Below are 98935 nucleotides of genomic sequence, written 5' to 3'. Positions count from 1 at the left end.
CCAGGTTTGAGCCATTAGCTCAGTTGGTAGAGCATCTGACTTTTAATCAGAGGGTCGCAGGTTCGAGCCCTGCATGGCTCACCATTTTTTTCGCGGAAGTAGTTCAGTGGTAGAATACGACCTTGCCAAGGTCGGGGTCGCGGGTTCGAATCCCGTCTTCCGCTCCATATTTATTCCCTGTAACGGGGCCTTAGCTCAGCTGGGAGAGCGCCTGCCTTGCACGCAGGAGGTCAGCGGTTCGATCCCGCTAGGCTCCACCACTTGTTTTTTTCTTAAGTTACTTACGACTTAAGTTTTTTTGCCTAAATCCATGAAACCATTCACTTAAGAGTACAGAGAAAGGCAGCCTGCCACCATTCAGGCTGCCTTTTTGCATGTTTATTCACCGGCGTGTGAAGTTGAACCACACATTTGGTAGCGTTTACAATGTAGGTATCAATTGCTCAAGGGGGAATGGCTATGCAATGGTCATATATTGAAGTACCACTCCGTTACGGACAGGGGAAACACGGAGTCGATCAAGGTCCAACTAAATTGCGAACACTCGGAATCGAGGCGTTACTGCCAACGGGGACGCTACAACAAAGGATTCGCGTCTTGCCAGAGTCAGAAATTCAAGTGAACGAAGAACATTTAAAGCGCGTAGACGGCGTCTTGTATACGGTCAATGAGCTGGCAGACGTCGTTGCTGCCGATATTGAAGCAAATCGATTCCCGTTGATCGTTGGGGGCGATCACAGCATGGCAATCGGGACACTCGCTGGGCTCGCCAAAACCGGACCGTACGGAGTGATTTGGGTCGATGCCCATGCTGATTTGAATACGGGGGAAACATCACCGTCAGGCAATATTCACGGGATGCCGCTTGCCGCTGCGATGGGACTAGGTGACATTCGATTGACGGAAGTCGGCGGGCGTGAACCAAAGCTTGCCCCAGAACATCTGGTGTACATCGCTTTACGTGATATTGATGAGGGGGAGATGCGAGCGATTAAGCAGCTGGGGATCAAGGTCGTAACGGTCGAAGAAGTTCGAACGCGTGGCGTCGAGATAATCATGGCTGAAACGATTGAGTATTTACGTGACCGTGTCGATCGCTTCTATCTCAGCTTTGATATGGATAGTTTGGATGCTCAACTCGTCCCTGGAACAGGGACACCGGTTGACGGCGGGTTGACGGCAGAAGAAGGAAAAACAATTTTGGCGGAAGCGATGAAAGCCGACGAGTTGATTGCGATTGAAATCGTCGAATTGAATCCTGCACTTGACCAAGAAGATACAACTGCTCAACTCGCCTTCAGTTTATGCGAAACGATTTTGAAATCCAAAGAAAACCTGTTACTGGAAAGCAAAACAGTCTAATAGCCTTACAGTTTCCAAATCCGTTTGCTACAATGGGTTTGGAAACTTTTTTTTGTGTGATGTGAAACCTGATCAGACAACTGAACGTATATTGTATTGACCGCATAGGTTGCGGAGAGGGGAAGTGGATTGATGGAACGGCTGACCACCCGTTTAGTAGACGAATTAAGGTCGGGGAATCACGATTCGTTTGCTGAGCTGGTAGAACTGTACAAGGATGGTGTCTTTGCTGTCGCCTTTAAGATTTTATACGATCGTGGCGAAGCCGAGGATGCTGCCCAAGAGACGTTCATTCGTGCATATACCCGGATTGATACGTATGATCCGCAGTATAAGTTCAAGACATGGTTGTATCGAATCGCCACGAACGTCGCCATCGACCGTCTCCGAAAGCGAAAGCCGGAGTACTCGATGGATGCCGAAATCGCTGGCACGGATGGTCTCACCTATCAAGACCATTTGGCCGATGATGCCCCCCAACCCGACGCCCAAGTCGTTCACCGCGAGATTCGAGGCGAAATGCATGAGGCCATCAAGCAACTGCCGGACAAATATCGTATCCCGTTACTGCTCAAGTACGTGGACGATTTGTCGCTCAAAGAAATTAGCGTCATGATCGATATGCCGGTCGCAACGGTTAAAACAAGGATCTTCCGGGGAAGAGAAATGTTAAAAACAATCTTTCAAAACAGGGAGGGGTTCAATTGACTCCTGAAGAGAAACTGCAACAATACTTGGAAGATGGCATCCTGCCCGAAGAATCTGACGAATTACGTCAATTACTAGAGGACGAAGCCTTATATGAGGCGTACCTTCAGTACGAACGAATAGATGCCGAACTTAAAGCACTTCCACGTCCTAAGCTATCAGACGATTTTACGGCGCGCGTGATGGCGGCCATTCCTGAAGCGAAAACGTCTCCGCCGGCGACATCGGTCGTGCGTCTTGAAGACCGTCCACGGCCACGGAGAAAACCGCATTCGAAACAGATGACTTGGTTCCGGAAGCATCCGGGACTCGTTGCGGCCTTACTATTCTTTAGTTTAATGTCGAGTGCGACACTCGGTTTATGGAATGGGTCTACCGAAACCATGACGTACACGAAAGTACCTGGAATCGTTGTCACAGCGAACGAAGTCATCGTGCCGAAAGACGTCATCGTCGAGCGTGACATTACGGTCCAAGGCGGGGACCTGCGGATCGAGGGTACCGTCAACGGCAATGCGACAGCTGTGCACGGCCGAGCCTATTTGGCCAGTGCGGGTGAAGTGACCGGAGAGCTCGAACAAATCGACCGGATTTTTGAGTGGATTTGGTACTCTATCAAGCAAATACTTTAAGAGAGGCGCCTCAGGGCGTCTTTTTTCATTCGTTTCAATCTGGTTTCGTTTTGTCATCTAACGATGCGTCGTTTGGGAAATATGATATAATAAAACTTGCACGAATTGGCTAGGTAGTTGAGGAGGGGAGCATTTGCCGCTACTTGAAAAGGTTTCAATCTTATCATTTTTCAGTCTTTCAGAGAACGTACATTGGTACGATTATTTGAATGACGTTTTAGATATTGTCGTCGTCACGTACGTCATCTATAAATTGATGATGATCGTCCGTGGGACAAAAGCGGTCCAACTGATAAAAGGAATTTCAATCATCCTCGTCAGCTGGTTCCTCAGCGGATTCTTTGGTTTGAAGACGTTACAGTTCTTGCTGAACCAAGTGATCACGTATGGTTTGCTTGGGATCATCATCATCTTCCAACCAGAACTTCGACGCGGGCTCGAGCACTTAGGGCGAACGAGCAATTTGTTCGGTCGTACGAGCACAAGCGATGAGGACAAGCAACGACAAATGATCGAAGCGATTGTCAGTTCGGCACAGTACATGTCGAAACGTCGAATTGGGGCATTGATCGCGATTGAACGAGATACCGGGTTGAACGAATACGTTGAAACCGGTATCCGGATGGACTCGCACATCACGTCACAACTGATCATCAATTTATTTATTCCGAATACACCGCTTCACGATGGGGCGATGATTATCCAAGACGGGAAAATTGCAGCGGCGGCTTGTTATTTACCGCTCTCGGAAAGCCCGCACATCGATAAGGCGCTCGGGACGAGACACCGGGCCGCAATCGGGGTCAGTGAAGTGACCGATAGCGTGACGCTCACCGTTTCAGAAGAGACGGGTGCGGTATCTTTAGCAATTGCTGGACGTTTATACCGCGAGCTAGACGAGGAGGCACTTCGCAACAAGTTGATCCAAGAACTTGTTATTGAAGAAAAAGAGACGACACTCTCGTTCTTTAATAAAAAAGGGGGGGACAAGTAAGTGATTGATCAGTGGTTACAACATAAATGGTTTCTCCGCATCATCGCACTTGCTTTAGCCATCCTTCTTTATTTTATGGTCGCCGAGACGAGCTCGTCGACCAATTCAACAAATGCATTGCCGATTGTCGGGCAAAGCTCGATGTCGCTTGACGTTCCTGTCGAAGTATTCTTCGATGAAGTACAATACGTCGCGTACAACGTTCCGGAAGAGATGAACGTTGAGCTGCAAGGTCCATCGAGTAGTTTGACGATGACAAAATTGGTGAAAGATTATCAAGTGTTCGTCGATTTAACGAACCTCGGTACTGGGTTCCATCGTGTCCCGGTGGAAGCACGAGGTTTCGGAGGTGACGTCAACGTAAAGCTTGAGCGGGACACTGTTGAAATTTACATCGATCGCAAACAGACAGTTGAAGTGCCCGTTTCGGTCAACTTGTTAAATAAAGACCAGTTGCCGGAAGGGTATGTGGTCGGAGAAGCGGAAATCGAGCCGGCGACTGTAAAAGTTTCTGGTGGCGAAAGCCGGATTCAAAACGTAAAAGAAATCACCTTGAACGTCGATGTGGCGAATCAAACCCAGACGTTCACGCGCGAGGTGCCGCCGACGATTTTAGATGCGAACGGAAACCCGCTTAACGTGACGGTCGAACCGAACATCATCAACGTCACCGTTCCTGTCTATGAACAAAGTGCCGTGTTCCCGATTGAAGCTGTCACGACCGGAGAAGTTGCCGATAATTTCAGGCTCGTTGACACGTTGCTAGAGGAAACAGAAGTCCGTGTTTTCGCACCGCGCGAAGTGCTCGATGCACTAGACCGTGTTGAGACCGAGCCGATTGACCTTGATGGCGTCGATCAGACGGGGAAGGTGACAGCGAAGCTTGCCCTGCCGGAAGGCGCATCATCGCTCGCTGCCGAGCAAGTTGAAGTCCAGCTACTCGTCCGAGCGGATGATCAGACGCGAGATGATACCGGGGAATTGACGGAACGCGTCCGTTTAACCGTGCCTGTCACGGTCAGAGGCTATGATCGGACGAACTATACGCTTCAAGCACCGGAAGTCGTCAGCGTCACATTGTCAGGTAAACGATCACTTCTTGAGAGCGTGACGTCGAACAGCATCAGTGTGACACTAGATTTGACCGGTCTGCCGAGTGGTTTGCATGGGGTCGATGTAGACTATGAAGTACCGAAAGGCGCGACGGTCGTCTCGCCGAAAACAATCGACGTCGAGTTAACGAGCGTCGAAGACCAAACCGAAACGTCTTCGCTTCAATGAGACGTTCAATCATACAAAAGTGAGGAAACGAATATATGGGTAAATATTTTGGAACAGATGGGGTCCGCGGTGTCGCGAACTCAGAATTGACAGCAGAACTAGCTTATCGTTTAGGACGCATTGGTGGTTACGTGTTATCGAAGCATTTGCCAGCCGGTGAACAGCCGAAAGTATTGATCGGGCGTGACACACGCATTTCAGGTCATATGCTCGAAGGCGCACTGATCGCAGGTCTTTTGTCAATCGGAGCGGAAGTGATGCGTCTCGGCGTCATCTCGACACCAGGTGTGGCTTACTTGACGAAGTCGCTTGACGCGACAGCAGGTGTCATGATCTCAGCTTCACATAACCCGGTCGCCGACAACGGCATCAAATTCTTCGGTAGCGACGGTTTCAAGCTCGATGATGCGACCGAAGCAGAGATCGAAACGATTCTCGACGCAGCGGAAGATACACTCCCGCGTCCGACAGGGAAAGATCTCGGATTCGTCTCGGACTATTATGAAGGGGCACAAAAGTACCTTCAACTCTTGAAACAGACGGTTGATGAGGACCTCGATGGTCTCCATATCGCCCTCGACTGTGCACATGGCGCGACGAGCGGCCTTGCGGCTCGCTTGTTTGCTGACCTTGAAGCGAACGTCTCGACAATCGGGAACTCGCCGAACGGGTTGAACATTAACGAAGGCGTCGGCTCGACACATCCGGAGCACTTGGCACAATTCGTTCGCGAAAAGGGAGCGGACATGGGCCTTGCGTTTGACGGAGACGGAGACCGCTTGATCGCAATCGATGAAAACGGCGACATCGTCGACGGCGATAAAATCATGTACATTTGTGGAAAATACTTGAGCGAAAAAGGTCGCTTGAAAGACAATACGATTGTTGCGACAGTCATGAGTAACCTTGGCTTCCACAAAGCAGTCGAAGACGCAGGTATGACGGCTCTTCAAACAGCTGTCGGTGACCGTTACGTCGTCGAAGAGATGAAGAAGCATAACTACACGCTCGGTGGCGAGCAGTCGGGTCATCTCATCTTCCTCGATTACTCGACGACGGGCGACGGTATGCTCTCGGGTGTCCAACTCGCACAAATCGTGAAGACGACAGGACGCAAGCTGTCTGAACTAGCTGCGGAAATGCCGGTCTATCCGCAAACGCTCGTCAACATTCGCGTCACGAATAAACAGGATGCGATGACAGGGGAACGTGTGCTCACAACGATTCAAGAAGCGGAAGCTGAAATGAACGGAAACGGGCGCATCCTCGTCCGTGCATCAGGTACAGAACCACTCGTTCGAGTGATGGCTGAAGCGCCGACGAAGGAAGATTGCGACCGTTACGTCGAACAAATCGCTCAAGTCGTCCGTGAAGATTACGGTGTTGAAGGATAATTTTGTCGAAACAGGGAATAACACAAGGGAATCCAATTTTGGGTTCCCTTTTTGTTTCCGTTTTGTCACTGTGAAATCATCTGATTTTCTTGACGGATGGGGGTGTGATTTGTACTATTAAGAGCGTGACCTTAGAAACGGAGGGGCACAAAGTACGAGAAAGCGCCAGAACTCTTTATGAGTTGACGAGGTTGGAGGTTATCGAGATTTCGGCGGATGCCTCCTAGTCGCCTGTCACGACTAAAAGCAATCCCTCAAAACGTCCGGGTGACCGGACGGCCAAAGGGGAGCGCATTGACAGCTCTTTGAAAAAGCCCGTTTCCTTTTTCGAGAAATCGAATATAGAGGAGATTTTTGTATGTGTGGAATTGTAGGAATGATTGGGAATACCGGAGCGAAGGAAATCCTTCTCAAAGGTTTAGAGAAACTCGAGTACCGCGGTTATGACTCGGCAGGTCTTGCGTTGATGCACGATAACGTCAACGTTCATAAAGAAGTCGGTCGCATCGCTGCGCTACGCGAAGTCGTCCCAGCAGAAGTAGACGGATTGATTGGAATCGGCCACACACGTTGGGCGACACACGGGGTACCGAGCGTACCGAACGCCCACCCGCACCAAAGCACGACAGGCCGCTTCACGCTCGTCCACAACGGCGTCATCGAGAACGACGAGCAGATCAAGGCGACGCTCGACGCACCGTTCCTCTCAGAGACGGACACGGAAGTCATCGTCCAGTTGATGGAAAAGAACTTCGTCGAACTCGGCGACGTTGAAGCGGCGTTCCGTAAGACGCTCTCAGAGCTCCACGGCTCGTACGCGATCGCGATGATCGACTCAGAGGACCGCGAACGCCTCTATATCGGTAAGAACAAGTCGCCGCTCCTCGTCGGACTTGGTGATGGCACGTTCAACGTCGTCGCGTCGGACGCGATGGCGATGCTCCAAGTGACGGATCAGTACCTCGAGCTCCACGACGGCGAGATCGTCATCTTGACGCGTGAGTCGGCGACGATCAAGACGCTCGACGGTGAAATCCTCGAGCGCGCCCCGTACACGGCCGAGATCGATGCGTCAGACATCGAGAAGGGCACGTACGCGCACTACATGTTGAAGGAGATGGACGAGCAACCGGCCGTCATCCGCAACATTATCCAACACTACCAGAACGACAATGGCGACATCGAGCTCACAGAAGGCGTCCGTTCGCTCGTCTCGGAAGCGGACCGCATCTACATCGTCGCTTGTGGCACGAGTTACCACGCTGGTCTCGTCGGCAAGCAATTGATCGAGCGCGTCGCTGGTGTGCCGACTGAAGTGCACGTCGCTTCAGAATTCGGTTACAACATGCCGCTCCTCACGGAGAAACCATTGTTCCTCTTCATCTCACAATCAGGTGAGACGGCCGACAGCCGTGCCGTCCTCGTCGAAGTGAAGAAGCGCGGCTACAAGGCGCTCACACTCACGAACGTTGCCGGTTCAACGCTGTCGCGTGAAGCGAATGAGACGATGCTCCTCCATGCTGGCCCTGAGATCGCGGTCGCGTCGACGAAAGCGTACACGGCGCAAATCGCCGTGCTCGCGATCCTCGCTTACGACATCGCTCGTGCGAACGGGAAGAAGCTTCCGTTCGACCTCATGACGGAACTCGCTCGCATCGCGACGATCATGGATTCGGTCATGGCTCAAAAAGAGATTTTCGAACAGCTTGCTGACAAGTTCTTGAAAGAATCACGTAACGCGTTCTTCCTCGGTCGTGGGATGGACTCATACGTTGGTCTTGAAGGCGCGCTCAAGCTTAAAGAGATCTCGTATATCCAAGCGGAAGGCTACCCAGGCGGTGAGCTCAAGCACGGACCGATCGCGTTGATCGAAGACGGCACACCGGTCATCACGCTCGTCTCGCAACCGAACACGCACCTCAACATCCGTGGAAACATCAAGGAAGTTGTCGCTCGTGGCGCCGTTGCCTGCACGATCTCGATGGAAGGCATGGAACACGAGAGTGATTCATTCGTCTTGCCACGTGTCGAGCCGTTGCTCACACCACTCGTAACAGTACTCCCGCTTCAACTCATCTCATATTACGCTGCACTCGCGCGTGACTGTGATGTCGACAAGCCACGTAACTTGGCGAAGTCAGTAACGGTAGAATAAACAGTGAAGCCAGGATTTTTAAATCCTGGCTTTTTGTGAGGAAAAATACAAAAGAGGATACCTTGCTGTATAATATAACCAGTTGATTCAAAGAAACACAAACATAAACTTTAATTGAAGGAAATGAGGATTTAGCATGATGCAAGAGTTAAAACGTCGCGCGACCGAAGCAACGCGTGGCAAAATGCTTTCGTTGATGATGGGTTCATTTTTGATTGCCGCATTCATGGAGATGCAATTATGGACGGACCCGTACATACAGTTTTCCTGGTTGTCGTTCCTCCCGCTATTGCTCATCGCCTTGACGGCTCCGCTTTCGATTGGATACAAATGGATTGTCTTAGACGTGATCCGCGGACAACAAATTGTGTGGGCTCGTTTAATCGATCCGTTCCGAGAGAATTATTTACGTCACGTTCTAGTCACCGTATTATTGGGGATCTATCAACTTGGATGGTTGTTGTTGTTCATTATTCCTGGAATCGTGAAGTATTTTTCTTACGCGTTTACGTATTTCCTTTTACAAGACGATCCCGAGTTGTCGGCGAATGAAGCCATCACAAAATCCCGGGATATGATGAATGGTCATAAGAAAGAAGCATTATATTTAATTTTGCCATTTTTTATTGTAACTACGATTGGATGGATTGCGCTCATAGTCGTCGAAGTCTTTAATCCGCTGTATTGGATTTTGACGCTCGGGATGCCATGGCTTTATCCTTTCATCGATCGTCGCTTTGCTGTCTTCTACGAAGAAACGAAACGAGAGTATGACGAACAGTGGAACCGATCGGCGTGAAACGCATCGAGACCGGATGGCACTCTCACCGTCATGGTACAATCTTCCTGAAAGAGGGGGAATGCATATGAACATCGGAATCATCGGGGCCGGACTGAGCGGAATTGTTGCAGCACGTGAACTCGTCCGGCACGGACATACGGTTGAACTGATTGAGAAGAGCCGGAGCGTCGGTGGACGCTTGGCGACCCGACGGATCGGGGACGGGAAAGCCGATCACGGGGCCGTCTATTTCACCGTGCGCGGGGAAGCACTCAAACAGGCGGTCGCCGATTGGGTCGAGCGGGACTGGGTCCGCGTCTGGTACGCCGACCCGCATCCGCGTTACGTCGCCCGTGACGGCATGAACGCGCTCGCCAAACAGTTGGCCGACGGCTTGACCGTCCAATTGAACGAACGGGTCGAGGCGGTCAGTATGGAGAGTGGGACGGTCGTCGTCACGACAGACGTGGCGACGCGCCACTATGACCGTCTCCTCATCACGTCACCGCTCCCACAGACGTTCGAGCTCCTCGCTGACTTATCGAGTCAGGTGGCTGAGTCGTTGCGTGAGCTGACTTACGCCCCGACGTTCGTCGGGTTGTTCGAGTTCGCGGGCGACACCCAAATCGGTGCGGACGGGATTATCGACACGGACTTGGCACCTGGTCTGTTGAAAATCATCAACAACCGGCAAAAAGGCATCTCGACGTCAGAACTCGTCAGCGTCTACATGGATGAGGCGTGGAGTGAAGCTTGGTATGAGCGTCCTGCTAAAGACACGCTTCTAGAAATCGAGCGGTTGCTAACAACCGTGACCGGAGACGCACCGATTCAGTCGAGACAGTTGAAGCGGTGGCGCTACGCCCAGGCGACAGACGTCTGGCACGAGCCTTACTATAAATTGAACGACGCACCGATTTACTTGGCGGGCGACGTCTTTCTCGAGCCGGACGACGCTTCAGGGCGGACCCGGTTCGAAAGTGCGTACGTCTCGGGTCTCCGCGTTGCGGCAGCGATGCGGTCCTAAACCTTCTGCGGAAGGTTTTTTTGATCACGACGATACGATTTTGAGAAAGGAGGCGTTGATTACGTGAATCGGGTGAGTCTTAAACCGTTGCGCATACAGGACGAAACCGCACTGTACACGTTTGAATGTGAGAACCGTCCCTATTTCGAGCGTTACGTTCCGAGCCGTGGAGACACGTACTATGAACCTGAAGCATTTCGTCAGAAGTTGGAACGTTTGTTGGCCGAACAAGTGAACGGGGATGGATATTATTATTTGATTTGGCATGGTGAGTCCATCGTGGGGCGTCTCAACGTCCATCATGTCAATTTCGAGACCGGGGAAATCGGCTATCGAATTGGTGGGGACTATGTAGGTCGTGGATATGCCACCGCAGCCCTTCAGCAATTACTTACGCTTAACCTTCCTCGATTCACACGATTGACTGCCAAGACGATGACAGATAATAAGGCGTCCCAACACGTCTTGATGCGTTCTGGCTTTTCTCGTGAAGATGAAATACATCAGATGGAATGGGAAGGACGATTCTTATCTTTTTACACATACGTTTACGAAATGGACAGATGAAGCGCCTACTTCATCGGTCTTTTTATTTGACCTCGTCTAGTTTAGGGCATAAACTATCTTTAACTAGTTTAGGGGGTAAACCAAAATGAAAGAATTGATGCGGGAGGCCGTCCAACTATTTGAAGAAGTCATGTTCCAAGGAGCGGAACATGTCATTGAGGCGATGGAAGGCGACGTCTGGCGGGAGTATTCGCGTGAACAGCTCCAACTATTAAAACTGCTCGAACAGTTCGGCCCGATTCAAGCGGGTCAGTTGGCGATGAAACAAGGTGTGCATAAAAGCGCCGTTTCAAACCGTTTAAAAAAACTCGTTGAGAAACAGCTCGTCGTCAGTCGGCGCGGGCAAGACCAACGCGAACGGTTGATCGAACTGACAGCGGCGGGACAACACGTCGTCGAACAGGCAGATACGGCCGTCTACCATTATGTCGAGTCACTACTCGACGGGAAAATAGATGAGGCAGAGATCGAACAGTTCGTCCGGACGTTCCGGAAAATCAAAGAGCTGCTTCGAATTGGGGAGGAATAACACGTGCGCAAAATTATTCAATGGCGCTTCGGCATCTTGATCGGTCTCATCGTGTTGACGGCGGCCTTGTTCGTCGCGGCACCAAACTTGACCGAGCAGGCAGAACAGGCGGGAAGTTTCCAACTGTCTGAAGACATGGACTCGCAACGCGCGCAAGATATTTTAAACGCTGCGGGCAAGAGCGATAAGACGATTTCGCTCGTCTATGAGTTTGAAGCGCTCGGAGACGCTAAACGGGCCGATATTGCCCGGGTAATCGATGAGCTGGAACAAAATGATACGGTCGTCAAAGATGTGCTCGATCCGTTCGAGAACGCCGAGACGGAGGCACAACTCGTCTCGGAAGATGAACGTATCGTCCTCGTCCCGATCACGGTCGAAGGATCGATGGAGGACATCAACGCTTTCGCGGACGATGTCCGTGAGAACATCCTTCCGACAGACGAGACCGTCTACATCACAGGTGAAGAAATCATCAACAACGATGTGAACTTGAGTGCGCAGGAAGGGTTGAAGAAGACCGAGATCATCACGGTCGTGTTGATCTTCGGACTGCTCTTGCTCGTGTTCCGTTCAATCGTGACCCCGTTTATTCCGTTGATCGCGGTCGGGTTCACCTATCTCCTCAGCCAATCGTTCGTCGCGTTCTTCGTCGACTGGTTCGGTTTCCCGGTCTCGAACTACACACAAATTTTCCTCGTGGCGATTTTGTTCGGGATTGGGACCGACTACTGCATCCTGCTGCTTAGCCGGTATAAAGAAGAACTCAGTGCCGGGCACGCGATCGAGGACGCCATCGTCAACACGTATAAGACGGCTGGACGGACGGTGCTCATTAGTGGTCTCGCCGTATTCGTCGGCTTCGCCGCGATCGGATTTGCCGATTTCCCGATCTTCAAGTCGGCCGTCGCGGTCGCGGTCGGGATTGCCGTCTTGTTGCTTATCTTGTTCACGGTTGTGCCGTTCTTTATGGCGACGCTCAAGAATCGCTTGTTCTGGCCGTCGAAAAAAGCAGGCGAGCATCACGACAGCAAGCTGTGGGCCGGATTCAGCCGCATCTCGGTCAATCGTCCGTTCGTCTCAATCCTTGTCGTCGCACTGATCACCGTGCCGGTGTTGTTCACGTACGACGATGCCCGGTCGTTCAATACGGTCGATGAGATCGGTGACGATTACGACTCGGTGCGCGGTCTCAATTTGATCTCGGAAGGGTTCGGACAAGGTGAATCGCTCCCGGTTCAAATTATCTTGAAGCAAGAGTCGGAACTGACCGAGTCGGATATTCCGTACATCGAGAAGTTCGCGAGCGAATTAGAAAAAGTCGATGGTGTGAGCGGTGTCCGTTCGATCACACGTCCGACCGGTGACGTCATCGATGATTTTTATGTCGATACGCAACTCGAACAAGTGAGTTCAGGGCTTGCCGAGGCAGAGACCGGTCTCGGTGACGTGCAAGACGGACTCTCTCAAGTCGAAGCTGGCCTTCAAGCGGTCGTCGGTCAACTGCCGGCTGGCACGACGAACGCCGGGGCGCCGCTCGTAGAAGCGGCGACAGGACTCGGCCAACTGAACGCCCAACTCGGTTTGATCGGACAAGGCCTTGCGGCGACGCAAAACATCCCGGCGACCGTGGCGCAACTGCAACAAGTGTCTGGTGGTCTCAGTCAGATCGAGGCGGGTATCAATGAAGCAGCGTCTGTGTTGACGGCGCAAGGTGCGCAAGTCGGTGAGCTCGGATCGGGACTCGGCCAACTCGCGACTGGTGTCGGTGAAGCGAACGCTGGGCTCGCGCAAATCGAAACCGGTCTTGGCGACGCGGTGGCGTTCCTCTCGGCACTCAGTGAAGCGGACAGCCTGCGTGATACGGGCGTCTATTTACCGGAAGGAACGCTCACGTCAGATGAGTTCGCCCCGGCCGTCGAACGTTACGTGTTCGACGAGGGGACGGCGACACAACTCGAGGTCATCCTTGATATGGACCCGTACTCGCCGGAAGCAATCGATACGGTCGAAACGTTGAAACAGACGATGGAACGTGTCGTCACGGACACCCCATTTGATGACGCGACCATCGGTTACGCCGGGATTTCAAGCATTAACAGCGATTTAAACGAGACATCGACAAACGACTTCAATCGGACCGTCGCCATCATGCTCGTGACGCTGTTCGTCGTTTTGACGATACTATTCCGTTCGATGATCATGCCGCTCTATATGATCGGGTCACTGTTGCTCACGTACTACACGTCAGCGGCGATCACGGAGCTCATCTTCGTTGAAGGGCTCGGTTATGACGGCATCAGCTGGGCCGTACCGTTCTTCGGGTTCGTCATGTTGATCGCGCTCGGCATCGACTACTCGATCTTCCTACTCGATCGGTTCCGTGAAGAATCGATTAACGGGATGACGGTACGTGACGCGCTCGTCCACGCCATGACGAAGATGGGGACGGTCATCATGACGGCGGCCGTCATCCTCGCCGGGACGTTCGGGGCGATGATTCCGTCTGGTGTACTCAGCCTCGTCCAGATTGCGACAATCGTCATCACCGGTCTGTTGTTGTACGGGTTGATCGTGCTGCCGCTTCTCATCCCGGCGATCACCGTATCGTTCGGAGATGGTGTCTGGTGGCCGTTCAAACGAAAGAATAAATGACTAAACAAGACGTCATTCAATTAAACTGTCCCTCAATTGTTAAGTACAAATGACAATTTGAGGGACAGTTTTTATTTGTTTAGTCAATGTAATAAAAATAGCGAAAAACAAACTTCATATTGGAAAAAATGCACCGAAGTATAGTGTAGATCTCTATTCTACTGAAAGAAGGCAACAATCATGGTGAATCATTTTGAAAAAATAAGTTCGTTGTTAGTATCTCGTATGTTGATCGTTTTATTTTTCCTCTCTTATCCGATTATGGGTGTTTTGTACTGGATCGGGGAGCTCGCCGGACAAGACGCAGTCAGTTTTATTGTGGTGGGGAGTGTCATTCAGATTGGATCATGGCTCGGCCATCGCTTCTATGTAGAGCATGCTTGGTTGAAGTATGGGCTCGTCACATTGATGTACATTTCGGCTTCAGCGATTATTTTGACGCTACCAGGTGCGGCGATTCAAAATGTCGTCTTTCTTTACATCGTATTGACGTTGATCTACTTGAATCGGCATCTTGTACTGTACAGTAGCATGCTCGCGCTGATCGTCTCGGTCGTAGCTGTGTTAACCGGGCGCTTTTCATTTGCAACGCCGCTCGACCTCGTCATTTGGTTCACGGTGCTCACAATGGCTTTGTCTGGCGCGTACTTTGTGTCATTCTTTGGCGCAAAGTTGTTGCATGAGACATTCGCGCAGCAAGAGAAAGCAGAACAACATGCAGGGGAAATCGAGCTGACAATGGCGAAAACGACAGCGAGTGCGACTACGCTTCACGGAGCTGTCTTCACGATGAATGATTCAGTCGAGTCAGTCACAAATGCTTCAGAACAGGTGACGGAACAAATCAGTTCGATGACGAAACGGACATCTGAACAGGCAGGTCTTATTCAAACTGTCGCTTCACAAATCCATTCAACTGTACAGGCGTTTGAACGAATGCAGCAGCAGCTCCAGGAGACAACGTCTCAAGTAAGTGGCGTCTTGCAGGACGCTCACGTCTCGCATGAAAACATGGACTCGACAGAACGGTCGCTCGCTGAACTGAACTTAAGTATCGGTGAAGTCAATCATGCGTTTAAAGGGTTGGCGGAGCGCTTCCAAGAAGTACGGACCATCACGGGGACGATTCAGCAGATTTCATCTCAGACGAACCTCCTGTCGCTCAATGCTTCAATTGAAGCGGCGCGAGCGGGTGAGCACGGGAAAGGGTTTGCCGTCGTTGCGTCCGAGATTCGAAATTTGTCGGCTCAAACCGCCCAAGCCTCATCTCAAATCAATGATATTATCCAACTCGTCATGCAAGAGGTACAAGTGACGGAACGGGCAATCGATGGCAGTACAGAACGTTTGTCGACGCAGGAAGAACAAGTCCGTAAGAGCGGGACGTCGATTCTCTCCATGATTCAAACGACAGGGACGGTAGCGAGCACGGTAGATGAGACATCGACCCAGCTCCAAGTCGTCGCATCAGAACTGAACAAAGTCCATCAAGTGACGGGCCAAATGTCAGCACTGATGACAGCTCTCGAAGAGAACGGTCAAGACGTGCATGTGTTGACGACGTCGCAGCAACAGGCGTTGGCTTCGTTAAAGGATCAAATTGCAGAATTGAACGAGATTGCGAACGAACTCGTCTAAATGATGGACACGCCTTGAAAATAGGCGTGTCCATTTGCGTATACATCTCTTCTAAAACGGGAAAAGTTTTGCGTCAGTCCTAAAATGAGGAGGAACGATCAATGGAAATTACGATCACAGCTATTTTAAAGGCTCACCCGGGCAAAGAGAGTGAGTTGCGTCAAGCACTCGATCAGGTCATCCCGCCGTCGCGGCAGGAAGAAGGGTGCATCACCTACGTGTTACACGAGTCGATCGATGCGCCGGGTACGTTCGTGTTCTATGAAAAGTATCGGGACGAGACGGCGCTCGACCATCATATCAACTCAGCCCACTACCAAGCGTATCGGCAAGCTGCCGAGACGTTACTCGCTGTCCGTGACGTGTACCGTTTGCAAGAGGTCTGAAAGGAGACAGTCCGATGATCACGCAACCGATTATTCCGTGTATTTGGTTCGAGCAAGACGTCGAAGCGATTGCCGATTGGTACGCCTCGATATTTCCGGATTCATTCGTCGACTATACGACGAAACTTATCGACACTCCGCCTGGTGAGACGACGGTCGTCACGGTCTCACTCTTTGGTCAGTTCTTTCAACTGCTCGGTGCCGGTAACTTGAAGGAGCGGAATCCGTCCTTCTCCTATATGGTCTCGCTCCCGACGTCAGAAGAAGTCGATACGCTGTGGGACAAGTTATCAGACGGTGCTGACGTGCTCACGCCGCTCGACACGTACGACTTTAGTGAACGTTACGGCTGGTTGAAAGACAAGCACGGCGTCTCTTGGCAAATCATGCACAACGGTGGCATGGACATCCAGACGGTGACGCCGTGTCTGTTATTCGTCGGTGAGGCGTTCGGCCGGGCCGAGGCGGCGATGGACGATTGGGTCACAGTGTTCCCGGACTCGTACGTACTCGACGATCAGCTGATCCGTTACGATAAAGACGATGGCCCAGAATTAGAAGGGAAGTTGAACTACGCCCGTTTCGTCTTATCTGGACGTGAGTTCGTCGTCATGGACAGTGCCGAGCATCACCAGTTCGCTTTCAACGAGATGCAGTCGCTGATCGCGTTTTGTGAGACACAAGACCAAATCGATGCGTATTGGGATGAACTATCGTCCGTACCTGAAGCCGAACAATGCGGTTGGCTACAGGACCGCTACGGCGTCTCCTGGCAAATCGTGCCGTGGGAGATGGAAGAGATGCTGACGACCGGCACGCCGGAACAGTTGGCGCGGGTAACGGCAGCGTTCTTGCCGATGAAGAAGATCGATCTGGCCGAGTTGCGGAAAGTATATTGAAACGAATCATGCCGCCCTTAACGAATCGGGGCGGCATGGTTTTATTCGCGTTTCTTTTTAGAGAGTGCGTCTTTCTCGATGATCGTATCGGACAGACGTAGCTGTTCGGCCGCTTCGTCGATGAAAGGCTCACATTGACTGAGCGGTAGCTCGTCTCCTGTCTCGACCGCGTAACACGTCCCGTTTCCGATGGGCTCGGTCAAGTTGGGAACATAGTAGAGCGTGTCGTACCGGAACGACCCGTTACGGAACACGGTCAAGTTCGGTTCGTCGTCGAGCAGCGGGCTGCCGAGCATGTAGGCGGGCTCCATCCCGAGCAACTCTAGGATGGTCGGGGCGATGTCCGTTTGACCGCCGCTCGCTTCGATCGTTCGACCTTCGTTCAAGTTGGCTGGTTTGATGTAGAGCGGAACAGAACGGTCGAGCTGAAACAGTTCGACGGCCGAATCGGCGTTCTCTTGCTCGGCCATCTCGTCACCTGCTGAGGCCAGGCCGCTGTCATGATCGCTATAAAAGACGACTAACGAATTATTCCACGTCCCGTTCGCCTTCAATTGATCGACCATCAATCCGACGGCCGCGTCGACGTAATGGATGGTATGGTAATAGTTTTGAAGCAGCGGATCGTCATATCCGGTCAAGTCCAAACGCTTCTCTTCTTCCGGAATGTCGTACGGCGTATGGCTCGTCAAAGCGACCATGAACGCATAAAACGGTTCTGCTAACGTGTCCATCGCTTCGACGGAAGTGGTCAAGAAGTCTTTGTCGTTAAGTGCCATGCCGATCACGTCCTGAGCGGGGTAATCGTCTTTGCTGAAGAAATGATTGAAGCCGATATTGTCGTAGACGTTGTCGCGGTTCCAAAACGTTTTATCGAACGCATGCATCGCGGCCGTATCATAGCCGGCTTGGCGCAAACGTTCAGGTAAGGCGTCAAACGTATGGTCACCGTACTGGGTGTACACTGAACCGGATTTGACGGGATAGAGCGAGGTGTTGACCGTGAATTCTGCGTCCGACGTCCGGCCTTCGTGCGTCTGATGATAGAAGTTCGGGAAGTACAACATCTCGTCACGAAGCGCGTTCAAGTTCGGTGTCAGTTCCTGTCCGTTGATCGTCTGGCCGATCACCGACGTCTGGAACGACTCGAGCTGCAGCATGATGACGTTCGTATCAGCCGTTGTCTCGACGTCGGTTGGAGCCGAGGTACCGAGCCGCGTCTCTTCTTGTGCGGTTAAGCCGTCTCCGAAGCCGAGTTGGTCGCCGATGCCACGGAACAAGTCGAGGCCGTGATACCCCCAAAAGCCGTACTCGTAATATTCACGCATGTTCGAAATCGGTGCTTGCTCGTCACCATTCGGCTGACTGACGGTTAACGGAACGACGAAGGCGGCCAAGCCGACGACAAAACCGGCAGCGGCGATCCGGCGGTTTTTTCCTGTGCCTTGCGCAGGTCTTTTTCTCATATAGACGAGGACAGCGGTATAAAGCACCAAGTCCACGAACAATAGAAAGTCGGTCGGTTGAATCAACGTCAGGAAGCCGCCGCCGACGTCGCCCATCTGACCAACGTCTGACAAAAGCGCGACCGACAACAGATTGCCGAAATAGCGGTAATACCAGACGTCGGAGATGAGGAGTGTACTGTGTAGAAACAGCGAGGCGAATAAAATCCAGCGCCGTGTTTTCGTCTTCACGAGCAACGCCCAGCTCGTCATCATGAGAATCATCCCGATGTTGACGAGTAAAAAATGAACGTTGAACGCGCTCGCGGTCAAGACGCTGAACAAAAATAGTTTGGCAAGTGATAGTGACAGATAACTCCAATAATCAAGATATTTCATAAATAGCCTCCAAACGGTACGTACACGTCGTATTCTTTTTCATGTACCTGTTCGTAGGTGGCGGGAAACATGGGGGTGTGCGATGCGGACGAAAAAAAGCGAGGCGAGCGCCTCACTTGATCAAAAACGTGTCCCGAAGCTCGATGATCGTGCCTTCCGGGGCTTTTAGTTTGCTCAAATGTCCGTCGACGACGAAGTAGATGTTGCCGCCATGTTTCGGCAAGAACGTGACACCGAGCGCCTCGAGCCGACGGACTTCCGCTTCAAGGTCATCGACGTACAAGGCGAAGTGAACGGGTCCGGCCGCATGTTTCGAATACGGCGATAACGTCTCGTCGGTCTTCGCCGTCTGGAGTTCGATATAGAAGTCGCCGAGCTTGAGCCAACTGTTGAACGCCCGGGTATGGAAGTTGGGTGACTCTTGGACGAGCTCAAAACCGAGCGTTTCATAAAATTGCTTTGACGCCGCATAGTCGGGCGTTTGGATACAGAGATGGTGGATTTGTTTCATCGTGTCACTCCTTTGCTTTTATTTTAGCGAATAGGAGCCTGAAGCGGAACTTTTCTTGAACGAAGACGTATACGACACCGAGGAGGGATACATATGGAAATCCAATACGAATTGACGGAAGAAGACTACATTCACTTCAACTTGAGTCATATTAGACGTTCAAAGATAGGAAAGAGGATGCTATTCCTGCAGCGCATCATCGGGCCCGTCATCATTTTAAGTGGTGGCGCTTTGACGTTCGCGACACTGTTTCAAGATACGAGCTGGTGGCTGTTTGGGGTATATGGCGTCATCAGCCTCCTCTGGTTCCTGTATTATCCGAAGTATTTTGAACGGCATATCCGAAAACAAACGAAGCGGATGATTCAAGAACGAAGCAATGAAGGCATGATCGGCCCGCATACGATGGATCTGGATGAAGACGGTCTTCGTGACAAAAATGCGTTCGGGGAGACGAAAGTCTCATGGAGCGGCATCAAGGAAGTCGTCGAGGAAGCCGATTATGTGTATTTGTATAACTCGTCGGTCAGCGCCTACATCTTGCCGAAACGCGGGCAGGACATGGAGGAGGTACAACGATGGCTACCGATGCGTTGACGATTCAACCGATTGATGAGACGAACTTGGATGCGGTCGTCGCCTTGACCGTCGCACCTGGTCAGGCCCGCTTTATCGAAACGAACGCGGAATCGCTCCGCGAGATGGACGTCGACGTCAAGTACGCGTGGACGTGCTACGCGCTCTGTCGAGACAATCAACCGGTCGGCTTCATGATGGTCGGGGCCGAGAACAAGGTGGAGCGTTACGTCTGGCTCGACCGCTTTATGATTGATATGGATGAGCAAGGGAAAGGCATCGGGTCAACATTTTTGCAACTTGCGATTGAGTGGATGCAAGAGCGATTTGATGTCGATGACATCATCCTCAGTCTCCATCCGACGAACGAACCAGCGAAACGGTTTTATGCGAAGGGCGGATTTGAGGACAGTGGCTTGATTGATGAAGCGAACGGGGAAGAGATTTGGGTGTATCACGTGAAGCAGGGACAGCCTTCCTAAGTCGGCCGTCCCTGTTTTGGTGGTTGTTGTTCAATTATCGCTTCACCGTGAGTGGACGCAACTGTTTGACCCGCGCCAAGACGATCCAGCCGAGGATGGCTCCGGTCACGCTCGAGGCGAGGAAGGCCGGGAAGAAGAACAGCGCCCCAAACTCAGAACCCATTAAGATTTTCGCGTACGGGACGGCGATGAGCGAGGCAATGACGCCCGTCCCGATGACTTCACCGAGCGCAGCGAAAGCGACCCGGTTCGTCCGCACGTAAAATAGTCCGGCAAGCAAGGCGCCGATCATACCACCTGGGAAGGCGAGCAACGACCCGGTCCCGGTCATGACACGGACGAGTCCGGTCACGAACGCGACGAGGACGGCACCAATCGGACTGACGGTGACGGCGGCGATGACGTTCACCATATGTTGCACCGGATAGGCCCGGGCGACACCGGTCGGGATGGAGATGAACAGGGAGCCGATGATGGCGATGGCGATGAGCATCGCCATCCAAGTGAGTTGTTGAATACGCATGAAGTGTCTCCTTTCAAAATGAAAACGCCACTTCTCCAAGTGGAAAAGTGGCGTGGACAGACAGACGTATCCAAGCCACTTCCCTACGCTGGTATGAGCCAGATCAGGTTCGAAGGGTCCGGCAGTTGCCGTCTCAGCCCGAAGGCTCCCCTAGTGGTCGTTTATTGGTTTGAGTATAGCATACCGTTATTTTGTTGCCTCAATTTTTCGCGGTCGGAAGATGAAATAAATGATACCGCTATACAGGGCGTATAAAAACAGGGAAAACACGAGATTGATGAGCCACGGGAGTGTACCCATAAATACGGTGACCGAGGCGTTACGGAACCAGCCGAGTGAAAGACATAGTCCGACAAAGCTGAGCACGATCGTCGTCCAAAAGCTGATATCTGGACGCCTCGACACGCGGCGAACGACTAGACCGATTATGAAGCTGAAGACAGCCGTCGTACCTAAATACATATAGAGTAACGCATCAACCGGGTATGAATAATAGACAACGTCCATATTATTTCCTCCTAAACGAAGTGTGGTGAAAGGAAGTGAGGTCAGTGAGGAGTGCGATCCCATGGCGTGACGAGTCTTACCGTGAACAGTTCGAGCACTGGCTCGATGGCCATGTGCCAGGCGTGACGTGGCGGGTTGTGAAAGATACGGATTTGACATACTTGATGTATGGAGAGTACGGAGCAGACCGTTACTACGCCAAGGCGGTGACAGCAATTAGTGATGGCGAGGCCGAACTGTCGATGCATCTAGCCGAACGGCATCCGGGACTGGTCCCGGAGGTCATCGCCATTGACGCGGCACGCAACTGGCTACTTATGCGAGACATCGGCGGGGATGCACTTCGCGAATACCCTAAGCACAGTCGGTACGAAGCGGCTGTGCGTCAATATGCGAAACTACAGAGAAAAGAAGCGAATTACATGGATACTCTTTTGGCCTACGGCATCCCGGACCGGTGTCCGGCTCGTCTAAAAGAAGAGATACGGACGTATTTACCCGAGTTATGTACGGGGTTAGATCGAGATAAGGCAGAGGCGGTGCTGGCGCTCCAAGACGAACTCCTCACCATGTGCGACGAGCTCGCGACGGGTATGCCGATGAGTCTCGAGCACGGCGATTTACATTGCGGCAACATCTTTTGGCGCGAACAGACGGATGACTTATGTATTCTCGATTGGGGCGATGCGACCGTCACCCATCCGTTCTTCAGCGTCCGTGTGTTTTGGAACGCGCTCTACGACTTGTTGCCGGAAGACGATGAAGTCGCCTGGTATGAACAGATTCAGAAGATGCGTACCGTCTACTTGGCTGAGTGGGAAGATGTGGCGCCTCGGGACTTGCTATGGCGCCATTTGTTGATCGCTGAAGAGCTCGGTTGCGTATATCGGGCGCTGTCGTGGCATATATATGTGACCAACTATCGGTATGATCCGTCCGAGTCAGCCGATAAACCGGCCCAATGGCTCAACTTGTTCCTCGAGTATCGGGACTTGAAACGTCGCGGTACGTGATCACTCATTCTTCTCGAGCAGGTTTTCATAATCCGTCTCGTTCCAAAACAGCTGGGCGATTGACTCCGGTGCTTTCAAAATCTCACCGTCTTGGTCGTAGACGATGGCGTAGCCGTTTTCGATCTCAAAGACGATCAAGTCGGCCGTCACTTCCTTGACGCCGTTCCCGGCAATGATGACGTTCTCGATTGGGTCGCGTGCGACTTGAACTCCCCATTCGTCGAGCTCGACGATGAGCGCTGACGTGTAGGCATGGCGGTCGTAAATCGATTGAAACTCGTCTTGCGTCAATGTGACGTCGGTCGGGGGGGCACTCGTCCCGTATTTGCGCTTCTCAATCTCCTCAACGAATTGCGTGAACGACTCTTCTTGCCAAAAGAGCGGTGCGACCGACTCGGGACCGTTGGCGATCTCACCGTCTTCATTCTCATAGACGGTCGCGTACGTGCCGTCGTCGAGCTTGAACGGATAAATATCGGCGTATGTATGATGGATCCCGTCCCCGGCGATGACGACGCGTTCGAACGTCTCACGGAACGGTGTTAGCCCTTGGGTTTCGAGCGCTGCTAACAAGTCTTGGGCAGTCTCGTGTTGGTCAAAGACGTCTTTGAAATCTTCTCGTGTCCATTCGATCGTCGCTTCTTCATCTTGTTCGTTCATATCAGGAGAGACGATTGGTTGCTCGGCTTGATCGGTACAACCTGTCAGCAAGAACGCGCTTAAGCCAAGTAGTCCTAACCGTTTCATAAAACAACCCCCTAGTAAGTTACATTATTTCCCTATTTTACATTAGCGTAGCATGTATGAAATAGGATGAGAACCTGGATACTTTCTCATCTAGGGCAAATGCAATCGCTACCTCGTCTGGTTCAATCAACACAATCTGTACGATTGAACAGGGAAATGTCGACTTTTGGCGAACACATTTAGGAAACCGGTCTAAAGGAGAGAGAGAGATGCCAAAACGAAAATTTGCCAATCGTCGTGATTGGGAACGAATATTAAAAAATCGATACGCACAAATGGAGGTGCAGGACGATCGCTTCTCGGGCACCGTCGCCCTCTTCCAAATTGACGCCGTCCGAGCCCCGCAATATAAGATGCATCAAGGAGAGGAGTTCATCGTCGCCGACGCAGGTTATGCGTGGCTCCAGTACTTCTCAGAACATGAACCGTTCGGGGTGACTGTCATGTTCGACGACCGGGGCAACATCGTCCAATGGTACATCGATATCGTTGAAGGGATTGGGTATGAGGATGGGATTCCGTACATGGATGACCTCCTGCTCGACATTCTCATCTTCCCGAACGGTGACGTCGTCCGTAAAGACGAGGATGAGTTCGAAGCGGCAGCCAAGTCAGGTGAGCTCACGCCGGAGATGGTCGACCGTGGCTGGCGTGATTTCAAGGCGACGCTCGATCGGATCGAACGCCGCGACTTCGTCTATTTTGATTTAGCGAACGAGCATTACGAGCAGTTGAAGCAAAAGCTTTGAGTCTTCCCGTACTGCTTTTGGTACAGTGTAAGAACAGGGGGGAAGATAGATGAAACAAATTGATCTCGAGAAGTGGTCGCGTAAAAAGCATTATGAGTTTTTCAAGGCGTTTGACGCCCCGCATTTCAACGTGACGGCGAACGTCGACGTGACGAAGCTACATACGTTCGCGAAGACGCGCGGACAGTCATTTTTCAAGCTGTTCTTATACGGCGTGGTGAAGACGGCGAACGCCATCCCGGAACTTAGGTACCGGATGCGCGGTGACGTGGTCGTCGAGCATGATGTCGTCCATCCATCGTTCACCGTCATGATGGATAATGACGTCTTCAATTTCTGTACGGCGACGTATAAAGACGCGTTTCCCGACTTCATGGAGGAAGTGGCCGTGCGGATGAGCGGGGCGAAACGAGAAGTCGTCGTCGGAGATGACGAGCCGGACAGCCTGCTCTATATTACGAGCGTGCCTTGGCTCACGTTCACGAGCATCAGTCATCCGACGAATGACCAACAGCACGATAGCGTTCCGCGGATCGCCTGGGGCAAATTCACGAAAGTTGGCGACCGGATGATGATGCCGCTCTCGGTTCAAGCGCACCACGCGCTCGTCGACGGCGTCCATGTCGGGAAATATTATGAGAAACTGCAAGCGTGGCTAGATGATTTGAGCGACCTTCACGTCAAACAGCCTGAAGAGGTCGGACTCGACGAGGCGATCCGCCTGCGCGAGAACGGAGAGCTCGAGCGGGCGAAGCAGCTGTTGCTCATGCTGTTGCGTCAAGATGAGAAGAATCCACGACTCCACGCGCAATGTGCCTGGTGTTATGACTCGCTCGGCGAAGAGCGTCAAGCCGTCCCGCACTATGAGCGGGCCATCCGACTCGGTCTGAGCGGTCACGAGCTCAGTGAGACGTATATCGGGCTCGGCAGCACGTACCGTGCGCTCGGTCGTTACGAGGATGCCGAGGAGCTGTTTGCTAAGGCGATCGAACAGTTCCCTGACATCGCTGCCTTGAAAGTGTTCCAAGCGATGACGCGTTACAACCTCGGACAGCATCAGGAAGCGACCGGTGCGTTGCTCGAGCTGCTCGTGAGTCCGCAGCCGGATGACAGCATTCAACGATATCGTCGCGCCATCGCGTTCTATGCGCGCAACCTCGACGAGACGTATGACTGATCCGGAAGACAAGGCCTGTGGACGCGGCCTTGTCTTTTTTGGAGACGAATTGATTGACCGATCCAAATTACCGTGTTATATTTATCTCGAATTAAAGATAATTAAATTTAAAGTATTGTTTTCTCTCAACAAAGGAGGGGAACAGATGAAACAATCAGACGCCTTAAAAGCGATCACCGTCTTATTTCGAGCTTCACAGTCGATCCAGGACATGGTCAAACACGAAGTCGCCGCATATGGACTGAACGCGACCGAATTCTCGGTACTCGAACTGCTCTATCATAAAGGTGACCAACCGATTCAAATCATCGGCAAAAAAGTCTTGCTCTCAAGCGGCAGCATGACGTATATCGTCGACCGACTCGAGGCAAAAGGCTATTTGGTCCGGAAAGCTTGTCCGAGCGACCGCCGTGTGACATATGCCGCATTAACTGAAGCGGGAACCGACTTGATGGATCAAATTTTTCCGACACACACGAAACGGATGAACGAGTTGTTCGACGGACTCGATTTAGATGACACAATCACACAATTGAAGACGGTCGGCAAACGTGCCGAGGCGTCAAAATTTTTTAACTAATTATCTCGAAATCAAGATTTTGAAGGAGCGATTTAGATGAACCATGTAAAAGGGATTCACCACGTGACGGCGATCACGAGCAGCGCCGAAAAGAACTATGACTTCTTTACGAACGTCTTAGGGATGCGTCTCGTCAAGAAGACGGTCAACCAAGACGACATTCAGACGTATCACTTGTTCTTCGCGGACGATAAAGGTAGCGCCGGGACGGACATGACGTTTTTCGACTTCCCAGGCATCCCAAAAGGCGTGCACGGGACGAATGAGATTTCAAAGACGTCGTTCCGTGTCCCGACGGATCAGGCACTCGACTACTGGGTCCGCCGTTTTGATCGGTTAAAGGTCAAACATGAAGGCATCACCGAGCAGTTCGGCAAGAAGACGCTGTCGTTCGTCGACTTCGACGACCAAGCGTATCAGCTCATCTCGGACGAGTTCAATCAAGGTGTCGCTTCTGGTGAGCCGTGGCCAAACGGTCCGATTCCGCTCGAGTATGCCATTACTGGACTCGGGCCAATCTTTATCCGTATTTCTGACTTCACGTACTTCAAGCAAGTGATGGAGGAAGTCATGTTGTTCGAAGAAATCGGGAAAGAAGGTGACAATCATCTCTTTGAAGGAGGTGAGGGTGGAAACGGAGCGCAAGTCGTCGTCATTCATGACGAGACGTCTCAGCAAGCACGCCAAGGGTTTGGAACGGTGCATCACGTCGCGTTCCGCGTCGATGACCGCAGCGTCCTCGACGAATGGACAGCACGGCTTCAACAGTTCGGGTTACCGACGTCAGGTTACGTTGATCGTTTCTTCTTTGAATCGTCGTATGCACGCGTCGCACCGCAAATCTTGTTCGAATGGGCGACCGACGGACCAGGATTTATGGGTGACGAACCATATGAGACGGTAGGTGAGAAATTGTCGCTTCCACCGTTCTTAGAGTCGAAGCGTGAGCAGATCGAAGCGATGGTCCGGCCGATTGATACGGTCAGGAGCACAAAAATGTTCGAGAAAGAATATGAGGGTATGCCATCATGAGTTTTTTCAATCGTTTGTTCGGAAAACAAGAAGCATCAACCAACTTACAAGGAGGAACTACTATGTTGAAAATTGGAATCGTACTCGGATCGACTCGTGAAGGACGCGTTAGCCCGCAAGTCGGAGAATGGGTGAAAGAACTCGCCGACAAGCGCGGTGACGCCAACTATGAAATCATCGATATTGCCGACTACAGCTTACCGCTTCTCGGCGAGGCAGGCGGCGACGCGACAGGTGCTGCGGCATGGTCGGAGAAGATTGCGGAGATGGACGGTTTCGTCTTCATCGTACAAGAGTACAATCACTCGATGACAGGCGCGCTCAAAAACGCCCTCGACTACTTACGTAACGAATGGCATAACAAGGCGGCAGGGATCGTCTCGTACGGTTCGGTCGGCGGCGCTCGGGCAACTGAGCATGTGCGCGGTGTCTTGAGCGAACTCTTGATTGCCCACGTCCGGGTCCACCCGGCGCTCTCGCTCTTCACAGATTTCGAGAACGGCACGCACTTCGCACCGAAAGACGTACAAGTCCAATCGGTGAATGATATGCTCGACCAGCTCGTCCCATGGACAGAAGCGATGCAGACGGTTCGTACGAAAGCAGCGGAAGCGACGAACAACTAATTAAGCAACTGATTGTCCTTTCAGGGACGATCAGTTTTTTTGTGTTACTGTTCATTCGATATTGCATCGTGTATCGTCAGTAAAAGAAGGGAACAAAAGAAGCATACATATAGCCTGAAGGAGGAAACAACGATGAAATGGATGATCTATGGCGCGAACGGCTATACAGGTGAACTGATTGCCCGGCAAGCAGTAAACGAAGGGATGACACCGGTGCTCGCAGGGAGGCGTGCGGACGCGATCGAGCGTCTTGGTGACGAGCTCGGATGCGAGACGCGTGTCTTTAGTCTGTCACTCGACAAAGCGAAGCAGGAACTCGCTGACATCGACCTCGTCTTGCACTGTGCTGGACCGTTCGCCGATACGAGTCAGCCGATGGTCGAGGCGTGCCTTGCGTCACAGACGCATTACCTCGATATTACCGGGGAAATCGAAGTGTTCGAATACATCCATTCAAAGAAACGGGCCAAACTCGCGCAAGAAGCCGGGGTATTGCTGTGCTCGGGTGTCGGCTTTGACGTCATCCCGACCGACTGTGTGGCCCGCAAGTTGAAGGAACTCATGCCGGACGCGACGAATCTCGCCCTCGGCTTCTCAGCCGCTGCCGGTATTTCGCGCGGAACGATGAAAACAGCAATCCGTGGGCTCGGCTCGAGCAGTGCCGAGCGGAAAGACGGAAAACTGTCGCCGTTCCCGCTTGGGGCCAAGCGTCGACAAATCGACTTTGGGCGCGGCAAGAAAACAGCGCTCGCAATTCCGTGGGGTGACGTCTCGACCGCGTATTATACGACGGGCATCCCGAACATCACGACATGGATCCCAGTTCCCCCAGTGGCCGGATATGCGTCTCGTCTCATGTCGTTCTTTAGTCCGATTCTTGGTAGTGACGCTGTCCAAGGACGTCTCTTACGCTATGTCGATGAACATATTAGCGGACCGGATGAGGCGGAGCGGGACGGGTCGTCGACGTATGTTTGGGGCGAAGCAACGAATGCAGACGGACACAAATATATTGTCCGCATTAAGACGGCGAGCACGTACGCCTTCACCGTCTATGGGGCGCTCGAGGTCGTGAAACGTCTCGTCGGTTCAAGTCGAGTCATTCCTGGAAGCTTCACACCAGCGATGTTGTTTGGCTCGCATTTTATCGAAGAAATCGAAGGGTCGTCCTCGTTCGTGATTGATGAAGTCCGCCTTTAAAGCGTTGCCTTGTAACGGAATCACAACATGTTCGTAATTGAAGTGTGGTAAACTCAGGGAAGATTAGAGGGAGGGAACGAGATGAAACGCTTAGAACTAGCCAGGCGCATCGAACGCATCAAAGCGGAAGGGACGTCTGCCTACATCAGGCATCGAAAACAGACCCCTCCCTATGAAGGCTCGGAGTTAATCGTTGAAAATAAAGGTCATGTGTTCCGGATGGGGAATACGAGTTTTGCGGTCGGGTTCGGCTTGAACCGTCCGACGAGCTTTTACGATCTGCACCAAATGGAGAAGTGGGTTCGTGGTAAGAACGTGTCCCGCCTACATATTGAGGTGTGTCCACTCGCGGACATGTCGCTCATTCGCCTGCTGCAGGAACGAAACTATACGCTCGATCACTTTCTCGACGTCTGGTTGCTCGATGTGAATACGTTTGAGTTGCCAGAGAGTGAAGCGACACGTGTCGAACGTGTGCACGCCGATAACGTGAACGAATGGGCTCGGGCGATTGCGACAGGATTCGCCGAGACGGGGACCGTCCTGCAAGAGACGATTGATACGGCGAAAGGGTTTTATGCGTTACCGGAAAACCAGGCTTTTCTCGTCCGTGAAGACGAGACAGCAGTCGCCGGCGGTATTCTCGCCGTTCAGGACGGGATGGGGGAACTGTTTTTGACGAGCACGATTCCCGATTATCGGGAAAAAGGGTATCAGACCCAACTCATTTTAGAGCGAGTCGCCGCGGCAAAAGCGATGGGTTGCGAGTACGTGACGGTGACGACGAAAGTCGATACCGCCTCGGGACGCAACATGGAACGCCTTGGTTTTACACCGTTTTACCAAAAAGCAGTTATGAAAAGTCCGATCCTCAAATAAACAGGTCGCCCCGCGGGGCGACCTGTTGTCGTTAGAGTAGTGATTCGGCACCGTCGACGTACACTTCTGATCCGGTGACGTGGCTCGACATATTGCTCGCAAAGAACAAGACGACGTCGGCCACTTGCTTCGCCGTACCTGATTTTCCGGCGAGTGGTTGGTTGCCTTCTGGATATTCAATCGGGATGACGATTTCTTCAAGTAACGCGTCGTCCCGGTTCGTCGAATCATCGATGTTCGTATCGATCGCACCCGGACAAATCGTGTTGACCCGAATACCGAACTGGGCGAGCTCGGCCGCAGCCATTTTCGCAAAACCGGTCTGGCCGGCTTTCGTCGTCGCATAGCCGCTGAAGCCAAAGTTTTTAAAGAAACGGTTCCCGTTGATCGACGACGTGATGATGATGCTGCCGCCTTTCTCTTTCAAGTGGGGAATCGCATGTTTCACGGTCAAGAACGTGCCCGTCAAGTTCGTCTCGACGACCCCACTCCAATCTTCGAGCGACAAGTGCTCGATTGGTGTGATCGTCCCGTTCCGTCCCGCGTTCGCAAACACGATATCGACATGTCCGAACCGTTCGACCGTCTGTTCATAAGCTCGCTTCATCTCGTCTTCGTTTGAGACGTCGGCGCTAATACCGATGGCGCGGTCCTCGCCGATTAAGCTCGCGAGCTTCTCGGAGTCCTCTTGGTTCAAGTCGACGATGGCGACTTTTGCCCCTGCTTGGACGAACCGGATGACAGCGGCGCGTCCGATTCCTGACGCCGCTCCTGTGATAAACGCGACTTTACCCGACAACAATGTATTTGAAATCATGTATTTATCTCCTTTCAGCTACCTGTTGTCATATTCCACTGTTCTATAAAAATTAAGCCCGTTTTCTTGAAAAAAGACGATTCTTCGTTTAATCGGACGTTACATGAATCGATAGCGCGATGTTGAGCGTCGCATCTGGGTCAAGCTCGATAGTCACATGTTGACCGGCGCGAAGCTCTTGCACGTCGCTAGCAAGACCCGTCACTTCCGTCTGGTCATTAACTAAAATCGTATGCAATTTGATTTCATCCATATCCGTCTCGGCTGGACCAATCATCAGTTGAGGGATTTCAATCCGTTCGATGCGTCCGTCGAGCGTGTGATCGTTCCACGTGCTCACCCAATAGACTGCTAACAAAAAAAGACCGATGAACGCGAAGGCAAAGATGAGTCTAGCTCTCATGATGATCCTCCTCTGCGGTACCCCGGTGCGATGGTTTCCATTAGTTATTTACCCGGAATCAGGAATTTATATAGGCTGATTTTTACAGGGATTTGAATGACAGATGCGGAATATAGTAAAACAATTTGCGGAGTGGAGGCGCTGACGATGGTTCTAGTTGGGATGGTTGGGTTAATCATTTTAGGATTGATTGCTTTCGGGTGGTGGACGATTGGGTTTCCCAGACGGAGGGTGTGGGGTGGGCTGATCATGCTAGTGGTTTCCTTCCTCTTTTCGCCGCTACTGCTCGTCGCGAGCGGCGAGCGCTACGGATTTGATGGCATCGTGGCCGGATTGGTCGCGCTGTTCTGTATGGTCGGGGGCGGTTTTTTCTTCACGACACTTGGCTGGACCGGTCGTCACCGAAAAGTCAGGAAAGTCCGGACATTGTCGGAAGACCCTGATCTGTTTTAGTTTAGGTTGTCGTTGCCCCTTCGAAACCCGTACAGTAAACGTATGGAACAAAATGGAGGGATACATGTGTCGACACTGATTAAACCGACCGCGTTACGGCCGGGCGATAAGATTGGGATTATCACGCCGTCATTTCCGGCACCGAACCGCTTTCCCGAGCGTTACGAGCGGGGGATTGCCCAACTGAGACGAATGGGCTTTACCGTTCGTGAAGGCAGCTGCACATATCGCACAGAAGGCTATCGGTCTGCTTCAATCAAGGACCGGGCCACGGAATTCAATGACTTGTTGCGTGATCCTGACGTCAAAGCGATCATCAGCACGATTGGGGGAACGAACTCGAACTCGCTTCTGCCGTATCTTGATTACGAAGCGCTGCGTCGACATCCGAAAATTATTATGGGTTATAGCGACGTCACGGCGCTCTTGCTCGCCTGCTACGCGAAGACGGGCGTGACGACGTTTTACGGCCCGGCGATTGTTCCGTCGTTTGGAGAGTATGAGACGATGTTAGCGGATGGGGAGCGCTACGTCCGAAACGTGCTCTGTCTAGAGCGCGAGGCACCTTATTCACTCGACGTGCCACGGGAGTGGACTGAAGAGATGCTTGACTGGATGACGCAAGATCGGCCAAAGATGCTTCGTCCGAATGACGGATGGCTGTCGCTACGAGATGGCAGGGCACAGGGTAAATTGGTAGGTGGTAATTTGAACACGATGTCGGGCTTTTTGAAGTCAGAGTTCTTCCCGGACATGGAGGGCGCCATTTTGTTTCTCGAAGATTCGTTCAAGACGATGGCGGACGAGGAACGGTCACTCAGTATGCTCAAGCTGGCCGGTGTCTTTGATCAAATCAACGGCCTGATCATCGGAAAATATGAGCATTTTGATACGCTAGGGGCACCTTTTTCGTTCGAAGCGCTCTTGCTTGAAGTGCTCGGTGACGTCGACTTCCCGATTTTGACGAACGTCGATATCGGGCATACGTTTCCGTCACACGTCTTCCCGATCGGCATCGACGTCGAGCTCGATGCGACCGCCGGGACGATCACCTTTTTAGAGAATGGAGTGACGATATGATTGAATTCATTACCGTGGTCGACCGGACACGTAAAAGAGTTGGGTTGAAGCCCCGGGCCGACGTCCATCGTGACGGCGATTGGCATGAGACGTTTCACTGCTGGATGATTGACCCGACGCATCTTTACTTACAGATCCGCAGCGAGACGAAACAAGATTTTCCAGGACTGTTCGACATCACGGCAGCAGGGCATCTGACTGCCGGAGAGACGGTCCGGGACGGGGTCCGTGAGATACAAGAAGAGCTCGGGATTGAACTGTCACTTGAGCAACTCCACCCGCTCGGCGTCTTTGAAGACGTGATTGAGACGGGAGCGTTTCTAGACCGGGAGTTCGCCCATACATATGTCTATCCGTACGCTGGGGAGGCGTTCACGTTAGACGTTGACGAAGTGGCAGACGTCGGCAAAGTTGACTTCGAGGCGTTCTTCGCCTTGCTCGACGGTTCGCGCGAACAGATTGAGGCAACTTCGGTCGTAACCGGAAAGACGTTACGCGTGACGAAAGAGACGCTCGTTCCACATCCAGACACATACTGGAACCAAGTTGTTGAAGGGGTTCGGACATTTTGGGAGAAAGCAGAAGGCCATGATGATTGATATCATCTGGCAACTGTTGAACGTCTTGCTCGTACTCAGTTTAGGTGGGCTGCTCGTTTGGTGTTTTCGCAAGTGAAGAGGGGGAATTGACGAGATGGAAGTTGTACATCCAGTAACACCGCTCGAGATCGAGTCGGCGCGCTTACGATTGCGGGCACCACGGCTGAGTGGAGACGAGCATGTCGTGAATGCGGCGATTCGGGATTCGCATGAGGAGTTCCGGCAGTGGTTGCCGTTCGCTCAAACGGTCCCGTCGTTAGAGGAGACCGAGATCAATTTACGACGTGCCCACGAACTCTATGTAACAGGGGAGAGTTTTCGCTATCTCATCTTTTTACGAGACACGGGAACGTTCGTTGGCACGGTCAGTCTGCAAGGCATCGACTGGGACGTCCCGAAGGCAGAAATCGGGTACTGGCTGCATTCGATGCATACCGGACACGGATACATGGGCGAAGCGGTCGAGGCGGTCACGCGGTTCGGGTTTACACATTTCGGATTCAAACGGATCGAGATCCGTTGTGAGTCGACGAACCGGGGCAGCCGGATGATACCAGAACGTCTAGGGTTTCAACTCGAAGGCATACTGAGGAACGACGACTTGTCCGCTGATGGCAACCGCCTGACCGACACGGCCGTCTATGCGATGCTGCCCGGTGAACTCAAACCGTCAGCGACATGATTCGTTGTTCGCCGACGGGTCCGGTCACACGACGTCCCGTATCCTTAAATCCGACAGTTTGATAGAGTGCGAACGCCGCCTCATTTGTTAAATTGACGGACAAAACGACTTGTTGCTTGTCAGAAAAATGGTGGCGGACGTATTCAGGTAGTTGTTGAAGCGCCGACTTGGCGTACCCGTTGTTTTGCGCCGGATGATTGATGGAAAAAATCGATAAGAGCAAGGCGTTCGGATTGTCCGTGTACGATTGGACGCGCTCGGTGTCGTGCAACAAAAAGAAGCCGACGGGTATATCGTTCACGATGACGACGGGGTGCACACCGTCCGGGATTATCGAGTCGATATCTTTTGGCAACGTCGTATATTTCTCTTGATCGAGCGGCAGCGTGAACGTCTCGAGGACGGGCCAGTGTTTGTCTTGAAGCGATTCGAGTGTGACGGATGACATCGTTATTCCTCCCTCATTAGAAGTAGCGCACTTTCAGTATACAAAAAATGAATTGGAAAGGACCAACTATGGACCAACAGATCTCGTATCAACAAAATGCACCACTATCCGACATGTATCAAGCTTTCATGGACGGGTTTTCTGATTACATAATTCGCTTTGACATGGATGCGACAGGATTCGAATCGACCTTCCTCGTCCGGGATCAAAATCAACCGTCACGCTCCATCGTCGCGTATGCGGACGGACGTCCGGTCGGTGTCGTCTTGAGCGGGGTGGCCCATTTAGAGACAGGTTGGGTCACGCGTTGTGGTGGTCTGGCGGTCTCCCCTGCTTTTCGAAAAATAGGGATTGCCCGCGAGTTGATGCGCCGTTTTGACGAGCAGGCAACGGGGACACGTCTAATTGAAGTCATCCAAGGCAACGACGCGGCACTCGCTTTGTACGAGCGGCTCGGGTACGAGACGGTGCGCGAAATCTTTTATTTCGACTCCGTTCCGACCGAAACGGAAGCGACACGCGCGATCGAACCGATCGTGACGCTGTTCGATTGCTATTACCCGTCGGCATCGCACCGGCCAATCTGGCAAACGGACGCGCGGACGACCCAGCAACGAGCCGAGCTCGTCCGGATCACAGAAGGCGACAAAACGGGGGCGCTCTTGTTCCGGTCAGACGTCCTCCTCGACGTTTTCGGCCGGGATGAGGATGCGGAATGGCTCCTACGGGCGGCCGCAGCGAATGGACCGATCAAGTTGACGCTCACGTCGGATCGTCCTGAATTGATCGAGGCGGCGCGAACGCTCGGGTTCAAACAAGATGCCATCGCCCAGTTTGAGATGGTGAAGCGCGAGACAGGTGTCTGATGAGACGTCTTCTTCCCATGTTGATGGTCGGTCTCATCGTCGGAAACTTGTTCACGATTCTCGGATTGACGACGAACTTGTCTCCGTCAATCGACCGTGTCTTTCTGTTCGGGGGCCCGTCGGTGACGTTTATAACTGCTGTGGGTATTATCTTTGTAGTCCTAAAAATGAAGCGAGACAAACGGTGATGAACTATTTGTGAAGTTTGTGAGAGTGCTTGCTCACCGTTTTGAAATGTTAGACATATAAATGAAATGCTTCATATATTGAACTTTTCAGGTAGGGATGCTATATTCGCACTTGTAGCTTTTTATATAGCTAGCGAATCATCCTATTTGGAGGTTTTATCAATATATGTGGAAACAACTTTTACTAACTGTCGGTGTCGGCGTACTCGTTTTGAATGGTCCGGCGTCGACCTCAGCAGATCAACTTACCCCGCAAGAGCTCGTCAAGACGACGAAATCCCTTCAGAAGATAGAGCGTAATGTTCGCGCATCAAAGCAAGCGGTTGAAAAGGCGAAGCATCACGTGCAGACCGTCGAGACGCGGGCGGATGCGCTTCAAGCTAAACTAGATCAAGTAAGCACTCAGCTCGAAGCGTACGAAACGGCTTCGACCCCTGAAGAGACGTCTTTGTTTAAACAAGTACTGTCGTCTGTCCTTCCTAGCGCGAAGGCGGAAGCGGCGGAATCCGAAAAAGCCGAGACAGATTTAAAAGCGAGAGAAGCCGAAGCTGCTCGAGCGTTAGACGAATTGAGTGATCAACAGGCCGAAGTTAAGGCCGAGCGGGAACAGGCGAAGGCTTCACATGCGGCAGCGTATAAGCAGTTGAAGGCACAAGCTGCGCAATTAACAGATTTGAAGAAGCAAAAAGCAGCCATCGCACCAGATCAGTTTATGATTCCGGCGACTGGACGTCTGTCACAAGGGTTCGGCCCTGCTAGTGGACAATTCGGTTATACGTTCCACAACGGGATCGATATCGCCGCCAAAGTCGGGACACCGATCTACGCAGCGGCTGACGGTAAGGTCATCGACGTCAAGACGAGCGGTCCTTACGGCAAGCACGTCTTCATCGAGCATGACTTGAACGGACAGAAGTGGACGACCGTCTACGCTCATATGCATAAAATCGAAGTGAAGAAAGGCCAAGCGTTGCTTCAAGGTGAAGGCATCGGCCAAATCGGCAACACGGGCAACTCTTCGGGTCCTCACTTACATTTCGAGGTGCATCAAGGAAAATACGGTTACTCGTCAAGTTCGGCCGGCAATACTGTCAATCCGATGGACGTAGCGGAAGTACTCGGCGGCACATCACCAATCAAAGCTGTTTATTGACACGACGCGGCGTAGCGTCGTGTTTTTTTGCGCAAAAAAAGCCGCATTGCTGAACTGCCCCATAAAAGTTGGACATAAAAATCCAACTTTTATGGGGTGTTTTTATGGTCAAATTTACGAAGGCTTTCAAAATTCATGTGGCCGAACGCTACTTGACGGGCAAAGACGGATGCACAACGTTAGGAAAAGAGTTCGGGGTGGACCGTAAGAAAGTCAGTCAATGGGCACTCCTCTATGAGCGCTGGGGCGAGACGATCTTCAATCCGTCCTATACAGCCCACTCGCCGGCGTTTAAACTAAGGGTACTAAACGATATGGCGGACAACGGGCTGTCCTTGATCGACGCGGCCCTGAAGTACAGGCTGTCCTCTCCCGGGATGATCTCCAACTGGCGATCCACATACGAACGGGAGGGGCCCGAGGGCCTGGCCGCCAAGCCGAAAGGACGTGCCCCGATGCCGAGACGGAAGAAGCAGGAGCCCAAAGAGATGACGGAGGTCGAGAGGCTCAAGGAACGGGTCGAGTTCCTCGAGATGGAGAACGCAGCGTTAAAAAAATTGAAAGCCTTGGTTCAAGAAGAGGAAGCGCGACGAACGGGATCAAGGCCCAAGTGATCGACGAGCTACGGGCCACCTATCCTGTACCGGGGCTCCTTCAGGTGCTCGATATGGCTCGAAGCGTCTACTATTATTGGCGGACGCGCCTGACGGCCGATGACAAGTATGCGGACGTGAAGGAAGCGATCCGGACCCTCTTCCACGAACACGAAGGACGTTGTGGCTATCGGCGAATCCATGCGCTACTCGAGCGCCAAGGTTTCAGGCACGACCCGAAAACAGTGTTGCGTCTTATGGACGAGCTCGGTCTCAAGTGCCTCGTCCGCATGAAGAAATATCGTTCCTACAAGGGAGAGGTCGGAACGATCGCAGCGAACCTCCTCGAACGGGATTTCCAGGCCACAGGCCTAAACCAGAAGTGGGTGACCGATGTCACCGAGTTCCACCTTTTCGGGGAGAAACTCTATCTCTCACCGATGATGGACCTGGCAAACCGTGAAATCATCGCCTATACGATGTCAGATAAGCCTAAGTATCCATTCATCGGCGAGATGTTGGACCAAGCCATCGCGAGACTCGATAGCGATAGAAGGCCGATCCTCCATTCTGACCAAGGCTGGCAATACCAATTTCGAGCGTTCACGGCGAAGCTTCGCGAACACGGCATCACCCAAAGCATGTCCCGAAAGGGCAACTGTCTCGACAACGCGGCCATCGAGAGCTTCTTCGCCGTGCTCAAGTCCGAGCTACTCTATCTCAGGAAGTTCGAGGACATGGCTCATTTCAAACAGGAGCTCGAGCGCTACATCGAGTACTACAATCATCGTCGCATCAAGAAACGACTAAAAAACCTGAGCCCGGTGGAATACCGGACCCAGGTTCTCGAAGTCGCCTGACAAATTATTTAGTGTCTAACTTTTTTGGTTCAGTTCATTGCAGCGGCTCTCGTTCATTCGCGGGTTGGATCGTGATTGCCTTTGGTGTCGGCGATTGTATCCGAGCTTCCGAAGTCTTCGACTTGGCTGAAGGCGTCAGTACTTTTCCCGGCGTCATCTGTTCCGTCGAGCTGTTTATGGGCAGCCGTCTCAGACGCATTGAGGACATCTTCTTCGACCGGACGATCGAGGTCTGTTCGATGCTCTTGTTCTTCCTGCTCACGTGCATGTTCGATGCAAAGCGTCGCTTCTGGGATAATCTCGAGCCGATCGAGTTCAATTTCTTTCCCGCACACTTCACATTTTCCGTACGTCCCGTTTTTGATGGCGAGAAGCGCCTTATCGACGTCCGTTAAAAATTCTTCGTCGAGTTCAGTGAGTGCGTGGTCACGTTCGCGTAAAAACAGCTCTTCTCCCGAATCGGCGGGATGGTTGTCATAGTGCGACAACTCTCCTTCGTCGTAAACTTCTTCACGATTTTCCAGATACCCTTCGGTCTTGGCTTTCTCTTTTAGTAGACGTTCTTTGAACGTATCGATTTGTTTTTGTGTCAACATACGGTCCACTCTCCAGTTCTGATTTCATTAGTATAAGCATTTCCCATTTTGCGACGCGACAAACCTTTCTGTCGGCAAAGCGGATTTCTAAAGACTTGAGAAAACGGGTATGATGACAATGAGTGTCAATTGTCGTGGAATAAGGAGGAAGCAACATGAGAAAAGTTGAGGTTGTGGAATACGATACAGCATGGACGGAAAAGTTTGAGGACGAATCGAGCAGGCTCGAACGATTGCTCGACGGTGAACTGATTGTGATTCATCATATCGGCAGCACGTCTGTCCCGGGTCTTGACGCCAAACCGATCATCGATATCATGCCGGTCGTTCGCCAAATCGAACGCGTCGATGGATTGATCGGCCACATGGAGGCCCTCGGTTATCGCAGTTTCGGCGAGCACGGTATTCCGAGACGGCGCTTCTTCGCCAAAGGTGAGGACGTGCGGACGGTCCATGTCCACGTCTTCGAGGAAGGGGACGAAGGGGTCGTCCGGCATTTGGCCTTTCGGGACTACTTGATGGCATTTCCGGACGTACGTGCCGAATATGCCGCTCTCAAACAACAGCTCGCGAGCCAACATCCGGAAGATATCGAAAGCTACATCCAAGGAAAACAAGAATGGGTGTCCGAAACGGAGCGAGTGGCGACGCTTTGGTATTTGTCCCAGCAACAGAAATGAAACTTTTTCTCGCTTCATCTCGTAACGATAGATAACAAGTTGAGGGGGGAGATAAAGTGAAGCAATTTCTTGGGAAATGTATCGAATACGCGTTTGTCGCGCTCGTATTCATCGGATTATTCTTTGGCTTGCGCTATGGGGTCCATCAGTTCGTCCCGGCAACGGAAGAGATTCAACGTTATACTTATCTCGTCTTAGGGACAGCCGTTCTCGTGTTTCCGGCTTCGTTGTTCGGCGGCTATTTTCTCGCCCGTCCGATTCAGCGCCGGTTGAACGGAACAGCGACGGTCAGTTCGAACCACGTGTTGCGTGGTGATGAAAAGCCACACGGGGTCACGGAAGACCGAAACGGCACGCACACTGGGGGCGGTTTATGATGCGCTTGCGCCCCACTAGTTCGGTTGACGAAGAAGCCGCCACGTTTTAAGAACGTGTCGGCTTTCAAGCGAAACGTCAAATCGTCGTGAAGCACCTTTAGAAAGGGGAGACGGATCATGACGCGGCGCCTCGTGCTATTTATCGTGTTCACGTTCGCGTGGTCATGGTCATGGTGGGGTCTGAACATCTGGCTTGTCCGCTCGACCGGTGCTTCGTCTTCGCTGCTGCATTTCGCTGGGGCGTTCGGACCGCTCGTCGCGGCATGGCTGACGACGGCTTGGACGGATGGGTGGTCAGGGTGTCGTCGATTGTTTGAGCGCGCCTATGGCCGCTTGACGATTCGCTGGACGTTACTCGCCGTGTCTCTACCCGTTTTGTTTTTCGCAATCGGTGTCCTCGTCGTCAGTATGATGCCGGAAGTCTCAAATAGTTCGAATTGGTTTGCCAACGACAAGCTTCCGGACTGGTCGCCGTTTGTGTTATGGCTCGTTTGGGTGGCGACATACGGGTTTGGTGAGGAGAGCGGGTGGCGCGGTTATTTGCTGCCGACACTATCAGAACGGATGGCGGTCCGACCGGCGACGCTCGTGGTCGCGCTCGTTTGGGCGCTTTGGCATGTGCCCGTCTTTTTATACGACCCAGATTTTCAAGACATGTCACTGTTCATGATTGCCGGTTGGACGATCGGACTCATCTTCGGCTCCTTCTTTTTAGGCTGGTTGACCGTTCAGGCTGACTTCAGCATCTGGCCGGCTATCCTGTTTCACGGAACGTTTGATTTTTTGAGCGCCGGGGATGCGTTGCCGGACTTCATTCCGGCGATCTCATCGGTACTTTTGATTGGACTCGTGCTCGTATTGGCCCGTCGTTACGACGAGCAATTTCATAAACGTTGAAAGTAGGGATTGGATGGAAACGGTTATTTTAGTGATTGGGATCATCGGAGTGATTTCTTTGATGTTTTTCATGTCGAACCAGTGGATGGGATACAGCAAAGGCAATATCGTCATGACGCTCGATGATCATCACACGGACTTGAATCAATACGTGCCGGCGATTTTGACGAAACTCTATGAGGACGGCAAGTCGGCCCATTATCTCGGCGACCGGAAGTTTGAGGTGGACGGGAAACGATACGTCCTCGTCGAACGGACCGTACCGATCGGTCGGGTTCCGACCCAGCAGACGGTACTCATGCCGGATAAAACGAAGTAAAGCCACGCTGCCGCGTGGCTTTTTGTTATTGTGCCGGGGGTCCGAAACTACCGGCATGATAATCGCGGAACGCTTGGCGAATCTCGTCCTCGGTGTTCATGACGAACGGACCATGGGCGATGTAGTCCTCACGAATCGGCTGTCCTGAGTAGACGAGCAGGCGGGCCCGTGACGTCGCTTTGACGCGGAGTACGCTCATGCTGTCCGCTGTTTCGTCGTACGTGAGCGTCGCCACGTGCGTTTTCGCGAGCGGGGTCGCCGACGTGCCGAGCTCGACTGAACCGGCGAGCACGTAGACGAATCCGTTATGGTTTGTCGGCAAGACGTGCTCGTAGACGGCACCGTCTTTCAAACTAATTTCGCTCATCGTGATCGGCACGAGGCTGTTCATCGGCCCCGTTACCCCGGCGACATCGCCGGAGTAGACGCGCACCTGCCCGCCGTCGATCGGTACGACCGGAGCGTCTTCGACATACACGTTCTGATAGGAAGTTGTCGTCGATTTAAGCGATTTTGGCAAGTTGAGCCATAGTTGCAGCGTATGGATCAAGTCGTCATCGACGGCTTCCTCGGCATGCCGGGCTGCCCAACCGGCGTTCATATATTGAACGTCACCGGCGTCTAAAATTGAGTGACCGCCATGGTTGTCGATATGCTCGAGCCGACCGTCGATGACGTACGTGATCGTCTGAAACCCGCGGTGCGGATGGTCAGAGAACGTGCCACGCTTGAACCAATCCTCGGCCATTAAAATAAACGGGTCGAACTCGTCTTTTCGTTCCGGGGGTAACACCCACCCTTGTTGGACGTGCGGATAGCCGTTCTGTTTATACGCGACTTGCCAGTGTGCGGCGACATCGCGGTCAAATCGTTTCGTCATCAGACCATCTCCTTCGAAAGCGTTTGGCTCCATTGTCGCACATGGTCGATCTAGAAACGGGTGATTTTGCTCTCTGAACGTGCAAAGACAGACGGCCAGGAGACCGTCTGTCAATAAGGGGCGAGTGACAGCCAGGTGGCGCTGTCCTCGGAACTGAGTTTGTAGTGGTTACCTTTGGTCGTGACATAGACGTCCGTCTTTTTGGAACGTTCATGGAGCGTCACGTCGAACGTTTGGGACTTAACGCCTTCGGCCAAGGTGAATAGCGGGTATGCGGCCGCCTCACCATTCCGGTTGACGCGTTCGGCCCGCTGCAGCATCTGTTTAAGCGTTTCTCCGTCGGCAGTGGTCGTCTGGATGGCGTCCAAATGATGAAGTTCGGTCTTACCGGAGAGCGACGTCTTATGGAAATAACCGATGGTCGCTTCCTCGACTTCTTCTGTTGTTGCTGCGTCGACTTCTGACTGTGTCATCATCACCGGCGGTTCATAGGAGAGCGAGATTGTTTGTTTCACCGTTTCCCCGCCAACATCATAAGACAGTTCCCAAAGAGGGTATGTTTCTCCGAACTTGAGTTCGTCAGGCAACGGATAGACGGTTGAAAGCGTCGGGATGCCGCCATCTGGAACAGAATCGAGCGACCCGTATGCCATGTTGTTTTCAGAAGATCGAATCAAGAGCGGTTGGACAACCCCGTCCATCTTGACGAGATAAAGCGACAGCGTCATCGTCTTCATGTTCGGGTCAAATGGGTGAAAAGATGTCGTCGACGAGTCCTGTGTCTTCACTTCTAGAGCGAGTGAGGCGAAGAGAGGAGAGTGCAGCGTAACAAACGGTGAGGTGAAAGGCATCACTTCGAAAAAGAGATCGTCCTCAAGATCGCTTTTGACCGCTTGATGCACCTCATCGGATCTACTCAGTGAACGAGGTCTTATGGGCTCGGCAGCCGTTTCACGCCGGGCAATCGAGAAGCGCTCGGGATTGATTTGTTTCATATATTGGCTGGCATCGGTTTGGCAATAGGCGTATGTCGCCTCGTCGTCATGGAACACGGTCATGCTCGTCAAGAGAGACGCCGCATCTGACGAAAAGCGTGAAAAACTGCGATACGTCCCGTCATAGACGAAGGTGCTGTTCGGGAGGGAAATCGCACCGGTGTCGTCACAAATCGTATGCACGGCAATCTGTTCCGTTTCGTCGAGCTGCATCGACTGTTGGTCCGGTTCATAATGATAGCCGTCGAATAGGATGGGGCGAACTTTGAGGTCGAGCGCGGACTCTTGTTCTGTGCAACCGGTCAAGATGATTGTTGCCATGAGCAACGTTGTGATGCCGATGGTTCGCACGCCATTTGCCCCCTTTACTCCATGAATTGAGCCTGCCACTTGGCCGCATCGTCGCGGAGTAGCTGGAAATGAGACCCAGTCTTCGTATTCGTCAAAAACACGTCATTTCCTTCATAGCTGACGTCGAACGTTTGCGCACATATGCCTTCGAAGACGGTCAAATAAGGGGTCTGGGCAGGTGTGCCGGCTTTCGAGACGGCTTTCGCGCGCTCGATCGCTTTGAAGATGAATTGCGTATCGTCAGCTGTCGCGTGGCTTAAAAACGGCTCGTCTTTCGATTCCGTACCGATCAAGGCGAGCTCGTGAAAGACGACGTGCCGGCGGTGGTCGAATTGTTGGCGCATTTTGTTCTTCAGGCTATCCCCGCGCAACAAGGTTTCTTCTTTATAGGTGATCGACACGACTTGTTTATGGGCTTTTCCATCGCGGGTGAACGAGAAGCTGAACAACGGATAGCGTTTGTTCGCTACGAGTGTCGATGGGAGCGCACTTGCTTGCCGGGCTCCTAGAAAACGGTCGAACGTCGCGTCTGGCGGTCGGACTACGTCGCGATAGACCTCTTGGTTCGACGAGGTGTAAATGCCGTAGCGCTGTTCGCCATCAGCCGACTCGGTACCAAATCCGATCGAGAGAAACGGCTGTCTAGAAGATAAATCAATAGGGACCACGAGGGTCTCGGCCGTGTCCGTTGACTCGAACGTGAACTCATATGAACCGTTGAACGGCATCGTCACGTGGACGAGCGTTTGCTCGAGAGCAGTCCGGAGCGGATATGGTTCGTTGCCGACCGGTTTGTCCATCTCGTTTAGAAACTGAAGTCGTTCGTGCGGTTGAGCGTTTCGCAGTTTCGAGATGGACGGATAAGTGACGGACAAGTCTTGAAAAGCCGTGAGACTGTCCGGAACGGATGCGACTTGTTTGATATAAGTGATTGTGCCTGCCTGACATTGCACATAAGACTGATTCTCCACTTCAAAGAATGTAGCGGTCGGAAACGCTTCGGTTGACGTTGTCGTCGTCAACGGCTGCGTCAACGTGACCGTTCCGACTAAACGGCGGTCGCCGGCGGGAACGGCCGTGATCGCATCTTCTGGATAACAAGCATCGAGCACGTTCGTCCGGTCGGACTCGGTCATCTCGATCTGTTGCCCCGAGGGAAGCGTGGCGCGACCTTGGTAGTACTCTGGAGCTGTATGTAAACGAAAAGCATGTTCTTCCTCACATCCAAATAGGACTGACAAAATGGCGAGCGTACAGAAAAGCAGGTACTTTTTCACAGCGGTGCACTCCTTCGATGAATAACTTTCATCATTTTAGCACCAATTTTTTGTGACTTTAGTCTTAGGAAAACTAATGTGTTTTTTTAATAAAAAAGCGAAAAACCCGCTCGACTTGAACTGAGCGGGTCCGGTTTACACTTATGGATAAGAAATGGAATTTCTTAATTTCAGCATTGTCGATTTTTGACGAATGAACCTTGATATAGCGTCATTGCTAAAAAACGAACAGAAAACGTTGAAATGTAGTATGGATTTTATAGGTATTTATTGGTTTGTATATCCCTTTAGTCGACGTCGCGACCGCGTGAAGCTTTCAAAATTTCGAACCATTCTTCACGGCTGAGCTCAATTTCGAGTGCGTCGACACCGGTGCGGACTCGTTCAATTTTCCCAGAGCCGATGATCGGCATGATATTGACCGGATGCTTGAGCAACCAAGCATAGACGATTGAATCGATACCGCTAGCGTCATGACGGACGCGGATCTCTTCAAGTTTTTCACGAAGCGGCGCATAGTTGTCTGCAGAGAATAACTGACCTCCGGCGAGCGGGCTCCATGCCATGAGCGGCATCCGCTTTTCGTGACATAGGTCGACAGAACCATCTTCGAAATGTTTCAACTGCATCGGCGAGAGCTCGAGCTGGTTCGTCACGAGTTGGAACGGTAACCGTGACTGCAGCAGTTGCTGTGTCGACGGTACGTGGTTCGAGACGCCGAACGTCCGGACTTTTCCGCTCTGTTGCAACGTGATGAACGCCTCGGCGACTTCATCTGGATCCATGAGCGGATCGGGACGATGGATCAAAAGTGTATCAATCTGGTCAATCCCGAGCTCGTTCAAAGAACGTTCGGTTTGGCTGATGATATGTGCTTTCGTCGTGTCGTAATGATTGAGCGTTTGGCCGGGGTTGAATGAGCCGGTCAACTTGATGCCCGTCTTCGTCACGATTTCGATTTGGTCACGAAGCGAAGGTTTGAGGCGCAACGCCTCTCCGAATAATCCTTCACACGTATACCCGCCATAAATGTCGGCGTGATCGAACGTCGTGATGCCGAGCTCGATACATTGCTCGATGAACGTGAGACGCTCCTGTGGGCTCATCTCCCATTCGGCGAGACGCCACATTCCGTGGATGATGCGTGAGAACGATAAGTCTTCCGTTAGTGCGATTCGTTGCATAATCGATTCCTCCTAATTGTCTGTCGCTTTCATTATACGGGTATTGGACAACAGCGTCACTTTCTGCGCGCGAGCAGGGATGCTGAAACAGGGTCAATCGTGACGGAATCCGTTATGATAGACGAGAGACAAACAGAAAGAGGAGTTCTTCATGAATCGTTATGAAATTTATGCGGACGTGTCGTTCGAACAAGACGTTCACGAGACGCGTGTCACCGCTTATCACCAAGACCTCGAGCTGCATGGAATCGGACGGAGCGCCGCCGTATTTCGCGTGAAAGACACGCGACTCGTCATCAAAGTGTTCTTCCCGGGCTATACTCAAATCGCGGCGGAAGAAGCCGTGATTTATCGTACGCTCGAAGGGCTGCCCCAGTTCCCATATTTGTACGAAGTCGGGCCGAACTATATCGTCATCGATTATATCGCAGGTAAGACGCTGTTCGAGTGTTTGACCGAAGGGATTTGGATTGACGCGGCGTACATCGAGCAAGTCGACGAGGCGCTGATTAAGGCGCGTCAGCTTGGACTGACCCCGTCAGACGTACATTTGCGCAACATCATCCTCAGTCCGCAAGGCCGCATCTATTTGATCGATTTGGCCCGGTTCCGGCAAGGGCAGCATATCGACCATCAATGGGAAGACTTGAAACGGATGTATCGGTTCTATCGGCTCCGCTTCGTGCCGAAACGATATTCCGAGCGGCTGTTGAACGGCATCGCCTATTTATACCGCACGTTTGTCAACGATCCGAGACGTTAGTCGAAGGGCGTTTTTCTTCTGGCGATTAGGGAACAACAGTAACGTATCGTTGTCGTGTCACTAAAAAAGGAGGACGTCCGAATGGCTCACCGAATTTATGCGAATGAACTCGAAACGTTGCATGACTGTGTGGAGACGTGTAACTACTGTCTTGAATCGTGTCTTGAAGAGCGCGATGTGAAGATGATGGTCGATTGCATCCGGCTCGACCGCGAATGTGCCGCTATGTGCTCGTTCCTCGCCGAGGCGATGACACGGGATTCGGCGTTCGTGCCCGAACTCGCACGGGCTTGTGCGGTCATGTGTAAGGCGTGCGCCCAAGAGTGCGAAAAACATAAGCACGAGCACTGCCAAGAGTGTGCGCGCGTTTGCTTCGAATGCGCTTCGATGTGCGACCGCTTAGCAGCTTGAGCGGAATACGGTCAGTCGACGCGGCTGACCTTTTTTGTGGAAAATGCGTCGTGACGTGTGTTTTGAGAGCGAGATACGTATAATGAAGAAAACTCATGAAAGTGGTGTATGTATGATCCGTAATTGCCGTCGTGACGACCTTCAAGCCGTCTTACATATTTACAATGATGCCATCGTCAACAGTACTGCCGTCTATCACTATGAACCGGTGACGCTTCAAAATCGAGTCGCCTGGTATGAAGATAAAAAAGCGTCCGGACACCCCGTCATCGTCTGGCAAGACGGCGACGTCGTCATGGGATTCGCCACGTTTGGCCCGTTCCGTCCATGGCCGGCCTATCATTACACGATCGAACACTCTGTCTACGTTCATCCGGGCTATCGCGGTAAAGGCGTCGGTAACAAGTTGCTTCGTGAGATCATCCGCATCGCGGAAGCGCGTGACTATAAGACGATGATCGGCGGAATCGATGCTGCCAACATCGCGAGTATCAAAGCGCATGAAAAATTGGGCTTCGTTCATTCAGGGACGATCAAACGAGCCGGCTACAAATTTGGAAAATGGCTCGACCTGTCGTTTTATCAATTGGATTTGACAGGTCCCGAAACACCGAAAGAAGGCTAAATGTTGTCTATCGAGATTTCTGAAATACGGTATACTGGCAACAGTGAATCGAATGGAGGAATCAAGATGACAGAACTACCGAATTGCCCAAAATGTCAGTCGGCCTACGTCTATGAAGATGGCGCTTTGCTCGTCTGCCCGGAATGTGCTTACGAGTGGTCACCGAGCGAGGCGGCCGAAGCCGAGGCGGACGCTGAGGTTAAAGACGCGAACGGGAACGTGCTCCAAGATGGAGATGCGGTCACGGTCATCAAAGACTTGAAAGTGAAAGGTACGTCACTCGTCGTCAAACAAGGGACGAAAGTGAAAAGTATCCGCCTCGTCGACGGTGATCACGATATCGATTGCAAAATCGATGGGTTCGGCGCGATGAAGCTCAAGTCAGAATTCGTCAAGAAACTATGAAAAAACTGTTTCGGTCCACGGACCGAAACAGTTTTTTGTATTACGAGAAGAACGGCTTGTATTCACGGCGTTCATGCATGACAGATACCCACTGGAGCGTCGTGAACTCCTCGAGCACCCATTCGCCGTTGAAGCGGCCGAGCCCTGAGTCTTTCTCACCGCCGAACGGCAAGTGCGGCTCGTCGTTCACCGATTGGTCGTTGATGTGGATCATCCCGGTCTCGACGCGGCGAGCAAACTCGGTCGCCCGGTAAATCGAACCGTGGACGGCTCCGCTAAGACCATATGGGAGTTCGTTCGAGATACGGAGCGCTTCTTCGTCGTCTTTGAATGACAAGATGACGGCGACCGGTCCGAAGATCTCATTTTTAGCGAGCGGCATGTCGTTCGTGACACCGCTAAGGACCGTCGGCTCGAGCACGTTGCCGTTCGCTTTGCCACCGACGTGGAGCGTCGCCCCGGCGTCGACCGTCTGATCGATTTGGTCGAGGATACGATCGATTTGATCATGGTCGATGAGTGGTCCGACCTGTGTAGCGGCTTCATTCGGATTTCCGAATTTAAGGCCGCGGACGCGTTCGTTAAACCGTTCGAGGAACGTGTCATGAATCGATTCGGCGACGAGAATCCGGTTCGTCGACATACAGATCTGACCTTGATGGAAGAACTTGCTGTAGACGGCCGACTCGACGGCGCGGTCGATATCAGCATCGTCTAGGACGACGAAGACGTTGTTGCCGCCAAGTTCAAGCGCGGTCTTCTTCAACAGACGCCCTGCCTTCTCGGCAATGCCTTTCCCGACCTCGGTCGATCCCGTGAACGAGATGAGTTTTGGGATCGGGTGCTCGACGATGGCATCGCCAATCTCAGAGCCGCGACCGACGACGATATTCAAGACGCCTTTCGGGAGCCCGGCTTCTTCAAACAATGAAGCGAACAGGAGCCCGCCAGTGACCGGTGTCGCCGTCGCTGGTTTGACGACGACCGTGTTGCCGGTCGCGAGCGCCGAGACGATCGAGCGGACCGCGAGATGGAACGGGAAGTTCCATGGGCTGATGACGCCGATGACGCCGAGCGGCTTCCGGTAGACCCGATTCTCTTTGTTCGGCACGATCGATGGTTTGATCAGCCCGTCCATCCGGAACGGGAACGTCGACGCCTCTTTAATGATTGCCATCGAGGCAGCGAATTCGCCTTCTGCCTTGATGCGGGTGCTGCCTGACTCTTTCACGAGCCAGTCGATGATGTCGTCTTTATAGTGTAACGTCAGTTCAGCGAACCGCTCGATCAGAGCGCGGCGCTCTTGCGGCAGCATGACCGCCCATTCGCCTTGCGCTTCCTTGGCCACCTGATACGCCTTGTCGAGATCGGACTCGTCTGCTGACCGGATCGAGAACAGCTTCTCGTCCGTGAACGGGTTGACGTTGTCGATCGACTTGTCGCTCGAACCGTCTACCCACTGGCCATTAATGTACATCTTTGTAAAATCGGTATGCATAACAACACTCCTTTGTTTTTTGCTTCACCATAAGAAGTATTCACCTCTTGTCAAAAATTAAACATTAGAATGTGTACTAACTTGTTTAACAAACTAGTTGATTTTGGAATCTTTATCCATTACTATTATGTATAACAAGTTAGTTTGGAGAAAGTGAGGTCACGCCATGGCGATGAGTCAAATGTTGAAAGGGTTGCTCGAAGGGTGTCTGCTCGCCATCATCGCGAAAGGGGAGACGTACGGCTATGAGATGTCGGAAAAACTGCAAGCGTACGGTTTCACGATGGTGAGCGAAGGCAGTATCTACCCGGTTCTGTTACGGATGAAGAAAGAGGGATGGGTCGAGACGGTTCAAAAACCTCTGCCTTCAGGGGGGCCGAAACGAAAGTATTACGTATTGACGGAAGCTGGGGAACAGGAACTGATGGCGTTCCGGAAGCGTTGGGCGGATGTGTCGAGCGGTGTCGACCGCGTACTAGGAGAGGGGAATGAACGTGGAACTTTCGAAAAAGAGTCGTGATTTTTTAGACGATTTGGCTGTCTATCTCATGTCGAGCGGGAAATCAGAACGTGAAGTGAAAGACGTGACCGAAGAATTGAAAGACCATTTGGAAGAAGCGGAGCGGGCAGGTAAGGACGTGACCGATGTCGTCGGACAGAGCCCTGAGGGGTATATGCGCCAACTCGGGAGCGAGATGGCGTTTGACGTGAAAGGGGTAGTGAAAGTTGTCAGCATGATCATTCCGAGCGTATTCGCCTACATCATCATCGGGAACTTTATTCAAGGAGAGATGACGTTCTCGACGGTCCAACTGATCGGCTTCCCACTCGTCGCCGTCATACTTTTACTCGCCGTGACACAAGTGTTCCGTAAGATGTCGACTGATTCGTCTCGCGGCAAGATGAAAACTGGGTTGACGTATGCCGCGCTCGGTGCATTGCCGATGACGCTATTCCTAGGCTTGATGACTTTCGACCTGCTCGTTGAGACACCGAAGATCACGTTTGGGACGGTCGGGCAGTTCGTGTTGTTCGGGTTGGCAGTGCTCACACTCGTCATCGTGTCGGTGTGGACGAAGACGTGGATCAATCTGATTATTCCACTTCTACTGTTTGTGCCGCAATATGTGTTCGCGCAAACGAACCTGCCGCTTGAACAACAGTTGATTTTCTCAATGATAGTTCTGTTCGTCGGCATGGGAATCGTTATGTTCGTCTGGTGGAAAAAGAACGAAAAGGGGCAAGTTTGATGCTGGGGCGAATCCTCTTAGTCGTTCTCCTGTGTCTGCCGTGGGGTTTTCTCGTGACAGCGGCAGACTTCCTTTGGGGCAATGCGCTCGGATATCTCGTGATTCCGGCCATCGTGTGGTGGGGTGTGTGGTGGTTTGGCCGGCGTGGGATGTTCCCGTGGCTCGCATTTGGGCTCGTCGTCTCATACTTCATTTCCACGGCAATGGTGTGGCGCGTCGATGGGGCATGGGATTACTTCTTCAAGCCGATCGGCCAGTCCATCCTCATGAATGTCTGGACCATTGTATTCGTGAGTGGTGTCGTTTTGGCGTATGTGTATCGTCGTACTTTTCAAAAAGCACGTGAATCTGCTTAAGGTCGGGTTCGGCTGGGAATAGGAAACTGTACGCCAATAGAGAAAGAAGGGGTTCCCATTGCCAGTCAATCCGACGATTCAATTTTATTTGGATCAATTTAAAAATCAGATGTCACCCACATATGAGCAAATGAACCCACTCGAGTTAAGACGACAGGAAGATGCAGTGCTGACGAGGTTCCAGCATAAAGAGCACGTTCACGAAGTCGAGGACTTGGATCTCTCGCTCCCAGGGCGTACGCTCCCGATTCGGATTTATCGGTCAGGAGCAACGACCGCTCCGGCACTTGTCTACTATCACGGCGGCGGTTACGTCACCGGCAGCATCGAGACACACGATGCGATTTGCCGCACCCTCGCGAACGAGGCGGACTGTACCGTCATCTCGGTCGGGTATCGCCTCGCGCCCGAACATAAATTTCCAGCCCCGGTCGACGATGCTTACGATGCACTCGTTTGGATCGGGGAACATGCTTCGGAATTAAACGTAGATGCGTCACGACTCGCCGTCGGCGGCGACAGTGCCGGCGGGACGCTCGCCACGGTCAGCGCATTGATTACGAGTGAGCGCGGGGGGCCGTCACTCGTTCATCAGCTCCTGTTTTACCCGGTGACCGGGACCGAAGAGAACTTGCCGTTATCTTTGATTGATTACGCTACCGGCTACTTGCTTGACGAAGGGTTGATCCGTTGGTTCCAGCAGCAATATTTTAATGACGAAAATGAGTTGACACATCCGTATGCGTCACCAATTTTGTCCGATCGCTTAGAACAATTACCTGCGACGACACTACTGACGGCCGAGTACGACCCGCTCCGTGACGTCGGTAGGGCTTATGCGAACAAATTGATCAGCCTCGGTGTCCCGGTGACGTATAAAAATTACGGGGGGCTGATCCACGGCTTCACGAACTACTATGCGTTCGTCCCAGAGGCGAAACGGGCGGTGAAAGAGGCGGCTCATTGTTTAAAAACAGCGTTTGAGAACCAAAAAAATATTCTTGGATAAGAGAAGAGGACCATTCTGACCTATTGTCGGAACGGTCCTCTTCTCTTATGAGTACGCTCGCACCATCAGACTCTGTTGCAAGGCGCGTTATTTCATGCTTTCGATAAACTCGGGAAGCGACAGCCTTCCGGGAAAAGGTGGCCGTCTCTCATGCGAATCATCCATTGTCCGTCACGTGCACGTGACGCACGTCGTTCGACATCAGCCAAGTCAGGTGTGAATTCAAAGACGATTTCCGCGATCCCATCAAAGGAGAACCGTGCCACGACGTCACGCATATCGACAGGCCGAGGCGACAGCACCGCGAACAAATGTAGACGCGTGCGCTCAATAAAATAGATGACATGCACGTCGTCGAAGCGATAGACGTTCTCGTTCAGGCCTTGATAGAAACGGAACATCCAAATATGCATGTCGTCCGTCGTATAGAACCGGAGCTTCTCATAAAACGGTTCGAGGCCCTCGTCACAAGCCAAAATATAGGGCAATCCATCGGCGTCATGTTGTTTGAAGAGGTGCTTGAAGACGCGGGTGGCGAGTCCTTGTCCTTGTCGATCCTCGTCCGTCACGAGCGTCATCCGGCTCATGCTGACGTTCGAGATGATGTTCCGGTAGAACGTCAACGAATAACAGCGATAGCGGTCGGTCCATTCACCGTCCAGATACCATCCGCGAAAATCGATGCCGAACATCTAGTCGGTCAGATAGAAAAATGATTCACGTTCTTTATCTGAATACTCGAGATTGGTGATCGGTCGTTTAGCCATGTGACTCACTCCTTGTTTTGAACTTCTCGGCCTGTTCCTGTACATTAGAGGCAGAGAGGGGTAATTCAAATTATGAAACGGTATGAAGCTATTTTATTTGATGTCGACGATACGTTGCTAGACTTTAAACGGAGCGAGCACGTCGCCTTGGAGCAATTGCTCGCCTCACATAACGTCCGGATGACCGATGCGTTAAAACAACAATACGTGACGATCAACAACGGGCTATGGCGCGCGTTTGAACGCGGTGAGGTCGGACGGGAAGACGTCTTGATGGGCCGCCACACGCAACTGTTCGACACGCTCGGGATTGCGATCGATGCGCATGAAGTCGAACAGCGCTATCGGGACCATTTGCACGACGGGGTGCACATCATCGATGGGGCACTCGAACTCGTGCAAACGCTCAGTGAACAGTATCCGCTCTACATCGTCACGAACGGTGTGACAGAGACACAGTTCAAGCGGCTTGAAGTGTCGGGGTTGCTCCCGTATTTCAAGGACGTGTTCGTCTCCGACGCTACGGGATCGCAAAAGCCGATGAAACCGTTCTTTGATTATGTATTCGACCGTGTCCCGAACGTGTCGCCAGAGCGCGGACTCATCGTCGGTGACTCGCTGACGGCGGACATCGCCGGAGGACGCATGTACGGGCTCGATACATGTTGGTACAACCCGGATGAGGTTGCGGCAACGGTCGAGACGACGTATGAGATTCGAGACTTGAACGAACTAAAAACGATTTTATAACGTGCGTCTACTGAGTCAGCGGTCAATGAAATGAGGCGGCAATGCCTCGGGCAACGCATAGAGCGTCTCTGGATACAACGTCAGTTCGCGTAACTGCTCGAGCGGCTGCCAACGATAGATGAGGTGATCACCCTCTGGTCCGTGGAAGTCGCCGGTCTGGAGCGGGAGGTCACCTTTTACATAAAAATACATGCCGATCTCATGGACCGTCCGTTCGAGATACGTGAAAAAGTTTTCGGAGACGAAAGCGAACACCGTCTCGGACACGTTGGCTGCGAGTTCTTCTTTCAGTTCTCGCGCGAGCGCGAGTTCGGCTTGTTCACCGATAGCGACGCGACCGCCGGGTAACGCCCAAAAGTCGTCATTTATGTTTCGGTGGACCAACAAGTGATTGTCTTTCACCCAAATGCCGGCGACTCGGTAGTTGAACGTGCCTTGCTCGGTCGGAAATACGATATCCATATGCAACACTCCCAATTTTTACTAAATTCATTATACGCCAAGGAGGCAGACAATGTTTCAATCAAATGCAGTCTATGAGGGACAAGATTTTCGTGAGACCTCGTTCCGTGACCTTCAACTTTCACATACGACGTTCGAGAACTGTCGGTTCACGTACATCGATGCGACCGAGTTCGAGACCGAGCAGTGCCGCTTCATCAACTGTGACTTTACCGACTCGAAATGGAACGCATCGCGCCACGTCGGCAGTTCGTTTTTAAACTGTCAATTCAATGGGGCGAATTTGTTTTTAAGTGTGTTCGATCAATGCAAGATGACAGGTTCTTCGTTCGAGTCGTGTACGTTTGAGGGCGTGACCGTTCGTGGAGGCGACTGGTCGTTCGTCAATTTGCGTCACGCACCGCTCCGAAAAATGGATTGGTCGGATGTTCGTCTAGTAGAGGCTGATTTGTACGGGGCGGACTTGAAGGAGTCGCGCTGGACGAACGCTGCGTTGACACGTGCCGTCCTGCAGCATGCGGACTGTACGGCTGCCGACTTCATAGGTGCTGACATGGACGGGGTCGATTTCACGGACGTTACGCTCAAAAAGACGAAACTCGACGTCATGCAGGCGGTCCAAGTCGCCCGTTCGCTCGGGGCCATCGTCGAATGAACAATAACCAGGTGCTCGAGCAGCTACTCGCTTTGGCGGAGGAGCGGGAAGACATCCGAATCATGGTGTTGAACGGATCGCTCGTCAATCCGCACGTTTCCCCAGACCGGTTTCAAGATGTAGATGTCACGTTTTTCGTTCTGGACGTATCATCGTTCATAACGGATCGATCCTGGATCGATCGGTTCGGCGAGGTGTTGATCATGCAGACACCGGACGAGTCACCGTCTCAAACAAGATACGAGCGGTTTGCGTTTCTCGTCCAGTTTGCAGCCGGTCATCGGATCGATCTGACCGTTCGTCCTGTTCGCGTCGTGCAGGAGGCGATTGCGGAAGATTCGCTCAGTCTCGTCATGCTCGATAAAGATGACACGGCAGGCCGGCCTGTGCCGAGCGATGAGACGTACCGAGTCAAACGCCCGAGCGCGTTTGACTATGCGTCGTGTTGGAACGAGTTTTGGTGGGTGTCATTGTATGTCGTGAAAGGACTAAGGCGCAATCAACTGCTGTATGCGATCGATCACGTGACGATCATGCGAGACATGCTCCGACAGATGATGGCGTGGGATGTCGGATATAGGACCGGCTTTTCCGCGAATATCGGGAAAGCTGGGGACGCTTTGGTGGACCACTTATCAAATCAAGCTTGGCAAGCATACTTACGGACATACCCGGTCGCGGATCCTGCGGCGATTACAGCCGCGTTTGAAACGTTGGTCGAGCAGTTCTGCGTCTACAGTCGGCGTGTTTCGGAGAAAAGTGGCAACTCATTTCGGGACGACGAGTCTAAGCAGATTCGTGACGCATTTTCGACGCTTTGGACTTCAAACGATTAGTTTTTAGCCGAGTCGGGAAACCTCCTCTATAGAAGGGGGAATGATGCTTGAATCCGTATACGACGTTCATCGCGCTCCTAGTGGGGAGTTTACTCTTATTTGTCGGCATCCGGACGAAGAAATGGCCAATCGTTGTCGTGGCCTTATTTCCGCTTGGACTCGTCGCATTTAACATGTTTTTACTTATCACCGGACGTTAGAAGACTGCTTGTCAGTCTTCTTTTTTGTACATCGATTTTACGAAAAACGCGGTCGGGAGCAAGATTCCGATTGCCGCTTCCAGAAGTGCGAACAGACGGGCCGGTCCAACCGGCAGTAAGTCACCGAATCCGATTGACAGAAGCGTGACACCGCTGAAATAGAGCAGGTTTTGCCAGGATGGCTCGACAGCGGTCATCGTCTCAAGTGACGTGACGAGAATGACCCCGTCCCAAGACAACGCGTAATAAACCAAGGCAAACCCGACCATCACACCTAACAAGCTGATGAAAAGGTGGCTAAATAATCGGCCGTCAAATCCGGTCTGCCGGTACGTCTGTCGGCGGAAGAAGGTATATACGTTCAGTCCGACGAATAAGAGGGCAACCGTCAGTAAAATCGCATTCATCCTCATCTCTCCTTTTTTGCTAAGTCATACTAAGTTGTTTCCCTGAACAATTGACGTCAAACGGACCTAATTGCACCATGAAGTATTCTGCGACAAGGAGGTGTCCGTGTGCGACGCTTTAGGTTGACGAGTTTAGTGCTGCTTCTGCTGCTAGGTGGATGTACCACGAAAACGCCATTTGATTTTGATGAAATCAGCTCGTACAAAATTTTTTACAATATTCCGACCGAGGCGATTATCGAGGATATGACTCGGTATGATCTCGTGATCATCGAACCGATTTGGTATACACCGGAGCAGATTGAAGCGATTCGTTCGAACGGCACGAAAGTGCTCGGCTATATAAACGTGATGGAAGCGGACACGTGGAATCGGGAACTGATCGGTCAAATGAAACAAGACGATTTTTTCTACCGGGACGGAGAGCGTATTTATTTTCCGAAATGGGATTCCTATTTGACGGATATCAGTTCGGACCATTTTCGGAAGATTTTGATGCGCGAGATCCAAAAGCAAGTCATCAATAAACACTTAGACGGTATCTTTTTAGACACGGTTGGAGATATCGACGATGTACACCTCGACTATCCCGAAGACTTGACTGAGCAATTGAACGGGTTAGAAGCATTTTTAAAAGCGATTAAGCAGACTTACCCTGGGATCCCGATTGTACAAAATTGGGGAATCGAAACGCTTGAACGAACGAGCGCTCCATACGTGGACGGGTTCATGTGGGAAGGGTTCAATTATTCGGAGATCACATCGGACTCTTGGTCGATGGAAATGTTGGACCGGATGAATGTGATTCAAGAACAGTATGGGATTGCGGTACTTACCGTTTCGGACCAAGAGGCAGCTATTAGTCGAGACTTGGCGGAAGCGAACGGGTTTATCCATTATCATGAACCCACTTATTATGACACATGGGATTTTCAGGAAGAGAATTAAGATATTTAGCAGGGGAATTTGCTGCGAGCGCCAAATAAGTAAGCATGACATTCGTGTTATGAAGCTGTGACTAATCGTTGGGAGGGGATTATCATTCTATATGCTCAAGACCGTCCGTGGATTAAGTGGGCCGAAATTTTTATCGTGTTCACTTTATTGATCGGAATCGATTTAGCTTTCAATTTAGGGACGATTCAAAATGATTTGAACCTATTTTATGTAGCCGCCATCTTGTTCGCGCTACGTTACGGAACAACCTTTGGGTTGATCAGTTTCGCCGTCTTGCTTCTGTACAAAGTCCTCTACACCGGACTTGTCGGAGGCGATATCTTCTTACTGTTCTACGATACAAACTCACTTCTCACTCTTTTCTATTACTTCGCACTCACTGTCATCGTCGGCTTGTTTAGCACTTCATTTCGAGAGCGTTATGAAATCAGTCAGTTTCGCAACGAAGAACTGAAAGATGAAAACACGTATTTGAAAGAGACCGTCGATTTACTCAACACTTCGCAAACGACCCTTCGTCAAAAATTACTTCAATCGGAATACAGTTTAAATCAATTGTACGAACTAGCTGTCTCGCTTGACCTGCCACATCCTGAATTGATTCGTAGCGAGACGATTCGTCTGCTTAAAAAATATTTCTTGGCGAGTGACGTCGCCATCTATCATGTCGATCGATCGCAAAAGTCGATGCGTCTAATCATTCGCCAAGCCGAGAAGAAAGAGTTTCCACAAACCATTTTCTTAGATGAGGCGTCGAGTATGTTCAAACGTTTCTTCCAAGTCCAAGAGACGATGTTACGGCAACTCGATGATGACGACACGGATCCGATGTTGCTCGCTCCGATCGTGATTGACGGAGAGACGCGTGAAGTTGTCGTCATTAAGCGTCTGCCGCTTCGGAAATTGACGACAGATGACCTCCACGTATTAAATATCTTGTTCTCGTGGATCGGGACGCGAATCACAAACGCGCAAAACTTGATTCGTAAAGAGCAGCACGAGAAGCGCTACCCGGGCACATCGTTCTACAAGAAAGAGGCGTTCATCGAGATAGTGGCGCTTCAAGAACAAAAGAAACTTCATCACGACCAACCGTTCATCGTACTCGAATATGCGCTCGGTTATGAACCAGTCTCGCTCGAAAGTATTGAAGCGATCGTGCAGTCGTATTTGCGAGAGATTGATATCGTCGGTTATGACCAAGACGAAAACAAGTTGTTACTCTTGCTCCCAGGAACGAGTGAGGAGAACCGTCAACGAGTTTATGATCGGATCGAAGGGATTTTGATCCAGAAGGGAGTGTGAGTTCATGGAAGCCATCGACAGTTTAGTTTGGATTGGGCTCTATGTGATTCACGCAATCTTAGCGTTCGTTTTGTTAGTGGTGTTGAAGCGAAAAATGAAAGCGCTAGACTATGGGGTGGCAGTGGTCGCTTTATGCTTCGGCCTATTTTTACCTTTTGTCGCTGAAGTCGCAGTATATGCAATTTATCGCTTCGCAGAACGCTTCGATCGGAGCGGACTGATTGAAGATTACGACGAGTATATTGATTTTCGGGTCGTCAATTATGAGCAGATTCGGCACGATGCGAAAACGAGCTCTAGCCTGCTGCCGTTAGCCGATGCCATCAATTCAAAAGATCCGGCGATTCGCAAGCACTCGATTTTGACGCACGTCAACCAGTCCATCAATAACCAAGGGAAATACTTGCAGATGGGGCTTAATAGCACGGACAGTGAAACGGTCCATTATGCGGCCGCGACGATGAATATTCTCATCGATCAGTACGAGCAGGAATTAAAATTGGCGAAGCATGAATACGATTTAGGAAACCCGGAAACGATTCATCGACTAGCGACAATTTACAAACGGATGATTCACAGTGAACTGATCACGGAAGTCATGTTGAAAGACAGACGTGAGGCCTGGTTAAAAGAGATTTTGAAAGCGAAGACGCTGTATCCGCCGTCGCCATGGATTTATGAGGATCTAAACGAAGTCTACATCACGTTAAAACGTCCTAGAGATCAGCTTGAAATATTGAAGGAGTACGTTCACCATTTCCCGGAACGCATCGAGGCCCATCTCATGCTCATCGATTTTTACTATGAACGGGAGCGGTGGACCGAGGTGAAGGCTGTCATGTTTATGATGCAAACACAATTTTCGTTAGACGATGTGCCGTATGAGCACCGACTGTTGTTTGAAGAATGGAGTGACTCGACATCATGGAAAAACGAACTGTAATCTCATTCTCGCTCTTCATCGTGTTATTTCTCGTCGTCGTCGGCGCAATCCAATACTTGAGGATCCATTCCTTGCATACGTTGTTACCGAACGTTGCTGAGCAACGAATGAACATCGACCAATTGCAAGGGGATGCTTCCACTAAAACAGGAGAGCATCAACTTCAAGTTTACCTTGTCCGAGACGAAGGTGATTTGGCGGTCAATACGGCAGATAATTTATTGTATGGCTTGCGTTACGCCAAACTAGACGTTCGAGAAATTGAGGCGGGTGCGGTCAGTTCGATCACGCCGTCTCCCTACAGCATCATCGTCTTTACAGGAGAACAAACCGCGACATGGCCATTGCAAGAGACGAAACGGTTCGTCGAACAAGGAGGCAATGTCGTGTTCGCCAACCGTTTCAAAGACCCTGCTTGGAATGAAGTGACAGGTATCGAAGAAATCGGTGAATTCGTTCCAGACGTTTACGGTCTGAACTTCGAAGAAACGATTTTCCCGGGTTATGTCGACTTGAATCCACCGGACGATCTGTTCGTCCATAGTGTCGTCGACTTCGCAATTGCAGACGAAGCGAACGTTTTACTGTCAGCAGAAGGATTTCCTGTCCTTTGGGAATATGAGGTCGGTGATGGCAACGTTCTGTACTGGAATACAACGATCACCGATCAAAAGATGATTCGCGGACTGTTCGTCCAAACGCTCGGAACGTTACCGCCTGCGTTCGTGGGTGCCCAAGCGGCGATTAAGCTCATGTATATCGATGACTTTCCGGCTCCAGTCATGGACGGCAAGATGAAAGACGTCTCGGCGACACCACTCGATAAATCGGTCAAAGACTTCTTTGCCGAAGAGTGGTGGCAAGACATGGTCGACATGGCTCAAGATGACGACGTCATTTACACGGGCGCGATGATCGGGACGTACGAAGAAGAGATGGAACTGCTAGATGAACAATTGATTAAACGCGGCGAGTTCCCGATGCTCTACTTCGGTCGAAAACTATTGGCGCAGGGTGGTGAAATCGGGTTGCACGGCTATAACCACCAATCGCTTGTCACGGCCGATGAACCAATCGATCCGACGTACGGATATATTCCGTGGAAAGACAAGGACGAGATGAAGCGTTCGCTGCTGCAGGCAGAGTCGGTATTTGCTAACTATTTCCCGGCAGAACAACTTAAATCATACGTCCCACCTTCGAATGCACTCAATCGTACCGGTGTCGACGCGATTGCTGAGGCGTTGCCTGAACTGCGGACGATTGCGTCACTCTATACCGGTGACCCGGAAAGTGGCGATTTTGTCCAAGAGTTCGAATTTGATACGACACACGCCGAAATCTATCACTTCCCGCGCATCACGAGTGACTACGGGGAAGAAAGAGGTTCGATCTTCCAAATGGTCGATGCGATCGCTAACTTTGGGGTGTTTTCACACTTTATCCACCCGGATGACGTCATCGACCCAGACCGTGCTTTCGGTCGCGACTGGGATACGATGTTCGCCAGTTTGAAAAAAATCGTCGATGATGTCAACGTCAGCTATCCCTATTTAGAGGCCTACACACAACACTATGCGACGGAAAAACTAATCACGTATCAAGAGGCAGACTTGAACGTCACGTTTGATGACGAGACCATTTATTTGACTGGCGACGGACTTGTCAATCCGTCACACTTCACCGTCCGTCTAAAAGTGGGCCAATCATTGGACACAGGCAAATTCGCATTCGGCACGGTCGAGCAGATGGAGGCGGACCGTCCACTCTATCTTGTCCAATTGACATCAGCGAACGCTGAAATCGCCATCAAGGGGGACCCGCAATGAAGATTGGGCTCGTGTTAGAAGGGAGTTACCCGTATGTGAGCGGAGGTGTCTCGAGTTGGACGCAGACGCTGATTGAAGCGATGCCGGAAGTCGAGTTTGAAATCATCTCGATTCAGCCATCGATCAAGCGGCCAGAAGATATGAAATATGAGTTGCCGCAAAACGTGTCAGGGATCACGCACCTTTATTTAAGCGATATGGATAAAAAGGCGAAGGGTCGAATGAAGCTCGACGCCGAAGACGAGCGGAAAATTTCGGAATGGCTCATGTTGAAAAACCCGAACCGGCAAGCGCTTGGCATTCTCGGGAAACAAGTCCCATCGAGCCAAGCCTTCTTCTCAAGCGAGTTCTTTTGGAGAAACGTAAAATCGGCTTACGCAGAAGAAATGAACGGTGGCTCGTTCATCGATTATTTTTGGATGTGGCAGAGTATGTATATGCCGATTTTGCGTGTGTTGCATCAACCGTTACCAAAAGTCGATCTCGTCCACTCCATCTCGACAGGCTACGCCGGCGTCGTCGCATCTTACATGAAAGAGACGCAAGGCATTCCATTCATTTTGACCGAACACGGCATCTACTCACGTGAGCGCGAGGAAGAAATCCTACAGTCTTATTGGATTCCGTCCCCTTACAAACCGAGGTGGGTTCGCTTTTTCCATCACTTGTCGCGCGAGGCGTATAACGCGGCCGACGAGATTATCACACTGTTTGAGCGGAATCGCGAATATCAAGAGTGGATTGGGGCGCCTAGCGAGAAGACAAAAATTATCGCCAACGGGATTGACGACCGTCATATCCGCGCTACGCTTGAGCGAGCCGAGAATGATGTGTTCCAAATCGGGGCCATCGTCCGCCTCGTTCCGATCAAGGATTTGAAGACGATGATCTACTCTGCAAAAATCCTTCAAGAGCGCCATCGGCTGTTCAAACTGACAATCATGGGTCCGCTTGATGAGGACGAAGAGTACGCCGAAGAGTGTCGTTTACTGATTGAGCAGAGCGGGCTGACCGACTATGTCGAACTCGTCGGGAAAGTGAACGTACAAGACTGGTTGCCGAAATTTGATTTATTGTTGCTGACGAGCATATCGGAAGGGCAACCGCTCGCCATTTTAGAAGGGATGGCGGCCGGCATCCCTTGGGTGGCGACCGACGTCGGGGCTTGTTCGGAACTACTTTACGGACGCGCTGACGATCCGTTCGGTCCGGCAGGCTTTATCGTTCCCCCGGTCCATCCGGAAGCCATCGCTGACAAAGTCGAATGGATGATGGATTATCCGCGTGAACGGATGCGCTTCGGTAAAAATGGCCGCGAGCGTGTCCGTCAGTATTATCGATTGCAACAGTTCGTCGACCGCTATAAAGCAATCTATGAAGCGAGGAGGGAACAGTATGGCGGGCATCGGGTTTAAGTTACAAAAGCTGTTTCAAGAAGACTATTACTCTTCAAGACTGAAGGCGTACACGTTTTCCGGGCTCGTCACATCGGGCCCTTGGCTGATCGTCATCCTTGTTGTCGGTACGATTCAATGGTTGGCGTTTCAGATGCCGATGTTGTCGCTCGAGGAACGGACACTGTTTATGCTATCCGTGTCTTACGCGTTCATTTTCTCGCAAATTCTATTTAGTTTTCAGCAGCTCGTCGTCACGCGATACGTGGCCGATTTATTTTATGAAAAGAAAGCCCATGAGATCTTTCCTGTCTTCACCGGCATGTTAAAAGTGACGATTCTCGCTGCCGTCGTCATGTATAGCGTGTTTTGGCTGATTTCACCGCTCAGTTTCGCCTATAAGCTCGTCCTGTTCGTCTTATTCATGACCATCAACGTCATCTGGGTCATGTTCTTGTTCTTGAGCGCCGCCAAATTTTATCAAGCGGTCGCTTACAGCTTCTTGCTAGGCGGGGTTATTTCAGTCGCGAGCGTCTATTTGATCAGTCGTCTCATGGTCAACCCATCGAGCCTCGAGCTTTTGTTTGGCTTTACCGTTGGGATGGTCGTGACGCTGTTCGGCCTATTCTTCGCGATGCTCCGAACGTTTCCGCTCAGGTATGCAACACGAGAGTTTTCATACTTCCGGTATTTTGATAAGTATCCGGACTTGTTCGCGATTGGTGTGTTATACGTGCTTGGGATCTGGGTGACCAACTTCATCATCTGGTTTGGTGAAGGGCGCATGGTGATTGCCGATTCGTTCGTGTTCAATCCGTATTACGACACGGCTGTGTTCTGGTCGTACTTGACGATCATCCCGACCCAGCTCTTGTTCGTCGTCGCTGTCGAGACAAGGTTTTACGAGCGCTACCGAACGTTTTACGGCTTGATCAATTATGGTGGGGCGTTACACCAAATTGAGAAGGCGAAGCAGACGATGACGACGGTGTTGAAAAATGAATTGATCCGACTTGGGCGAAGTCAAGGTGTTGTCACCTTGTTCGCGATCTTGATGGCGGGTGTGTTCATCGGTTGGATCGGTGTCCCGGAAGAAGTCGGTCAAATTTTCCGGATGACGACGCTCGCCGCGTTCGCGAACGCGATGATTCTCGTACTGACGCTGCTCTTGCTTTATTTTGAGGACCGGCGTGGTGCGTTGTTCGTCAACCTCTCGTTCTTCACATTGAACGCCTTGTTCACGTTGTCGTTACTGTCACGCGGAATCGACTGGTACGGAGTCGGCTTTGCCATCAGCACGACGATCACGTTCTTCATTGCGGGACTACGCTTGATTTATTATATGGGGAAGGTCGATTATTACGTGTTTGCGGCCTCGAACCGTCGTAAGCTCGGGACAGAGCGGTTCTCACATTTTGGGACCGCGCTCAACCGTCGCTTCTCGCGTTAAAGGGTTTGCATTTTCCAAAAAGATTGATATGATGTGGTCGAAGATGACCAAATTTCATAATGTTTGCCACTAGGGGAGTCGCTTGACGCGGCTGAGATGGACAAGGTCCAGACCCTTTGAACCTGATCTAGTTCACGCTAGCGGAGGGAAGTGGGCGAAACGTCCTTTCTCACACTCTTTGTGTATGGCCGACGCCGCTTCCGTTATGGGAGGCGGCGTCTTTTTTCATACAAAGGAGGAGAATACGATGACATTTACCGCACACATCCGCCAAGAGGCCGACGCCTTGTTTGAGGCGAGTTTCCACCATCCGTTCGTCCGCGCGCTCGGAGACGGGACACTCGACGAGGCGAAGTTTCGGCATTACGTGATGCAAGACTCGTACTACTTGAATCAATTTTCGAAAGTACAGGCGAAGGGCGCTACACTTGCCCCGACGATGGAGCTGGCGAGCCGATTTTTGACGCACGCCCTCCATACGATCGAGGCGGAGCACGAGTTGCATCGGGACTTTTTTACGATGCTCAAGGTGAGTGACGTGGAGTGGGCGACGTTCGAACCAGCTCCGACGGCTTATGCATACGCGCTCCATATGCAACAAGCCGGCCCGACCCTCGGAGACGTGCTCGCGGCGATTCTTCCATGCTACTGGGTGTATTACGAGATCGGGGAGCGCTTGAAGGACGCAGAGCCAGACCATCCGATTTATTCTGTTTGGATTGCGACGTACGGTTCGGAATGGTTCCGTGAACTCGTCGAAGAGCAGATCGAGCGACTTGACGAATTGGCGGGACAAGCGACGGAGTCAGAACGGATGCGCTATCAGCAGCTGTTTTTGAAAAGTTGCTACTATGAGCTCGCGTTTTGGGAGATGGCCTGGACACTCGAATCGTGGGAACTGCCGCTTGAGGTGGGACGATGAGGCCGGATCTATGGGAAGCCGTCCGGTTGAAGCGACCGCTCGTCCATAACATTACGAACATCGTCGTCGCCAACTTCTCGGCCAACGGGTTGCTCGCCATCGGTGCGTCCCCGGTCATGGCCGATGCGATTGAAGAAGTGGCAGACATGGCGACCGTGAGCGATGCCCTCGTCTTGAACATCGGGACGCTTGACGCAATGACCGAGGCGACGATGATCCGTGCCGGACAAGCTGCGAATCAGTCGGGTCGTCCTGTCGTCCTAGACCCGGTCGGTGTCGGGGCGACGTCATTTCGCCGCGGTGTCGTTGAACGAATTTTGCGAGACGTCCGCGTCACGGTCATCCGTGGGAACGCCGGGGAAGTCGCCACGCTTGTCGATGCCGGTTGGACGACGAAAGGGGTCGACGCCGGAAGCGGCACACATCATCCGCAACAACTCGCCGAACGAGCAGCGAACCGATTTAGCTGTGTTGTCGCGATTACGGGGAGGACAGATTTCGTGAGCGATGGTACGGTCACGCTAGAAATTTTGGGCGGGCATCCGCTCATGACAGAGACCACAGGCACCGGCTGTCTACTCAGTGCGGTCGTCGGTGCGTTCCTTGCTGTTGAACCGGACGTGATGACGGCAACCTCGACCGCGCTCACCGGATATGCACGATGCGGCGAGTTGGCGAGTGAAGCAGCGACGGGTCCTGGGGATTTCCCGATCCACTTTCTCAACGCGCTCGCTACCATGACGTCAACTGACCTGCCGAGCGACCGAATCGAGGTGTTTGCGCGATGAGGCCTCAAGTCTTGACCATCGCCGGTTCGGACTCTGGCGGGGGAGCCGGAATCCAAGCCGATTTGAAAACGTTTCAAGAATTAGGCGTATTTGGCACGAGTGTCGTGACCGCGGTGACGGCTCAAAACACGCGTGGCGTGCACGGTGTCGAAGCCGTCTCCGCCGACCTCGTCGCACGCCAGCTCGATGCAGTCGGATCAGACTTTATCATCTCGGCGTGCAAGACCGGGATGCTGTTCAATCGTGAGTTGATTGACATCGTAGCTGACGCGCTCGAGCAGCATCGTTTTCAAAATGTCGTCGTCGATCCGGTCATGATCGCTAAAGGCGGTGCGACCTTGCTTGAACGGGACGCCGTCACCGCGCTACGGACGAGGCTGTTACCGATGGCGACGGTCGTCACACCAAATATCCCTGAAGCTGAAGTGTTGACCGGCTTGACGATTTGTACGTTCACTGATCGTATGAAAGCAGCTGAGCGCTTGTTGTCTTACGGTGCAAACGTCGTCATGTTGAAAGGCGGTCATTTGGATGGTCCTCTCGCCGAAGACCTAGTCATGACGAAGACCGATACGTTTCGAATGGTGACGCCACGGTTGCTGACGAAAGATACGCACGGGACCGGTTGCACGTTTTCGGCTGCGCTAACAGCGGAGCTCGCGAACGGGCATACCGTTATGGAAGCCGCGCAGAAGGCGAAACAGTTCATCCATAGTGCCATCGCCCACGGATTGCAGATCGGCAGCGGGCATGGACCGACAAATCATTGGGCGTACAATAAGCACCCGAAGGAGGTGGTTTCCATTGAATCCATCGCCTATCGTTGAGCGGTTAAAGCTCTACTTCATTTGCGGCACGGCGGATACGTTTGATCTCGTTCAGACGGTCGAAACGGCGCTTCAATGTGGTGTGACATGTTTTCAATTTCGCGAAAAAGGTAAAGAGCCACTGTATGGGGATAAAAAAGAAGCGATGGCACGAGCGTTGCATACACTTTGTCGACAGTACAGTGTCCCGTTCATCGTCAACGATGACGTCAAGCTGGCAATCAAACTCGATGCGGACGGAGTTCATGTCGGACAAGAGGACGCAGCAGCCGAAGTCGTTCGTCGGCGAATCGGTTCAAAGAAGTGGCTCGGTGTCTCGGTCCACTCGATCGAGCAAGCCGCAACGGCTTCGAGATACGCCGATTATGTCGGAATTGGACCGATTCATCCGACTGTGTCGAAACAAGACGCGGCCGAAGTGAATGGAACGATGCTCATTCGGCAAGTGCGAGCCCGGTTTCAGCATTTGCCAATCGTGGGGATTGGTGGAATCATGCCTGAACACGTCGAAGCGATTCGACGTGACGGGGCTGACGGCGTAGCTGTCATCTCGGCCATTGCTTCTGCACCGGACGTGGCCATGGCCACACGGCGTTTCGCTTGTCTCTGAATTTTATTTGAGGAGGAAGACAGATGAACGTATTTGTAATTGGAGCGAATGGACAGATTGGAAAGCAACTCGTAGAACGATTGAAGCAGGATGGGAAGCACGAAGTCACCGCGATGGTGCGGAAACAAGAGCAGCTAGACGAGTTCAAAGCGAACGGCTATCAGGCGGTTCTCGGAGACTTAGAAGGTGACGTTGAGACGTTGAAGCAAGCGATGAGCGGCATGGACGCAGTCGTGTTCGCGGCCGGTTCGGGCGGCAGCACGGGAGCCGACAAAACGTTACTCATCGACCTAGACGGTGCAGCGAAAAGTGTCGAGGCGGCCCAAGCGAACGGCAACATTAAGCACTTCGTGATGCTCAGTGCCTTGAAAGCGGAAGATCGCTCGGCATGGCCCGATTCGATGAAACCGTACTACGTGGCAAAACATCATGCGGACCGTTTGCTCGAACAGAGTGGACTCGACTATACGATCGTCCGTCCAGGCGCGCTCACAGACGATGCCGGTACAGGCAAAGTGAACATCGACAACGTGTCGACGGGCGAGATTCCGCGGGCGGATGTCGCAGCGTTCTTGGCCCATGTCATCGGTCGACAAGAAGCGGCAAACAAAGCCATCGACTTGGTCAAAGGTGATACTGCAATCGAAGAGACGATATAAATCATGTGAGCGAGCGGATTCGAAAATCCGCTCGCTTTTTTGCGGTGATGTGTCAGCCCGTTCGAAAAAGGAATTGATGCGGCCGATAGAGAAAGTAAAGACGTATCTATTCAAGAAAGGGGTCTGTTCATGACCGCGTTATTTGTCTATATGGCCGCCTATTTACTGCCGGCCTTCTTGTTGAGCCATCTCGCGCTCGACGTCTTGTTACGTAACCCGCGACAAGTCGAGCATCGTCTGCTCAGCCTGTTCGTATTCGGTTACGCAATGCTGTTTTTGGCGGAGTTCGGCCGTCACTTGTCACCGATCGAAGCGAGCCCGGCGTTCGTTACCTATTGGTTCGGCAATGCCGGCATTTTGATCTTTATCTTTTCGGTCCATTTCATCGTCAAAGTGACGGGCGTCGGTGCGAAGATGCCGAAATGGGTATACCCGTATGCAATCTACTTACCGTTGATCCCGGTTGCTTTGACGTTCATTCGACAAGAGAACATCATCAACAGTCAACGCTTCGACCAAGTCGGGCTCTGGATTTATCCTGAATTCAACGTTTCTTATTTGACGACGATGACGATTGGGAACGTCTTTCACTTCCTGATTATTTTGTTGTTGGCGTATGCGCTCAAACGAGCAGAACGGCATGAACATCAACGGGTGCTGCGTCTACTCATCTTGACGGCGGTACTCGTCTTGATTTGGGACATCGTGTTCGGTTACTTCCAATTTCGTGGAGTCATTCCGCCTTATGCGTATATGTACGGCGGATTGGTCTGGACGGTGGCGCTCGTTTTGGCAATGAACCGGCTCGATTTTCTCGCCTCTTACGCCAAGCGCTACGGGACGTTGTACAACTTGAACCCGTCGGCCATTCTGCTCGTCGACGATACTGGTCGGATCGAGAGTGCGAACCCGGCCGCACGCATGTTGTTCCACACGGTCCGTGTCGTCAATGAACGGTTCGTCGACCTATTGCCGGAGAAGAAGCGTGAGGAATGGTGCGATCACTATACACAGCACTTCACGGCCCAAAAGAAGTTTTTAGAGTTCGAGACGAAGGTTCAGACGAAGACCGGACAAGAACGATACGTCGTCATCGATGGTGACTTCGTCTATATCGATCAAAAAATTCACGGCATGATTTTGATTCGCGATGTCCACACGTTCAAGGAAGCGGAGCAGTCGATTCGTTTTTTCGCCTATCATGACCCGCTCACGAAGCTCGCCAATCGTCGGGCTTTTTATGAACAAGCTGATCAAGCGTTGCTTCAAGCGGACAACCTTGCCCTCGTCATCCTCGACCTTGACGGGTTTAAAGGAGTCAACGACACTTACGGCCATCAAGTCGGCGATGACTTCTTGATCCACCTCGGCGTCCTGCTCGAAGAAGTGACACCGGACACCGGGCTCGCGTCGCGCGTCGGCGGTGACGAGTTCTACATCTATTTGACGGACGTGGAAGAAGCGGACATCGTCATGTTCGTGGAGCGGCTGCGGACGACGTTGGTGGAACGGCCGTTCAAACTAGGGCACGGGGTAATCCCGATTCGAGCAAGCATCGGCGTCAGTGTCGCGCCAGACCAAGGCATGGATTTGGACACGTTGATTCATAAGGCGGACCAAGCGATGTATCAAATCAAGCAGCAAGGTAAAAATGACTATGCGATTTACGACGACGCGTTACACGGTCCGACATAACGGGAACGGTAGTAGAGATGTGATTTCAAAAGGAGGAGATGGGATGTCAGAACAACCATTAGTGACGATGCGGGCCGAGGGCGAAGCGACGAGCGTGAAGACGACGGTGCATGTGCGCGACTTACAACCGTTCGTTGTCGATGAGCCGGAACGTCTCGGCGGGACCGATGCCGGACCGAATCCGCTCGAATACTTACTCGGGGCGCTATCATCGTGTACGACGATCATGATTGCCTATGTCGCGCAAGACCAGGACTTTAACTATGACGGTGTGACGTTCGCGACGGAAGGGACGCTCGACCCGCGCGGCTTCCAAGGCGTCGAAGGGGTCCGGACTTATTTCGAGAACGTGCACATCAACATCGTGCTCGACACGACCGAGTCGGATGAACGGATCGAGGCGCTGCAAAAAGGCGTCGAGGCCCGGTGCCCGATCCACAACTTGATGCATACGGCTGACGTCGACATCACGGCGACATGGACACGAAAATAACGAGAGGATGGGGCAACCCATCCTTTTTTTGTGAAATGACAGGGATTTTTCGTGTAGGACACGAACAGGAGTAAGACGTGAGACAGGAGGCGCAAATGGAAATTCGTCCTATGACAGAAAAAGACGCCCACGCGATCCAAGCGTGGACGTATGAAGCGCCATATGGTTTTTAGCCGTACTGTTTCTGATGGGCCTTCTTACGTTTCAAGTAGTCCTCGTCAGCACGGATCTCGTCCCACCGCACTTTAAAGATGCGTGCCGATTCGGCTTTTTCTTCGTCGATTTGGCGATCGTGAATAGCGCCGTCGTCTTTATACTTGCGGCCACCTTTATAGTTGGCGTAACGACGGGCCCGGGTATGGCCCATCTGGATGAACTTCCGCGCCATGTCCATGCCGACGAAATCGTCGTTTGCCCGATACGCTTCAAACAGCTCCATGATCTCATCGGCGGACTGTTTGGCGATGGCAGGTGTCTTAAAGCGCCAGTGCGGTAAAATCTCACTCTTGTAAGGCTCGACGAGTAACACACCTTGTTCGCCTCGTCCGACGCGATACAGCTCGGGCTGCTCGCGAAAATCAATCGTTTCAAAATCTAAGTCGTAATCAAACGGCATCGTCATCCCTCCTCTGTTCCGTTGTTCCCGGAACGGAGGCGAGGGAAACGAGCGAAGGAGTAGCTGACATGATTCTATTAGACACAGAACGGCTACGGCTCAGAGCGTTTCAGCTCGATGACGCCGAAGCGATGCATCGCTATGCGAAGAATAAGCGGGTCGGACCGATGGCGGGCTGGGCCCCGCACGAGTCCGTCGACGAGACGCGGGACGTCATCCGTATGTTCCAGCAAGATCAAGACGTCTGGGCGATCACGTTGAAAGCGACCGGCGAACTGATCGGCAGTATCGGTTTGCACGACCGACGCCCGGACCCGGATATCCAACACGACAACCAGCGCGAAATCGGCTACGTGCTCAGTCCGGATCATTGGGGGAGAGGCTACGTCCCGGAAGCGGTCCGTGAGCTGCTTCGTCACGGATTTGTCGACCTCGGCCTCGAACGAATTTGGTGCGGTTATTTCGATTTCAATGACCGGTCGCGTCGTGTCGTCGAGAAGTGCGGTTTCACGTATGCGTTCACGACGACGCAAGAGCTGACCCGGTTGGACGGACGGACCGTTCGGAGTTTGGTCTATGTCATCACGCGTGAAGGTTACATGAACCGCTCATCGCTTAACTAAGGATGGTGGCTTTATCAATATGAAAGGGCTTGTATATTGACTATCAACATACGAGCCCTTTTCGACGTTACTTCATTCGGAGAAGCGATTCAGTGCGATCATCGAAAAAATATCCGTGTTTGTAAACGTCGAGCTAATACAAGGTAAGATCCGAATAAGATAACTCCGAAGAGTGTAAGCCCGGTCGTGAGTGTGAAGAACGGCGGACGATACGTCAACGCGACCTCGTTGCGACCTTCGTCGAGTGAAACGGCGCTCCAAGCATAGTTTGCTTGCAAGACGTCGCGTCGCTCTCCGTTCACAGTCGCCTTCCACCCTCGTTCATACGGAACAGGGAGGACGGCATATGTCCCTTCGGTTGCGTCTTCAACCGTGAAGTCGATGTCAGGTCCGTCCCAAACGACCGGAATATCCGGGATAGAAGCCGCTTCTTCAAGGGCGTCTTCGAGTGTCGCATAATCTTCCCACTCGATCGTCACGTCTTCAAGTACATACGTTCCTTCCGGTAGACGGAGCGGTACGTTTTTCTCGAGAGGTGTCCGAAGCGTCATCGAAGTGAAATTGGTCCGATAAATCGACGCTTCTGGTTTTCGAGTCGTCCGGTAATTCCCAAGCCGGATGAAGAAATCGTCACCTTCAAGCTTGCGAATCTTGAACGAGACATACAAATCACCCGTCGCCGAGTCTGGGACGTCCGGAATAAAATCAACTCCGCCTTCTTCAGCGGTGACTTGGAGTGTCTCATCTTCCCATACCGCATTGACAGGCTCACTCACAAACGTAATCGTTTGCGCTGGGGACGGTGTCTCGCTCCCGTCTTCTAAGATGACACCCGACAGCATCGCTTGCTCACGCGTCAACATCGAAACATCTTTAAGCGCTTCACGACTGTACGTGTTTGATGTCGTCCGGATGAACGGCAAGCGGGTCGCGCTCTCATAAACGGCGTAACGTTCTGTTTCGGCAAGCAGTTTGAAGCCGTACGGCGCTTCGCTCGCGATTGCTTTATCACGCATCCAATAAGGAGTCGACAGCACATGATGTAAGTTCGAACGGTTGCCGAGTGTCCCGTAACGGCTGACACTTTCCCGTCTCATATCAATTTCAAGGTCGCTCCAATAAAACGTGAGCAAATGTCCGTTCAAAATACTCGAGTATAGGCTCGTCCCAAGGAACGACTGGACGATCGGTGTATTGTTTCGCAACGGTATCATCCAGTCCACGCGTTCGAGCGGTCCGGCTTTTTCACGGACGACGTCGATGAGTTCCCGTTGTTCGGCACTATTGTAGTGCTCGCTTGTCACGAACGTCTCATTCGTATCGATAATCGACAAATCGTGGAGCACCAACTTTGTATATCCGTTGAACACGATGAGACAAGACGCGATGATGAGGTACGGAGCCAACAATGGTTTAAGCCAAAACGATAAGACGGTTAAAATCATGAGGGCAAACATACCGAACACGATTGGCCATGGCGCGTTACCGAATATCCCAAAACCGAGATAAGCCAAAACGGTTACAACTGCTGTCTTGAAAAATGATGTTTTTTCGAAGCGCCAATGCGTCAAGCCGACAGCAACCATGCCGCCGATCGTGAAGCTCGCCAAATACTCCCAGCGATATTGCGGTGCCGAGAAGCCGTTGAAGAAGCTACCGACGTGCGGACTGAAATGGAGTAGGGTCAACAGTAGACTCATGCTCGCAAACAATCGGAACGTGACGTGACGGTAGAGCGGACGATAAAGAGCGAACAGTAGGAAGACGGCCGGTAGGATCAGCAGATTGCTATCGTATAACAAATTGTCGAGCTGAATCCAACGAATCTCATGCTCGAGCGATGGTCGCTCATTTTGCAAAAAGCCATAAGTCGCCGGAATGAACGCAAATGAACTCAGAAGTAGGGCAATGACGCCAGATCCGCTATAGAGCAACCATTGCTGTTTACGACTGACCCGATCTTCGGGTAGGTGAATGAATTGTCGGAACAAGACATAGACGAGAACGAAGACTAAATTGATGTAGGCAAAGTAAAAGTTATTGATCAGCATGATGGCACTAACAACAATAAAGAAGTCGGCGCGACCGTTTCGGATGATGCGTTCGAGACCGATGACAAGGAGCGGGATCCAAAGAAAGCCATCCGCAAAAAACTCCCAAAACGTCACGTGACGGATGTACATGACCGACACACCATAAATGACGGCACCGACGAAAGCGTGGAGTGTGCGGACGTTAAACAACTGATACGCATACGTCGCGAACACGATGACGACAGCGAGCCGGATGACACTCACAATCAAGGCGAGACGCAACCACATGTCCAAGTCAGGTGTGACGAGTCCGAGCACATCAAATAAGGAAACGACGGCGACCGAGAGCCAAAATACGACTGACGTCGAAAAGTAGTAAGCGAGTTGTGTGAGGATACCGCCGCCGAAGCCGAAGTCCTCGGCATAGACGAGATTCCCTTTATGGAACGTTTCGTAAAGGAAATGCTTGAACGGGACCATTTGCGATAAGCCGTCATTCGGTCCGGCGATGAAGCCACCCTGTGATTGATAGTAGATGAAAAAAGCGTGGGCGATGGTCGACACGAGCAACGCGACACTGATGAGTTTGAACTGTCTCATATTGTCGATTGCTCACGTTTCAAAATTTTACTCGTGACGATGAACGTCGCCGGCACAGCGATAAAGATGGCGAACAACGGGGCCAACGTCGTCGAGACGTTCAGTTGTTCGACGAGCAAATAAATACACACCGTCGTGACTGTGAAGTTGACGACTTGCGTCAACGGAAACTGCAAAAATTTCCGTAGCGTCGGTTTGACTTTGAACGTGAAATAACTGTTCAAAAAGAAAGAGGCGATCATGCTGAGCGTGAATGCCACCACATGAGAGACCCCATAGCTGGTGTTCCATAGATGATGAAACAACATATAAATCAAATAGTAGTTAAGAGTATTAATTCCCCCAATGGCGACGAATCTTATAAACTCGGCCTTTCTCTTGTTCATTCGCACTCTTCCTTTGTATGTTAGTTTCTTGAATCAAGTAGGCCGGACGGCGTTTCGTCTCAAAATAGATGCGACCGACGTACTCACCGATGATCCCGAGGCTGACGAGCTGGATTCCACCAAGTAACAGGATGGCTGAGATGAGCGTGAAATAGCCTGGTGTGTCGATACCGTCTTGAATGATGTCAAACAGTGTCAACAGAATATAGAGCATCGACAGTAGTAAAATCAATACGCCTGAGTAAAAGCAAAAGCGCAGCGGTTTCGAATTGAAAGAGATCAACCCGTCGACACCGTAATTGAATAGTTGGCTAAACGACCATTTTGTCTCGCCGTTTTGACGGAGCACATTTTGATAAGTAATCGTCTTTTGTTCCATGCCAATCCACGAGAATAAGCCTTTTGAGAACCGTTGATGCTCGTTCATTCGTAAGAGAGCGTCGACAGCCTCGCGGCTTAGCAGACGGAAGTCACCGACACCGTCCTCGAGTTCGACGTCGACGATTTTGTTGATAAGCTTGTAATACGTCCGAGAGGCCAGTTTTCGAGTCCTGCTTTCGCCGGCTCGGTCGCGCTTGGCGATGACTTGATCAAATCCTTGCTCGAAACCGGCAACCATGTCCGGAATCAGGGACGGCGGATGCTGTAAATCGGTATCCATCAAAATCGTCGCATCCCCCGCCGCGTGTTGCAACCCGGCCAGGATGGCTGCTTCCTTCCCGAAATTTCGCGAGAATGAGATGTAACGCACTTCAGGATGACGCTTTGCCAAATATTTAATTACATCAAGTGTACGATCCGAACTTGCATCATTCACGAATAAGATTTCATAAGAATAAGGAGTGCCGTCAAACTGTTCATGGATGGCGTCGAAGAGGAGAGGAATGTTTTTTTCTTCGTTATAGGCAGGTAATACCAAAGAAATCGTCTTCATAAAAAACACTCCTTTCTACATACTTCCGATGATTATCCATTCCCGAACAGTTGCAAACTCAAGCGTCAATGGTTCCTTTCACATAAAACAAAAACATCCACACCGTCAAAATGGAGTGGATGTAAGATCAGTTAGTCAATCGAGCGAAGCAATGCGCGCACCGGGCTACCATCGCCTTCCACAATCGGTAGCGGGACGGCGTTCAACTCGTAATCCCCGGGCGCGATCGCATCGAGGACAAGTCCTTCGAGGATGTGGACGCCGTTCCGCGCGAGTGCGTGGTGGGCGTCCATGTCTTTACTGTCGATCGCGTCGACCGATGGCAGGTCGAGACCGATCAAATAAATACCGAGCTGTCCCAACCGCTCAGCGAGGGATGGCGTCAGTTCCGGGATCTGGCTTGGGAATTCAGCTTTGTTCGGCCAGCCGTCCGTCTTCAGGATGAGGCGCTCGACACCGGTCAAGTCGAACCCGTCCAAATCGCTCGCTTCAATCTTTTGGCGGCCGGGCAAATGAATGACCCGGGCCGGTCCGATGTAGAGCCCGGGGTCGAGGTCGATCACCCGCTTGCCGGCATCGTCAAAATGGAACGGGGCGTCAATATGTGTGCCTGTATGTAGACTCATCGTCACTTTGCCGACGTTGACGGAGCCACTGTCCGCCATCGGCCAAGCGATCTCGTAGTGGAACTTTGTGTCGCCCGGCCATGTCGTGATCGAGTCGTCGAGCGGCTGTGATACGTCAATCCATTGTGTCATCGTTATGTCTCCTCACAATTTTGTCCGGACGGTCCATAGTTCAGGGAAGAAACGGTGGTCGAGGACGCGGCGCAAGTAGTTCACGCCGGACGATCCACCCGTACCCATTTTTTGACCGATGATCCGTTCGACCGTGCTCATATGATTGAAACGCCACACCTGTTGTTGGTTGCCGATGTCTAGCAACTTCTCGCCGAGTTCATACAAGTCCCAGTACGTGTTGACGTCCCGGTACACGGCGGCCCAAGCGTTCTCGACGCTCTCGTTCCACTCCCAGTCCTGCGTCACGTCCCGGTCGAGCACGTCCGCGTCGATATGCAGTCCGCGGCGGTGCATCTCACGGGCGGTCACGTCATAGATGCTCGGTGCGTTCAGTGACGCCTCGAGGAGCGGATAGAGTGCCTCGTCATGGGCATAGACACTGAGCGTCCGTGCGTTTTTAAAGCCGAGCGCGAATTCAATCTGGCGGTTCTGGTACGATTGGAAGCCAGATGACGAGCCGAGCTCGTCACGGAACTCTAAATATTCGGCCGGGGTGAGCGTCGCGAGGACGCTCCACGATTGGATGAGTTGTTGTTGGATTTTCGAGACGCGGGCGAGCATTTTGAACGAGCGTTCGAGCTCACCCGTTTCGATGGCGGTCACGGCCGCAGCCAACTCATGCAAGATCAACTTCATCCACAGCTCACTCGTCTGGTGGATGATGATAAACAGCATCTCGTCGTGGTGGTCCGACAGGCGATGTTGACTCGATAAGATCGGGTCGAGCTGTAAATAGTCGCCATACGACATGTCTTTTGAAAAGTCAGTTTGAATCGATTGCTCGACTTTATGTTCGATACGTTCACTCATCGTTAATCTCCTTAAGCTACGACTTCACGGACGTTCTCGAACGCCTCGTATTCTTTATTGTCCATTATTGCCTTCAAGATCATGACGACGTCGTACACGTCGGTGAACGTGTTGTAGAGCGCGACCGGTGCGAGGCGGATGATGTTCGGCGCTCGGAAATCGGGAATGACGCGATGTTGTTTGAGCGCTTTACAGATGCGGGCCGCCTCCGGATGCTCGAGGCTCAAATGGGCACCACGTCGTTTTTCATCGCGCGGGCTGCCGATGACGAAGCCGTGCGGTGCGAGCAGTTCATCAATCAATTCGGTCATATACGTCGTTAAGGCGAGCGACTTCTCACGAATCGCTTCCATGCCGACCTCATTGAACATCTCGAGCGCGCCGAGTTGTGGCGCGAGGCTCATGACGTGCGGTGTCCCGATTTGGAACGCACCGGCATGTTCAGCTGGTGTCATCGTATGGTCCATGTCGAACTGTTTGTCTTTTCGTGATCCGAACCAGCCGGCAAGACCTGGCGTCGTCCCGAAATGACGTTCATGGACGAACAGCCCACCGACGCTTCCTGGTCCGCCGTTCAAATGCTTATAGTTGCACCAGTAGGCGAAGTCGACGCCCCAATCGTGAAACGCGTGCGGGATGGCGCCGACCGAGTGGCACGCATCAAAGCCGATCAAAATGTCGCGTTCGTGTGCGGCTTTGGCGAGGCGGGCCATATCAAGAATCTGACCGCTCCGATATAACACCGTCGGCAAGACGATGAGCGCGATGTCGTCAGTCATCGCGGCGATGATGTCATCCTCATTTAAATAACGGCCGTCACGGCTCGGCACTTGAACGAGATGCTCGGCCGGATCGAGGTCTCGTAGCAAGAGTTGGCTTTGGAGTGCGTAAATGTCCGACGGGAACGTCAGCGCATCGGCGAGAATTTTCGTCCGTTTGCCGACCGGTTTAAAGAACGTGGCGGCGAGCTGGTGCAAGTTGACGGTCGTCGATCCGGTGACCATGACTTCGTCGGCACTCGCACCGATGAGCGGCGCGTTGAGTGCGGCCAGCTCTTCTGACAGGTTGAACCACGGATGGCGCCCTGACATCCAGCCATCGATTCCGAGTTCTTTCCAGTCACTGAGCGACTCGAGTAACGTCTTCTCGGCTCGTTTCGATAACAGACCGAGCGAATTCCCGTCCATGTAGATCCCGTCTTGCGGTAAGTAAAACTCTCCCCGGTAGTGTGCGAGCGGGTCGCTTGCGTCTCGCGTCTCCGCATAACCGCGTGTGAAATCTTGAACCATACCATTTCCCCCTTTGACTATCGTGCCATGCTGACAAAAGCGTAGCAATCGGACGCATACGTGTCAACACGGACCGACGTATCGAGACAGCAATAGAGCCGCCATGAAATCGGCGGCTCAGACAAACTCATTTGATTTTTTTGATGTTCTCTTGACGCAACAAGCTTAACAGCGTGTACACCATCAAGATTAGAATGATCGTGAACGGCAGGGCCGAGATCAAGGAAGCGGTCTGTAGCCCTTCGAGTCCGCTCGCGATGAGCAGGACAGCGGCGATGCCACCGAGCAAGATGCCCCAGACGATGCGGACGGAAAGCGGCGGGTTCAAGCTTCCGTTCGTTGTCATGCTGCTGATGATGTACGTCGCCGAGTCGGCCGACGTGATCAAGAACGTGAGAATCAATAAAATCGACAAGATAGACAGGATGAAACTGAACGGCAGCTCGGCGAACGTGACGAACAAGGCGCTCGTGACGTCCGCGTCGACTGCCTGGGCGATCGATGTCCCTTCAAACAAGTCGAGATGAAGGGCGGTCCCGCCGAACACGGCAATCCACATGAGCGCGATGAACGGTGGTACGACGAGAACACCGACGATGAATTCGCGAATCGTACGGCCTCGTGAAACACGAGCGACGAACGCTCCGACGAATGGCGACCAGGCGATGGCCCATGCCCAGTAGAAAATCGTCCAGTCCCTTACCCACGTCCCTTGTTGATAAGGTTGGAGACGGAGACTATAGCGGATAAAGTTTTGCAAATAGTCGCCAAGCCCGAGCGTGAACGTCTCTAAGATGAAGATGGTCGGACCGGCGAAGAAGACGAACACCATCAATACAAGTGCCGTTCCGAGGTTGATGTTACTGAGCCATTTGATCCCGCGATCGAGACCGGTCGTCGTCGACGTCAAGAACAAGGCGGTCAATACGACGATGATGAGGACTTGGACGAGTGCTGTGTTCGGCAACCCAAAGACGCTATTCAGTCCGCCATTGATTTGCAGAACGCCGAGCCCGAGCGACGTCGCGACACCCATGACCGTCGCGATGACGGCAAAAATGTCGATTGCTTGGTTGAGTGGTTGTTTGTAAGGCCGTTCTTTGATGAGTGGCGATAAACTTGTCGAGATCCGACCGTCCGTGTTCCGGCGAAACTGGAAGTAGGCGATGATCAATCCCACGATGGCGAAGACGGACCACTGACTGACGCCCCAGTGAAAGAACGAATAGGCCATGGCGAGTCGGGCTCCCTCGACTGTCAATCCGGTCGTATCCGCATATGGGGGCGTGATGAAGTGACTCATCGGTTCAGCGACGCCCCAAAAGACGAGCCCGACCCCAAAACCAGCTGAAAATAACATTCCGATCCAAGTGAAGAACGGGTATTGTGGTCGGTCGCTGTCTGCCCCGAGACGAATCTTTCCGTACTTGCTGAAAGCGAGGAAGATTAAGAAGAGGACGAAAAAGAAGACGGCGAGTAAGTAGAACCAACCGAACGACCGGGTCGTGAAGTTGAAGATACTGCCGGCGATATCAGCAAATAATGTCGGGCGAATCGCACCGAATAAGACGAGCAGGGCAATGATGCTCGCAGAAATGTAAAACACACGATTCAAACGCGGTTTTCCAGGTGAGATGTTCATAAAGAACTCCTTTCTGAACAGGCAAATATTATTGAGAACTAATAATAAATTCCCTATTTTTGAAAGTGGGAAACCGGGGTTTTCATTTACTGTGCAATCTGACAGTTGAGACTGAGCAAATCAGGGAATTAGAATGGAGACAAACATGCTGAAAGGAGAGAATTAAATGAAATTGATTGCCATCGACTTAGACGGGACGTTATTGTCGCGCACCGGTGTTATCACAGAAGCGAATCAACAAGCGATTCGGCGACGGCAGGAGCGCGGTGATTTGGTCGCCATCTCGTCAGGACGTTCAATCCATGACATCGAGGAAATTTTAAAACGGAGCGGGTTGACGTGTCCGATCCTTTCCGGGAACGGGGCGATCGCATTTTATGAAAATGAACGCATTTACTATCACGCCCTCCCGAAACAAGTCGTTCAGGAGTTATGGGACGTGGCGCATGAGCACGATACGTACGTCGAGTTTTATACGAACGCTGGTGTCAAAGTGCTGCGCACGGGTACCGACTTGTTAAAAGGCGAATTAGATGAGGTGTTACCGCACGACCAGTCGTTCACCCGAGAGTGGGGCGAGCGGGAGATCGAGATTCAAAATGAACAGTTCGGCCTGACATACGTCGATACGATTGACGAGATTGATTTTGAAGCCGATGAAGTGTACAAAGTGTTCATCTATTCGTTCGATCGTCGTAAGCTGCATAAGCTACGGAAGCTGTACGAGCCGCGGACTGATATTTTGATCACGACGGCGGGATGGACGAAGATTGAAATCGGACATCCGAAGGCGAGTAAAGGCATGGCGCTGAAGCAGCTCGCCGAGCATCATCAGATCCCGCAAGAAGAAATCGTTGCGATTGGGGACAACTTGAATGACATCTCGATGTTTGAAGTGGCGGAAACGAGAATTGCGATGGGTAACGCGGTCGATCCGTTAAAAGATATCAGTACCCATATTACGAAAGACGTCGAGGCTGATGGAGTCGCGTATGCGCTTGATCGTTATGTATGAGCTGAAATTTTGAAGAAATGGTGAACTAGGGTTCGTCACTGGGCAGAACGGCTATTGTATTAATGTAGTCCTCATTCAACGTGTTGAGCTGAAAGGGGGCAACGAATGAAACAAAGATTCAGTCGTTGTTTGGCCGAGGCCGGCTCGGTGAAACGAGAGACAGCATGTCCGAAAAATCGACCTGTGTGACCGTCCTTCATATCCGATCTGTCGTCCACTTTGCGTATGTTAAAACGGCAAGGGGCAGACAAACATGATGCTTTGAGGAAGCAGACGTCAACGGATATCGATTTTTCTGGAAACAGAGGTGAGCAGGACGAGGTTCGTGACAGATTTCATTTTTCACAGTCGAAGTGTCGGTAAAATGCCAATCCGGAACCGTTATTTTCGCTTCTGTGCCAGGCTATATCGACCTCTAGACGAACGTACGCTCAGAAATCATTGCGTGAATCGCGTCGATTTTCTAGCACGTATTTGACCAATCCAATGGGACGGTCGATTGAGACGTATCTCGATCGGGTGAAAGTCCGCTTTTTTAGAAAATGCTCACCGTTAAGCGCCACACGTGTGGCGCTTTTTCTTAGGTGATGGGTGAAGGGGTGAATCTATGCCGAAATTGTACTGGCTCGGTACGTTTGTGAGCGGACTGTTGCTCATGTCAATCGGAGAGGCGAGCGCGGTGCCGCGCGTCGTTCCGTATTTTTTGATAGCGGTCGGTGTGACCGGCTTTTTAGTCCAATCCTGGTTCGAACAAAAACGACGCCGTTGACACGGCGTCGTTCGTCGTTAAATCGATTCAAGCAACTGATTGAGCAGCGTATCGATGTCAGCTTGGAGCGCATCGGCTTGTCGTTGCAGCGTCATCAGTTCCTCCACGTCGTTCGTGTCGTTCATTTGAGTGAGTAGACTCTGATGATCATCTTCGAGCTGGTTCAATCGTGCCTCGTCGGCCGCGGTATCGACGGGCCGTTGCGGTTTGGCTATTTTGGCTTTCGGTTGCGAGACGGGTTCAGCGATGTGAGGTTCAACCCGTTTTTCAAGCGCGTAGGCGACATTTCCCGGGAAACGGGTGATTGTTCCATCGAGCCAATACGTGATTGGGAACAGTTTGTTCAAGAAGTACCGGTCATGGGAAACGACGACGAGCGTTCCGGTGAAGCGGTCGAGTGCTTCTTCGAGCGCCTCGCGCGCTTCGATGTCGAGATGGTTCGTCGGTTCGTCGAGAACGAGCACGTTCATGTCCTCGTGCATGAGGACCGCGAGCATGAGCCGCATCTTTTCACCGCCGCTCAAATTGCCGACCGGTTTGAACACGCTCGCTCCATAAAACAAGAACTGGGCGAGCAACTGCCGTGCCTTGCCCTCGTCGACTGCGATCCGGTCTCGGAACGCCTCGATCAAGCGATGCGAGTCGTCGAACTGGACGTGCTGGGACAAGTAGCCGATTCGGGCCCGTTCCGCCCGGCGAACGTCTCCGGAAGTCGGCTCGATCTCGCCGAGTAATAGCTTTAAGAGCGTCGACTTGCCGCTGCCATTCGGTCCAACGATGGCAATCCGTTCCCCGTGACCGGCGTAGAACGAGACGTTTTGAAACACGGTCTGATCATACGTGACAGAAGCGTCTGTCACTTCAAACACATCGCGCCCGGTTCGCCCGCTCGCGGTGAACGTGATGTCGGGCTGAATCGCCTCGAGTCGTGGTTTTTTGATCGTCTCGATCCGAGCCAGCGCCTTTTCCATCGACTTGGCGCGGCGGTAGAACTTTTCGTTCGGGGGATTGCCTTCGTTTGCCCATTGCCGCAACTGCCGGATCGTCTCTTTCATCTTCTTGATTTTCTTTTGTTGCTCGGTGTAGGCATGGAATTGGTCGAGCAACAGCTTCTCTTTTTGAGCGACGAACGAGCTGTAATTGCCGTCAAAACTCGTCAACTCACCGTCCTCGCATTCGACGATTCGTGTGGCGACAACATCGAGGAAGACCCGATCGTGCGAGACGAGCAAGAGCGTCGACGGGCTGTCCCGTAAGAATGACTCGAGCCAAGCCATCGCTTCTAAGTCTAAGTGGTTCGTCGGCTCATCGAGGATGAGCAGCTCTGGTTCTTGCAGCAGTGCCAAAGCGAGCCCGATCTTCGTCCGCTCGCCGCCGCTTAACGTGTCGAATGGGCGGTCGACAAACCGCGTGAGGCGCAGCCCATCGATCATAGCGTTCACTTTGGAGTCGATCACATAGCCGCCGCTCTGTTCGTATCGGGTTTGAAGCGCTCCGTATTTGTCTAATAACGATTCAAGTCTGTTGCTTGACGCCATCTCTGTCTCGAGCGCATGCATCGCCTCGCCGAGCCGAATCAGTTCGGCGAACGCGGTGTAGAGCACGTCGCGCCCGCTCTTGTCCGGATGGGCGGGCAATTGTGCCAAATAACCGATGTTGAGCCGTTGTTTTCGATAAATCGTACCATCGTCAGGCGTCTCGGTGCCGACGATCAAGTGGAGCAACGTTGTTTTGCCGCTACCGTTCCGTCCGACAAGTCCGATCCGCTCGCCTGCGTTCACGTGGAGATTGGCATCGGTCAGGACGGCGTGGCCACCGAATTGTTTTTGAATGTGTTGCATGTCGATCAACATGTGAGTTCCTCCTAAAGTCGAGGCCTATCAAAAAAAACCGAGCGCAAACAAGCGCTCGGTAAGGAAGAGAGGCGCTTCGTCGTATTTTCAACAATGTCTAAAAAAGGACAGACGGGTCCCTTGTTTAAGCGACATCGTGAAAAATCGCACGCAAAATGTACAAATGTTCAGTTGACCAGTGCGTACGTTCGACAAAGTTCACCTTTCTCCCTCCTTTCAATCATCGATATAACTAGTGTAAGCGATTTCTTGGATTTCGACAACGATTGAAAAACAGGAGTTCATCCGATGGACGTCGTATTAGTTATGAATCAAAGGAGGGATGAAGATGCGCAAGGAATGGCTCGGTGCCATCAGTTTGGCGCTCGCCGCTAGCATTTGGGGCGGGATGTACGTCGTCAGTAAGTATGCGCTCGGGTTCATCGAGCCGTTCACGCTCGTCTGGATGCGCTACGCCGTCGCGTTCATCGTCTTGTTCGCGGCATGGTCGTTGTTCGGTCGTGAACAAGTGAGGCGAGAGGATTGGAAATGGATCGCGCGCGTCGGTGTGATCGGTTACGTCGCTTCGATCTCATTCCAATTCATCGGCACGAAGCTGTCCGATGCCCACACCGGCTCACTCGTGACAGCAGCGACACCGGCGTTCATGGTGTTGTTCGCCCGGTTGATTTTGAAAGAGCAGCTCACACCCGTCAAAATCGGGTCACTCGTCCTGGCGACGCTCGGCGTCATCATCGTCGTCGGCTGGCACGTCGATGGGACGTATTTGCTTGGCAGCCTCGTCTTGGTCGGTGCCGCCATCACCTGGGCGCTCATGTCCGTGTATGTCAAAGTCGCTTCGCAAACGGTCTCGTCTCTGACGATCACGACGTTCGCGATTGGGATTGCCTTCGTCTTGATGACACCGCTCATGGGTCTCGAAGTCGTGCAGTCTGGCGTTCCGGACATGACGAGCGTCCTTTGGCTCAGCGTTTTATACGTCGGCATCATCTCGACGGCCGGGGCGTTCTTCTTTTGGAACAAAGGACTCGAACTGATGGATGCGAGCGTTGGGTCGCTGTTCTTCTTTTTCCAGCCGCTCGTCGGAGGTTATCTCGGTTGGCTCGTTCTCGGCGAACAGCTCGACCGAAACTTTTTCATCGGCGCTGCCTGTATCGTCACGGCCGTCACCTGGTCGACACTCGTCGAACGGCGCCAAAAGCGTCGCCTCGACGTGACGGCTTCATACGAACGAAACATTTTATAACACGAACGGTCGGCCCAATGAAGGGTCGACCGTCTTTTTAAAATCCGTGGTCATCCAATTTGTCCTGGTCGCGCTTCATCTCGAGTTCGAGCCGCTGGATCGCCAGCTTTTCTTGCTCGACTTTGAGCCGCAGCTCCTCGACGCGAGCTTTGCGCGTCTTGATGATTGTGTCCGAGGCGATGGCGATGACGGCGATGATCATAATGTAGAAAAAGAAATCCATCTGAATTCTCCTCCTCTCAGCGTCTGCTGAACAAGTCTGTGACTAGTTGTTGCGTGAGCAACGCCTCGCGTCCGTCCGTCAAAATCGGAGTATCGTCAGTCAGCGCCGTGATGAAGTGGTCGATTGCTCCTTGGAAGCCGCGTTGCGTGAGCAACGTATCCCACGAACCGAACGTTTCGGTCGAATGCGCGCCGTGTTCGAAGCGATGGAGCGTCACCATTTCATCGACCGTCAACCGAAGTCCGTCCTTGATGGCGACGAGTCCTTCGTGATTGACGCCCGCCTTGCGGTGCATCGACGTCGTATGCAGGCCAGATCCGTCTTGCCAGACGTGACGTGCGAAATGGAGTCCGTTCGATGCGGTCGTCTCAATCTGTCCCGTCACGAGCCGTAAGTCGCTTCCGGCAAAATAGCGGAGCGTATCGACGACGTGCAGGTAATCGTCGAGTAACGTGAACCGGTAATCATGTCCGCGCAAGCCGTCCCCCCGGTGCTTGACGAAGTCGAGCGAGTGGAATGGGGCCGCTACCTTCACTTGATTATACATCGGGGCGAAGCGACGGTTAAAGCCGACCATCAGCTTGCGGTTCGTACGTTCTGCCGTTTCGACGAGCCGTTCTGCCTGTTCGACGGTTGCGGCGAGCGGCTTGTCGACGTACACGTCGACGCCTTGCGCGAGCAAGTAGGAAACGACCTCGTAATGCGTCTCGGTCGAACTATGGACGAACGCCGCATCGACAGACGAGGCGAGCGAATCGAGTCCCGTGAACGATTCCATCCGATGAGCCCGACAAATTTCATCCCGTTTAGCTTGTGTCGGAGAGTAGGCGCCGACGAGTTCGAACGAGGTGCTGTTCGTCAAGATGGGCAAATACGCTTTTTGGGCGATGCCGCCGAGGCCGACGATACCGATTTTCGGTTTTCTCATATGTACCACTCCTTTCTTCCATCATAACGAAAAAAGAACCGGATGACACCTACGCTTCACGCGTAAAGTCATCCGGTTCTATGTCAGAGACTGGCACTTAGTACGATGTCGCCCTCGGGTGTTTGATTGCCCCGTTCAGGCTCTTTCGTGACGGCGACCGTATCCCAATCTGTCGCTGACTCGGTCGAGTCGAGCGTATAGATGACGGTACCGTTGCCTTTATCGTCTGTGACGAACGCACCGGTCGGAATCGGGGAGCCGTCCTTCAGCAACCAGACTTGATATACTTCGTTCGCCTCGAGCGGTGCGAGGCCGCTCGTCTGGACGATGAGTTGGCGATCGCCGTCTTGCTCGGCCAAGTAGGCGACCCCTTCTGATTCGCCTTCGAGCGGCACCGTGTCGGTCAAGGTAATCGCGGTCGGCTCGTCTTGATTCATCAACAGATAGCCGTTACCGACGAGTGAGAGGACGAGTGCGGCCGCGAGTGCGAGCGCCCCCCACGAAGACTTCTGCTTTTTACGAGTTTCCGTGAACGGTGTGACGGGAGACGGTTCGGCTTTGACGAGCTTCGGTTCAGTTGTGTCTTCGGCGAAGACGTTGTCGAGAATGCGAGCCTTCATGCCGCTCGGTGGTTCGGTCGGTTCAGAGAGGAACGCGACGCCTCCGACGAGTGCCTCGAGTTGTTCGAGTTCTTCTTGGCACGTTTGACATGTTGCCAAATGTGCCTCGAAGCGAAGCCGTTCGTCTTCCGTTAAATGTTGGTTGAAATAGTCGATCAATTGGTCACAGGCGTTCATCGTTCCACCTCCTTATCTATATCGTCATGGGATAGATGTTTTCGTAACTGTTTCAGCGCTAATCGAATCCTTCCTTTTACGGTACCGAGCGGGATGTCGCACGCGTCGGCAATCTTCTGCTGGCTAAGACCTTGGAAATACATGAGCCGGACGACTTTTTGTTGCTCGACCGGCAACTCGGCCATTGCCGTCTCGATTTGGGCCCGTTCTTCTTGCCACTCGACCTCGGTCTCGACAGAAGGGGACGGGGAAGGAATCGCTTCAGCATATGATTCATCGAGCTGTAAATCGGGTTTGCGTTTTCGAATCAAGTCGATCGTGACGTGCCGGCTCATCGTGAACAGCCACGATTTGAACTTGCCTTTCGACTCGTCGTACACACCGCCGCCGCGCCACAGCTTGATGAAGACTTCTTGCATCGCTTCTTCGGCGAGGTCGCGGTCTTTCGTCAGTTGCATGACGAACGCGTACAAGATTCGTTCGTAGCGGTCATATAATGTTTCGAGCGCTTGCTTGTCTTTTTTCCTGACGCGCTCATACAATTCAATATCAGTCATAGCGTTCTCCTTTACTCATGAAGGGAGTCCCTTGTATTTGTCTAACGGATAGAATCATCAAATGGATGCCTATTTGATATGACTATTTTGTGAATGATCATATGTATCCATCGTGTTCAACGTGAACACGTGGAAGTTGCATCCCCGATTTGACGAAAGAGTCGTAAATTCAAGTAGGTGAGCAGTTGATGTGTCGCGTAGCTGAAGAGCGTCGCCGTGACGAGTGTCATGACGAGCGCGGGCCCGTTTGACAACGACTGATGCCAGAACGGATACGTCCGCACACCGGACAAAAAAGCGAAGACGAGGGCGAAACCGATTAGGATTCCGCTATACTGACAGTAGTACCGACTTAATCGATTTTTCATGTCGCTCATTCCTTTCGTCCTTTTACTATACGAGATGGGGTATGACGACACAAGGAGGATGACTATGGAGCGATTTACGAACGAGGGGCGGACGCTCGTCTGTTTTGATTTCGACGAGACGTATTTCCCGCATGCGTGTACGTCTGAACAGCTAGAGCACTTGCGGCGGCTCGAAGATTTTATCGAGCAGCACTCTCATCGGTTGTCGACGATGTGGGTGACGGGGAGCTCGCTTGAGACGATTCTAGAGAAAGCAAAACGGGCCGAGATGCGCTACTTTCCGCATCGGATCGCCTCGAGCCTCGGGACGGAACTCTATCAAGTGACGGCGTCCGGGCAACTAGAACTCGATACCGGATTTTCGTCGCGGTTCCCGCCTGATTTTTCGAATCGTGTGTCAGAAATCGTGGCCAAATTAGAGAAAGCGCGCCTGATTGAACCTCAGACAAATCTTGGGACGAGCACATGGATGCATAATTACTATTACTTTGGCGAGAATGAGGACGACATTGAGCTCATCCGTTCGATTGCCCGTGACTTCGGTATCGCCGTCAATGTGAGCCGCTGCAATCCGCTCGCCGGCGATCCCATCGGTGCGTATGATATCGACTTCATCCCACGCGGAGCCGGGAAGACCGCAGCGGTCGATTACGTCTGTACCCGCTTTGCATTTCGAGCGGGCGAAGCGTATGCGTTCGGTGACAGCGGGAACGACTTGGCAATGTTGAAGCATGTCGGTAACGGATACGTCCTCGGCAACGGGACGGAGCAAGCCAAGTCTGAACACGATCGCGTGACCGCGGGAAGTTATGCGGAAGGAATGCTAGAGGTGTTGATGCGATTTGTGCAGGAGACACGGTCGCACTAGTTCACTTCAAGCGCTTTGAGCGATACGGAGTGCCGCTTGTTCCGCGCTCGCGAGCAAGCAGGACCGAACCGTTCTCGTGGATAAATCAAATGAGACGTGACTGTGCCAAAGTTCGGTGAACACGGTCGAGAGGGCGGCTTCTGCCAAGTCAGGGTGTGTCGTCAAACGCAGTGTGATGGCGTACAAGATTCGTTCATAACGGTCGTATAGGAGTTCTAAAGCGAGGGCGTCTTTTTGTTGGATGCGTTCGTATAATTCGCGGTCGGTAATAAATGACATTGTAAACTCCTTCAGAGGGTCCAGTTCGCTCATGTTTTGGTCGCGGCGGGCAATGGTCTAAATATGTAAGGGTTATATTTCACTAATCACCGCGCCGTAAACGGTTACTTTGACCGCGGAGCACATTCAAAAACACCCGAAGAACCGTTTATGCGGATCTTCGGGTGTTTTAGGTCAAAATGAATGATAGCAGTGGGGGCAGGTTTGGCTACTGCCCGGTGCCCGTTTGAACGTCTGTTTACAGTTCGGGCACGTGACGGTCTCGCTCTCTTGACCGAACAAGCTTCCGCGGTTGAATAAGACGTCTTTCAAGTTCGGCAACGCCTTGGCGGCAAAGATCATTGAGATGAACAAGAAAGCGGCGAGTACGGCAAGCATGACATAAGTCGTCACAGGTAAAGCTCCTTTCTCTGTCTCGTTTTTTCAAGCATACGGGAAAACAGGTGAAAACACACTTAATAACTAGAAATAAGAACAAATGTTCTGTATACTAGCAGTAACAAAGGAGGGGACAGGATGAAGAATGAAGTGACGCGTTGGATGCGGATGGGCCGGGTCGTCGAATTGATGTATGTGGATCGTCACGGGGTCATCTCGAAGCGACGAGTCAAGTTGATGAAGCTACAAGGGGAACAAGTAATCGCATGGGACATCATGAAGCAAGCCCGGCGGACGTTTTGCATCGAGCGAATCCTCGCCTGCCTCCCGATGATCGACCAGAAGTACGGAGGAAAGGAGGGAGTCGGATGACGCCAATCCCGAAATGTTCGGCGCCAGCGGAGCGGGCACTTGCAGCGGCTTATATTGACACGCTTGAACAACTCGCGACGTATTCGAGAACGGAGATTGCCGAGATGCACGGCATCGGACCGAGTGTGCTTCGATTGTTAGAGATTGCTCTCGCTGAACAAGGACTTCGGTTCACTGATAGCGAAATGAATTCCTAGTCCCGATATGGGCTAGGAATTTTTTGGTTAGACGTATGTTTTCCTATGAAAAAGGGAAGTAATATATTTGTCATCTCTATTACAGCCTAAAATCTAGTACCATGACGATAAGGTTTGTTAACCTAGCGACACCCATGAGAAAGGAAGTACACAGCATGAGGACGAAACATTTATCCGCCATTCTAGGAAATGAGATGGATGATATCGAATGTGATCCATGGGTGACCGGAATTGAAACAGATTCCAGAAAGGTCAGTCCAGGGAATTTGTTTATCTGCATCCGTGGTTATACGGTGGACGGACATGAATTCGCCGAAGACGCTGTCTCTAAAGGCGCGAGCGCGGTGATTTCTGAATCTCCGCTTGACCTCGAGGTGCCGAACATTGTCGTTGCCGATACGAAACGAACGGCCGGAGTCGTGGCGAGCGCGTTTTACGACCACCCGTCCCATCGGATGCGAATTTATGGCGTCACCGGTACGAACGGGAAGACGACGACTGCTACGTTAACATATGATTTATTTCGTTTATCAGGACGTCCGGTCGGGATTGTCAGTACGATTGGAGCCCGTTATAAAGATAAGAAGTTAAAGACGCCCAACACGACGCCAGAAGCCGTCGTCCTGCACCGCATCTTGGCCGAAATGGCAGATGCCGGGGTGACCGACTGTGTCGTCGAAGTATCATCGCACGCCATGATGGAAGGGCGCGTCGAAGGGGTCCGCTTCCATGCGGCGGCGTTCACGAACTTGACGCACGACCACCTCGACTACCACCGTTCAATGGATGAATACGCACGGGCGAAGGCGCGTCTGTTTGAGCAAGTCGAAACGACAGGCGGCGACGCCATCATCTTGAACGCGGAAGACCCGGCGAGCGAGACGATGGCCGCATTCGCACCGACACGGCGGAAAGTCATGTACAGTACGCGCGCAGACGTCCCGGCCGATATTCAAGTCATTTGGCTAGGTCACACCGTCCGCATCAAAATGAACGCGATGACGATCGAAGCGCCTGTTCACTTTATGGGATCGTTCAACGCTGCCAACTTGGCCGCGGCCATCGGTCTCGTCTCAACGTCGGAGCTCATGCTTCGCGCGATTATCGATAATGTTCCAGGGCTCACACTTCCGAAAGGTCGCCTCGAGCGGCTTGACACGGAAGATGCGGAGATTTATATCGACTACGCCCATACACCGGACGGATTGGAAAAATGTCTGTCTACTTTACAAAAAGGGGAGCGGCAGCTCGTCGTCGTCTTGAGCGCGGCCGGAGACCGGGACCCGACGAAGCGGGCCGAGATGGGACGCATCGCGAGCCGCTATTCGGACGATCTGATTGTGACGGTACACGATGTCCGAACCGAAAATCCGAAGCAGATCATCGACGGACTGCTCGAAGGCATCGAAGCGGACACGCATTATGTGACGTTTGAAGCGCGAAGAGACGCGTTGCACCATGCGGCCGTGCAAGCGCTCGACGGCAAACGCATCGTCGTCGTCGGAAAAGGGCACGACCATGTCGAACGTGTCGGCAGCGAAGCGATTCCGTTCAATGAATCGGATATCTTGTTAGAAGAATTGAAAAAATTAAAAGGCCAAGAACCGGCCGTTTGAATTTCATTACCAAGCATATAGAAGAAGGGCTGAATCGTTGGATTCAGCCCTTCTTTGACGTTTAGCCGTTCATGCGGACGACGGTCCGGCCGCTCAGCTCACCGCGCATCATCGCCTCGGCTTGACGCGGAACATCATGGAGCGGGATCTCGTGCACCATCCGATTGAGTACGTGCGGTTCGATCAGCTCGTATAGCCGCTCCCACGCCGTCACTCGTCTTGTGATCGGCTGCATGACCGAATCGATGCCGACGAGACGGACGCCTCGCAGGATGAACGGGTAGACGGTCGCAGGAAGTTCGTGACCTCCAACTAGTCCACAAGCGGCGACCGTTCCTTCGTATCGGGTTTGGCTTAAAATATTCGCGAGCGTGTTACCGCCGATCGAGTCGATCGCAGCATCGAATCGTTGGCGAGCGAGTGGTCGGGGTGTTCCTTCCAATTCACTGCGTGGTATCGTCTGTTCAGCACCGAGATCGGTTAAATAAGATAAATCTGTTTTTCCGGTCGAGGCAATGGCGTGATAGCCGAGTTTATGGAGCAAGGCGATTGAGAAACTTCCGACTCCGCCGGATGCTCCCGTGACGAGCACTTCTTGACCGGGATGAACGCCTTCGTGTTCGAGTGCCTCAATCGCGAACATGGCGGTCAGTCCGGGTGTCCCGATCGTGATGGCATCTCGCATGTTCATGCCTTCCGGTAATTTCACGAGCCAATTTCCTGGAACTTGTGCAAACTGGCTGAAGCCACCGAAATGACGCTCACCGATGCCAAATCCGGTCGCGATGACTTCGTCCCCCGGCTTGAAATCAAGATGATCGGATTCGACGACTTTCCCGACGAATTCGCAGCCTGGGATGAACGGATAATGGCTGACGATTTTGCCCGATCCGGTCAATCCGAGGGCGTCTTTGTAGTTGAGTGCCGAATAATGGACCTCGACGAGGACGTTGCCGTCCTCTTCTTTGGGTAATGAGTCACGATCGACCTCAGTCACCTCGGAATGGAGTCGGTCGTCACGCTTGTCGAGCACGAGTGCTTGAAATGAGTCGTTCATTGTAAATTGGCCCCTTTCTGTATGGCAAATCTGTTCCCTTTGTATGATTCCCCACTCTCGAAAATATATACGCGAATGTTTCGTTATAACGAGGTGTGGAATGGTACAATGTAGTAGATTCAATTAGAGTGAGGAGGAATGAAGCATGCGGCACGACGACTATGAGTTTGATGAAGAAGTAGAAGTAGAAGAAGGCGAATTGTTCAACGTATACGACATTCTGCCACCAGATGGAACTATTCTCGAAATGGCGACTGCTGAAGAGATGGTCCGCGCGGCGGAGCTTGAAGCGACACATAACGCGCTCGAGCGAATCCAAGAATCAAACTTCCAGTTGTCAGGAGTAACGTTTAAAGAGTTACTGACAGAGTTCGAACGATACGAGCAAGAATCGATGGAATTCTGGACGGGCGTATATAGCCGACTGCGCATTCCATGGGCATGGACGATTCGAATCGATGTGGCCAATGGCCCGATTCACGTCGTCAATGATCGTGACATCTTTATCGATGAGGCAGACTTCGAAGAGTACGATTTTGAAGAGTTTGCCGATGATGACTTTGAAGATGAGACCGATAACCAAAACTGAATCCAAAACGTCTTTCCCTTATTCAGAAGGGAAAGACGTTTTTTTGACTTCGCTCATGTCCATACGCATACGCATCACTTCCGTGGCACCGAACCAGAGCCCGACGCTACACAGCAGGGACACACCGCTCACCAACGCTCCGACGATCGCGATATCTCCAATCATCGTGAACGATAGCCCGAGGCTGAATATCCCGAAAAACAGCAATCCTCCCGCTATAGTCTTCATACATCACGCCACCCTTTCTCATTTGATTTGACTCTAGTGTAGCCGGTCAAACGAGACAGGGTTGGTCTATTTTTATACCCGGTTTAAAATTAGATAAGGTCGTGGATGGCGTACGTTTTTCCATTGACAAACGGCTTGTCGATCAACTGCTCGACGAGGACGCGGCCGACCGTCTCAGGCGAGCGCAGTTTTCCTTCCGTCTCGTAAGCTTGAAACTGTTCGACATCTTGAAACGCTTCTCGTGAAGACGCGCGGATCGTCTGTTGCATGGATGTGTCCATCACGCCCGGGTTGAACAAGGCGAGGCGATGTCTCGTTCCTTCTAGTTCGAGCGCGACGGTCTCACTAAAGTGGTCGAGTCCGGCTTTCGTGCCGCAGTAGGCGCTCCACCCCGAAATCGAACGTTTGGCGGCACCTGACGTCACGTGGATGAGCGAGACGGGCACATCGTAAGCGAGGACGGCGTTCGTGATCAGCATCGGGGCGAGCAGATTCGCCTGAACGTGAGCGGTGAGCTGCTCCGTGTCAAGATGGCCGGCCCGTTGAATCGGTTCGATCAACGCCGCGTTTTGGATGATGAGTAGCGACGTGGCGTCAGCGATGTACGGCTTGATTTGGTCAAGGGCTCGAAGTGTACTCGATACGTCGGATAAATCGACTTCGATATGTTTGAACGTTAAATCGCGTGATTGCGAGCGTGATAGGTTGATGACGTCGTAGTTTCGTCTCGACAGTTCTTCGGCGACAGCACGGCCGAGACCGCGTGACGCACCGGTGACAAGGGCAAGTTTCAAATAAATTCTCTCCTATTCGTGAATCGTTTTTCGAAAACCGTAGAAGGGGCGGAAGTTCAAGCGTTCATAATACGTATGCGAGGAAGCGCTCGCGAGCATCTCGAGTCGTGTCTCAGGATAGAGTGCATGGACGTGTGTCAATAACCGTTCCCCGAGGCCAAGCCGGCGGTGCGAAGCAGCGATGAGCAACTCGCACACGTAAAGGCTGACTTTTGTGTCGGTCAAACCGCGAAGATAGGCGATCACGTGTCCCGTTTCAGACTCGATGACGAAAGCGATGTTCGAGCGGCGCCATGCTTCTTTTGTCAACTCATCTTGACGAACGAGCTGGTGCCAGCCCTCAGCTTCGTTCAATGCTTGAATCTGTTCAAAATCTCGTTCATCGTAAAGACGGATGATCATCAAGACGCACCCACTTTCACTTCAATCGCTTTCATCACATCAAACGCCCCCTCTGACTCGTTCGAACAGACGGTCGAAATGACTTCTAAAGCAGGGTAATAGGCGGAATGGAAGCTGACACCGGGATCGTAACCCATCACGTGATATTTGAATACCTCTTCGTTAGGTTCGAGTTGAATCCAGACGCCATACCCGTAATGTCCGCCCCGGTCATTGACGGTCACGTGAGGTGTCAATAACCGCGTTGTCATCTGTTGACCGAGAAGACGATGCCCGAGCAACGCGTCCCATAGTTTGGCCATGTCGGCCACCGTCACGAACGCCCCTCCGTCCGAACCGCCTTTGACGGGAATAGAGTACTGGTTTGTCCGCCATGAACCGTCCGGATTGTTGATATAGCCGAGCGCCGTATCGGCAGGCAAGGCGTCAAGCGAGAAGTAACCGGAATCGGTCATGCCGGCCGGTGTGAAGACGAACTGTTCGATGTAATCCGAGAACGTCAATCCGCTCGTTTGTTCGACAATGAGACCGAGCAAAATGTAACCGGCGTTATTATAGTGGAATTCGCCGATTTCATGTTTCATTGACTGTTGCTGGAACATCGGCAAAAAGTCGCTCAATCGTCGTAGCTGATACATCGGACGTTGTTGCCATAACTCTTCAAAGTCGTTCATGACGGATTCATCAAAATAGTCCGGGATGCCTGACGTATGAGTGAGTAACGTTTCGACTGTCACACGTGTATCAAACTTAGGTAAATCAAGGGATAGACAGTCTCGGAGCAGCGAAGTGAACGCCAGCTTCCCTTGTTCGACGAGCTGACAGATGGCGATCGCCGTGAACAGCTTACAGCCAGAGGCGATCCCGAACCGAGTCACGTCACGGTTTGGCAGTCGTTCGGAACGATTCGCATATCCTTGTTGGCGTTCGATTAATAGGTCATGCTTTCGGACAGCGAGACATGTGCCTGAAAAAGCGGATGAGATTTCAAAATCTGACCAATTGTTCTTCATGCATGGACCTCCGGGGTTGGAATATTCGCGTTCTTGTTCAATAAGCAAACCTTACCATAAACATTAACCTAAATAATGGAAAAGTGATAGGTATCATCTCTCTCTCGTGATACGATAAACAAATATTTTAAAAAGTGGGAGCAGGAAATACAATGATTGAATTTGGATTTGGCTTGCTAGTAGGTCTGATTTTGACGTTTGCTATACAAAAGATTCGTCAGTCTCGCAAAGGGATGGATGAGGAATTTACGCATTTCGGAAATCGAATCAAGGACGTCATCTACATATTTGAAGTCAAACCGATTTTTCGATTCCGGTATATCAGTCCATCTTTAGACCTCTATCTAGGTGAAGGGGTCGTAGCGACCAATTATGAGGATCCGTATGATTGTTTTCGTCGCGTTCACCCAGATGACTATCAACTTCTCGTCAATAAAGTTTTAGGAAACGTCGATTACGACGAGGCGATTTTGCAACGATGGAGAACAGACGATGGCCGTTATTTGTGGTTCGAGGAATATACGACGCCGATTTATGAGAACGGTGAAATCGTTGCGGTGCAAGGTGTGATTCGAAACGTTCAGGCTGCCGTTGCAGAACGAGAGACATTAGCGTACGAAAGCCGTCACGACAGCTTGACCGGCGTGTTGAATCGTCGAGCGTTCAATGAAGCGGTCTGTCTTCTTTCAAAAGATAGTGTAGGTGCAATTGTCATCGACTTGAACGACTTGAAACGAATCAATGACAAACGCGGACATTCTGCCGGGGACAAGTTACTTCAAGAAACGGCTTCCGGGTTGCTCGAGCTGAGCACAAGGGTCTATCGGCTCGGAGGCGACGAGTTTGTCGTGTTGGCCCCTAATCAAGATGAGGAGTCATTCATTGTCTTCGCCACCGCCGTCAAGTCAAAGCTTGAAGCGAAACAAATTTCTGCCTCAGTCGGTGCGGCGTGGCATGAACAACTGACGGATTTCTCTCAGTTGTATGAGGAAGCGGACCGAGAAATGTATGAACAGAAAAAAAGAAGCAAGATGAAAAAGCACATTTCCCACTGACGAATGTCAGCGAGAAATGTGCTTTTTTCGATGGATTATCAACCGCTCGCTTTTTCTTCGAGCTTGGTTTCGGTCGTTCCAAGGTTGTTCAAGTACACCTCGTATCTCGGGAGCCAGTACCGGTACGATACCCAGACGAGACCGCTCGTTGCGGCGAACAATGTCAGCGTCGCCGGCCAGAACCAGCCCGAGACGATCCCGTCCGCATAGGCGAGACCGATCGGAGAGAAGACGAAATAGACGAACACCATCGAGGCGATGAGGATGATTGACGTCGAGATCGCATGACGCCAAGGTTTCACCCGACCGAGGTCGATCCGGATCGGCTTGATTTGCTGCATCGGACGCAGTTTGGCGAACAACAACATGATACTCGTCTCGATGACGAACAAGATGCCGTAGATGTGTATGAAGTTGATGCCGAGGTCAAATCCGAACCATTGTTTCATACCCCAGACTAAGAAGTAGTACGTGATGACATGGAAGCCGATGACGATTTTAGCGGCGATCGGCGGCACGCGCTTGACGAGCATGCCGATCAAGACGACGACGAGAATCGGGATGTTGAAGAAACCGGTGAAACGGCGAATCAAGTCCCAAAGACCGTCCGGCGCGTACATCAAGTTCGGTGCGACGAAGAACGAGACGAGCGCGACGAACGTCCCGAACCATTTGCTGACCCGGATCAAATCTTTGTCCGAGGCATCGGGTTTGAACTTCGGTTTATAAATGTCGAGCACGAACAGTGTGGCGATACTGTTCAGCAATGAGTTGAACGAACTGAACACCGCGCCGAGCAAGACGGCGAGGAAGAAGCCCATGAGCCACGTCGGTAGCAAGTCGGCGATCAAACTCGGATAGGCGAGGTCTGCCTTGTCCATGTTCGTGCCGTATAAGTGAAACGCGATGATGCCTGGAAGCAGCATAAAGATTGGAACGAGCAACTTCAAATAACCGGTGAAGAGGACACCTTTTTGTCCTTCGGCGAGGTTTTTAGCCCCAAGAGCCCGTTGAATGACATATTGATTCAATGCCCAGTAGAACAAGTTCGCGAAAATCATTCCGGTGAAGATGGATAGGAATGGCACCGAGTCATTCGATGACCCGATCGCGTTCAACTTTTCAGGGTTCGACGTCGCGATCGTCTTCATCCCTTCGACGACGCTGCCGTCGCCGAGTGCGATAAAGCCGAGCGTCGGGACGAGGAAGCCGATGATGATGAGCCCGATGCCGTTGAGTGTATCCGACACCGCGACGGCGCGGAGGCCGCCGAAAATGGCGTAGATAGCGCCGATGATGCCGATGAACCAAATGACGAGCCAAAGTGACTGTTCAAAGCTGATCCCGAGCAGTTCGGGCACGTCGAAGAGCTGAAGGACCGCGAGTCCGCCGGAATAGAGCATCGACGGAATCGTGACGCACATGTAACCGAACAAGAACAAGAGGACGGTCAAGCGCCGGACGTCCTCGTCATAGCGTTGACTTAAAAACTCAGGGATCGTCGTGATCCCGATGCCGAGAAAGCGTGGCAGTAGGAATAGTGCCATGATGATGGCGGCAATCCCAGCCGTCACTTCCCATGCCATCGCCGACATGTTGCCGGCGAACGACTGCCCGTTCAAGCCGATCAACTGCTCGGCCGATAAGTTTGTGAGCAGGAGCGACCCGGCGATGAAGAGACCGGTCAGCCCGCGACCGGCCAAGAAATAATCATCGGCGCTGTCGACTTTTCCTTTTGTCAGGCGATAGGATACGTAAGCGACGAGTCCCATGAATAAGGCTCCGGTCACTAATATGTATATAACTTGTTGAATCGTCACGATTTATCCCTCCTTGTATTACTTCTTATCTATAAGTACTTTTCGTAATTACCCACCTGGCACGATAATTATTTCCCATCATCGCTTTTGTAAACAAACCGTAACAAAGCTCACACGAAAAAAGACACCTGAAACGTCAGGTGTCAGAAAAAGCGAAGCAATGAAGTGGCGACAGTGAAGTAGATGAGCAATCCGAGATTGTCCACGACCGTCGTGATGAATGGACCCGAGGCCACGGCCGGATCGAGTTTCAGGCGGTTGATCAAGAGCGGGACGAGTGTACCGACAATCGTGGCAACGCTCAGTGAGGCGAAAATCGACAAGCCGACGATCATGCCGATCAAGGCGCTATCGTACAGGACCGTGATGACCCCGAAAATAACGACCATACAGGCCAGTCCAAGCAGGACACCAGTTCCGAACTCCCGGCGAATCATCTTGGCGACATTTTTCCGGTTGATCGTGCCTAGTGCGATCGAACGTACGGCGACGACGAGCGACTGGGTGGCGGCGTTTCCGGCCGACCCCATGACGAGTGGCATGAAGACGGCGAGCAAAACGATCGTCTCAAGCGTATCTTCAAATCCACCGATCGTCGATGCGGTGATCATCCCGAGGAACATGAGGCTGATGATCCAAGGGGCACGTTTTTTCGCGGCCTCGACCGGGCCCATGTTGATGTCAGACGAGCCTTTCGTTGCGGACAGCTCTTCAAAGTCTTCGGTCGTCTCGCGTTCGATGACGTCCATGACGTCGTCGACGGTGATGATGCCGAGCAAGTGATCATCGCTATCGATGACCGGGAGCGCGAGCAAGTCATACTTTTGGACGGTTCGGGCCAAGTCTTCTTGATCGGCCATGACGTGGGCCGAAACGACCCGCCGCCCCATGATATCGGCGATGAGATGGTCGAGCGGGGAGACGATCAAATCACGGAGCGACACAACGCCGACGAGACGTCGGTCTGCATCGATTACATATAAATAGTAAATCGTCTCAGCTTCAGGACCGAGGTCACGCAACTCTTCGAGTGTCGCCCCGATCGTTTTGTCGGCCTGTAGCACGATGAACTCGGTCGTCATGATGGCGCCGGCCGTATCGTCCGGATAGCGCATCAAGTCCTTGACCTCGGTCGCCTCGGTCTCGTCCATCTGCTCGAACAGTTCGTTCATGAAATCGTCCGGAAGTTCGGTCATGAGGTCGGCGGCATTATCCGAGAACATATCGTTCAAGACGCTGACCGCATACGGGCGCGGCATTTCTTGGATGAACTGCTGTTGTTCATCGAGCTCTAATTTTTCAAATAAATCGGTGTACTCTTCCGGTGATAGAGCGCTGTATACAAACGCCCGATCGGGTT

Annotated in this window: 113 protein-coding genes, 3 tRNA genes and 2 riboswitches; of the genes, 76 read left to right on the top strand and 40 right to left on the bottom strand. The window is 52.1% G+C overall.

Features of this window, described 5'->3' with window-relative positions; all coding sequences use genetic code 11:
- The first annotated feature begins 8 nt into the window (after positions 1-8).
- From A6395_RS07590 to A6395_RS07505, 18 genes are all read left to right on the top strand, one after another.
- A tRNA-Lys gene (locus tag A6395_RS07590) sits at positions 9-84 on the top strand.
- 8 nt (positions 85-92) lie between these two features.
- Positions 93-167 (top strand) — tRNA-Gly (locus A6395_RS07585).
- Positions 168-184: 17 nt separating this feature from the next.
- Positions 185-260, top strand: a tRNA-Ala gene (locus tag A6395_RS07580).
- A gap of 199 nt (positions 261-459) precedes the next feature.
- The gene (gene rocF, locus A6395_RS07575) at positions 460-1362 is read left to right on the top strand and encodes an arginase (protein ID WP_084813002.1); all 903 of its coding nucleotides are present in this window, start codon (positions 460-462) and stop codon (positions 1360-1362) included.
- A 132-nt stretch (positions 1363-1494) separates the two neighbouring features.
- Entirely contained in the window at positions 1495-2070 is a 576-nt protein-coding gene (gene sigW / locus A6395_RS07570; protein WP_016508869.1) for an RNA polymerase sigma factor SigW, read from the top strand.
- Complete coding sequence (locus A6395_RS07565) at positions 2067-2702, top strand: polymer-forming cytoskeletal protein (protein ID WP_071398582.1); 636 nt, start codon at positions 2067-2069, stop codon at positions 2700-2702. Before sigW ends, A6395_RS07565 begins: the two co-directional genes overlap by 4 nt.
- A 133-nt stretch (positions 2703-2835) precedes the next feature.
- Complete coding sequence (cdaA, locus tag A6395_RS07560) at positions 2836-3696, top strand: diadenylate cyclase CdaA (RefSeq protein ID WP_016508862.1); 861 nt, start codon at positions 2836-2838, stop codon at positions 3694-3696.
- Positions 3697-4977 (top strand): CdaR family protein, encoded by a 1281-nt coding sequence (locus tag A6395_RS07555; protein WP_071398581.1) that lies wholly within the window; start codon positions 3697-3699, stop codon positions 4975-4977.
- Positions 4978-5012: 35 nt separating this feature from the next.
- Positions 5013-6371 (top strand): phosphoglucosamine mutase, encoded by a 1359-nt coding sequence (gene glmM / locus A6395_RS07550; protein WP_071398580.1) that lies wholly within the window; start codon positions 5013-5015, stop codon positions 6369-6371.
- A 358-nt stretch (positions 6372-6729) separates the two neighbouring features.
- Complete coding sequence (glmS, locus tag A6395_RS07545; RefSeq protein ID WP_071398579.1) at positions 6730-8526, top strand: glutamine--fructose-6-phosphate transaminase (isomerizing); 1797 nt, start codon at positions 6730-6732, stop codon at positions 8524-8526.
- Between the two features lie 136 nt (positions 8527-8662).
- Positions 8663-9325, top strand: coding sequence for a DUF975 family protein (locus A6395_RS07540; protein WP_071398578.1), 663 nt, complete (start codon positions 8663-8665; stop codon positions 9323-9325).
- A gap of 67 nt (positions 9326-9392) precedes the next feature.
- Complete coding sequence (locus tag A6395_RS07535; RefSeq protein ID WP_071398577.1) at positions 9393-10334, top strand: NAD(P)/FAD-dependent oxidoreductase; 942 nt, start codon at positions 9393-9395, stop codon at positions 10332-10334.
- 63 nt (positions 10335-10397) lie between these two features.
- Positions 10398-10901: a GNAT family N-acetyltransferase gene (locus A6395_RS07530; RefSeq protein ID WP_084813000.1), complete on the top strand. Its 504-nt coding sequence runs from the start codon at positions 10398-10400 to the stop codon at positions 10899-10901.
- A gap of 85 nt (positions 10902-10986) precedes the next feature.
- Positions 10987-11430 (top strand): MarR family winged helix-turn-helix transcriptional regulator, encoded by a 444-nt coding sequence (locus A6395_RS07525; protein WP_071398576.1) that lies wholly within the window; start codon positions 10987-10989, stop codon positions 11428-11430.
- Between the two features lie 3 nt (positions 11431-11433).
- Positions 11434-14085 carry an MMPL family transporter gene (locus A6395_RS07520; RefSeq protein ID WP_071398575.1) on the top strand — a complete coding sequence of 884 codons (2652 nt, stop codon included), beginning with the start codon at positions 11434-11436 and terminating at the stop codon, positions 14083-14085.
- A gap of 210 nt (positions 14086-14295) precedes the next feature.
- A complete protein-coding gene (locus A6395_RS07515; RefSeq protein WP_159429457.1) occupies positions 14296-15723 on the top strand; it encodes a methyl-accepting chemotaxis protein in 1428 nt (475 codons plus the stop codon).
- A 101-nt stretch (positions 15724-15824) separates the two neighbouring features.
- Positions 15825-16109 carry a putative quinol monooxygenase gene (locus A6395_RS07510; RefSeq protein WP_071398573.1) on the top strand — a complete coding sequence of 95 codons (285 nt, stop codon included), beginning with the start codon at positions 15825-15827 and terminating at the stop codon, positions 16107-16109.
- A 14-nt stretch (positions 16110-16123) separates the two neighbouring features.
- Positions 16124-17008: a VOC family protein gene (locus A6395_RS07505; RefSeq protein WP_071398572.1), complete on the top strand. Its 885-nt coding sequence runs from the start codon at positions 16124-16126 to the stop codon at positions 17006-17008.
- 41 nt (positions 17009-17049) lie between these two features.
- Here the strand turns inward: A6395_RS07505 and A6395_RS07500 are convergent, their stop codons facing one another.
- Together A6395_RS07500 and A6395_RS07495 are read right to left on the bottom strand one after the other, a co-directional pair.
- Positions 17050-18852, bottom strand: coding sequence for an LTA synthase family protein (locus A6395_RS07500; protein ID WP_071398571.1), 1803 nt, complete (start codon positions 18850-18852; stop codon positions 17050-17052).
- A gap of 112 nt (positions 18853-18964) precedes the next feature.
- On the bottom strand, positions 18965-19363 hold the full coding sequence (locus A6395_RS07495; protein ID WP_071398570.1) for a VOC family protein: 399 nt from the start codon (positions 19361-19363) through the stop codon (positions 18965-18967).
- Between the two features lie 93 nt (positions 19364-19456).
- Here A6395_RS07495 and A6395_RS07490 point away from each other — a divergent pair, with 93 nt between their 5' ends.
- On the top strand, positions 19457-19960 hold the full coding sequence (locus tag A6395_RS07490; RefSeq protein WP_071398569.1) for a YcxB family protein: 504 nt from the start codon (positions 19457-19459) through the stop codon (positions 19958-19960).
- Complete coding sequence (locus A6395_RS07485) at positions 19942-20421, top strand: GNAT family N-acetyltransferase (protein WP_084812999.1); 480 nt, start codon at positions 19942-19944, stop codon at positions 20419-20421. The genes A6395_RS07490 and A6395_RS07485 overlap by 19 nt, the downstream gene beginning before the upstream one ends.
- Before the next feature lie 34 nt (positions 20422-20455).
- Here the strand turns inward: A6395_RS07485 and thiW are convergent, their stop codons facing one another.
- Complete coding sequence (gene thiW / locus A6395_RS07480; protein ID WP_071398568.1) at positions 20456-20944, bottom strand: energy coupling factor transporter S component ThiW; 489 nt, start codon at positions 20942-20944, stop codon at positions 20456-20458.
- A gap of 63 nt (positions 20945-21007) precedes the next feature.
- Positions 21008-21106: riboswitch (TPP riboswitch) on the bottom strand.
- Positions 21107-21130: 24 nt separating this feature from the next.
- Positions 21131-21451 (bottom strand): hypothetical protein, encoded by a 321-nt coding sequence (locus A6395_RS07475; RefSeq protein ID WP_071398567.1) that lies wholly within the window; start codon positions 21449-21451, stop codon positions 21131-21133.
- Between the two features lie 44 nt (positions 21452-21495).
- Here A6395_RS07475 and A6395_RS07470 point away from each other — a divergent pair, with 44 nt between their 5' ends.
- A complete protein-coding gene (locus A6395_RS07470) occupies positions 21496-22464 on the top strand; it encodes a phosphotransferase family protein (protein ID WP_071398566.1) in 969 nt (322 codons plus the stop codon).
- Here the strand turns inward: A6395_RS07470 and A6395_RS07465 are convergent, their stop codons facing one another.
- Complete coding sequence (locus A6395_RS07465) at positions 22465-23211, bottom strand: hypothetical protein (protein WP_071398565.1); 747 nt, start codon at positions 23209-23211, stop codon at positions 22465-22467.
- 209 nt (positions 23212-23420) lie between these two features.
- On the opposite strand from A6395_RS07465, the gene A6395_RS07460 reads away from it, so the two are divergent.
- The 7 genes from A6395_RS07460 to A6395_RS07430 all read left to right on the top strand — a co-directional run bounded on the left by A6395_RS07460 (position 23421) and on the right by A6395_RS07430 (position 29454).
- Positions 23421-23960: a ribonuclease FAU-1 family protein gene (locus tag A6395_RS07460; RefSeq protein ID WP_071398564.1), complete on the top strand. Its 540-nt coding sequence runs from the start codon at positions 23421-23423 to the stop codon at positions 23958-23960.
- 49 nt (positions 23961-24009) lie between these two features.
- Positions 24010-25137: a tetratricopeptide repeat protein gene (locus A6395_RS07455; protein ID WP_071398563.1), complete on the top strand. Its 1128-nt coding sequence runs from the start codon at positions 24010-24012 to the stop codon at positions 25135-25137.
- A 145-nt stretch (positions 25138-25282) separates the two neighbouring features.
- A complete protein-coding gene (locus A6395_RS07450; protein WP_071398562.1) occupies positions 25283-25717 on the top strand; it encodes a MarR family winged helix-turn-helix transcriptional regulator in 435 nt (144 codons plus the stop codon).
- A gap of 36 nt (positions 25718-25753) precedes the next feature.
- Positions 25754-26749 (top strand): ring-cleaving dioxygenase, encoded by a 996-nt coding sequence (locus A6395_RS07445; RefSeq protein ID WP_071398561.1) that lies wholly within the window; start codon positions 25754-25756, stop codon positions 26747-26749.
- The gene (locus A6395_RS07440) at positions 26746-27375 is read left to right on the top strand and encodes an NADPH-dependent FMN reductase (RefSeq protein ID WP_071398560.1); all 630 of its coding nucleotides are present in this window, start codon (positions 26746-26748) and stop codon (positions 27373-27375) included. Before A6395_RS07445 ends, A6395_RS07440 begins: the two co-directional genes overlap by 4 nt.
- A gap of 132 nt (positions 27376-27507) precedes the next feature.
- The gene (locus tag A6395_RS07435) at positions 27508-28575 is read left to right on the top strand and encodes a saccharopine dehydrogenase family protein (protein ID WP_071398559.1); all 1068 of its coding nucleotides are present in this window, start codon (positions 27508-27510) and stop codon (positions 28573-28575) included.
- Between the two features lie 81 nt (positions 28576-28656).
- Positions 28657-29454, top strand: a complete 798-nt coding sequence (locus A6395_RS07430) for a GNAT family N-acetyltransferase (RefSeq protein WP_071398558.1) — start codon at positions 28657-28659, stop codon at positions 29452-29454.
- A 31-nt stretch (positions 29455-29485) separates the two neighbouring features.
- Here A6395_RS07430 and A6395_RS07425 read toward each other — a convergent pair whose 3' ends face one another.
- Positions 29486-30271 carry an SDR family oxidoreductase gene (locus tag A6395_RS07425; protein WP_071398557.1) on the bottom strand — a complete coding sequence of 262 codons (786 nt, stop codon included), beginning with the start codon at positions 30269-30271 and terminating at the stop codon, positions 29486-29488.
- An 88-nt stretch (positions 30272-30359) separates the two neighbouring features.
- Positions 30360-30674 carry a hypothetical protein gene (locus A6395_RS07420; RefSeq protein WP_070329290.1) on the bottom strand — a complete coding sequence of 105 codons (315 nt, stop codon included), beginning with the start codon at positions 30672-30674 and terminating at the stop codon, positions 30360-30362.
- Between the two features lie 147 nt (positions 30675-30821).
- Between A6395_RS07420 and A6395_RS07415 the strand changes: the two genes are divergently transcribed.
- The 4 genes from A6395_RS07415 to A6395_RS07400 all read left to right on the top strand — a co-directional run bounded on the left by A6395_RS07415 (position 30822) and on the right by A6395_RS07400 (position 33488).
- The gene (locus tag A6395_RS07415) at positions 30822-31127 is read left to right on the top strand and encodes a hypothetical protein (RefSeq protein WP_071398556.1); all 306 of its coding nucleotides are present in this window, start codon (positions 30822-30824) and stop codon (positions 31125-31127) included.
- Between the two features lie 66 nt (positions 31128-31193).
- Complete coding sequence (locus A6395_RS07410; protein WP_252100527.1) at positions 31194-32207, top strand: S66 family peptidase; 1014 nt, start codon at positions 31194-31196, stop codon at positions 32205-32207.
- Positions 32204-32806: an NUDIX hydrolase gene (locus tag A6395_RS07405; RefSeq protein ID WP_071398555.1), complete on the top strand. Its 603-nt coding sequence runs from the start codon at positions 32204-32206 to the stop codon at positions 32804-32806. The genes A6395_RS07410 and A6395_RS07405 overlap by 4 nt, the downstream gene beginning before the upstream one ends.
- 94 nt (positions 32807-32900) lie before the next feature.
- Positions 32901-33488 (top strand): GNAT family N-acetyltransferase, encoded by a 588-nt coding sequence (locus A6395_RS07400; RefSeq protein WP_071398554.1) that lies wholly within the window; start codon positions 32901-32903, stop codon positions 33486-33488.
- Here A6395_RS07400 and A6395_RS07395 read toward each other — a convergent pair.
- The gene (locus A6395_RS07395; protein WP_071398553.1) at positions 33469-33936 is read right to left on the bottom strand and encodes a GNAT family N-acetyltransferase; all 468 of its coding nucleotides are present in this window, start codon (positions 33934-33936) and stop codon (positions 33469-33471) included. The genes A6395_RS07400 and A6395_RS07395 overlap by 20 nt on opposite strands.
- A gap of 68 nt (positions 33937-34004) precedes the next feature.
- Here A6395_RS07395 and A6395_RS07390 point away from each other — a divergent pair, with 68 nt between their 5' ends.
- The 5 genes from A6395_RS07390 to A6395_RS16300 all read left to right on the top strand — a co-directional run bounded on the left by A6395_RS07390 (position 34005) and on the right by A6395_RS16300 (position 37596).
- Positions 34005-34802 (top strand): GNAT family N-acetyltransferase, encoded by a 798-nt coding sequence (locus A6395_RS07390; RefSeq protein ID WP_071398552.1) that lies wholly within the window; start codon positions 34005-34007, stop codon positions 34800-34802.
- Positions 34802-34990, top strand: coding sequence for a hypothetical protein (locus A6395_RS15980; protein WP_159429456.1), 189 nt, complete (start codon positions 34802-34804; stop codon positions 34988-34990). The genes A6395_RS07390 and A6395_RS15980 overlap by 1 nt, the downstream gene beginning before the upstream one ends.
- A gap of 166 nt (positions 34991-35156) precedes the next feature.
- Entirely contained in the window at positions 35157-36143 is a 987-nt protein-coding gene (locus A6395_RS07385; protein ID WP_071398551.1) for a M23 family metallopeptidase, read from the top strand.
- A 104-nt stretch (positions 36144-36247) separates the two neighbouring features.
- A complete protein-coding gene (locus tag A6395_RS16305; protein ID WP_071398550.1) occupies positions 36248-36757 on the top strand; it encodes a helix-turn-helix domain-containing protein in 510 nt (169 codons plus the stop codon).
- Positions 36754-37596 carry an IS3 family transposase gene (locus A6395_RS16300; RefSeq protein WP_370259235.1) on the top strand — a complete coding sequence of 281 codons (843 nt, stop codon included), beginning with the start codon at positions 36754-36756 and terminating at the stop codon, positions 37594-37596. The genes A6395_RS16305 and A6395_RS16300 overlap by 4 nt, the downstream gene beginning before the upstream one ends.
- A gap of 53 nt (positions 37597-37649) precedes the next feature.
- On the opposite strand, the gene A6395_RS07370 is transcribed toward A6395_RS16300, so the two are convergent.
- Complete coding sequence (locus tag A6395_RS07370) at positions 37650-38192, bottom strand: TraR/DksA C4-type zinc finger protein (RefSeq protein ID WP_071398549.1); 543 nt, start codon at positions 38190-38192, stop codon at positions 37650-37652.
- A gap of 155 nt (positions 38193-38347) precedes the next feature.
- Here A6395_RS07370 and A6395_RS07365 point away from each other — a divergent pair, with 155 nt between their 5' ends.
- From A6395_RS07365 to A6395_RS07350, 4 genes are all read left to right on the top strand, one after another.
- On the top strand, positions 38348-38872 hold the full coding sequence (locus A6395_RS07365) for a GrpB family protein (RefSeq protein WP_071398548.1): 525 nt from the start codon (positions 38348-38350) through the stop codon (positions 38870-38872).
- Between the two features lie 56 nt (positions 38873-38928).
- On the top strand, positions 38929-39249 hold the full coding sequence (locus A6395_RS07360; RefSeq protein WP_071398547.1) for a hypothetical protein: 321 nt from the start codon (positions 38929-38931) through the stop codon (positions 39247-39249).
- A 117-nt stretch (positions 39250-39366) separates the two neighbouring features.
- Positions 39367-40146, top strand: a complete 780-nt coding sequence (locus tag A6395_RS07355; RefSeq protein ID WP_071398546.1) for a CPBP family intramembrane glutamic endopeptidase — start codon at positions 39367-39369, stop codon at positions 40144-40146.
- 13 nt (positions 40147-40159) lie between these two features.
- Positions 40160-40465 carry a hypothetical protein gene (locus A6395_RS07350; protein WP_016508867.1) on the top strand — a complete coding sequence of 102 codons (306 nt, stop codon included), beginning with the start codon at positions 40160-40162 and terminating at the stop codon, positions 40463-40465.
- Between the two features lie 25 nt (positions 40466-40490).
- Here A6395_RS07350 and A6395_RS07345 read toward each other — a convergent pair whose 3' ends face one another.
- From A6395_RS07345 to A6395_RS07330, 4 genes are all read right to left on the bottom strand, one after another.
- The gene (locus A6395_RS07345) at positions 40491-41345 is read right to left on the bottom strand and encodes a pirin family protein (RefSeq protein WP_071398545.1); all 855 of its coding nucleotides are present in this window, start codon (positions 41343-41345) and stop codon (positions 40491-40493) included.
- Between the two features lie 110 nt (positions 41346-41455).
- Positions 41456-42691 (bottom strand): hypothetical protein, encoded by a 1236-nt coding sequence (locus A6395_RS07340; protein WP_071398544.1) that lies wholly within the window; start codon positions 42689-42691, stop codon positions 41456-41458.
- Positions 42692-42705: 14 nt separating this feature from the next.
- Positions 42706-43968, bottom strand: coding sequence for a hypothetical protein (locus tag A6395_RS07335; RefSeq protein WP_252100526.1), 1263 nt, complete (start codon positions 43966-43968; stop codon positions 42706-42708).
- A gap of 287 nt (positions 43969-44255) precedes the next feature.
- On the bottom strand, positions 44256-45152 hold the full coding sequence (locus A6395_RS07330) for an aldo/keto reductase (RefSeq protein WP_071398543.1): 897 nt from the start codon (positions 45150-45152) through the stop codon (positions 44256-44258).
- Positions 45153-45303: 151 nt separating this feature from the next.
- Between A6395_RS07330 and A6395_RS07325 the strand changes: the two genes are divergently transcribed.
- The 4 genes from A6395_RS07325 (at position 45304) to A6395_RS07310 (ending at position 47356) form a co-directional block, all read left to right on the top strand.
- Positions 45304-45915 (top strand): serine/threonine-protein kinase, encoded by a 612-nt coding sequence (locus A6395_RS07325; RefSeq protein ID WP_071398542.1) that lies wholly within the window; start codon positions 45304-45306, stop codon positions 45913-45915.
- Between the two features lie 81 nt (positions 45916-45996).
- Positions 45997-46326 carry a four-helix bundle copper-binding protein gene (locus A6395_RS07320; protein ID WP_070329275.1) on the top strand — a complete coding sequence of 110 codons (330 nt, stop codon included), beginning with the start codon at positions 45997-45999 and terminating at the stop codon, positions 46324-46326.
- 112 nt (positions 46327-46438) lie between these two features.
- Positions 46439-46951 carry a GNAT family N-acetyltransferase gene (locus A6395_RS07315; RefSeq protein WP_071398541.1) on the top strand — a complete coding sequence of 171 codons (513 nt, stop codon included), beginning with the start codon at positions 46439-46441 and terminating at the stop codon, positions 46949-46951.
- 66 nt (positions 46952-47017) lie between these two features.
- On the top strand, positions 47018-47356 hold the full coding sequence (locus tag A6395_RS07310) for a zinc ribbon domain-containing protein YjdM (protein ID WP_070329273.1): 339 nt from the start codon (positions 47018-47020) through the stop codon (positions 47354-47356).
- A gap of 40 nt (positions 47357-47396) precedes the next feature.
- Here the strand turns inward: A6395_RS07310 and A6395_RS07305 are convergent, their stop codons facing one another.
- Positions 47397-48854 (bottom strand): aldehyde dehydrogenase family protein, encoded by a 1458-nt coding sequence (locus A6395_RS07305; protein WP_071398540.1) that lies wholly within the window; start codon positions 48852-48854, stop codon positions 47397-47399.
- Positions 48855-49020: 166 nt separating this feature from the next.
- Here A6395_RS07305 and A6395_RS07300 point away from each other — a divergent pair, with 166 nt between their 5' ends.
- Genes A6395_RS07300 through A6395_RS07285 form a run of 4 tightly spaced genes read left to right on the top strand, consistent with a single transcriptional unit; the run spans position 49021 to position 51469 of the window.
- A complete protein-coding gene (locus A6395_RS07300) occupies positions 49021-49374 on the top strand; it encodes a PadR family transcriptional regulator (RefSeq protein WP_070329271.1) in 354 nt (117 codons plus the stop codon).
- Entirely contained in the window at positions 49343-50104 is a 762-nt protein-coding gene (locus A6395_RS07295) for an HAAS domain-containing protein (RefSeq protein WP_071398539.1), read from the top strand. Before A6395_RS07300 ends, A6395_RS07295 begins: the two co-directional genes overlap by 32 nt.
- Positions 50104-50460, top strand: coding sequence for a hypothetical protein (locus tag A6395_RS07290; RefSeq protein WP_071398538.1), 357 nt, complete (start codon positions 50104-50106; stop codon positions 50458-50460). The genes A6395_RS07295 and A6395_RS07290 overlap by 1 nt, the downstream gene beginning before the upstream one ends.
- 58 nt (positions 50461-50518) lie before the next feature.
- Positions 50519-51469, top strand: a complete 951-nt coding sequence (locus tag A6395_RS07285) for an alpha/beta hydrolase (RefSeq protein WP_071398537.1) — start codon at positions 50519-50521, stop codon at positions 51467-51469.
- A 92-nt stretch (positions 51470-51561) separates the two neighbouring features.
- On the opposite strand, the gene A6395_RS07280 is transcribed toward A6395_RS07285, so the two are convergent.
- Complete coding sequence (locus A6395_RS07280; protein WP_071398536.1) at positions 51562-52161, bottom strand: GNAT family N-acetyltransferase; 600 nt, start codon at positions 52159-52161, stop codon at positions 51562-51564.
- Between the two features lie 147 nt (positions 52162-52308).
- On the opposite strand from A6395_RS07280, the gene A6395_RS07275 reads away from it, so the two are divergent.
- Positions 52309-52986, top strand: coding sequence for a YjjG family noncanonical pyrimidine nucleotidase (locus A6395_RS07275; RefSeq protein WP_071398535.1), 678 nt, complete (start codon positions 52309-52311; stop codon positions 52984-52986).
- Positions 52987-53001: 15 nt separating this feature from the next.
- Here the strand turns inward: A6395_RS07275 and A6395_RS07270 are convergent, their stop codons facing one another.
- The gene (locus A6395_RS07270; protein ID WP_071398534.1) at positions 53002-53448 is read right to left on the bottom strand and encodes an NUDIX hydrolase; all 447 of its coding nucleotides are present in this window, start codon (positions 53446-53448) and stop codon (positions 53002-53004) included.
- A 52-nt stretch (positions 53449-53500) separates the two neighbouring features.
- Between A6395_RS07270 and A6395_RS07265 the strand changes: the two genes are divergently transcribed.
- Genes A6395_RS07265 through A6395_RS16090 form a run of 3 tightly spaced genes read left to right on the top strand, consistent with a single transcriptional unit; the run spans position 53501 to position 55139 of the window.
- Positions 53501-54103 (top strand): pentapeptide repeat-containing protein, encoded by a 603-nt coding sequence (locus tag A6395_RS07265; RefSeq protein WP_071398533.1) that lies wholly within the window; start codon positions 53501-53503, stop codon positions 54101-54103.
- Positions 54100-54939 (top strand): aminoglycoside 6-adenylyltransferase, encoded by an 840-nt coding sequence (locus A6395_RS07260; RefSeq protein WP_071398532.1) that lies wholly within the window; start codon positions 54100-54102, stop codon positions 54937-54939. Before A6395_RS07265 ends, A6395_RS07260 begins: the two co-directional genes overlap by 4 nt.
- Positions 54940-54986: 47 nt before the next feature.
- Positions 54987-55139 carry a hypothetical protein gene (locus tag A6395_RS16090; protein WP_167615759.1) on the top strand — a complete coding sequence of 51 codons (153 nt, stop codon included), beginning with the start codon at positions 54987-54989 and terminating at the stop codon, positions 55137-55139.
- An 11-nt stretch (positions 55140-55150) separates the two neighbouring features.
- Here the strand turns inward: A6395_RS16090 and A6395_RS07255 are convergent, their stop codons facing one another.
- On the bottom strand, positions 55151-55546 hold the full coding sequence (locus A6395_RS07255) for an ion channel (RefSeq protein ID WP_071398531.1): 396 nt from the start codon (positions 55544-55546) through the stop codon (positions 55151-55153).
- Positions 55547-55654: 108 nt separating this feature from the next.
- Between A6395_RS07255 and A6395_RS07250 the strand changes: the two genes are divergently transcribed.
- The 13 genes from A6395_RS07250 to A6395_RS07190 all read left to right on the top strand — a co-directional run bounded on the left by A6395_RS07250 (position 55655) and on the right by A6395_RS07190 (position 69418).
- Entirely contained in the window at positions 55655-56494 is an 840-nt protein-coding gene (locus A6395_RS07250) for a glycoside hydrolase family 191 protein (RefSeq protein WP_252100525.1), read from the top strand.
- Between the two features lie 66 nt (positions 56495-56560).
- Entirely contained in the window at positions 56561-57808 is a 1248-nt protein-coding gene (locus tag A6395_RS07245; protein ID WP_131443694.1) for a GAF domain-containing protein, read from the top strand.
- A 4-nt stretch (positions 57809-57812) separates the two neighbouring features.
- The gene (locus A6395_RS07240; protein WP_071398529.1) at positions 57813-58751 is read left to right on the top strand and encodes a tetratricopeptide repeat protein; all 939 of its coding nucleotides are present in this window, start codon (positions 57813-57815) and stop codon (positions 58749-58751) included.
- The gene (locus A6395_RS07235; RefSeq protein ID WP_071398528.1) at positions 58733-60580 is read left to right on the top strand and encodes a DUF2194 domain-containing protein; all 1848 of its coding nucleotides are present in this window, start codon (positions 58733-58735) and stop codon (positions 60578-60580) included. The genes A6395_RS07240 and A6395_RS07235 overlap by 19 nt, the downstream gene beginning before the upstream one ends.
- Positions 60577-61995 (top strand): GT4 family glycosyltransferase PelF, encoded by a 1419-nt coding sequence (gene pelF / locus A6395_RS07230; protein WP_071398527.1) that lies wholly within the window; start codon positions 60577-60579, stop codon positions 61993-61995. The genes A6395_RS07235 and pelF overlap by 4 nt, the downstream gene beginning before the upstream one ends.
- The gene (gene pelG, locus A6395_RS07225) at positions 61976-63424 is read left to right on the top strand and encodes an exopolysaccharide Pel transporter PelG (RefSeq protein ID WP_071398526.1); all 1449 of its coding nucleotides are present in this window, start codon (positions 61976-61978) and stop codon (positions 63422-63424) included. Before pelF ends, pelG begins: the two co-directional genes overlap by 20 nt.
- 61 nt (positions 63425-63485) lie before the next feature.
- Positions 63486-63590: riboswitch (TPP riboswitch) on the top strand.
- A gap of 81 nt (positions 63591-63671) precedes the next feature.
- A complete protein-coding gene (gene tenA, locus A6395_RS07220) occupies positions 63672-64346 on the top strand; it encodes a thiaminase II (RefSeq protein WP_071398525.1) in 675 nt (224 codons plus the stop codon).
- On the top strand, positions 64343-65134 hold the full coding sequence (gene thiM, locus A6395_RS07215) for a hydroxyethylthiazole kinase (protein ID WP_071398524.1): 792 nt from the start codon (positions 64343-64345) through the stop codon (positions 65132-65134). The genes tenA and thiM overlap by 4 nt, the downstream gene beginning before the upstream one ends.
- Positions 65131-65961, top strand: a complete 831-nt coding sequence (gene thiD, locus A6395_RS07210; protein WP_071398523.1) for a bifunctional hydroxymethylpyrimidine kinase/phosphomethylpyrimidine kinase — start codon at positions 65131-65133, stop codon at positions 65959-65961. The genes thiM and thiD overlap by 4 nt, the downstream gene beginning before the upstream one ends.
- Positions 65939-66571 (top strand): thiamine phosphate synthase, encoded by a 633-nt coding sequence (gene thiE / locus A6395_RS07205; RefSeq protein ID WP_084812997.1) that lies wholly within the window; start codon positions 65939-65941, stop codon positions 66569-66571. Before thiD ends, thiE begins: the two co-directional genes overlap by 23 nt.
- A 23-nt stretch (positions 66572-66594) precedes the next feature.
- Positions 66595-67230, top strand: coding sequence for an SDR family oxidoreductase (locus A6395_RS07200; protein WP_071398521.1), 636 nt, complete (start codon positions 66595-66597; stop codon positions 67228-67230).
- Positions 67231-67359: 129 nt separating this feature from the next.
- Positions 67360-68925, top strand: a complete 1566-nt coding sequence (locus tag A6395_RS07195; protein ID WP_071398520.1) for a GGDEF domain-containing protein — start codon at positions 67360-67362, stop codon at positions 68923-68925.
- A 43-nt stretch (positions 68926-68968) separates the two neighbouring features.
- Positions 68969-69418, top strand: a complete 450-nt coding sequence (locus A6395_RS07190; RefSeq protein WP_071398519.1) for an OsmC family protein — start codon at positions 68969-68971, stop codon at positions 69416-69418.
- A gap of 169 nt (positions 69419-69587) precedes the next feature.
- Here the strand turns inward: A6395_RS07190 and A6395_RS07185 are convergent, their stop codons facing one another.
- Positions 69588-70034 (bottom strand): DUF4385 domain-containing protein, encoded by a 447-nt coding sequence (locus A6395_RS07185; protein WP_071398518.1) that lies wholly within the window; start codon positions 70032-70034, stop codon positions 69588-69590.
- 68 nt (positions 70035-70102) lie between these two features.
- Between A6395_RS07185 and A6395_RS07180 the strand changes: the two genes are divergently transcribed.
- Positions 70103-70657, top strand: a complete 555-nt coding sequence (locus A6395_RS07180) for a GNAT family N-acetyltransferase (protein ID WP_071398517.1) — start codon at positions 70103-70105, stop codon at positions 70655-70657.
- A gap of 98 nt (positions 70658-70755) precedes the next feature.
- Here the strand turns inward: A6395_RS07180 and A6395_RS07175 are convergent, their stop codons facing one another.
- From A6395_RS07175 to A6395_RS07145, 7 genes are all read right to left on the bottom strand, one after another.
- Complete coding sequence (locus A6395_RS07175; protein ID WP_071398516.1) at positions 70756-73290, bottom strand: YfhO family protein; 2535 nt, start codon at positions 73288-73290, stop codon at positions 70756-70758.
- Positions 73287-73598, bottom strand: a complete 312-nt coding sequence (locus A6395_RS07170; protein ID WP_330849203.1) for a GtrA family protein — start codon at positions 73596-73598, stop codon at positions 73287-73289. Before A6395_RS07170 ends, A6395_RS07175 begins: the two co-directional genes overlap by 4 nt.
- Before the next feature lie 25 nt (positions 73599-73623).
- A complete protein-coding gene (locus A6395_RS07165) occupies positions 73624-74610 on the bottom strand; it encodes a glycosyltransferase family 2 protein (protein WP_070329448.1) in 987 nt (328 codons plus the stop codon).
- A gap of 131 nt (positions 74611-74741) precedes the next feature.
- On the bottom strand, positions 74742-75368 hold the full coding sequence (gene kynB, locus A6395_RS07160) for an arylformamidase (RefSeq protein WP_070329447.1): 627 nt from the start codon (positions 75366-75368) through the stop codon (positions 74742-74744).
- A gap of 12 nt (positions 75369-75380) precedes the next feature.
- Positions 75381-76220, bottom strand: coding sequence for a tryptophan 2,3-dioxygenase (gene kynA, locus A6395_RS07155; RefSeq protein ID WP_071398514.1), 840 nt, complete (start codon positions 76218-76220; stop codon positions 75381-75383).
- Between the two features lie 11 nt (positions 76221-76231).
- Positions 76232-77509, bottom strand: a complete 1278-nt coding sequence (gene kynU, locus A6395_RS07150; RefSeq protein WP_071398513.1) for a kynureninase — start codon at positions 77507-77509, stop codon at positions 76232-76234.
- A 127-nt stretch (positions 77510-77636) separates the two neighbouring features.
- Positions 77637-79151, bottom strand: a complete 1515-nt coding sequence (locus tag A6395_RS07145; protein WP_071398512.1) for a BCCT family transporter — start codon at positions 79149-79151, stop codon at positions 77637-77639.
- Positions 79152-79317: 166 nt separating this feature from the next.
- Here A6395_RS07145 and A6395_RS07140 point away from each other — a divergent pair, with 166 nt between their 5' ends.
- Both A6395_RS07140 and A6395_RS16085 read left to right on the top strand, forming a co-directional pair.
- On the top strand, positions 79318-80166 hold the full coding sequence (locus A6395_RS07140; protein ID WP_071398511.1) for a Cof-type HAD-IIB family hydrolase: 849 nt from the start codon (positions 79318-79320) through the stop codon (positions 80164-80166).
- 607 nt (positions 80167-80773) lie between these two features.
- Positions 80774-80935 carry a hypothetical protein gene (locus tag A6395_RS16085; protein ID WP_173647382.1) on the top strand — a complete coding sequence of 54 codons (162 nt, stop codon included), beginning with the start codon at positions 80774-80776 and terminating at the stop codon, positions 80933-80935.
- Between the two features lie 17 nt (positions 80936-80952).
- Here the strand turns inward: A6395_RS16085 and abc-f are convergent, their stop codons facing one another.
- Entirely contained in the window at positions 80953-82788 is a 1836-nt protein-coding gene (abc-f, locus tag A6395_RS07135; RefSeq protein WP_071398510.1) for a ribosomal protection-like ABC-F family protein, read from the bottom strand.
- A gap of 328 nt (positions 82789-83116) precedes the next feature.
- Here abc-f and A6395_RS07130 point away from each other — a divergent pair, with 328 nt between their 5' ends.
- Positions 83117-84034 carry a DMT family transporter gene (locus tag A6395_RS07130; RefSeq protein WP_071398509.1) on the top strand — a complete coding sequence of 306 codons (918 nt, stop codon included), beginning with the start codon at positions 83117-83119 and terminating at the stop codon, positions 84032-84034.
- Between the two features lie 37 nt (positions 84035-84071).
- Here the strand turns inward: A6395_RS07130 and A6395_RS07125 are convergent, their stop codons facing one another.
- From A6395_RS07125 to A6395_RS07105, 5 genes are all read right to left on the bottom strand, one after another.
- Positions 84072-84257, bottom strand: a complete 186-nt coding sequence (locus A6395_RS07125) for a hypothetical protein (protein WP_071398508.1) — start codon at positions 84255-84257, stop codon at positions 84072-84074.
- Positions 84258-84273: 16 nt separating this feature from the next.
- Complete coding sequence (locus A6395_RS07120; protein WP_071398507.1) at positions 84274-85185, bottom strand: Gfo/Idh/MocA family protein; 912 nt, start codon at positions 85183-85185, stop codon at positions 84274-84276.
- Between the two features lie 83 nt (positions 85186-85268).
- Entirely contained in the window at positions 85269-85982 is a 714-nt protein-coding gene (locus A6395_RS07115) for an anti-sigma factor (protein ID WP_071398506.1), read from the bottom strand.
- Entirely contained in the window at positions 85979-86539 is a 561-nt protein-coding gene (locus A6395_RS07110) for an RNA polymerase sigma factor (protein WP_070329168.1), read from the bottom strand. Before A6395_RS07110 ends, A6395_RS07115 begins: the two co-directional genes overlap by 4 nt.
- A gap of 116 nt (positions 86540-86655) precedes the next feature.
- The gene (locus A6395_RS07105) at positions 86656-86907 is read right to left on the bottom strand and encodes a hypothetical protein (protein ID WP_071398505.1); all 252 of its coding nucleotides are present in this window, start codon (positions 86905-86907) and stop codon (positions 86656-86658) included.
- Positions 86908-86971: 64 nt separating this feature from the next.
- On the opposite strand from A6395_RS07105, the gene A6395_RS07100 reads away from it, so the two are divergent.
- Positions 86972-87775, top strand: a complete 804-nt coding sequence (locus tag A6395_RS07100) for an HAD-IIB family hydrolase (RefSeq protein ID WP_159429455.1) — start codon at positions 86972-86974, stop codon at positions 87773-87775.
- 6 nt (positions 87776-87781) lie between these two features.
- On the opposite strand, the gene A6395_RS07095 is transcribed toward A6395_RS07100, so the two are convergent.
- Together A6395_RS07095 and A6395_RS07090 are read right to left on the bottom strand one after the other, a co-directional pair.
- Positions 87782-88054, bottom strand: coding sequence for a hypothetical protein (locus tag A6395_RS07095; RefSeq protein WP_071398504.1), 273 nt, complete (start codon positions 88052-88054; stop codon positions 87782-87784).
- Between the two features lie 174 nt (positions 88055-88228).
- The gene (locus tag A6395_RS07090; RefSeq protein WP_233589660.1) at positions 88229-88447 is read right to left on the bottom strand and encodes a zinc-ribbon domain-containing protein; all 219 of its coding nucleotides are present in this window, start codon (positions 88445-88447) and stop codon (positions 88229-88231) included.
- Positions 88448-88570: 123 nt separating this feature from the next.
- On the opposite strand from A6395_RS07090, the gene A6395_RS07085 reads away from it, so the two are divergent.
- The 3 genes from A6395_RS07085 to A6395_RS07075 all read left to right on the top strand — a co-directional run bounded on the left by A6395_RS07085 (position 88571) and on the right by A6395_RS07075 (position 90617).
- The gene (locus A6395_RS07085; RefSeq protein WP_071398503.1) at positions 88571-88804 is read left to right on the top strand and encodes a hypothetical protein; all 234 of its coding nucleotides are present in this window, start codon (positions 88571-88573) and stop codon (positions 88802-88804) included.
- Complete coding sequence (locus A6395_RS07080; RefSeq protein WP_071398502.1) at positions 88801-89001, top strand: helix-hairpin-helix domain-containing protein; 201 nt, start codon at positions 88801-88803, stop codon at positions 88999-89001. The genes A6395_RS07085 and A6395_RS07080 overlap by 4 nt, the downstream gene beginning before the upstream one ends.
- Before the next feature lie 155 nt (positions 89002-89156).
- Complete coding sequence (locus A6395_RS07075) at positions 89157-90617, top strand: UDP-N-acetylmuramoyl-L-alanyl-D-glutamate--2,6-diaminopimelate ligase (protein ID WP_071398501.1); 1461 nt, start codon at positions 89157-89159, stop codon at positions 90615-90617.
- 61 nt (positions 90618-90678) lie between these two features.
- On the opposite strand, the gene A6395_RS07070 is transcribed toward A6395_RS07075, so the two are convergent.
- Positions 90679-91674 carry an MDR family oxidoreductase gene (locus tag A6395_RS07070; RefSeq protein WP_071398500.1) on the bottom strand — a complete coding sequence of 332 codons (996 nt, stop codon included), beginning with the start codon at positions 91672-91674 and terminating at the stop codon, positions 90679-90681.
- A gap of 145 nt (positions 91675-91819) precedes the next feature.
- Here A6395_RS07070 and A6395_RS07065 point away from each other — a divergent pair, with 145 nt between their 5' ends.
- Positions 91820-92263 carry a hypothetical protein gene (locus tag A6395_RS07065; RefSeq protein ID WP_070329160.1) on the top strand — a complete coding sequence of 148 codons (444 nt, stop codon included), beginning with the start codon at positions 91820-91822 and terminating at the stop codon, positions 92261-92263.
- Positions 92264-92281: 18 nt separating this feature from the next.
- Here A6395_RS07065 and A6395_RS07060 read toward each other — a convergent pair whose 3' ends face one another.
- From A6395_RS07060 to A6395_RS07045, 4 genes are all read right to left on the bottom strand, one after another.
- Positions 92282-92491: a hypothetical protein gene (locus A6395_RS07060; RefSeq protein ID WP_071398499.1), complete on the bottom strand. Its 210-nt coding sequence runs from the start codon at positions 92489-92491 to the stop codon at positions 92282-92284.
- An 89-nt stretch (positions 92492-92580) separates the two neighbouring features.
- The gene (locus A6395_RS07055; RefSeq protein WP_071398498.1) at positions 92581-93285 is read right to left on the bottom strand and encodes an SDR family NAD(P)-dependent oxidoreductase; all 705 of its coding nucleotides are present in this window, start codon (positions 93283-93285) and stop codon (positions 92581-92583) included.
- A 12-nt stretch (positions 93286-93297) separates the two neighbouring features.
- Positions 93298-93687, bottom strand: coding sequence for a GNAT family N-acetyltransferase (locus A6395_RS07050; protein ID WP_070329157.1), 390 nt, complete (start codon positions 93685-93687; stop codon positions 93298-93300).
- Positions 93687-94700: a serine hydrolase domain-containing protein gene (locus A6395_RS07045; RefSeq protein ID WP_071398497.1), complete on the bottom strand. Its 1014-nt coding sequence runs from the start codon at positions 94698-94700 to the stop codon at positions 93687-93689. The genes A6395_RS07050 and A6395_RS07045 overlap by 1 nt, the downstream gene beginning before the upstream one ends.
- A gap of 152 nt (positions 94701-94852) precedes the next feature.
- Here A6395_RS07045 and A6395_RS07040 point away from each other — a divergent pair, with 152 nt between their 5' ends.
- Complete coding sequence (locus A6395_RS07040) at positions 94853-95755, top strand: sensor domain-containing diguanylate cyclase (RefSeq protein ID WP_071398496.1); 903 nt, start codon at positions 94853-94855, stop codon at positions 95753-95755.
- Positions 95756-95793: 38 nt separating this feature from the next.
- On the opposite strand, the gene A6395_RS07035 is transcribed toward A6395_RS07040, so the two are convergent.
- Both A6395_RS07035 and mgtE read right to left on the bottom strand, forming a co-directional pair.
- On the bottom strand, positions 95794-97575 hold the full coding sequence (locus A6395_RS07035; RefSeq protein WP_071398495.1) for a solute:sodium symporter family transporter: 1782 nt from the start codon (positions 97573-97575) through the stop codon (positions 95794-95796).
- Positions 97576-97718: 143 nt separating this feature from the next.
- A partial coding sequence (mgtE, locus tag A6395_RS07030; RefSeq protein WP_071398494.1) for a magnesium transporter occupies positions 97719-98935 on the bottom strand: 1217 nt, incomplete at its 5' end.

The sequence above is a fragment of the Exiguobacterium sp. SH31 genome, assembly GCF_001816105.1.
Taxonomy (GTDB): domain Bacteria; phylum Bacillota; class Bacilli; order Exiguobacteriales; family Exiguobacteriaceae; genus Exiguobacterium; species Exiguobacterium aurantiacum_A.
The sequence above is the reverse complement of the archived record's forward strand: the minus strand, read 5'-3'. Positions and strand labels throughout refer to the sequence as shown.

Bases quoted from the DNA above. Each gene is read 5' to 3' on its own strand.
- A6395_RS07130 (WP_071398509.1), top strand. From the start codon at position 83,117: ATGCGCAAGGAATGGCTCGGTGCCATCAGTTTGGCGCTCGCCGCTAGC.
- A6395_RS07050 (WP_070329157.1), bottom strand. From the start codon at position 93,687: ATGATCATCCGTCTTTACGATGAACGAGATTTTGAACAGATTCAAGCA.
- A6395_RS07505 (WP_071398572.1), top strand. From the start codon at position 16,124: ATGATCACGCAACCGATTATTCCGTGTATTTGGTTCGAGCAAGACGTC.
- A6395_RS07045 (WP_071398497.1), bottom strand. From the start codon at position 94,700: ATGAAGAACAATTGGTCAGATTTTGAAATCTCATCCGCTTTTTCAGGC.
- A6395_RS07190 (WP_071398519.1), top strand. From the start codon at position 68,969: ATGTCAGAACAACCATTAGTGACGATGCGGGCCGAGGGCGAAGCGACG.
- A6395_RS07540 (WP_071398578.1), top strand. From the start codon at position 8,663: ATGATGCAAGAGTTAAAACGTCGCGCGACCGAAGCAACGCGTGGCAAA.
- A6395_RS07060 (WP_071398499.1), bottom strand. From the start codon at position 92,491: ATGAAGACTATAGCGGGAGGATTGCTGTTTTTCGGGATATTCAGCCTC.
- A6395_RS07270 (WP_071398534.1), bottom strand. From the start codon at position 53,448: ATGGATATCGTATTTCCGACCGAGCAAGGCACGTTCAACTACCGAGTC.
- A6395_RS07180 (WP_071398517.1), top strand. From the start codon at position 70,103: ATGATTCTATTAGACACAGAACGGCTACGGCTCAGAGCGTTTCAGCTC.
- A6395_RS07110 (WP_070329168.1), bottom strand. From the start codon at position 86,539: ATGACTGATATTGAATTGTATGAGCGCGTCAGGAAAAAAGACAAGCAA.
- A6395_RS07495 (WP_071398570.1), bottom strand. From the start codon at position 19,363: ATGAAACAAATCCACCATCTCTGTATCCAAACGCCCGACTATGCGGCG.
- A6395_RS07455 (WP_071398563.1), top strand. From the start codon at position 24,010: ATGAAACAAATTGATCTCGAGAAGTGGTCGCGTAAAAAGCATTATGAG.
- A6395_RS07125 (WP_071398508.1), bottom strand. From the start codon at position 84,257: ATGGATTTCTTTTTCTACATTATGATCATCGCCGTCATCGCCATCGCC.
- A6395_RS07145 (WP_071398512.1), bottom strand. From the start codon at position 79,151: ATGAACATCTCACCTGGAAAACCGCGTTTGAATCGTGTGTTTTACATT.
- A6395_RS07240 (WP_071398529.1), top strand. From the start codon at position 57,813: ATGGAAGCCATCGACAGTTTAGTTTGGATTGGGCTCTATGTGATTCAC.
- A6395_RS07280 (WP_071398536.1), bottom strand. From the start codon at position 52,161: ATGTTCGGCATCGATTTTCGCGGATGGTATCTGGACGGTGAATGGACC.
- A6395_RS07320 (WP_070329275.1), top strand. From the start codon at position 45,997: ATGGCTCACCGAATTTATGCGAATGAACTCGAAACGTTGCATGACTGT.
- A6395_RS07460 (WP_071398564.1), top strand. From the start codon at position 23,421: ATGCCAAAACGAAAATTTGCCAATCGTCGTGATTGGGAACGAATATTA.
- kynB (WP_070329447.1), bottom strand. From the start codon at position 75,368: ATGACACAATGGATTGACGTATCACAGCCGCTCGACGACTCGATCACG.
- A6395_RS07100 (WP_159429455.1), top strand. From the start codon at position 86,972: ATGGAGCGATTTACGAACGAGGGGCGGACGCTCGTCTGTTTTGATTTC.
- glmM (WP_071398580.1), top strand. From the start codon at position 5,013: ATGGGTAAATATTTTGGAACAGATGGGGTCCGCGGTGTCGCGAACTCA.
- A6395_RS07345 (WP_071398545.1), bottom strand. From the start codon at position 41,345: ATGACGAAACGATTTGACCGCGATGTCGCCGCACACTGGCAAGTCGCG.
- A6395_RS07170 (WP_330849203.1), bottom strand. From the start codon at position 73,598: ATGTTGTTTCATCATCTATGGAACACCAGCTATGGGGTCTCTCATGTG.
- A6395_RS07195 (WP_071398520.1), top strand. From the start codon at position 67,360: ATGACCGCGTTATTTGTCTATATGGCCGCCTATTTACTGCCGGCCTTC.
- thiM (WP_071398524.1), top strand. From the start codon at position 64,343: ATGAGGCCGGATCTATGGGAAGCCGTCCGGTTGAAGCGACCGCTCGTC.
- tenA (WP_071398525.1), top strand. From the start codon at position 63,672: ATGACATTTACCGCACACATCCGCCAAGAGGCCGACGCCTTGTTTGAG.
- A6395_RS07510 (WP_071398573.1), top strand. From the start codon at position 15,825: ATGGAAATTACGATCACAGCTATTTTAAAGGCTCACCCGGGCAAAGAG.
- A6395_RS07260 (WP_071398532.1), top strand. From the start codon at position 54,100: ATGAACAATAACCAGGTGCTCGAGCAGCTACTCGCTTTGGCGGAGGAG.
- A6395_RS16085 (WP_173647382.1), top strand. From the start codon at position 80,774: ATGCCGAAATTGTACTGGCTCGGTACGTTTGTGAGCGGACTGTTGCTC.
- A6395_RS07040 (WP_071398496.1), top strand. From the start codon at position 94,853: ATGATTGAATTTGGATTTGGCTTGCTAGTAGGTCTGATTTTGACGTTT.
- A6395_RS07355 (WP_071398546.1), top strand. From the start codon at position 39,367: ATGACGCGGCGCCTCGTGCTATTTATCGTGTTCACGTTCGCGTGGTCA.
- A6395_RS07200 (WP_071398521.1), top strand. From the start codon at position 66,595: ATGAACGTATTTGTAATTGGAGCGAATGGACAGATTGGAAAGCAACTC.
- A6395_RS07385 (WP_071398551.1), top strand. From the start codon at position 35,157: ATGTGGAAACAACTTTTACTAACTGTCGGTGTCGGCGTACTCGTTTTG.
- A6395_RS07330 (WP_071398543.1), bottom strand. From the start codon at position 45,152: ATGCAACGAATCGCACTAACGGAAGACTTATCGTTCTCACGCATCATC.
- kynU (WP_071398513.1), bottom strand. From the start codon at position 77,509: ATGGTTCAAGATTTCACACGCGGTTATGCGGAGACGCGAGACGCAAGC.
- A6395_RS07310 (WP_070329273.1), top strand. From the start codon at position 47,018: ATGACAGAACTACCGAATTGCCCAAAATGTCAGTCGGCCTACGTCTAT.
- pelF (WP_071398527.1), top strand. From the start codon at position 60,577: ATGAAGATTGGGCTCGTGTTAGAAGGGAGTTACCCGTATGTGAGCGGA.
- A6395_RS07465 (WP_071398565.1), bottom strand. From the start codon at position 23,211: ATGAAACGGTTAGGACTACTTGGCTTAAGCGCGTTCTTGCTGACAGGT.
- A6395_RS07535 (WP_071398577.1), top strand. From the start codon at position 9,393: ATGAACATCGGAATCATCGGGGCCGGACTGAGCGGAATTGTTGCAGCA.
- A6395_RS07475 (WP_071398567.1), bottom strand. From the start codon at position 21,451: ATGGACGTTGTCTATTATTCATACCCGGTTGATGCGTTACTCTATATG.
- A6395_RS07370 (WP_071398549.1), bottom strand. From the start codon at position 38,192: ATGTTGACACAAAAACAAATCGATACGTTCAAAGAACGTCTACTAAAA.
- A6395_RS07500 (WP_071398571.1), bottom strand. From the start codon at position 18,852: ATGAAATATCTTGATTATTGGAGTTATCTGTCACTATCACTTGCCAAA.
- A6395_RS07070 (WP_071398500.1), bottom strand. From the start codon at position 91,674: ATGAACGACTCATTTCAAGCACTCGTGCTCGACAAGCGTGACGACCGA.
- A6395_RS07400 (WP_071398554.1), top strand. From the start codon at position 32,901: ATGGAAGTTGTACATCCAGTAACACCGCTCGAGATCGAGTCGGCGCGC.
- sigW (WP_016508869.1), top strand. From the start codon at position 1,495: ATGGAACGGCTGACCACCCGTTTAGTAGACGAATTAAGGTCGGGGAAT.
- A6395_RS07390 (WP_071398552.1), top strand. From the start codon at position 34,005: ATGGACCAACAGATCTCGTATCAACAAAATGCACCACTATCCGACATG.
- A6395_RS07120 (WP_071398507.1), bottom strand. From the start codon at position 85,185: ATGAGAAAACCGAAAATCGGTATCGTCGGCCTCGGCGGCATCGCCCAA.
- A6395_RS07115 (WP_071398506.1), bottom strand. From the start codon at position 85,982: ATGAACGCCTGTGACCAATTGATCGACTATTTCAACCAACATTTAACG.
- A6395_RS07065 (WP_070329160.1), top strand. From the start codon at position 91,820: ATGCGGCACGACGACTATGAGTTTGATGAAGAAGTAGAAGTAGAAGAA.
- A6395_RS07305 (WP_071398540.1), bottom strand. From the start codon at position 48,854: ATGCATACCGATTTTACAAAGATGTACATTAATGGCCAGTGGGTAGAC.
- A6395_RS07440 (WP_071398560.1), top strand. From the start codon at position 26,746: ATGAGTTTTTTCAATCGTTTGTTCGGAAAACAAGAAGCATCAACCAAC.
- rocF (WP_084813002.1), top strand. From the start codon at position 460: ATGCAATGGTCATATATTGAAGTACCACTCCGTTACGGACAGGGGAAA.
- A6395_RS07175 (WP_071398516.1), bottom strand. From the start codon at position 73,290: ATGAGACAGTTCAAACTCATCAGTGTCGCGTTGCTCGTGTCGACCATC.
- A6395_RS07300 (WP_070329271.1), top strand. From the start codon at position 49,021: ATGGCGATGAGTCAAATGTTGAAAGGGTTGCTCGAAGGGTGTCTGCTC.
- A6395_RS07290 (WP_071398538.1), top strand. From the start codon at position 50,104: ATGCTGGGGCGAATCCTCTTAGTCGTTCTCCTGTGTCTGCCGTGGGGT.
- A6395_RS07085 (WP_071398503.1), top strand. From the start codon at position 88,571: ATGAAGAATGAAGTGACGCGTTGGATGCGGATGGGCCGGGTCGTCGAA.
- thiD (WP_071398523.1), top strand. From the start codon at position 65,131: ATGAGGCCTCAAGTCTTGACCATCGCCGGTTCGGACTCTGGCGGGGGA.
- A6395_RS07080 (WP_071398502.1), top strand. From the start codon at position 88,801: ATGACGCCAATCCCGAAATGTTCGGCGCCAGCGGAGCGGGCACTTGCA.
- A6395_RS15980 (WP_159429456.1), top strand. From the start codon at position 34,802: ATGAGACGTCTTCTTCCCATGTTGATGGTCGGTCTCATCGTCGGAAAC.
- A6395_RS07255 (WP_071398531.1), bottom strand. From the start codon at position 55,546: ATGAATGCGATTTTACTGACGGTTGCCCTCTTATTCGTCGGACTGAAC.
- A6395_RS07525 (WP_071398576.1), top strand. From the start codon at position 10,987: ATGAAAGAATTGATGCGGGAGGCCGTCCAACTATTTGAAGAAGTCATG.
- A6395_RS07415 (WP_071398556.1), top strand. From the start codon at position 30,822: ATGGTTCTAGTTGGGATGGTTGGGTTAATCATTTTAGGATTGATTGCT.
- A6395_RS07140 (WP_071398511.1), top strand. From the start codon at position 79,318: ATGAAATTGATTGCCATCGACTTAGACGGGACGTTATTGTCGCGCACC.
- A6395_RS16305 (WP_071398550.1), top strand. From the start codon at position 36,248: ATGGTCAAATTTACGAAGGCTTTCAAAATTCATGTGGCCGAACGCTAC.
- A6395_RS07075 (WP_071398501.1), top strand. From the start codon at position 89,157: ATGAGGACGAAACATTTATCCGCCATTCTAGGAAATGAGATGGATGAT.
- A6395_RS07265 (WP_071398533.1), top strand. From the start codon at position 53,501: ATGTTTCAATCAAATGCAGTCTATGAGGGACAAGATTTTCGTGAGACC.
- A6395_RS07185 (WP_071398518.1), bottom strand. From the start codon at position 70,034: ATGCCGTTTGATTACGACTTAGATTTTGAAACGATTGATTTTCGCGAG.
- A6395_RS07235 (WP_071398528.1), top strand. From the start codon at position 58,733: ATGGAAAAACGAACTGTAATCTCATTCTCGCTCTTCATCGTGTTATTT.
- A6395_RS07420 (WP_070329290.1), bottom strand. From the start codon at position 30,674: ATGAGAGCTAGACTCATCTTTGCCTTCGCGTTCATCGGTCTTTTTTTG.
- A6395_RS07315 (WP_071398541.1), top strand. From the start codon at position 46,439: ATGATCCGTAATTGCCGTCGTGACGACCTTCAAGCCGTCTTACATATT.
- A6395_RS07105 (WP_071398505.1), bottom strand. From the start codon at position 86,907: ATGAAAAATCGATTAAGTCGGTACTACTGTCAGTATAGCGGAATCCTA.
- thiW (WP_071398568.1), bottom strand. From the start codon at position 20,944: ATGCGTATTCAACAACTCACTTGGATGGCGATGCTCATCGCCATCGCC.
- A6395_RS07435 (WP_071398559.1), top strand. From the start codon at position 27,508: ATGAAATGGATGATCTATGGCGCGAACGGCTATACAGGTGAACTGATT.
- pelG (WP_071398526.1), top strand. From the start codon at position 61,976: ATGGCGGGCATCGGGTTTAAGTTACAAAAGCTGTTTCAAGAAGACTAT.
- A6395_RS07490 (WP_071398569.1), top strand. From the start codon at position 19,457: ATGGAAATCCAATACGAATTGACGGAAGAAGACTACATTCACTTCAAC.
- A6395_RS07275 (WP_071398535.1), top strand. From the start codon at position 52,309: ATGAAACGGTATGAAGCTATTTTATTTGATGTCGACGATACGTTGCTA.
- A6395_RS07295 (WP_071398539.1), top strand. From the start codon at position 49,343: ATGAACGTGGAACTTTCGAAAAAGAGTCGTGATTTTTTAGACGATTTG.
- kynA (WP_071398514.1), bottom strand. From the start codon at position 76,220: ATGAGTGAACGTATCGAACATAAAGTCGAGCAATCGATTCAAACTGAC.
- A6395_RS07425 (WP_071398557.1), bottom strand. From the start codon at position 30,271: ATGATTTCAAATACATTGTTGTCGGGTAAAGTCGCGTTTATCACAGGA.
- A6395_RS07165 (WP_070329448.1), bottom strand. From the start codon at position 74,610: ATGAAGACGATTTCTTTGGTATTACCTGCCTATAACGAAGAAAAAAAC.
- A6395_RS07485 (WP_084812999.1), top strand. From the start codon at position 19,942: ATGGCTACCGATGCGTTGACGATTCAACCGATTGATGAGACGAACTTG.
- abc-f (WP_071398510.1), bottom strand. From the start codon at position 82,788: ATGTTGATCGACATGCAACACATTCAAAAACAATTCGGTGGCCACGCC.
- A6395_RS07395 (WP_071398553.1), bottom strand. From the start codon at position 33,936: ATGTCATCCGTCACACTCGAATCGCTTCAAGACAAACACTGGCCCGTC.
- A6395_RS07365 (WP_071398548.1), top strand. From the start codon at position 38,348: ATGAGAAAAGTTGAGGTTGTGGAATACGATACAGCATGGACGGAAAAG.
- A6395_RS07325 (WP_071398542.1), top strand. From the start codon at position 45,304: ATGAATCGTTATGAAATTTATGCGGACGTGTCGTTCGAACAAGACGTT.
- A6395_RS07430 (WP_071398558.1), top strand. From the start codon at position 28,657: ATGAAACGCTTAGAACTAGCCAGGCGCATCGAACGCATCAAAGCGGAA.
- A6395_RS07405 (WP_071398555.1), top strand. From the start codon at position 32,204: ATGATTGAATTCATTACCGTGGTCGACCGGACACGTAAAAGAGTTGGG.
- A6395_RS07450 (WP_071398562.1), top strand. From the start codon at position 25,283: ATGAAACAATCAGACGCCTTAAAAGCGATCACCGTCTTATTTCGAGCT.
- A6395_RS07350 (WP_016508867.1), top strand. From the start codon at position 40,160: ATGGAAACGGTTATTTTAGTGATTGGGATCATCGGAGTGATTTCTTTG.
- A6395_RS07095 (WP_071398504.1), bottom strand. From the start codon at position 88,054: ATGTCATTTATTACCGACCGCGAATTATACGAACGCATCCAACAAAAA.
- glmS (WP_071398579.1), top strand. From the start codon at position 6,730: ATGTGTGGAATTGTAGGAATGATTGGGAATACCGGAGCGAAGGAAATC.
- A6395_RS07445 (WP_071398561.1), top strand. From the start codon at position 25,754: ATGAACCATGTAAAAGGGATTCACCACGTGACGGCGATCACGAGCAGC.